The sequence below is a fragment of the Mucilaginibacter gossypiicola genome (assembly GCF_900110105.1).
GTDB classification, from domain to species: domain Bacteria; phylum Bacteroidota; class Bacteroidia; order Sphingobacteriales; family Sphingobacteriaceae; genus Mucilaginibacter; species Mucilaginibacter gossypiicola.
This window is the reverse complement of sequence record NZ_FOCL01000004.1, coordinates 115344-230686: the sequence shown is the minus strand read 5'-3', so window position 1 is coordinate 230686 and position 115343 is coordinate 115344. Positions and strand designations below refer to the sequence as shown.

106 protein-coding genes and 3 tRNA genes (2 of these 109 cut by a window edge) are annotated in these 115343 nt (G+C 42.5%); 38 read left to right on the top strand and 71 right to left on the bottom strand.

The window, feature by feature from the left end:
• The 4 genes from BMX50_RS14725 to BMX50_RS14710 all read right to left on the bottom strand — a co-directional run.
• A protein-coding gene (locus tag BMX50_RS14725) for a KdsC family phosphatase (protein WP_091211302.1) crosses the window boundary here: on the bottom strand, window positions 1-497 show its 5' portion. The gene continues 25 nt to the left of window position 1, outside the view; 497 of the gene's 522 nt are visible here — the first part of the coding sequence; it begins with the start codon at window positions 495-497; its stop codon lies off the left edge, out of view.
• A gap of 150 nt (window positions 498-647) precedes the next feature.
• Window positions 648-890: a Fe-S cluster assembly protein IscX gene (gene iscX, locus BMX50_RS14720; RefSeq protein ID WP_091171429.1), complete on the bottom strand. Its 243-nt coding sequence runs from the start codon at window positions 888-890 to the stop codon at window positions 648-650.
• Window positions 891-978: 88 nt separating this feature from the next.
• A complete protein-coding gene (locus tag BMX50_RS14715; RefSeq protein WP_091211301.1) occupies window positions 979-1311 on the bottom strand; it encodes a 2Fe-2S iron-sulfur cluster-binding protein in 333 nt (110 codons plus the stop codon).
• A 19-nt stretch (window positions 1312-1330) separates the two neighbouring features.
• Window positions 1331-2113 (bottom strand): Rossmann-like and DUF2520 domain-containing protein, encoded by a 783-nt coding sequence (locus tag BMX50_RS14710; protein WP_091211300.1) that lies wholly within the window; start codon window positions 2111-2113, stop codon window positions 1331-1333.
• Between the two features lie 82 nt (window positions 2114-2195).
• Here BMX50_RS14710 and BMX50_RS14705 point away from each other — a divergent pair, with 82 nt between their 5' ends.
• The gene (locus BMX50_RS14705) at window positions 2196-3116 is read left to right on the top strand and encodes an alpha/beta fold hydrolase (protein WP_091211299.1); all 921 of its coding nucleotides are present in this window, start codon (window positions 2196-2198) and stop codon (window positions 3114-3116) included.
• 155 nt (window positions 3117-3271) lie between these two features.
• Here BMX50_RS14705 and BMX50_RS14700 read toward each other — a convergent pair whose 3' ends face one another.
• The 12 genes from BMX50_RS14700 to BMX50_RS14640 all read right to left on the bottom strand — a co-directional run bounded on the left by BMX50_RS14700 (window position 3272) and on the right by BMX50_RS14640 (window position 16298).
• Window positions 3272-3982 (bottom strand): phytanoyl-CoA dioxygenase family protein, encoded by a 711-nt coding sequence (locus BMX50_RS14700; protein ID WP_091211298.1) that lies wholly within the window; start codon window positions 3980-3982, stop codon window positions 3272-3274.
• A 9-nt stretch (window positions 3983-3991) separates the two neighbouring features.
• Window positions 3992-6454, bottom strand: coding sequence for a cytochrome c biogenesis protein CcsA (gene ccsA / locus BMX50_RS14695; RefSeq protein WP_091211297.1), 2463 nt, complete (start codon window positions 6452-6454; stop codon window positions 3992-3994).
• Between the two features lie 9 nt (window positions 6455-6463).
• Window positions 6464-6874: a cytochrome c maturation protein CcmE domain-containing protein gene (locus BMX50_RS14690; protein ID WP_091211296.1), complete on the bottom strand. Its 411-nt coding sequence runs from the start codon at window positions 6872-6874 to the stop codon at window positions 6464-6466.
• 374 nt (window positions 6875-7248) lie between these two features.
• Window positions 7249-8685: a Glu/Leu/Phe/Val family dehydrogenase gene (locus BMX50_RS14680; protein WP_091211294.1), complete on the bottom strand. Its 1437-nt coding sequence runs from the start codon at window positions 8683-8685 to the stop codon at window positions 7249-7251.
• A gap of 152 nt (window positions 8686-8837) precedes the next feature.
• Window positions 8838-9047, bottom strand: coding sequence for a CcmD family protein (locus BMX50_RS14675; RefSeq protein ID WP_091211293.1), 210 nt, complete (start codon window positions 9045-9047; stop codon window positions 8838-8840).
• A 1-nt stretch (window position 9048) separates the two neighbouring features.
• Window positions 9049-9723, bottom strand: a complete 675-nt coding sequence (gene ccsA, locus BMX50_RS14670) for a cytochrome c biogenesis protein CcsA (protein ID WP_243480982.1) — start codon at window positions 9721-9723, stop codon at window positions 9049-9051.
• Between the two features lie 116 nt (window positions 9724-9839).
• Window positions 9840-11024, bottom strand: coding sequence for a carboxypeptidase-like regulatory domain-containing protein (locus tag BMX50_RS14665; protein ID WP_091211292.1), 1185 nt, complete (start codon window positions 11022-11024; stop codon window positions 9840-9842).
• A gap of 247 nt (window positions 11025-11271) precedes the next feature.
• Window positions 11272-12645, bottom strand: a complete 1374-nt coding sequence (locus tag BMX50_RS14660; RefSeq protein WP_167667931.1) for a di-heme oxidoreductase family protein — start codon at window positions 12643-12645, stop codon at window positions 11272-11274.
• Between the two features lie 8 nt (window positions 12646-12653).
• The gene (locus BMX50_RS14655) at window positions 12654-13724 is read right to left on the bottom strand and encodes an imelysin family protein (RefSeq protein ID WP_091211290.1); all 1071 of its coding nucleotides are present in this window, start codon (window positions 13722-13724) and stop codon (window positions 12654-12656) included.
• Between the two features lie 9 nt (window positions 13725-13733).
• Window positions 13734-14159 carry a QcrA and Rieske domain-containing protein gene (locus BMX50_RS14650; RefSeq protein WP_091211289.1) on the bottom strand — a complete coding sequence of 142 codons (426 nt, stop codon included), beginning with the start codon at window positions 14157-14159 and terminating at the stop codon, window positions 13734-13736.
• 11 nt (window positions 14160-14170) lie between these two features.
• A complete protein-coding gene (locus BMX50_RS14645) occupies window positions 14171-15412 on the bottom strand; it encodes a hypothetical protein (RefSeq protein WP_091211288.1) in 1242 nt (413 codons plus the stop codon).
• A 202-nt stretch (window positions 15413-15614) separates the two neighbouring features.
• Window positions 15615-16298, bottom strand: coding sequence for a heme exporter protein CcmB (locus tag BMX50_RS14640; protein ID WP_091211287.1), 684 nt, complete (start codon window positions 16296-16298; stop codon window positions 15615-15617).
• Between the two features lie 93 nt (window positions 16299-16391).
• Here BMX50_RS14640 and BMX50_RS14635 point away from each other — a divergent pair, with 93 nt between their 5' ends.
• Window positions 16392-16877: a methylated-DNA--[protein]-cysteine S-methyltransferase gene (locus BMX50_RS14635; protein WP_091211286.1), complete on the top strand. Its 486-nt coding sequence runs from the start codon at window positions 16392-16394 to the stop codon at window positions 16875-16877.
• Here the strand turns inward: BMX50_RS14635 and BMX50_RS14630 are convergent.
• From BMX50_RS14630 to BMX50_RS14590, 9 genes are all read right to left on the bottom strand, one after another.
• Window positions 16874-18802, bottom strand: coding sequence for a hybrid sensor histidine kinase/response regulator (locus BMX50_RS14630; protein ID WP_091211285.1), 1929 nt, complete (start codon window positions 18800-18802; stop codon window positions 16874-16876). The two genes, BMX50_RS14635 and BMX50_RS14630, sit on opposite strands and share 4 nt — an antisense overlap.
• A gap of 27 nt (window positions 18803-18829) precedes the next feature.
• Window positions 18830-19417 (bottom strand): chemotaxis protein CheB, encoded by a 588-nt coding sequence (locus tag BMX50_RS14625; protein ID WP_167667927.1) that lies wholly within the window; start codon window positions 19415-19417, stop codon window positions 18830-18832.
• The gene (locus tag BMX50_RS14620) at window positions 19407-20237 is read right to left on the bottom strand and encodes a CheR family methyltransferase (protein ID WP_208864714.1); all 831 of its coding nucleotides are present in this window, start codon (window positions 20235-20237) and stop codon (window positions 19407-19409) included. The genes BMX50_RS14625 and BMX50_RS14620 overlap by 11 nt, the downstream gene beginning before the upstream one ends.
• Window positions 20238-20239: 2 nt before the next feature.
• Entirely contained in the window at window positions 20240-23695 is a 3456-nt protein-coding gene (locus BMX50_RS14615) for a response regulator (RefSeq protein WP_091211283.1), read from the bottom strand.
• 87 nt (window positions 23696-23782) lie between these two features.
• Window positions 23783-24220: a hypothetical protein gene (locus BMX50_RS14610; RefSeq protein WP_091211282.1), complete on the bottom strand. Its 438-nt coding sequence runs from the start codon at window positions 24218-24220 to the stop codon at window positions 23783-23785.
• Between the two features lie 10 nt (window positions 24221-24230).
• On the bottom strand, window positions 24231-24563 hold the full coding sequence (gene gldC, locus BMX50_RS14605; protein WP_091211281.1) for a gliding motility protein GldC: 333 nt from the start codon (window positions 24561-24563) through the stop codon (window positions 24231-24233).
• 8 nt (window positions 24564-24571) lie between these two features.
• Window positions 24572-24838, bottom strand: coding sequence for a hypothetical protein (locus tag BMX50_RS14600; protein WP_091211280.1), 267 nt, complete (start codon window positions 24836-24838; stop codon window positions 24572-24574).
• Between the two features lie 9 nt (window positions 24839-24847).
• Window positions 24848-26200 carry a DEAD/DEAH box helicase gene (locus BMX50_RS14595; protein WP_091211279.1) on the bottom strand — a complete coding sequence of 451 codons (1353 nt, stop codon included), beginning with the start codon at window positions 26198-26200 and terminating at the stop codon, window positions 24848-24850.
• 296 nt (window positions 26201-26496) lie between these two features.
• A complete protein-coding gene (locus BMX50_RS14590; RefSeq protein WP_091211278.1) occupies window positions 26497-27381 on the bottom strand; it encodes an NmrA family NAD(P)-binding protein in 885 nt (294 codons plus the stop codon).
• A gap of 81 nt (window positions 27382-27462) precedes the next feature.
• On the opposite strand from BMX50_RS14590, the gene BMX50_RS14585 reads away from it, so the two are divergent.
• Window positions 27463-27879, top strand: a complete 417-nt coding sequence (locus BMX50_RS14585; RefSeq protein ID WP_091211277.1) for a winged helix-turn-helix transcriptional regulator — start codon at window positions 27463-27465, stop codon at window positions 27877-27879.
• 112 nt (window positions 27880-27991) lie between these two features.
• A complete protein-coding gene (locus tag BMX50_RS14580; protein WP_091211276.1) occupies window positions 27992-29326 on the top strand; it encodes a dihydroorotase in 1335 nt (444 codons plus the stop codon).
• 332 nt (window positions 29327-29658) lie between these two features.
• Here BMX50_RS14580 and BMX50_RS14575 read toward each other — a convergent pair whose 3' ends face one another.
• The 4 genes from BMX50_RS14575 to BMX50_RS14560 form a co-directional block, all read right to left on the bottom strand.
• A complete protein-coding gene (locus BMX50_RS14575; RefSeq protein ID WP_091211275.1) occupies window positions 29659-30114 on the bottom strand; it encodes a GyrI-like domain-containing protein in 456 nt (151 codons plus the stop codon).
• Between the two features lie 94 nt (window positions 30115-30208).
• Window positions 30209-30631, bottom strand: a complete 423-nt coding sequence (locus BMX50_RS14570) for an SRPBCC family protein (RefSeq protein WP_091211274.1) — start codon at window positions 30629-30631, stop codon at window positions 30209-30211.
• A complete protein-coding gene (locus BMX50_RS14565) occupies window positions 30619-31074 on the bottom strand; it encodes an EVE domain-containing protein (RefSeq protein ID WP_091211273.1) in 456 nt (151 codons plus the stop codon). The genes BMX50_RS14570 and BMX50_RS14565 overlap by 13 nt, the downstream gene beginning before the upstream one ends.
• A gap of 122 nt (window positions 31075-31196) precedes the next feature.
• On the bottom strand, window positions 31197-32144 hold the full coding sequence (locus BMX50_RS14560; protein ID WP_091211272.1) for a helix-turn-helix transcriptional regulator: 948 nt from the start codon (window positions 32142-32144) through the stop codon (window positions 31197-31199).
• Between the two features lie 53 nt (window positions 32145-32197).
• On the opposite strand from BMX50_RS14560, the gene BMX50_RS14555 reads away from it, so the two are divergent.
• The 4 genes from BMX50_RS14555 (at window position 32198) to BMX50_RS34285 (ending at window position 35002) form a co-directional block, all read left to right on the top strand.
• Window positions 32198-32638, top strand: coding sequence for a putative signal transducing protein (locus BMX50_RS14555; RefSeq protein WP_091211271.1), 441 nt, complete (start codon window positions 32198-32200; stop codon window positions 32636-32638).
• Between the two features lie 150 nt (window positions 32639-32788).
• Window positions 32789-33799: a glycosylasparaginase gene (locus tag BMX50_RS14550; protein WP_091211270.1), complete on the top strand. Its 1011-nt coding sequence runs from the start codon at window positions 32789-32791 to the stop codon at window positions 33797-33799.
• A gap of 107 nt (window positions 33800-33906) precedes the next feature.
• Complete coding sequence (locus BMX50_RS14545) at window positions 33907-34653, top strand: copper homeostasis protein CutC (protein ID WP_091211269.1); 747 nt, start codon at window positions 33907-33909, stop codon at window positions 34651-34653.
• A gap of 145 nt (window positions 34654-34798) precedes the next feature.
• Window positions 34799-35002: a hypothetical protein gene (locus BMX50_RS34285; RefSeq protein ID WP_143065181.1), complete on the top strand. Its 204-nt coding sequence runs from the start codon at window positions 34799-34801 to the stop codon at window positions 35000-35002.
• On the opposite strand, the gene BMX50_RS14540 is transcribed toward BMX50_RS34285, so the two are convergent.
• The 3 genes from BMX50_RS14540 to BMX50_RS14530 form a co-directional block, all read right to left on the bottom strand.
• Window positions 34999-37839, bottom strand: a complete 2841-nt coding sequence (locus BMX50_RS14540; protein ID WP_091211268.1) for a TolB-like translocation protein — start codon at window positions 37837-37839, stop codon at window positions 34999-35001. The two genes, BMX50_RS34285 and BMX50_RS14540, sit on opposite strands and share 4 nt — an antisense overlap.
• Before the next feature lie 348 nt (window positions 37840-38187).
• The gene (locus BMX50_RS14535) at window positions 38188-38397 is read right to left on the bottom strand and encodes a hypothetical protein (RefSeq protein ID WP_143065180.1); all 210 of its coding nucleotides are present in this window, start codon (window positions 38395-38397) and stop codon (window positions 38188-38190) included.
• 85 nt (window positions 38398-38482) lie between these two features.
• Window positions 38483-39748 carry a metallophosphoesterase gene (locus BMX50_RS14530; protein ID WP_091211266.1) on the bottom strand — a complete coding sequence of 422 codons (1266 nt, stop codon included), beginning with the start codon at window positions 39746-39748 and terminating at the stop codon, window positions 38483-38485.
• 154 nt (window positions 39749-39902) lie between these two features.
• On the opposite strand from BMX50_RS14530, the gene BMX50_RS34280 reads away from it, so the two are divergent.
• From BMX50_RS34280 to BMX50_RS14515, 3 genes are all read left to right on the top strand, one after another.
• Window positions 39903-40142, top strand: a complete 240-nt coding sequence (locus tag BMX50_RS34280; protein ID WP_143065179.1) for a hypothetical protein — start codon at window positions 39903-39905, stop codon at window positions 40140-40142.
• A gap of 165 nt (window positions 40143-40307) precedes the next feature.
• A complete protein-coding gene (locus tag BMX50_RS14520; protein WP_091211264.1) occupies window positions 40308-41168 on the top strand; it encodes a glycoside hydrolase family 16 protein in 861 nt (286 codons plus the stop codon).
• A 110-nt stretch (window positions 41169-41278) separates the two neighbouring features.
• On the top strand, window positions 41279-41479 hold the full coding sequence (locus BMX50_RS14515) for a hypothetical protein (RefSeq protein WP_091211263.1): 201 nt from the start codon (window positions 41279-41281) through the stop codon (window positions 41477-41479).
• A 90-nt stretch (window positions 41480-41569) separates the two neighbouring features.
• On the opposite strand, the gene BMX50_RS34520 is transcribed toward BMX50_RS14515, so the two are convergent.
• Together BMX50_RS34520 and BMX50_RS14505 are read right to left on the bottom strand one after the other, a co-directional pair.
• A complete protein-coding gene (locus BMX50_RS34520) occupies window positions 41570-41716 on the bottom strand; it encodes a hypothetical protein (RefSeq protein WP_167667925.1) in 147 nt (48 codons plus the stop codon).
• A 135-nt stretch (window positions 41717-41851) separates the two neighbouring features.
• A complete protein-coding gene (locus BMX50_RS14505) occupies window positions 41852-42517 on the bottom strand; it encodes a Pr6Pr family membrane protein (protein WP_091211261.1) in 666 nt (221 codons plus the stop codon).
• 256 nt (window positions 42518-42773) lie between these two features.
• Here BMX50_RS14505 and BMX50_RS14500 point away from each other — a divergent pair, with 256 nt between their 5' ends.
• Together BMX50_RS14500 and BMX50_RS14495 are read left to right on the top strand one after the other, a co-directional pair.
• Entirely contained in the window at window positions 42774-43004 is a 231-nt protein-coding gene (locus BMX50_RS14500) for a hypothetical protein (protein WP_091211260.1), read from the top strand.
• 85 nt (window positions 43005-43089) lie between these two features.
• On the top strand, window positions 43090-43578 hold the full coding sequence (locus tag BMX50_RS14495) for a VOC family protein (RefSeq protein WP_091211259.1): 489 nt from the start codon (window positions 43090-43092) through the stop codon (window positions 43576-43578).
• 44 nt (window positions 43579-43622) lie between these two features.
• Here BMX50_RS14495 and BMX50_RS14490 read toward each other — a convergent pair whose 3' ends face one another.
• The 3 genes from BMX50_RS14490 to BMX50_RS14480 all read right to left on the bottom strand — a co-directional run bounded on the left by BMX50_RS14490 (window position 43623) and on the right by BMX50_RS14480 (window position 44929).
• A complete protein-coding gene (locus BMX50_RS14490; RefSeq protein WP_091211258.1) occupies window positions 43623-43838 on the bottom strand; it encodes a hypothetical protein in 216 nt (71 codons plus the stop codon).
• Between the two features lie 93 nt (window positions 43839-43931).
• Window positions 43932-44333: a hypothetical protein gene (locus tag BMX50_RS14485; protein WP_208864713.1), complete on the bottom strand. Its 402-nt coding sequence runs from the start codon at window positions 44331-44333 to the stop codon at window positions 43932-43934.
• 20 nt (window positions 44334-44353) lie between these two features.
• On the bottom strand, window positions 44354-44929 hold the full coding sequence (locus tag BMX50_RS14480; RefSeq protein WP_223818252.1) for an RNA polymerase sigma factor: 576 nt from the start codon (window positions 44927-44929) through the stop codon (window positions 44354-44356).
• Window positions 44930-45164: 235 nt separating this feature from the next.
• Here BMX50_RS14480 and BMX50_RS14475 point away from each other — a divergent pair, with 235 nt between their 5' ends.
• Window positions 45165-45644 carry an Lrp/AsnC family transcriptional regulator gene (locus BMX50_RS14475; protein ID WP_091211256.1) on the top strand — a complete coding sequence of 160 codons (480 nt, stop codon included), beginning with the start codon at window positions 45165-45167 and terminating at the stop codon, window positions 45642-45644.
• Between the two features lie 7 nt (window positions 45645-45651).
• Window positions 45652-46608, top strand: a complete 957-nt coding sequence (locus tag BMX50_RS14470) for an EamA family transporter (RefSeq protein ID WP_091211255.1) — start codon at window positions 45652-45654, stop codon at window positions 46606-46608.
• A 159-nt stretch (window positions 46609-46767) separates the two neighbouring features.
• On the opposite strand, the gene BMX50_RS14465 is transcribed toward BMX50_RS14470, so the two are convergent.
• The gene (locus BMX50_RS14465; protein ID WP_091211254.1) at window positions 46768-47775 is read right to left on the bottom strand and encodes an ABC transporter ATP-binding protein; all 1008 of its coding nucleotides are present in this window, start codon (window positions 47773-47775) and stop codon (window positions 46768-46770) included.
• 180 nt (window positions 47776-47955) lie between these two features.
• On the opposite strand from BMX50_RS14465, the gene BMX50_RS14460 reads away from it, so the two are divergent.
• Window positions 47956-48165: a hypothetical protein gene (locus BMX50_RS14460; protein ID WP_091211253.1), complete on the top strand. Its 210-nt coding sequence runs from the start codon at window positions 47956-47958 to the stop codon at window positions 48163-48165.
• A 134-nt stretch (window positions 48166-48299) separates the two neighbouring features.
• Here the strand turns inward: BMX50_RS14460 and BMX50_RS14455 are convergent, their stop codons facing one another.
• Window positions 48300-49091, bottom strand: a complete 792-nt coding sequence (locus tag BMX50_RS14455; protein WP_091211252.1) for a ChbG/HpnK family deacetylase — start codon at window positions 49089-49091, stop codon at window positions 48300-48302.
• Window positions 49092-49396: 305 nt separating this feature from the next.
• Between BMX50_RS14455 and BMX50_RS14450 the strand changes: the two genes are divergently transcribed.
• Entirely contained in the window at window positions 49397-50959 is a 1563-nt protein-coding gene (locus tag BMX50_RS14450) for a PAS domain-containing protein (RefSeq protein ID WP_091211251.1), read from the top strand.
• Window positions 50960-51016: 57 nt separating this feature from the next.
• Here the strand turns inward: BMX50_RS14450 and BMX50_RS14445 are convergent, their stop codons facing one another.
• Together BMX50_RS14445 and BMX50_RS14440 are read right to left on the bottom strand one after the other, a co-directional pair.
• Window positions 51017-51478: a hypothetical protein gene (locus BMX50_RS14445; protein ID WP_091211250.1), complete on the bottom strand. Its 462-nt coding sequence runs from the start codon at window positions 51476-51478 to the stop codon at window positions 51017-51019.
• A gap of 285 nt (window positions 51479-51763) precedes the next feature.
• Entirely contained in the window at window positions 51764-52519 is a 756-nt protein-coding gene (locus BMX50_RS14440; protein WP_091211249.1) for a hypothetical protein, read from the bottom strand.
• A 128-nt stretch (window positions 52520-52647) separates the two neighbouring features.
• Between BMX50_RS14440 and BMX50_RS14435 the strand changes: the two genes are divergently transcribed.
• Entirely contained in the window at window positions 52648-52896 is a 249-nt protein-coding gene (locus BMX50_RS14435) for a helix-turn-helix domain-containing protein (protein WP_091211248.1), read from the top strand.
• 350 nt (window positions 52897-53246) lie between these two features.
• On the opposite strand, the gene BMX50_RS14430 is transcribed toward BMX50_RS14435, so the two are convergent.
• Entirely contained in the window at window positions 53247-53801 is a 555-nt protein-coding gene (locus BMX50_RS14430) for an RNA 2'-phosphotransferase (RefSeq protein WP_091211247.1), read from the bottom strand.
• Window positions 53802-53825: 24 nt separating this feature from the next.
• Window positions 53826-54887: a helix-turn-helix transcriptional regulator gene (locus BMX50_RS14425; protein ID WP_091211834.1), complete on the bottom strand. Its 1062-nt coding sequence runs from the start codon at window positions 54885-54887 to the stop codon at window positions 53826-53828.
• Window positions 54888-55158: 271 nt separating this feature from the next.
• Here BMX50_RS14425 and BMX50_RS14420 point away from each other — a divergent pair, with 271 nt between their 5' ends.
• Entirely contained in the window at window positions 55159-56613 is a 1455-nt protein-coding gene (locus BMX50_RS14420; protein WP_091211246.1) for an RtcB family protein, read from the top strand.
• A gap of 167 nt (window positions 56614-56780) precedes the next feature.
• Here BMX50_RS14420 and BMX50_RS14415 read toward each other — a convergent pair whose 3' ends face one another.
• Window positions 56781-57503, bottom strand: a complete 723-nt coding sequence (locus BMX50_RS14415; RefSeq protein ID WP_091211245.1) for a hypothetical protein — start codon at window positions 57501-57503, stop codon at window positions 56781-56783.
• 172 nt (window positions 57504-57675) lie between these two features.
• Between BMX50_RS14415 and BMX50_RS14410 the strand changes: the two genes are divergently transcribed.
• Complete coding sequence (locus BMX50_RS14410; protein WP_091211244.1) at window positions 57676-58425, top strand: AAA family ATPase; 750 nt, start codon at window positions 57676-57678, stop codon at window positions 58423-58425.
• Window positions 58426-58476: 51 nt separating this feature from the next.
• The gene (locus tag BMX50_RS14405; RefSeq protein WP_091211243.1) at window positions 58477-59160 is read left to right on the top strand and encodes a hypothetical protein; all 684 of its coding nucleotides are present in this window, start codon (window positions 58477-58479) and stop codon (window positions 59158-59160) included.
• Between the two features lie 128 nt (window positions 59161-59288).
• Here the strand turns inward: BMX50_RS14405 and BMX50_RS14400 are convergent, their stop codons facing one another.
• Complete coding sequence (locus tag BMX50_RS14400) at window positions 59289-59882, bottom strand: dihydrofolate reductase family protein (protein WP_091211242.1); 594 nt, start codon at window positions 59880-59882, stop codon at window positions 59289-59291.
• Between the two features lie 180 nt (window positions 59883-60062).
• Between BMX50_RS14400 and BMX50_RS14395 the strand changes: the two genes are divergently transcribed.
• The 5 genes from BMX50_RS14395 to BMX50_RS14375 all read left to right on the top strand — a co-directional run bounded on the left by BMX50_RS14395 (window position 60063) and on the right by BMX50_RS14375 (window position 66001).
• On the top strand, window positions 60063-61034 hold the full coding sequence (locus BMX50_RS14395; protein WP_091211241.1) for a hypothetical protein: 972 nt from the start codon (window positions 60063-60065) through the stop codon (window positions 61032-61034).
• A 272-nt stretch (window positions 61035-61306) separates the two neighbouring features.
• Window positions 61307-61891: an NUDIX hydrolase N-terminal domain-containing protein gene (locus BMX50_RS14390; protein WP_091211240.1), complete on the top strand. Its 585-nt coding sequence runs from the start codon at window positions 61307-61309 to the stop codon at window positions 61889-61891.
• A 250-nt stretch (window positions 61892-62141) separates the two neighbouring features.
• A complete protein-coding gene (locus BMX50_RS14385; RefSeq protein WP_091211239.1) occupies window positions 62142-62324 on the top strand; it encodes a hypothetical protein in 183 nt (60 codons plus the stop codon).
• 84 nt (window positions 62325-62408) lie between these two features.
• On the top strand, window positions 62409-63842 hold the full coding sequence (locus BMX50_RS14380) for a tetratricopeptide repeat protein (protein WP_091211238.1): 1434 nt from the start codon (window positions 62409-62411) through the stop codon (window positions 63840-63842).
• Between the two features lie 1025 nt (window positions 63843-64867).
• A complete protein-coding gene (locus tag BMX50_RS14375) occupies window positions 64868-66001 on the top strand; it encodes a glycoside hydrolase family 76 protein (RefSeq protein ID WP_091211237.1) in 1134 nt (377 codons plus the stop codon).
• 79 nt (window positions 66002-66080) lie between these two features.
• On the opposite strand, the gene BMX50_RS14370 is transcribed toward BMX50_RS14375, so the two are convergent.
• Window positions 66081-66416, bottom strand: coding sequence for a hypothetical protein (locus BMX50_RS14370; RefSeq protein ID WP_091211236.1), 336 nt, complete (start codon window positions 66414-66416; stop codon window positions 66081-66083).
• Window positions 66417-66574: 158 nt separating this feature from the next.
• On the opposite strand from BMX50_RS14370, the gene BMX50_RS34275 reads away from it, so the two are divergent.
• Together BMX50_RS34275 and BMX50_RS14365 are read left to right on the top strand one after the other, a co-directional pair.
• The gene (locus tag BMX50_RS34275) at window positions 66575-66730 is read left to right on the top strand and encodes a lmo0937 family membrane protein (protein WP_112573716.1); all 156 of its coding nucleotides are present in this window, start codon (window positions 66575-66577) and stop codon (window positions 66728-66730) included.
• Between the two features lie 122 nt (window positions 66731-66852).
• On the top strand, window positions 66853-67173 hold the full coding sequence (locus BMX50_RS14365) for a hypothetical protein (RefSeq protein ID WP_091211235.1): 321 nt from the start codon (window positions 66853-66855) through the stop codon (window positions 67171-67173).
• Window positions 67174-67194: 21 nt separating this feature from the next.
• On the opposite strand, the gene BMX50_RS14360 is transcribed toward BMX50_RS14365, so the two are convergent.
• Entirely contained in the window at window positions 67195-67881 is a 687-nt protein-coding gene (locus BMX50_RS14360; RefSeq protein ID WP_091211234.1) for a DUF2461 domain-containing protein, read from the bottom strand.
• Window positions 67882-68053: 172 nt separating this feature from the next.
• On the opposite strand from BMX50_RS14360, the gene BMX50_RS14355 reads away from it, so the two are divergent.
• From BMX50_RS14355 to BMX50_RS14345, 4 genes are all read left to right on the top strand, one after another.
• Window positions 68054-68845: an NIPSNAP family protein gene (locus BMX50_RS14355; RefSeq protein ID WP_091211233.1), complete on the top strand. Its 792-nt coding sequence runs from the start codon at window positions 68054-68056 to the stop codon at window positions 68843-68845.
• Between the two features lie 103 nt (window positions 68846-68948).
• A complete protein-coding gene (locus tag BMX50_RS34515; RefSeq protein WP_167667922.1) occupies window positions 68949-69113 on the top strand; it encodes a hypothetical protein in 165 nt (54 codons plus the stop codon).
• A gap of 230 nt (window positions 69114-69343) precedes the next feature.
• Entirely contained in the window at window positions 69344-70561 is a 1218-nt protein-coding gene (locus BMX50_RS14350) for a multiheme c-type cytochrome (protein WP_091211232.1), read from the top strand.
• A gap of 39 nt (window positions 70562-70600) precedes the next feature.
• A complete protein-coding gene (locus tag BMX50_RS14345) occupies window positions 70601-70825 on the top strand; it encodes a DUF4287 domain-containing protein (RefSeq protein WP_091211231.1) in 225 nt (74 codons plus the stop codon).
• A 130-nt stretch (window positions 70826-70955) separates the two neighbouring features.
• Here the strand turns inward: BMX50_RS14345 and BMX50_RS14340 are convergent, their stop codons facing one another.
• The 5 genes from BMX50_RS14340 to BMX50_RS14320 form a co-directional block, all read right to left on the bottom strand.
• Window positions 70956-71201, bottom strand: a complete 246-nt coding sequence (locus tag BMX50_RS14340; RefSeq protein ID WP_091211230.1) for a helix-turn-helix domain-containing protein — start codon at window positions 71199-71201, stop codon at window positions 70956-70958.
• Between the two features lie 81 nt (window positions 71202-71282).
• Window positions 71283-73664 (bottom strand): TonB-dependent receptor, encoded by a 2382-nt coding sequence (locus tag BMX50_RS14335; protein ID WP_091211229.1) that lies wholly within the window; start codon window positions 73662-73664, stop codon window positions 71283-71285.
• Window positions 73665-74377: 713 nt separating this feature from the next.
• Window positions 74378-74451: transfer RNA gene (locus BMX50_RS14330), tRNA-Cys, on the bottom strand.
• 6 nt (window positions 74452-74457) lie between these two features.
• Window positions 74458-74530, bottom strand: a tRNA-Ile gene (locus BMX50_RS14325).
• A gap of 13 nt (window positions 74531-74543) precedes the next feature.
• A tRNA-Pro gene (locus tag BMX50_RS14320) sits at window positions 74544-74617 on the bottom strand.
• 419 nt (window positions 74618-75036) lie between these two features.
• Here BMX50_RS14320 and BMX50_RS14315 point away from each other — a divergent pair.
• The 4 genes from BMX50_RS14315 to BMX50_RS14300 all read left to right on the top strand — a co-directional run bounded on the left by BMX50_RS14315 (window position 75037) and on the right by BMX50_RS14300 (window position 80063).
• Window positions 75037-76608, top strand: coding sequence for a TROVE domain-containing protein (locus BMX50_RS14315; RefSeq protein WP_091211228.1), 1572 nt, complete (start codon window positions 75037-75039; stop codon window positions 76606-76608).
• An 850-nt stretch (window positions 76609-77458) separates the two neighbouring features.
• Window positions 77459-78211, top strand: a complete 753-nt coding sequence (locus BMX50_RS14310) for a nucleotidyltransferase domain-containing protein (protein ID WP_091211227.1) — start codon at window positions 77459-77461, stop codon at window positions 78209-78211.
• The gene (locus tag BMX50_RS14305; protein ID WP_091211226.1) at window positions 78211-79281 is read left to right on the top strand and encodes a DNA polymerase beta superfamily protein; all 1071 of its coding nucleotides are present in this window, start codon (window positions 78211-78213) and stop codon (window positions 79279-79281) included. Before BMX50_RS14310 ends, BMX50_RS14305 begins: the two co-directional genes overlap by 1 nt.
• 98 nt (window positions 79282-79379) lie before the next feature.
• Window positions 79380-80063 carry a TIGR02117 family protein gene (locus BMX50_RS14300; RefSeq protein WP_208864712.1) on the top strand — a complete coding sequence of 228 codons (684 nt, stop codon included), beginning with the start codon at window positions 79380-79382 and terminating at the stop codon, window positions 80061-80063.
• A gap of 109 nt (window positions 80064-80172) precedes the next feature.
• Here the strand turns inward: BMX50_RS14300 and BMX50_RS14295 are convergent, their stop codons facing one another.
• From BMX50_RS14295 to BMX50_RS14285, 3 genes are all read right to left on the bottom strand, one after another.
• On the bottom strand, window positions 80173-82461 hold the full coding sequence (locus BMX50_RS14295; RefSeq protein WP_091211832.1) for a GH92 family glycosyl hydrolase: 2289 nt from the start codon (window positions 82459-82461) through the stop codon (window positions 80173-80175).
• A 160-nt stretch (window positions 82462-82621) separates the two neighbouring features.
• Entirely contained in the window at window positions 82622-83293 is a 672-nt protein-coding gene (locus BMX50_RS14290; RefSeq protein ID WP_091211225.1) for a basic secretory protein-like protein, read from the bottom strand.
• Window positions 83294-83619: 326 nt separating this feature from the next.
• On the bottom strand, window positions 83620-84651 hold the full coding sequence (locus BMX50_RS14285; protein WP_244280997.1) for a LacI family DNA-binding transcriptional regulator: 1032 nt from the start codon (window positions 84649-84651) through the stop codon (window positions 83620-83622).
• A 399-nt stretch (window positions 84652-85050) separates the two neighbouring features.
• Between BMX50_RS14285 and BMX50_RS14275 the strand changes: the two genes are divergently transcribed.
• The gene (locus tag BMX50_RS14275; protein WP_091211222.1) at window positions 85051-86379 is read left to right on the top strand and encodes an APC family permease; all 1329 of its coding nucleotides are present in this window, start codon (window positions 85051-85053) and stop codon (window positions 86377-86379) included.
• A gap of 2 nt (window positions 86380-86381) precedes the next feature.
• Complete coding sequence (locus BMX50_RS14270; RefSeq protein ID WP_091211221.1) at window positions 86382-87539, top strand: trans-sulfuration enzyme family protein; 1158 nt, start codon at window positions 86382-86384, stop codon at window positions 87537-87539.
• Window positions 87540-87597: 58 nt separating this feature from the next.
• Here the strand turns inward: BMX50_RS14270 and BMX50_RS14265 are convergent, their stop codons facing one another.
• From BMX50_RS14265 to BMX50_RS14190, 16 genes are all read right to left on the bottom strand, one after another.
• On the bottom strand, window positions 87598-88197 hold the full coding sequence (locus BMX50_RS14265) for a hypothetical protein (protein ID WP_091211220.1): 600 nt from the start codon (window positions 88195-88197) through the stop codon (window positions 87598-87600).
• Window positions 88198-88347: 150 nt separating this feature from the next.
• Window positions 88348-89739 carry an outer membrane beta-barrel protein gene (locus tag BMX50_RS14260; protein WP_091211219.1) on the bottom strand — a complete coding sequence of 464 codons (1392 nt, stop codon included), beginning with the start codon at window positions 89737-89739 and terminating at the stop codon, window positions 88348-88350.
• Window positions 89740-90199: 460 nt separating this feature from the next.
• Window positions 90200-91540, bottom strand: a complete 1341-nt coding sequence (locus tag BMX50_RS14255) for a sigma-54-dependent transcriptional regulator (RefSeq protein ID WP_091211218.1) — start codon at window positions 91538-91540, stop codon at window positions 90200-90202.
• Entirely contained in the window at window positions 91515-92687 is a 1173-nt protein-coding gene (locus BMX50_RS14250) for a M20/M25/M40 family metallo-hydrolase (protein WP_317040880.1), read from the bottom strand. Before BMX50_RS14250 ends, BMX50_RS14255 begins: the two co-directional genes overlap by 26 nt.
• A gap of 6 nt (window positions 92688-92693) precedes the next feature.
• Complete coding sequence (locus BMX50_RS14245) at window positions 92694-93239, bottom strand: GNAT family N-acetyltransferase (protein WP_091211217.1); 546 nt, start codon at window positions 93237-93239, stop codon at window positions 92694-92696.
• Window positions 93240-93450: 211 nt separating this feature from the next.
• Window positions 93451-93630, bottom strand: coding sequence for a hypothetical protein (locus BMX50_RS14240; RefSeq protein ID WP_091211216.1), 180 nt, complete (start codon window positions 93628-93630; stop codon window positions 93451-93453).
• Window positions 93631-94418: 788 nt separating this feature from the next.
• Window positions 94419-96368 (bottom strand): sigma 54-interacting transcriptional regulator, encoded by a 1950-nt coding sequence (locus BMX50_RS14235; protein ID WP_091211215.1) that lies wholly within the window; start codon window positions 96366-96368, stop codon window positions 94419-94421.
• A 4-nt stretch (window positions 96369-96372) separates the two neighbouring features.
• Window positions 96373-98685, bottom strand: a complete 2313-nt coding sequence (locus BMX50_RS14230) for a tetratricopeptide repeat-containing sensor histidine kinase (RefSeq protein ID WP_091211214.1) — start codon at window positions 98683-98685, stop codon at window positions 96373-96375.
• 297 nt (window positions 98686-98982) lie between these two features.
• Entirely contained in the window at window positions 98983-100311 is a 1329-nt protein-coding gene (locus BMX50_RS14225; RefSeq protein WP_091211830.1) for an ATP-binding protein, read from the bottom strand.
• Window position 100312: 1 nt separating this feature from the next.
• Window positions 100313-101263 carry an eCIS core domain-containing protein gene (locus tag BMX50_RS14220; protein WP_091211213.1) on the bottom strand — a complete coding sequence of 317 codons (951 nt, stop codon included), beginning with the start codon at window positions 101261-101263 and terminating at the stop codon, window positions 100313-100315.
• Window positions 101264-101270: 7 nt separating this feature from the next.
• Entirely contained in the window at window positions 101271-102254 is a 984-nt protein-coding gene (locus BMX50_RS14215) for a tetratricopeptide repeat protein (protein ID WP_091211212.1), read from the bottom strand.
• Complete coding sequence (locus BMX50_RS14210) at window positions 102251-105802, bottom strand: eCIS core domain-containing protein (RefSeq protein WP_167667919.1); 3552 nt, start codon at window positions 105800-105802, stop codon at window positions 102251-102253. The genes BMX50_RS14215 and BMX50_RS14210 overlap by 4 nt, the downstream gene beginning before the upstream one ends.
• Window positions 105799-107268, bottom strand: coding sequence for a contractile injection system tape measure protein (locus BMX50_RS14205; protein WP_091211210.1), 1470 nt, complete (start codon window positions 107266-107268; stop codon window positions 105799-105801). The genes BMX50_RS14210 and BMX50_RS14205 overlap by 4 nt, the downstream gene beginning before the upstream one ends.
• Window positions 107269-107275: 7 nt before the next feature.
• Window positions 107276-111586 (bottom strand): hypothetical protein, encoded by a 4311-nt coding sequence (locus BMX50_RS14200; RefSeq protein ID WP_091211209.1) that lies wholly within the window; start codon window positions 111584-111586, stop codon window positions 107276-107278.
• An 18-nt stretch (window positions 111587-111604) separates the two neighbouring features.
• Complete coding sequence (locus BMX50_RS14195; protein WP_091211208.1) at window positions 111605-114316, bottom strand: hypothetical protein; 2712 nt, start codon at window positions 114314-114316, stop codon at window positions 111605-111607.
• A protein-coding gene (locus BMX50_RS14190) for a baseplate J/gp47 family protein (protein ID WP_091211207.1) crosses the window boundary here: on the bottom strand, window positions 114313-115343 show its 3' portion. The gene runs 2260 nt beyond the window's last position; 1031 of the gene's 3291 nt are visible here — the last part of the coding sequence; the start codon falls outside the window, past its right edge — the gene reads right to left on this strand; the stop codon is at window positions 114313-114315. Before BMX50_RS14190 ends, BMX50_RS14195 begins: the two co-directional genes overlap by 4 nt.

The window sequence follows — 115343 nt, the reverse complement described above, 5'->3', positions numbered from 1 at the left end:
ATCCATTTATCCTGAACTTTGAGCACTTTTTCTATAATATCGCGGGCACAGCCTTTGCCACCACCATAGGGAGATACGTAGGCGCTAACTGCCTTGATCTCTTCAACCGCATCGGCAGGACAAACAGGTAAACCTGCAAGTTTCATCACTTCCAGGTCGGGAATATCGTCGCCCATGTATAATACATTGGTGGCAATAATACTTTTTTCTTCGAGGTAGATCTTAAACCTTTGCGATTTAGTATGTGTACCCATATAAACATCCTGAATGCCCAGGCTGTTTAACCGGTACATAGCACTTTTTGAGCGGCTGCCCGATATTGCACAAACATTATAGCCACATTTAACGGCCAATTGCAGCGCATAACCATCTTTGATGTTAAAAGCGCGGCTCTGTTCGCCAGATTCTGTTACAAAAACAGATCCATCGGTTAAAACGCCGTCCACATCAAAAATGAGGGTGGTAATATCTTTTAATTTATTCAGGAACGATTCCATTTTTTTTTGATTTCACCGATAATTGATTGATTTCATCGATTATTATGGTGATTTAACTTATTCCTTCTGCTCGCAGAATCGCTTTAAACCATGCTAACTGTTAAAGCTGCAGCTTAACTGCAAACTGCCAGCTTAAAACTGCAAACTGAACTATTGATTATCGCGCCACTCGTATACCCAGGCCGATTGGATCTGCTCCAGGTGGCCTTCATTTGATTCGGCACGGGTACCTGCAAAATTAGGCAGGCTTAATACCCACTCCAACAATTCGGTAAAACGGATGCGGTATATTCTTGATTCGTCAAAATCATCACCAAACTTTTCGTAAAGTTCAATGGCAATATCTTCATAATCATTCCAGTGAATTGGCAAGGCAAATTTATTATCGCTCATTTTTATTAATTTTACGTACTACCCGAAGGTTACGCTAATACGTTAGTTATACGTTTTATTTATTGTTTTAAACGGATTAATGCAAATATTAGTGGCCTAAAAACTGCGACTGATCAGGCAGGGTAACTTCAATATCGCCATCAACAATAACACACTGGCAGCCCAGGCGTGAGTTAATACGAGGGTTAACAGCCCTATCAATGAAATCCTCTTCCTTATCGGATATTTCCTGGATGTTGTCCATCCCTTTATTAACGTAAACATGGCAGGTGCTGCATCCGCAAACACCACCGCAATTATGCTGTAGTTCGATGCCATTCTCCAGGCATACGTCTAATACAGATTCTCCTTCGGCAATTGGCAACTCAACACTTTCGTGCCCTTTCTCCTCGAAATTGACCTTTATTTTATAAATGTTCATTTAAGCAAAAGTAACAAAATTACTCGGGTGCGGTAAGCCCTTTATTGTTTTTGATAATACCCTGACTTAATAAAGTATAAACATCCTGTAACATAGGCATATCGCTCAGCATCTGCATATGCGCAGCCATGGTGCCTTCATCATTACGCACTGCCGGGCCTGTTTGTACATTGCGGGGTTCCTGCTCCAATACCTTTTGGGCCGTTTCCAGGATCAGTGGGCGCAGCAGGCTAAACTCCATCTGGTTTTGCGCCAGCAATTCCTGCGCAACCCCATATAAATAGTTAGGGAAATTACAGGCAAATACCGCTGCCAGGTGCAATATTTTACGCTGGGCCGAGTTTACGGCGTATACATTGTTGCTGATGGTGAATGCGAGCTGCTTTAAATCAGCAAGGATACGATCATCGGCACCTTCAAGACAGAGCGGGACAGACCTGAAATCAACCTCTCTTATCTTGCTGAAAGTTTGAAGCGGGTAAAAAACCCCGGCATTTGGAGTAAAAGCCAGTAAACTGTTCAAATCGGTTGAACCCGATGTATGCACGATTAACTTTTTATGGGCAGATAGTGCTTTAACAACAGCCGTTATAGCATCGTCCTTAACCGAAACAACAAACAACCCTGTATCGGGATTGATATTGTCAAGGCTATCGATGGCTTCAGCACCTACATGGTAGGCCAGCAAAGCAGCATGCTGCATGTTGCGGCTGTACACCTGTATAATGCGATGCCCGGCATTTTTAAAGGCTGCGGCCATATGCGTTGCTACGTTGCCGGAGCCTATTATGGTTATGTTCATATAATCTTTACAATGGATATAATTATTTAACTAACTGTAGTATAAATATTTCTGTATTTTAGAAACCAACATCTAATACCGCATGAAAATACTTAAAGTAAGCATTATAATTGTGATATTTCTTGTCGGGGCCGCGTCATTAATACTATACGGCTTCTATAGATATAACAATAAAGAAACCAAAACCTTAACCGATGCCAGCCGCAAAAACGTTCCCGGCAGCTTTATCAAATTAAGCCAGGGTGTAACCCACTATCAGCTTGAAGGCCCGGACAGCGCCCAGGTTATTATTCTTGTTCACGGCTTTAGCGTACCTTATTATATCTGGGATAATACCTATGATTACCTTGTAAAAAAGGGATACAAAGTATTGCGATATGATATGTATGGCAGGGGGTACTCAGACAGGCCCGATGTTCCTTACACCCAAAACCTTTACAATACGCAAATTCTTGATCTCATCAATCAGCTTAAATTAGGAAACAAAGTAAATTTAGCTGGCGTATCATTTGGCGGCGCGGTAATAACGAACTTTACCTGCAGCCACCCTAACCTGATTAATAAAGTAATTCTTGTTGATCCTGTATACGAACAAAAAAAACCGGCGTCGCCACAATATTTTACCCTATACAATGAGGCTGTAAATTCCGACGAACGGGCCAATGGACAAACAACGGACTTTCTTTACCCCAAAAAACACCCTGATTGGATAAAACGCTATCTGCCTCAAATGAGATATAAAGGTTTCAGGAATGCGCTTGTTTCAACCATGTACAATTACAACCAAAACGGCCGACAAAGTAACACTTGTTTAAATAGCGCAGGCAAAAATGTATTGCTGATATGGGGCAAAGCTGATAAAACTTTACCGCCACGTTTTGCAGACTCTATTCGCAGTGTATTGAAGGTTGATTATTTCCCGGTTGATGATGCTGCACATTTACCGATGATTGAAAAAGCTGATACGGTGAATGCTAAGATCCTGTCGTTTTTGAAGGGATAAACTCAATTTATCCAAAGCGTCATCGCGAGGCACGAAGCAATCCCCAATTAGTAGAGCCGCTCTGTATAGTTCGCGATTGCTTCGTGCCTCGCAATGACATGGCGGAGATATGATCTTGCTTTTATAGCCGCCGGTGAATCATCTACAAGCAGTTTTTAACGCTTTTCAGCCCAATCAATCCCTTCCACCAATTCAGCCCTGCTAAATTCGATATGCACTACCCTCCTCTTTTTATTATTGGTAGTACGGTTTGACGCATGCATAAGCAATGGCCTCATGATCATGATACCACCGGCTGGTACGTTACAACTTACCTCGGTTTCCTGTTGCCAATCGATATTTTCGGGGCGATAGATTCCTTTGAGATGAGAACCGGGTAATACTTTCAAAGCACCATTGCCTTCATCAGTATCATCAAGGTGGATGCGGATGGTGAAGTTATCCTGCAGGATATCTATTGGTGGCTGCACGCCAAACTGGTTATGCTTAACTGTCCAGGGGCCATAACCTGCTATATCTATTTTCTTATCCACCGAGATAGTCAAGTCCTGGTGCCAGGCTACAAACCAGTTGGATGATCCGGGCTTATCGAAATAGATAGATTTAACAGCAAAGTAATAATCGCCAAAAACATTGGAGATAACGTTTTTTAGCCTGTTATTAAATATAAGAGGAAACGCATCCGGAACAGCTTTCAGAAACTGCCTTATAGCAAATACATCATCCGTTTGACGAAAAAGTGGACCTGCCCTGTCGACAGATTCAATAGCGTTGATAATGGCGCTAACTTCGGCACCGGTATAAATATCCTCAATAACAGTAAACCCGTTATGAGCTATATTATACCGGTGCCCGGTCAAATCCATCTAATAGAATTAAACGGTTTTAAGTTCTTTATTACGCCTTTGAATAGAAAGCAGGAAGCCAATAACCATAATGATGGTACCACTCCAGAAGAAGTTGATATACGGAAAGCTAATGGCACGCATCACGATCCACGGGCGTTTATTTTGCGGCTGCTGATAAACAGTGATCTCTACCTTTTTATTTTCAGGATTGATCCTTGAGAAACGTAGTTTTAAACCGGCATCCTCAACCTTACGGGCAAAGTCAAACACATTCCCTCCCCTGATCATAAATACAGGCTCGGCATTGTACACTTTGCCATCATGAGCATGAACCTCGATGTTGGCACCAATAGCCACATCATTGGCAGTAAGCGGAATATTTTGTACAGTAGCTTGTTTGTTTAATGATTTAACCAGCATAAAGCCGTCGCGGTACCTGATGGTATCGCCAATGGCTACTTCGTGAACTACAGGCTCATCATAGTTTTTGTCGTCGTTACCTTCATCGTGCCCGGCCTCGCCCTGCATGGCAAAACCTTCACTTGGGATGGCGGTAACGTGTGTATACAAGTCGTTTAACAGGTAATGTTTTGTATCAGGAGATGAAGACATCCCCGCATCGCGGCTGGCCTGTACTTTAGGTTTAAGCACAAAGTTCTCCAAGACTTTGCCATTGGCATCAAACTTTTTATAATCAACCCTGTAAAAATGGTATGGTGATGATATCGAATCGCCAAGATAGGTAACTGTATAATCACCCATTTTTACCGGGGTATTTTTGTAGATCATAATGTTTTCGCGGGCATTACCTGCTTTGGCATCAAAGCCTTGCACGTTAACCACACCACTTGCATTTTCAGAAACTATTTTACTGGTACCCGCAGCTATCACTGCGCCAACCATCAGCAAGCCAAAACCCAAATGCGCCACCGCCGAACCGGCCAGCTTAAACTTGCCCTTAAAGGCATCAACCAAAACTTTGGCATTGGCAATAACCGAGTAAACCGAACCACACATTACCAAATTGAACACGAAATTAAGGCGATAAACACCTGTTAAGTAAACAATAAGCGCCGTTACCAATATGGCAAATACCAGGTAAACACCGGTGGTAATGAAAAACCGGGTAATATCAGTCTTTTTATATTTTAGGAATTGCGTAAACCCGGTAAGTAAGGTAACCACAAACGCAAACGACGACTGGATCACGTTATAATGTTTAACAGCATCGGCCGGCGGCGCTATCTTGGTGCCAAACATGGCGTTCCATACCGGAACCGACGTTACCACAATCAGGTGGAAACATGACAGCCCTAAAAATACCGAACCAACAAACATCCAAAACTCGCGGGAGTAGGTTTCTTCGTCTTTTTTGGTGATGGGCAGTTCTTTCCATCGCCACACCAAAACAAAAACAGATAATACCAGGAATATCAGGATGCCGATAACCAGCTGCCAAAACATACCCAAATCGGTAAAGGCGTGTACAGAGCTTTCACCCAAAATACCGCTCCTTGAAAGGAATGACGTGTACCATACAAGTACAAAGCTCAGCAACACCAGCATTGTAGCCGTAAAATAGGAGTGACCTGTATTTTTAAATACGATAAGTACGTGCAATGCCGCAACCATAGTTAACCATGGAAATATCGAGCCGTTCTCTACCGGGTCCCAGGCCCAAAAGCCGCCGAAATTTAGTGACTCGTATGCCCAAAACGAACCCATGATAACACCTGTACCCAATATCATGGAGCCAAATAAAGCGTACGATAACGCCGGTTGTACCCATTCTTTATAGCGTTTTTGCCAAAGCCCGGCAACAGCATAAGCAAACGGAACAACGATTGAAGCAAAACCCAGGAATAAAGTAGGCGGGTGAATCACCATCCAGTAATTTTGCAGCGAAGGGTTCATGCCCTGCCCATCTTTTATGAAGTCCAGGTAGTTAGGCTGTGAAAATATTGGCGCTTCTATACCCGAGTTACGTAACAACAAAAATGGCGAACTGCCTATCCGCTGACCGAAAATATCGATCCCCAACACCATGGTACCCAATATCACCTGCGACAGGGCCACAACAGTCATTACCGGGCGTTCCCATGATTTGGCCCTTGCAATAAGTACATTACCTAAAACAGCCTGCCAAAAGGCCCACAGCAAAAAGCCTCCCTCCTGCCCGTTCCAGAAACCCGAAACCAGATAATAAACAGGCAATGAACGCGAGGTATAAGCCCAGGCATAATGATACTCGAAATAATGATTGTAAAGCACATAGAACAGGCAGGTGCCCATTCCTAAAATAGATATGGAATTTACGTAAAAACCTAAACGGCCTAAACGCTGCCAGCTGCTGTCGGCCTTACCGGCATCATCTGTAGTAGCAAAATAGTAACTTATAAATGACAGCAGGGCTGCACCAAACGAAAGAACAATAAAAAACTGGCCGATTTGTCCCGGTAAAAGGTGTTCGCCCTTAAAAACTGTATTCATCAAAAATGATTAAATGCTGGCTTGTTTAGCCTTCGCTTCTGTAACTTCTAACTTATCCTGGGTGTATTTGGATGGACATTTCATCAGGATCTTTGAGGCGTGAAACTCGCTGCCAACCATCTGGCCGGTAAGTACCAGTTGCTCTGAACGCTCAAAGTCTTCCGGTTTGGTACCGGTAAAAACAACTTTACGCTCCTCGCCTTTGTTATCTTTCATATAAAATGAAAAATAATTGGCATCCTTAGTGGCGTCATAAACCATTTCTTTTCCCTTGCTAAAATGGCCTATTACATGCAGTTCGCTGCTGGTTTGCTGTGCTTCGGCAAAAGAAGCATAGGTGCTGGAGCTTGAATAAACACTAATAATAACCGCTATAGCTATAGCGATAACAACAAGACCAAAAATTGCACTTTTTTTCATCCGCGGTTTATATAATTAAAATAACGATTTGCAAAAATACAAAACGTGCAGCTAATAATGTTTATTACAAGACATATGTATTATTTAGAATCATTCTTGATAGAATAACAAAATGTCAGAACTCGAATTTATTGAATTTAAAGAATTCTCAGAATCCGTAACGAATTCAATAAATTCCTATAATTCGTTTAATTTCGGTTCAGACAATATTTTGGGCGATGCCTGCGGCCCGGGCTTTACGCTCATACGCCTGCAGGCTTTGCGCTCATTGGCCGGTATCCGCTACAACCCCTATCGCGGGGTAGATGAAAAACAAAAACGAGGCGGGCTTTTTCAAACCCACCTCGTTATATATAAAACTATTAAATCCTTAATTATGGCCAGATACCCAGGTTCTGGTAAGATACCGCTATTTTATTAATAGCACCAACCATGGCTGCATTACGCAGCGTACCGATCTCCGGATTGCTTTTGTAGATCTCCCTGATCTCGTGGTATGAGCGGATCATGGTATCTTCCAAACCTGAGTTTACCAGTTCAAGCTCTGATGCACCTTTAATAATGGTTGAACGTTGAATCGGGGTTAAAGCAACCCCGGTAATGCCTTCAACCATGTTCACGAGGTTAAGGTTGGAGTTTTCTTCAAACCTGCGGTTCATCCTGCCGAAAGCTACGTGGCTCAGGTTCTTTAACCATTCAAAGTATGATACGGTTACACCGCCTGCGTTGGCAAACATATCTGGGACGATCATGCCGCCGTTGGCATAAAATATAGCTTCGGCTTCAGGTGATGTTGGGCCGTTAGCACCTTCAACAATGATCTTAGCCTGTATGTTGCGGATGTTTGCTTCTGTAATTTGATTTTCAAGGGCGGCTGGCACAAGGATATCACATGGTTGCTCAAGGCCTTCCATGGTATTGGTAAACTCTTGTATTGCAGCAGCGTAGCCTAAAATAGAACCGGTAGCCTTCCGATGCTGAAATACCGCCTCGATATCTAAACCGTTCTCATTATAAATGGCGCCTTCAAACTCACAAAGCCCGACAATGATCGCGCCCATTTCGGATAAAAACTTAGCCGAATAGTAACCTACGTTACCAAGGCCCTGAACAATTACCCTTTTGCCTGACAAGCCTGGCAACAAACCGATCTTTTGCATATCCTCACCAACGCTCACACACTCACGGGTAGCAATAGCCACACCACGACCGGTAGCTTCCCTCCTGCCTGCAATACCGTGCAGGGCAATAGGTTTACCGGTTACAGCCCCCATAGCATCCAGCTGACCAGGGTTCATGGTAGCATAAGTATCAGCAATCCAGCTCATTTCACGTTCGCCAGATCCATAGTCAGGCGCTGGTACGTCAATGCTTGGGCCGATAAAGTTCTTTTTGATCAATTCAACTGTGTAACGACGGGTAATATTTTCCAGCTCGCTTACCGTGTAATTTTTAGGATTAATTTTGATACCGCCTTTAGCACCGCCAAACGGGACATTTACAATAGCACATTTGTAGGTCATGAGCGCGGCAAGGGCCATTACCTCATCCTCATTCACCATTTCGCTGTAGCGGATACCGCCTTTAGTTGGCGACTGGTGGTGCGAGTGCTCTACACGCCACGCATCAATTACCTCAAAGCTATTGCCCTTGCGGATCGGGAAACGGAAGCGGTAAACACTGTTACATGATTTAATTTGATCAAGCAGGCCCGCATCGTGTTTAGTAAATTGGGCGGCATGATCGAAGTTTTTACACACGTCGCTAAAGAAGTGTGTTTCTTGGTCGGCAATCAAAATATTCGTAGCCATAACTATTGTATAAATATTAATCTCTTAAAAAAGTGAGCAAATTTGGTACAATTTTTATCAATATTGCAAATATTTCTTAGTTAGTGTGCCCTATACACCACCCAACACCGCCTTGAATAATATGTTTAAATTGTTTAAACATATTATTTGAACTACTTTTCGTTTTCGACTTTTTTTAACCGGCGGTCTATAGAAAACAGGTAAATGGCCAGGCCAACAAAAATTATGGAAATAGTTACCACAACTACGTAAATTTTTCCCGATTGGCGCAGGGCGTCGGCCATTTCAACTTGCTGCCCCTGCTGCGCGAAAACGGCGGTACAAAAAGTAAGCAGTAACAATAAAAGCGTTAATTTCTTCATCTTAATTTATAGCGTTCTTCTTATTCTCAATTAAACGGATGCGGTAGCGGATGGTTGCTATCCAAAGGGCAATAAAGCTCCAGCCCAGCATGGCCGGGTAAAAGGCTATCTTCATGCCGTTATCCAGGTCGTATTTACCAAATGCAGGGTTACCACCGCTGCCGGGGTGTAATGAATCTGTTAAACGGGGCAAAACAAATATCAGCACGATCATAATCGGGAATGCGAATATGTTGTAGATAGCCGAGATTTTTGCCCGCTTCTGCTCCTCATCAATAGAGTTACGAAGCACCAGGTAAGCACAATACAACAAAAATGCTATGGCAGCACTGTTTTGCTTAGGATCACCGCTCCAGAACTCGCCCCAGGTATATTTTGCCCATAGCATACCGGTTAAAAGCCCTAAACTGTAAAACAGCAAACCTGTATTAACACACTCAACCGAGGCAAGGTCATGCTCCTCTTTACCCGTTTGCAGGTATTTAATACTGAAATAAACCGATACAACAAATACCGTGAGCATCCCCATCCACATAGGTACGTGGAAATACAAATTACGGATGGTTTCGTGGATAATTGGCAGCCTCGGCGCTTTAAAAACAAGGCCAGTGTAAAAGGTAGATAGCACCAGCAAAACAGCCGCCACCTTCCACCATGTTTGATAAATAAACTTCATATGATTTATGCAGGCAAATGTAGTGAAATTTCATTGTCATTAGGTCATCAGGTCATTGAGTCATTATCTCTGTAAATAAAAAAATGACTTAATGACGCAATGACCTAATGACCAAACTAATCCCCCGGCTCATAATCCACCGGCAGCAGATCGCCGAGCTTGGCTTTTGACCATGAGCCTTCATAAAGCGGGCTTGGGCTTGATACCACAATACCGTTCATATCAAAAGCAATATAGCCCGAATATTTGGTCATAATGCTGGTTTCATAGTTGGGCATATCCAACGGATGATAAACATCCTTAAACTCTGTAGTTTCTTCGCGTTTGGTATATACAACGTATAAAAAGTGCGGAAAAGTAAGTGCATAGATGCCGTCCTGTGGTGTTTTACGCAGGATCTCAAACTCCTGGTAAGGCAGCTTCGCGAGGTTTTCCCGGTACCATTTAGTCATCTTCGACAGGTTATAATAACGCATCGCCGAATCGCGCGGGCCTTCACGGTATTTTTTCATCTTCTGCATCAGCACTGCTTCTTCAGGCCGTTCAGGGTTAATTTGTCTCGTAAAATCATGCGCCTCAAATCCCTCTTCTTTTAGTTTGCCTTTATAAAGCGAACGGTAAAAATGCTGGGCCGATCCATAATAAGCCTGCTCGCGTTTCTGCTTCCAGAGCTTCTTCTGAGCAGCGCTGCCGGGCAGGTTCTCGAACAGGGCACTTCCCGAATAAGAGATGGTATGCTCAATAGCATCATATAAAAAGTTTTTGAGCAAAAATTTGGTACGATAGCCCAGGGCTAGGTTCTCTACCACCAAAAACTCATCGCCAGAGGCTTCCAGTTGCTGCTTGCCCCTGTGGTAAATAATATTAAGGATATGCGGATTGGTAACCTTACACTCCTTGCCGTTTTCTGTATCGCCGACAAATTCCTTCCTGAACAGTTCGTAGTTCTTTTTCCAGTCGGCACTGCTGCTGATCACAACTTCGCGCAGCATCAGTACTTTTTGATTAACCTCGATACTCAGTTTTGCAGGTTCGCGGCCAACCAATACGGTTGTAGAATACTCTTCAATACTAACACCGGTAACCACCAACTGGTATTGCCCCGGCTTTACACCTGCCAAAGTAAAAGTTCCATCCTCTGCTGTAGAAGTGCCGTAAGTGGCATTATTTAAAAATACGCTGGCATTGGCTACCGGGCTTTTAGTATCAGCCCGCACCACCTTGCCTGTAATAGTACCGGTTTGCGCCGAAACCATGAGCGGGCATATAAACGCGATAAGCAAAAACCAATAAAAACGCATTAAATAAAATTAGGATATTTTTTCAATCTACTAAAAAACACATTTTTTATGAACGGTTGATGAATTGTTGATGTATAATTTTTGTTGCGGTGGTGTCTGAACTCGAATTTATTGAATTAAAGAATTTATAGAATTTCTCGCCTTTTTAATTCTGTCAATTTCTTAATTCTAAAAATTCAGGTTCAGATAATAAAAAGCGGCATGAAATACTTCATGCCGCTTCAAAATATCATCAGGAAAAAACTAATTACAGGCTCTTCAAAAAGCTAAGCATCGCATCCCTGTCAACTTTTGATAAGGTACTAAAGAATACTTTTGACGATTCTGCTTCACCACCATGCCACATAATGGCTTCGGTAATGCTTCGGGCACGGCCATCATGAAGATAATAGCCCGGATAATTAACCTTTTCAAACAAGCCCAAACCCCAAAGCGGAGCAGTACGCCACTCCTGTCCACCGGCTAAAAAGTCGGGACGGTTATCGGCAAGGCCTGGCCCCATGTCATGTACCAGCATATCTGTATAAGGATGGATCACCTGGTTTGAAACCGATTTAAAAGCTACGTTTATACCTGTTGTAAGGGTTTGGCGGTGACAGCTTTCACATTTTCCTTGTTTAAATAATAATTCGCCCCTTTTATTGGTAGCATCGGTAACATCACGGCGGGCCGGGACAGCAAGTGTAGCCGCGTAAAATCTTACAGCATTTAATGTACTATCGGCCAGTTCCGGATCATCTTTTAACCCATCGTATTGCGACTGACCAAAAGAGTTTTCAACAGGGAATATCTTATTGGTAATACCGATGTCCTGGTTGTAAGCCGCAGCAACCTGGGTAAGCAACGATGCGGTGTTGGCTTTCCACCCAAAACGGCCCAGTTTGCGCGACTGTGTCGCTACATCCCAAACATAGTTGGCATGGCCCTTTATGCCGTCGCCGTTTGAATCATTAGGGTCGGCCATGGCAACGATGGTACTTTCAGGTATGGCTTCCAGCAATCCCAAACCATACATTGGCGGTGCCAGGCGCGGTGACAACATGTATCCTGCCGATAGAGCCGTATACAGATTGCTTAATGTATATGCAGGTGTACGCAAGGCATAGCTTTCACCGTCCGGAAAGTTGTATACCACCTCGGTGTAAGTAATATTAACCTTGCATTCGGGCGTTTTTCCAAAAACGGCTTTGTCCTGCAATTGCAAACCATAACCGGGTGCAGCAAGTGGGCCGCCATGCTCATCGGTACCGGGAATGCTGATCCTCACTAAGAGCGACGAATTTGATTCGCCGGCTGTTGGCAAGCCTATCCCATCGTTATGATGACACGAAATGCAGGAGTTGTTATTGAAGATAGTTCCTAACCCAGGATTAATAGGTGCAGGCGCAGTAACAAATATCTTGCTGAATGCTGCATCGCCTAAGCCATGAACCTCTGCATCATAGCCCGAAAGTGCGGGAAACATGTTGCCAAACGAGTGCGAGGTAATATCAAACACAGTAGCATCACCTCCTGATAAACGCTCGTCATATTTATCTGCAGGGAATTGGGCTGCTTTCTGGCATTTTGCCAGCAGCAGCACCAAAAGCACCAACGCGCCTATTACGCTTAATTTCTTCACTTTAAAAATTAGTCCTTAATATTAGTTTGTATAAATGTGATCAAATCGCCTTCAAGGGTGGCTTGCAGGGTTGCCAGGGCAGTTTGGCTATTTGAAATTTTGTCGCGGTTATCGTAAATAGCTTTTTCAAAAGTTGGGGTTATCAAAGCCATTGCCGATAGTGCAGTTTGTATTTGTGTTTTGATCTTAGTATCTAAAGCTGCATTTTTTGAAGCAACCAAAGCACTTAAGCTTGTAGTGCCTTTAGCACCATTATAAGTAGCGGTGTAAACATTAAGCACACCTTGTATATTGTTAATGAAATCGGTAGTGGTATTGTGCGAATATGATGATTCGTCTTTAGTCGAATCCCTTTCTGTAAAAGGCTCGGCCATTTTACCTGTACCTACTTCCTCGCAAATAGCAGCCATTTGAGTTGCAATAGTAACAAACAGGTCCTTGCGAGTTTTAAAAGCAGTGCTTCCTTTTCCGGCGTTGATGATCTCATTAGCGTAATCGGCCGGTTTTACCAACCAGCTATCACGAAGGGTTGTAGTTGTATTGAGCAGGCTTTCGCTTGTATATTTCAGGTAATCTTTTTGGCGTGCGGTAATATCGGCCGCTTTTCTTGTGCCACCAGGGCCAAAAATAATGTATTCGATGCCGTGAAAGCCTTTTGAGAAACCGTCAAGAGCGTCAACAGAAGTCAATGTTATTGCATCTGAGCTTCCGATCAAGGCATCAACATCTGTTCTGTTTAAAGGCCAGCTATCCATAGTTGGATCGTAATAATTATCTTCAACCGGGCCAAATAAATAACCTTCGGCCTGTTCCCATGGCTGGCGGGCATTTTTCCACGCTACACGTGCGGTAGTAAGATTAGCATCTGTCGGAGCAGCTAAAAAGGCAACTATCGCGGTGTTTAATGCTGTGGCCTTAACCTGTATATCGGCGTAGTTAGGGTTACCTACAACGTTAACAAACTGGGTTATTACTTCCTGCTCATCAACGGTAGTATTTTGAACTGATGTTTTGTCTTTTCCGCAGCTGCTAAGGGCAACAACAGCTATGCATGACAGGCCGAGTAAGGTATTTTTCATGGTAAAAAATTAAGTTAGATGAATTATGATTTGATTTGATATTACTTCCGTTGCGTATTTTTTTAATGGGCGTTCTGCCGGGCCTGCAGTTACCTGGCCTTCATTGTTGAAAGTGCTTCCGTGCAAATCGCATTTGTAGCCATTATTACCAACCGGTGTAAGCTGGTTATCGGCATGGGTACATTTTAACAGCAAAGCGGTGTAAGTACCGTTAGCCTCTTTTTTTAAACCAATATTGTAATACTGATTTTTTGGCTGGATCAATTGAAAATTAGTTGTACCAAAAATGGTTTCCGGAACGGCAACAGTGTTATTGGCTACAGCCGCTTTATAAACAGGTAAGGTAGCACAGCCCGATAACGAGCCCACCAGCATGCCGGCACCTGCCGCGAGGCATAGCGAACATGACTGTTTAACAAATTCTCTTCTATCCATAGTGCTTAAGTTTAAAATGAATATCCAATACCGAGGTTAATCAAAGTATTGCTTGTTTGATAAGGCAATGCAACCGGGCTTGGGTTAATGATCAGCGCCGGATTTTGTACACCGCTATGAGCCAGCCTAACATCGCCCTTAACAACCACATTGCGAAGCGGCAGGTAAGTTAATCCCGCTACTACGTAATTTTTATTAAGCGTTTGATCGGTTATACCATTTGATGGGATACTGGCATTCAGGTCGAGTTTTTCGTCGCGCACAAAAACAATCAGCTGCGGGGCGTTTGCTTTGCCATAATTGCTACGGTAAAGCAAATCGTAACCAATTTCGGCGTAAGCACCGTAGGCTGTTTTAGGGGTGTTGCTGGCATAAGCCCTGTTGATCTTATCGGCATCTTTAATAGAAAGAATGGAGCCTAATATTTTCACCGAAAAACCTTGTCCGTTATACTGGATATCACCCTCGCCCATAGCAACCGGGGTGCCAAATACACCCGAGTTTAAACCAAGGCTATCAGCCTCCGTTTTGCGGATGCCAACTGTACCGCCGTAATAACCGGATAGCTGAGCTTTAAAACCACTTTGGTAGTATTGAAGCGCACCGGTAACTGCAAGGTTAGTACCTGTTGCGTTACGGCCTTCAAACCTGCCATCAATAATGCCTGTACCGTGGGTAAAACCGCCGGCACTTAAGCCGTTCATCAATCCAATTGAATAATTTATCGGAAAGTTATTTAAGCGACCATAAAAGCCAACGCCCAACTCGCGCCATGTCGCCGGAATAATCAACGTTTCTACATAGTTACGTTCATTACCGTTAAAGGTGGTTGGCAGGTGGTTTTCGTTAAGGATGCCTATCCTCGGCAAAAACAAACCGGCAACTATGTATTGGTTAGGATTGAGGTTAAACTTCAGATAAGCCTGTTCAATGGTGATCTCGCCGCCGGGCTCGCCGCCATTTACTTTGGCGTCTTCCAGTTCGGTTTCAGAAAAGAAAGAGATCTTATCACTGAACTTGTGGCCAACAAATAACACAAAGCGCTCCAGATCAACCCTGGCAGTTTTACTATTGTTATTGTACTGGTAAAAAGCGTTACCGTAACCACCAATAGTGGTGTTTGTTAACAGAGAGCTTTTACCGCTATTGTTATTAAGAGAATCTTCGGCAGTTGAGGTATTTGGCTGCTGCGCCAGCACCGTGCCCGAAACAAAAAAAGAAAAAATGACTAAAGTAAGGGTTTTAGCATGCATTGTTGTTTGGTTAAGTCGGCGACAAAACTAATCACTAATTTAGACTTAATCCAAATTAAAATCAAATTAGAAAAAAACATGATAAAAACGGCCAGATTTTGCCGTTTTGCAGCAATTATGAAATCCGAACGGGTCGAAAATCAATATTCAATGGCCCGGTGTCGAAAACAAGTAAGATATTATTCGGAAAAACGCGAACAGATCAATCGCGCCACAAATAAGGGAAAAGCAGCAGTGCCGTAGCTATAACAATGGCGTTGATAGCACATAGAACACCTATATTGCCATAAAAGAAGCTTCTGTCTACCCCATCCATAGCGCTTTTGCTTAATTTAATAAGCACTAATATAACCGGGATAATAACCGGAAAGCTTAATATAGCCATCAATGTACCATTATTGCCGGCCTTTGATGCAATGGCCGAGATCATGGTAAAAACAGTAGAAAAACTAATGCTCCCCAATAAAACAGCAAGGAAATAGTATAATGGGTCGCCGAGGGTATTGGGGAAAAACACTTTAAATATCACCAATGCCAATGTGCTCAATAAAGCCATCAGCAAAATGTTATAGATTGTTTTAGAGAGGATAATGGCCTGAGGACTGGCAATAGAATAGTAGTAGAGTAACCGGCTTTTACTTTCCTGCATGAAGCTTTTGGCAATGGCATTTACTGATGCAAAAAGCATAATAATCCAAAACAATACGTTCCAGACTATTGCGTAACCACTGCTGTTTGAAAAACCGGGGTTTAAATTAAGCGAAATATAACACACAAAAACTGTTGAAACCACATATAGCAAAACGCCATTAAAAGCATATTTAGACCGCCACTCCAGCAAAATTTCCTTTTTTAGCAGGTACCAGGTTTCGTTAACAAGTTTCATGACCGCAAATGTAATAATTACCCGCGAGTGGAGGCGGGGATTTGACAAGCTAAAAAAATTAGCTTATTTTTGATTATCATATACCAATTACTCATGCCCATAGCTTATTTCCGCACGCCAGTTGGCATTGCCCGTATTACCGAAGAAGATGGCTTTATAGCATCAGTATCAATACGGGACGAGGAATATGAAATTGAACCTGCTCCCACTCCGTTATTGCAAACAGCTATTGACCAGTTAAACGAATATTTTGCAGGCACAAGGAAAGATTTTACTTTTCCGATAAAGCAACAAGGCAGCGAATTTCAACAACAGGTTTGGGACGAGTTATTGCGCATTCCGTATGGAACAACCATTACCTACGCCCAGCAGTCTAACCAAATGAGTAATCCCTTAGCTATACGCGCAATAGCTTCCGCTAATGGTCGAAACCACTTATGGGTTGTAGTACCATGCCACCGGGTAATAGGCTCAGACGGTAGCCTTACAGGTTATGCAGGCGGCGTTTGGCGTAAAAAATGGCTGCTTGAACACGAGGCAAAGGTGCTGGGCGTTGGGCAAACCAAGCTTGAGTTTTAAACATCAACCCTCAACAACCTCGATATTTTCTCATGCAACTGATACGGCTGAAACGGCTTCGAAAGCACATCATTCATCCCCGCCGTTAAAGCCTCCTGCTGCTCATGATCATAACTTGCGGCCGATAACGATATAATTGGCGTGCTCCGTTTAGGCTCCTCAAAATCAACCCTGATAGTTTTGGCTGCCTGATAGCCGTTCATTTCGGGCATGTGGGTATCCATTAAAATAATGTCGTAATCTTTATTGGTGAGTTTCTCAATAACCTTGCGGCCATTATCAACCATCTCAACCTCTACGTTCCAATCCTTTAATATTTTCGAGAGCATGAACTGGTTCACCATATTATCCTCGGCCACCAGTACCTTTATGTTGTTAAATGGCGGCAGTACCCTATCTTTCTTAGGCGTTAACTTATCTTTAGGTTTAAGACTGATGGTATACCAGTTTACAAAATTAAAAGTACTGCCCCTGCCTACCTGGCTGCTAACTGTAAGCTCCCCACCTTTTAATTCGGCAAGCTTTTTCACTATAGTTAAGCCAAGACCGGTACCGCCATATTTACTTACGGTATCTTCTTCGGCCTGTTCAAATGATTCAAAAATCCGGTTAAGCCTGTCGGCCGGAATCCCTATACCGGTGTCCTCAACGCTGAACTTTAATTTTACTTTATCATTATGCTTTTGAAGTACAGTGATCTTAAGCTTTACATATCCCCTTTCGGTAAACTTAAGGGCATTGCTCAATAGGTTCATCAATATCTGATTGAGGCGCAATGAATCAAGCATAAGATACTGAGGCACTTCCTCTTCAATGTCCAGCAGAAACTCAATATTATTTTCATCGGCCTTAAACTTAAGCAAGTTGAAAACTGAGTTTACAATATCATAAACATTATTTGCAGTACGTACAATGCTGAATTTACCCGCCTCTATCTTCGAGATATCAAGCACATCGTTTATCACACCAAGTAACGATTTTGACGAAGTATCGAGCAGATCGAGCATACCTTTTTGCTGATCGGTTAAGCTTGTTTTACGTAAAAGCGATGTAATGCCGATAATGCCATTAACCGGTGTACGCAGTTCATGGCTCATGTTAGCCAAAAAAGTTTCCTTTACCTTTTTGCTGTACTCTGCGTTTTCTTTTGATTTGATGAGCTGCTCCTGGTAACTTTTTTGCGGAGAAATATCGCTGATATTGATAAAGATGGTTTTATTGCGGTAAGCTGCCCGGCATTCTACCCAAATTACCCTTTTATCAAAAGTTTCAAATTTGAACTCAAAAATGGCAAAGCTCAAATTATCTTTAATGATCTCGCCCAGTTTTTTGCGAAACGCTGTCCTATGATCATCAATAGCCAGGTCGACGATGCTTTTATCAATCAATTCCTCAGGCTTAAAACCCATTATTTTTTCGACCGTTGGGTTTATATTCGCAATTCGGAGGCTTTGGGCATCAACCGAAGCTATAATGTCGGCCGAGTTTTTTACCACAATGGCGTAATCCTGCAGCACGTCATTTTTTTGCTTTATCTCGGCCTGGTTACGGGCCAGCTGCACAAACGAGTCAACCTTGGCCGATGTAATGTAAGGATCAAGCGGCTTATAAAGGTAATCCACAGCCCCGGTACCTAGGCCTTTAACGGCATATTTGGCTTCTTTTGAAATTGCAGTTACAAAAATAACCAGGATATCTTTGGTACGAGGATTTGATTTAAGCATTTCAACCAGCTCAAAACCGTCCATTTCGGGCATCTGAACATCAACTAACGCTATAGCGATATTAGTTTCCCAGGCAATTTTAAGGGCCTCGTTTGGCGACGTTGTAGAAAACATTTTGATATCATCGCGTTTAAGCAATGCCTCCAGAGCAATGATGTTCTCTTCTCTGTCATCAACTATAAGAATATTAACAGGGGTCATTTAATATTTATTGGGGGTTGGTGATTGTTACGATAGTAAAAGCTTAAAAATTTCATCCTGTGTTAAAATATAATCGGCCGCTCCCAAATTGATAGCCGATCGCGGCATTTCGGGCATTTCGGCATCTGCAGGTTCCTGTGCTATAGTAAGTGCGCCGGTTTCATGTAATTTAAGTAAACCGCCTGCACCATCCTGATTGGCACCTGAAAGTAAAATGGCTGCGCATTTATTGCCATAAACTTCGGCAGCACTTTCAAAAGTAACATCTATCGATGGTTTTGAATACCAAACCGGTTCCGAAACATCCAAACTAAAATAGCCGCCTTCCTCAATTAGCGTATGGTAATTTGCAGGAGCAATATACATGGTATTCGTTTTAAGAATATCCTTGTCCTCAATTTCGCGCATGTACATACGGCTATTTTCGGCGAACAGTTTTTCTATTTCGCTGAAAAAATTTTTTTTCCTGTGTATGATAAGGATTACAGTTTTTCCCAGTTTTTCGGGAAGATCTTTTATGATCCGGAACAAAATTTTAAACGAGCCTGCCGATCCGCCAAATAAAACTATCTGGGCGTCATGCCATCTCTCCAGTAACTTTTTATCAGGTCCCAACTTTTTGATAAATATTTTCCTTTTGGTTGATCACCTTAAACTTACTTTTAAACGAATCGGACCGGATAGTTTCTTTGCTGCCAAGGCATAAATACCCCAGCGGGCAAAGGCTTTCATAAAACAGGTCAAGGATCCGCTCCTGCAGAAACGTTTCAAAGTAAATAAAAACATTTCTGCAGCTTATCATCTGAAACTCATTAAATACGGTATCAGATATTAAGTTATGTACCGAAAATAACGTATTCTGCTTTAATTCATTATGTATCGATGCCGCATCATACAAAATGGTAAAATGATCGGTAATTGAACCCTTTAAACCAGTGTACTGATAGTTTTCGGCATAGCTTTTTATGTTGCGCAAACTGTAAATACCTTTACGGGCCTCTTTCAAAACCTCGGTATTGATATCCGTACCATATATGAACGATTTTTTACCCAGGCCGGCTTCGTTCAGCAAGATGGCCATAGAGTAAACCTCTTCGCCGGTTGAACAACCCGCGCTCCATATTTTAGTATGCTGATAGGTTGAAAGGTATGGAATAACCTGTGTGTTAACCGCACGATAAAATGAAGGATCGCGGAACATCTCGGTTACGTTAACCGTAATTTCTTCCAGGAAATTCTGAAAAAAATCCGAATTATTGATAAGCACATGTTTGAGGTCATAAAACTCAAACTTATTGAGCAACATGATACGGGTTAACCTCCGTTTTAATGACGCTTTGGTGTAACCCGAAAAATCAAACCCATGAACCTTTCTTACAATGTCAATAAGCTCATGAACCTGTGCATTTGATATAATTCCCTGCGCTGTATCCATAATTAACTTTCAAGCCACAACTGCATTAACGAAATGAGCCTGTCCATATCAACCGGTTTGGTGATATAATCATTAGCTCCGGCCGCAATACATTTTTCGCGGTCATCCTTCATTGCTTTTGCAGTTAATGCTATTACGGGCAACTTAGCCCATTTGTTTTGCTTGCGGACATGCCTGGTAGCCTCGTAGCCATCCATTTTGGGCATCATGATATCCATAAGCACAATATCAATATTTTTTATCTCTTCCAGTTTTGCTATAGCTTCCTCCCCGTCGTTAGCTATCTCTACATCGAGGTCATAGCTTTGAAGGGCGCTGCTCAAGGCAAAAATGTTTCGCATATCGTCATCAACAATAAGCACTTTTTTGCCTTTAATGGCATCCTTGCCTTTAGTTAACGTTTTAGGTTTGGCAGATGCCGCGGGTGCAGCCTGCGGCGTTGGAGTATTGGCAGTTTCGCTGATCTTGTTCAGGAATAGGTTAACCTCGTCAATCAGCCTGTCGGATGATTTATTAGTTTTAACTACCATGGCATTGGCATAATGCATCAACCTGTTTACTGAGGTTTTATCAAGTTCCATTGCGGTATTTATAATAACCGGCAATGAAGCAAAACGATCAACCTCCTTGATCTTATCTAACAGGTCGAGGCCTGAAATATCTGGCAGGTTGAGGTCAAGGATCACGCACTGATATTCATTTTCATGCAACATCCTAAACGCCGACTCTCCATCAAAAGCCTGATCTACAGTGATACCCTGGCTTTGCATCAGATCTTTCAGGGCCTGGCTTTGGGCCTTGTGATCTTCAACCAGCAGTATCTGTTTAAACCTGGTGCCGCTTTGTACCATGATATCAGCAAAAAGCTTATCCAGCGTTTCGGTATTGATAGGCTTTTTCATGAAGTTGATTGCCCCTTCCTTACGCACACGGTTTGCAGCAGCATCTCCGGCAGACATCAGGTGAACCGGGATATGCATCGTATCTTCGTGGTTCTTCAACTCCTTTAATATCTGCCAGCCATCTTTACCCGGCAGCATAATATCCAATATCACAGCATCAGGCCTGGCTTCTTTAACAATTTCAACAGCACGAGTGCCCTCGTATACCATAATTGATTTATAGCCATGATCACGGGCGTAATCCTGCAGTATGTTGGCGAAGTTTTTATCATCCTCAACAATCACCACCAATGGCTCTCTGCCCGGCTCGCGTTGTGCGGCCTTAGCCGGCGCCAAAAATTCGGCAGTTGCTTTAAAGGTTTCTGCGGTTGGCAGTACCACATCCTCAGCTGTAGCCACCAGCTTAGCCTCGTGAGGCACAGTAAGTACAAACTCGCTGCCTATACCCGGCTCACTGCTCAAGCTTATACTGCCACCCAAAAGGAAGGCAAGCTCACGGCTTATAGATAAACCCAAACCGGTGCCGCCATATTTACGGCTTGTTGAACCATCGGCCTGCTGAAATGCCTCAAATATTACTTTTTGTTTATCAGCCGGAATTCCGATACCCGAATCCTTGATGGCAAAGCTGATAGTTTTTTCCTTAACACCCGGCCTTACGTTTATCGAAATCGAACCGTTTTCGGAAGTAAATTTAAAAGCATTGCTCAACAGGTTTTTGATTACCTGTTCAATACGTACCTTATCGGTAAATATAGTTTGCGGTAAGTCTTTACTGATGCTTGTAGTATAATTGATCTTTTTGTTGCTGGCTACCTCTGCAAACAGCATCTCCATATCGCCAACGATATCTTTTACCTTAATATCCTCATTTTGCATATCCAGCTTACCCGATTCGATTTTTGAAAGATCGAGGATATCATTAATCAGGGTAAGCAAATCATTACCGGCGTTAAATATCACGCTGGCATATTTAATCTGGTCTTCAGAAAGGTTAGCTGGTTTGTTATCCTTCAGGATACGGGCCAGCACCAGGATACTGTTAAGCGGGGTGCGCAATTCGTGGCTCATGTTGGCCAAAAACTCCGATTTGTATTTACCTGTGGTTTCCAGTTCATCAACTTTAAGGTTGATGGCCTGGCGGGCCTCTTCAATAGCCTGGTTCTTTTCTTCAAGCAAACTGGCTTTTTCTTCCAACTCAGCGTTGGTAGTTCGCAGTTCTTCCTGCTGTACCCGAAGTTCTTCTTCCGAGGCTTGTAGCTCTTCTGTTTTTTGAACAAGCTCTTCGTTTGTAACACGAAGCTCTTCCTGTTGTGCCTCCAACTCTTCGGCCTGTTGCTGTGTTTCCTCGTACAGGTCGTGCATAATGGTACGCGCCTGCGAAGTATTGACAGCTATGCCGATATCATTGGCGATAGCTAAAAGATATTCAGATTTATTTTTTGAAATTCCTTCATTAAATGCAATCTCCGTTACACCTTTTAGCTTTTTATCAAAAAAGAAAGGTATAATAAATGATTCGGCAAGTTCAGTTTTTAATACCGATGAGGAAAGCTCAAGCTTATCATTCAATTTGCCTTTTACCACGGCTGCCTTACCGTCTTTAGCTACCTGGCCAAGCCAGCCTTCGCCCATTTGAACAGATTTTTTAACAAAATCAGGATTGTGGAAAGCATATGAAGCATAAAGCTCCAGTTTTTCGTTGGCTTCATTAAACAGGTAAAACGTACCCGCGGCAGCATTGGTGTAAGTACAAACTTCAGACAAAATGTTATTTGACAGTTCCTTTTCAACCTGCTGGCCCTGCATTTTTTCGTTGAGCTGACCGGTACCTGTAAGCAGCCAGTTTTTGGCTTCATTATCGGCAAGTACTTTACCAAGCTCAATATTGGCAACCCTGATCTCCTCTTCAATTTTCTTTTGCTGATCAAACGTTTTTTGGATGTAGAAGAACAATATTAGTATAATGATCAGAAAAGTAATTGTACCGCAAATAATAATGAGAATAGCCCTATCGGAAGCCGTCTCCGAACTTTTTTTACGATCCTGTAAAAACTGGCTTTCCGATTTGATAATGTTGGCTATAGTCGATCTGATCACGTCCATATTGTGCTTGCCATTCAAAAACATATCGTTTTGCACCATAAAGTCCAAACCTTTGGCCTCGCGGGTATCAATATCTGTTTTTAATATAGCGCGTTGTGACGATACTAATGATGTTAACGAATCTATGCGCGCTTGTTGAACCAAGTTGTCTTTAGTAAGGTCACGCAACTCCTGCAAGTCAACACCAATACGGGGAAGTGCCTCGTTATAAGGATCAAGAAATGTTTTTTTGTTGGTTGCCCCATAACCACGCATTCCTGTTTCGGCATCAATTAAATGCTGCAACAGATTATTTGACGAGCGAATAACGTTTTGTGTATGATCAACCCAAACATTGTCATCCTCAAACTGGCGGATACTGGTGTAAGACAAAACGCCAACTATGAAGACAAGTATAATTGATACCACAAAGCCCGCTAAAACCTGCTGGCGAAAAGAAAATTTTAACATTAGGTATTCGTATTAATCTGAATTACAAATATGTTTAAAAAAAAGCTGTAATGTTAACATTACAGCCAATAAAACATACCAGGAATATTAATTTACTTCTGAAGTATCGGTAGCAACAGGTATAAAAACCTTTGGTTTACTACTCAAAGCCCCAATCAAAGCCAAAACCGGACCGGCAAACATTACATACCAACCCCACTGAAATTTAAGCTGACTGGTTAAAAATTTATTGATACCCTTGAACGGTATAAAACTGAATGCCGAATTTACTTTCATAATGGCGGCAACCAGCAAGAGCACAACAAGCGCCACCGAAAGCCAGGCAGTAACACGCATAATTTTAGCCTGGTTAAGGAACGATACAATGATGCCAACAACCGCTACCAACAAAAGCACCAGGCCATACGGCTGGTTAAGCTTATAAATATTCCAGCTGGTTACGTGAAACACCCGCAGCAGAGGGCAATAAGTTGCTGCAAATAGCAGGGCAAAGCCTACAAATGATAAAATTGAGCTAAGGCGCATATTTAGGTTATTATTTTTGAGTGATCTCCATTTTATCGGCAAAGTGGGCACAGTAGTCGCGCAGGTCCTCTACTATGTTTTTTTCGCCGGTTGCACGCAAAAAACTGTCGCCCATGGTTTGCAGGGTTTCGTAAAAAAAGCGTTTCATCTCATCAACAGGCATATCCTTTGTCCACAGATCGATACGCAGGGTATTCTGGTAGCTCTGGTCCCAAAGGGCAAGCATCATTGATTTTACAGGCAGGGCCTCTTTGTTAGTTGAATCGGTTGATTCCCAAAGGATATGTTCAGGAACGTTATTATCATCAAGCGTAACGGTAAGCTTTATTTCAGCGGTTTTCATTTCAAATTTTATTTAACAAGTAAGAATATAATAATAACCAGAACAATGAAGAATGTCTCCACCATCCATATTTTTTTGGTTTCGATAAAAAAGTTGCGGAACATGATATCAATCACAAAAACCACAAAGGCAAACAGTAAAAAGATCCAGCCTATTGTGCCTCCCCAATGTTCAAGCGGTCGTCCGGCTATACCGGCTCCATAAATAAAAACATAGGCTGCTACCGCCACCAAAAACGCGGTAAAAAAGTTTAAAGGGGTAAATCTGAATTTCATTGATTGGGCTTAGTGTCTTTTTTTGCTTTTGGATGATCGGCCGCTACCCTGCCTTGCCGCCTTTGAGCCGTATTTAGCTTTATCCTTATTGGCATCAAACTTTTTACGCTGGTTAAGGGATTTCTTTTCGTGGAAAGCCCCTTTAAAATCGGGATCTTCTTTACGTTTTTGAGTATCTATTTCCCGAGCCTGATCCTGGCGTTCCTCATATGGGGTTTCCTCAATAAACACATCATCGGGAATATTTTCAACCGGGATGGTTTGCTTGATGAGTTTTTCAATTTTGCGGATATAATACTCTTCAGATGGTGTAGCAAAAGTAATGGCCTCACCAGATTGCAGCGCACGACCTGTACGGCCAATCCTGTGTACATAATCTTCATAAACCACCGGCACATCAAAGTTAATTACGTGGCTTACATCACTTACATCAATTCCCCGTGATGCTACATCGGTAGCTACCAATATCTTCACATCATCGTTTTTGAATGAATTGATGGAATTGATACGTGTATTTTGTCCCTTATTGGCGTGGAGTACTTTCACTTCCTCTTCGCCAAATTTTCGGGTAAGGAATTTAAATACATCTTCGGCCACTGCCCGGGTTTTACAAAAAACAATCAGTTTGGTGATCTCCCCTTCGTTATCGAGCAGTTTTTTGAGCAGGTTTATTTTGGTTTTAATATTGGGCACATGATATAAATGCTGGTTAACCGTTTGTGCCGGCGTAGCCTGTGGTGTAACCTCAATAACCGTAGGAAACTCCAAAAAGTTGGCCGAAAGCTGGTGTACCTTCTCACTCATGGTAGCCGAAAAAAGCAGGTTTTGCCTTTTCACGGGCACCACTTCCAATATTCGGTTTATCTGGGGCATAAAGCCCATATCCATCATTTTATCGGCTTCGTCAAGCACCAACACCTGCAATGGTTTGGTCATGATATGCCCGGCAAGGTAAATATCCATAAACCTGCCCGGCGTAGCCACAATGATATCTACGCCTTTTTTTACCTGCTCTATTTGTGTTTTGGGGCCGAGGCCTCCGTAAAGCAAAACAACCCGTAAATCAGTATAAGCGGCAAAAGCCCTGATGTTTTCCTCAATCTGCATGGCCAGTTCGCGCGTAGGCGAAATGATCAACGCACGGGCATGTTCGCCCTGGGCATATTTCAGCTTCATGATAATAGGTAACACATAGGCTGCCGTTTTACCGGTACCTGTTTGCGCTATACCCATCACATCCTGCCCGTTCAATATAGGCGGAATAGCCTTTTGCTGAATAGGCGTAGCTTCGGTATAACCGGCATCGGCTATCGCGTTCAAAATTTGCCGGTTAAATTTAAAATCTTCAAAGGTTACTGCCATGCCGCAAAGATAGGCTTTTTGTTGAAGTAGGAACAATTGCCCAAAACATGGCGGTGTCAGGAAATTAGTTTGGAGAGTCAAGAAAACAAGAGTCAGGAGACTAATGAAGGAACAAAGGAGGCAAGAAATCAGGAGTCAAGAAACAAGAACAAATAAAAACCATGTCATTGCGAGCGTAGCGCGGCAATCTCGTAGCCAATGTATGAACGCTCTGCACGGCTAAGGGATTGCCACGTCGCGCCTTAGGCTCATTTCCATTTCGCGCCTCGCAATGACGTGATTTTTTATTTACTTACTTAAGCATTATACACTTCTGCAAACTCCTTAGCGAAATCCTGCAAACTTACCTTGCCTGATACTGCAGGTTTATGCTTATCATAATCTTCCCAAATTTTTCCGCTTTTCACCGCGGTACCCATTTCAACAAAGTTGCGGGTCATTTCGGGCGGAACACCTGCCTGTTGTAAACCTTCGGCAAGCTGTTCATCCGTAAATTCAATCCATGGCAAGCCGGGCTTACCAATAGCCTCACCCAAAACAGCGGCTACATCACCAGGCGTTGACTCATCGCTTACAATGTACCTAACACTTTTACCGGCAAAATCCTGTTGCAACTCCTCAGCAATAGCTGCGGCAATATCTTTAGGATGTACCATGATTAACCTTGCGTCTGCCGGGTAATTTGAGCCGATGATGCCCTGATGTTTGATAAGCGGGATGTTGCTGAAAAAATTAATATAGAAGAATGGCGCACGGATAAATTTAACAGCTGCACCGTCCAATCCACTCAAAATGCCCTCAACATCGTGAATGCCTTTTATCGGCCCGACACCACTATCCAAATGCGCACCGATGCTGCTTAACGCAACTACTTTTTTTATACCCGACCGTTTGATAGCTTCGGCGTAACTTTTACCTGTTTCATTTTGATAAGCTCTTAAGCTTTCGGCGCTAAAACTTGGCGGTACCATGGCGTAAAGTGCATCGGGACCGGTAAATGTTTGTGTTAAGAAATCGGCATCGGCCAATGAGCCAATTGCAGCTTTAGCGCCTAATGATTCTATCTCTGCTGCCTTATCGGCATTGCTGCTAATTACTGTTACGTTATGCCCTGCGGCAATTAAAGTTTGTGTTAAAGGTTTGCTTATATTGCCTGTTGAACCTGTTACTATAATTTTCATAATGTTTTTGTTTTTATTTGAAAGCAAAGGTATTTTTGTACTTACTTTTTTACAAGTACTTACCCCAAAGTGTGTATCACCATGACAGCTATAAAAGAAAGCTCAACCATACAGGAAAACAAACAAGCTGCGTTTAAAGAATGCCCCGTAACTTATGTAATGGAGCGTATAGGCGGATATTGGAAACCTATCATTTTATTCCACCTGTTAGCCGGCGGCAAACGCTACGGCGAACTAAAAAAATCTATCCCAACTATTACCGAAAAAATGCTGATCCAACACCTGAAACAACTGGAAGCTGACGGCATCATCATAAGAGAATCTAAACCTGTTGTGCCGCCGCATGTAACCTACCGGCTCAGTGAAACAGGCATGGGCTTACGACCGGTAATGTATGCGATGTCTAAATGGGCGGTTGAAGACAGCGAAGCAAATGGGATGCCTATTTACAGGAGTTTGGGAGAGTTCCCTACTGAGCAAGCTTTTGCCGAAATGTAATTGCATTTCCGAGGTCAAACTTACGAAGTTTCAAAAACTTCGTAAGTTTGACCTGTTACAAGCATCATATTAATAAATCCGAAATCGAAATTTCCAAATCCGAAATCAGCCCATGTCTACAATCCTGATAAAAGCAGCCACCATAGTTAACGAACATAAACAATACGTTGCCGATGTATTGATCAAAGATGGTTTGATAGACCGTATCGATTCTATAATTGACGCGCAAGCCGATGAAATCATCAACGCAGAAGGCCTGCATTTGCTTCCTGGCTGCATCGACGATCAGGTACATTTTCGCGAACCGGGCTTGACTTACAAAGCCGATATTTATACCGAATCACGCGCTGCTGTTGCCGGTGGTATCACTTCATTTATGGAGATGCCGAACACCGTGCCGAACACCTTAACGCAGGAACTTTTGGAAGATAAATACCAGATCGCTTCGAGAAATTCGCTGGCCAATTATTCGTTTTTTATGGGCGCATCCAACAACAACCTGGACGAGGTTTTGCGCACTGACACCAGCAAAGTTTGCGGTATAAAAGTATTCATGGGATCCTCTACCGGGAACATGCTGGTTGATGACCCGCACACGCTTGAAAAACTGTTTGCACAATCACCAATGTTGATTGCTACGCACTGCGAAGATGAGGCAACAATCAAGAGCAATCTTGCCCATTACAAACAACTGCTTGGCGAAAATATACCGGTGCAGATGCATCCAAAAATCAGGAGTGCGGAGGCTTGTTACTTGTCGTCATCAATGGCGATTGAGCTGGCAAAAAAACACAACACCCGCCTGCATATTTTACATATTTCTACCGAGCGCGAAACACATCTTTTTGACAACACAATCCCGCTAAAAGATAAGCGAATTACTGCTGAAGCCTGCATCCATCACTTGTGGTTTACTGATGCAGATTATGAAACCAAAGGCAACTATATTAAGTGGAACCCGGCAGTAAAAACGGAGGCAGACCGTGATGGTATTTTACGTGCTGTACTTGACGGAAGGATTGACGTTATTGCTACAGATCATGCCCCACATACCATTGAAGAAAAAGAGCAGCCTTATCTGCAGGCCCCGTCCGGCGGCCCATTGGTTCAACACGCTTTACCAGCCATGCTTGAGCTGTACCATCACGGCAAAATAAGCCTTGAGCAAATAGCAGAAAAAATGGCGCACAACGTAGCCACCCTTTTCCAGATAGAAAAACGCGGCTTCATCCGCGAAGGTTATTGGGCCGACTTAGTACTGGTTAACCTTAACAAACCATGGAACGTAAATAAAAACAATATCCTGTATAAATGTAACTGGAGCCCGTTTGAAGGCAACACATTCCGCTCACAGGTAGCTTATACTTTAATATCGGGTAACCTGGCTTACGCCAACGGAAGTCTTATTGAAGGTAAAGCTGGCAAACGATTGACTTTTAGCAGGTAATCCAAATCAATATTTACAGAATTCAAAGATTTACAGAATTTTCTGGAGGGGAAAACACAATAGCTAATTCGCCCTTTCTGCTGCAGAATCCAGACTTACGAAGTTTTAAAAACTTCGTAAGTCTTCCTTTAATGGGGCAAAAACCTCGTCATTCTGAGCGACAGCGAAGAATCTTCTATAATATGCAAGACCTCTTGACTTGTGACTCTGTATCGTCCTAAAATAGGTTTACCAGAAGGCACAAGTCATCCACCCTACATTACCCACCACACAAGACTTGCGCCAGAAAAAGGGATTGCTTTGTGCCTCGCAATAACGCGGTTGTAATATCATCAATTCACCCCAACAAAAACCTCAACCTCTGCACTATCAGCATTTTGCGATCTTTCTCCGTAAACGTCGAAGTCGGCCATATATCGTCTGTCGATATCACTCGTCCAAATCTGGTGCCAGGTTTCGCCCACAGCCTGTGGTAGTGCACCTTTAGCTATATACCGGTTATAACTTCCGGGCGGCACAGTAATGCAAATCAAGCCTTCAGGGATATTATCTTTAGTAGCAACCCTACACCCAAGTACCGCGGTGTAATAGCCGTCCTTATCACTTTCATAATCGGTGTAAACACAGTAAATATCATCGCTTAAGCGGTTTACCACCTGCTGTAAAACATGCTCGCTCATAAACCAATTCCAAAGCCCCGCTATATCTTTCATCGCTTGTCCATTTTGATTTGTGGTGCGTACCGAAATTCCCACTAAAAAGAAGCCTTTTATTATTATTTTATCCATGACGGCAGCTATTACTATTTGTTATATTGATATATAATTAACTTTTAAACAAATAATTATAATGATTATATAAATTATTAGTTTACTATAGTAGCTACTCTATCAGTTTTCTTAACTCTTCAAAAATGCCCTTCCAGTTTTGTTCGGAATGCGCCTTAGCTTCTTCGTTTTTTACATTATCCTGGGTAATGGTAAGTTCAGTTTCCCCATTATTTTCGGTTAAGTTATAGGTGATGTTGGCATAGTTTTCGGGCTTATCTTCGGTACCGCTCATGCTACTCCAGTAGCTGTATTTTACAAATGTCCCGGGATCAATATCCAGGATAGTCCCGTGGTCCTCGTATTTATGTCCGTTCCATTCCCCGCTGAATTTAATTGGCTCCCCTACCCTCCAGCTCGACTCCAGATTAGTGCCAAAAAAGTATTCTTTTACCATGGCCGGATCGGTTAATCCCTGCCAAACTTTAGCCATCGGCGCTTTAAATTTCACCTGTACGTTTACTGTTAGTTTTTCCATAATGTAGCTTTATTTAGTAGTGGTTTATCTTCAGTTATCATCTGCTCTTTTATCTTCTCAAAATCGGTGCCGGGAACTTCAAAAAAACCAAACCTGAAGTTGTATCCCCATGCCTTTTTATTGCTGATAAAATCGAGCTCGTTAATCATCGGGGCTATAGGAGCCTCCATGCATTCATAGTAATTTACATTACGCCTGTAAGGAGTAAAATCAATAGCCATTTGCTTTTGATAAATATCTTCATCCCGCACCTGGCCAATGGCTGTAAAAGCTTGTAAAGGCGTATCACCATTCATTTTTTGCTTAGGTGAATACACCGCTACCCAGTCACCAACTGCCATACGTTTAAGCGGTGCAAGCTTGCCATGATTAGCCTGAATAAAGCCCCCGGAAATACCCCGGCTAATGTGATCTTTTGATACTACTATTATCCAATGTTTCATAAGTGTATGGTTTAAATTACCCGCAAAAACACGACCAATAAAAGCCCCGTCCTTGCTATGATGAAACAAAGTAACAATGCGCTGGTGACAGCCTTATGTCAGCAGGAAAAAAAGAAAAGAAATTAATTTATTTTTTGGGAGATGGTTGCTGTGATCTCCCGTACACGATGCAAAAGAGTGTCTGGTTTGATGATCTCAGCACGGTCGCCAAAGGTCATGTACCAGCGGGCAAAGCCTTCGATGGACATGGTAAGGAAAGTCATCTCAATTTTATTGCCGATAGTTTTTTCCGACACAAAACCACCGTAATATTTTTGATGATCCAAATAGCTGTGAATCTCCTTATCAACTTTGATCACCACCTGCTCAAGCTGCTTTTCGCAGGCCATTTTATCAATGTAATCTTTTAGCGTAGGGTGTTTGCTATTAACATAACTTTTATCCGTTACCGCAAGCTTTTTGATACGATCTAACCTAAAATCGCGGTAATCATTACGGAGGCGGCAGTAAGCTATCAGGTGCCAGAAACTATCCAGGAAAAAAACGCCTACCGGCTCAACTTCCCGTTTGGTATTTTCCTGCGAATGGGCAGCAAAATAATCGATGCTCATGATCTTTTTACACACGATACAATCCAGTATGGTTTGGATATGATCGGTACTTCCGGCCCTTTTTTGACTGTGGCTTTTCAATACTTCAATGCTCCCGTCCAGGTTTTCCAAAGCATCCTTTTCCGACGATTTAAGGATAGCCCTTACCTTGTACATAGCCGACTGATACTGCGCCATGGTTGAGGTATCGGTAAGCTTTTCAACAAACTTTTCGGCAGTTAAAAAAGCGGTGGCTTCTTCGCGGGTAAACATAACCGGAGGGAGGCGGTAGCCATCCATTATAGAGTAACCAACACCTGCTTCGCCTATAAGGGGAATGCCTGCTTCTTCAAGGGTTTTGATATCGCGGTAAACAGTACGCAGACTAATGTTGAACCTATCGGCTATATCACCGGCCTTTACCACCCTGCGTGATTGTAGTTGGATCAAAATTGCTGATATTCGGTCGATGCGGTTCATGGCGTCCAAATTAAATAAAAAACAATTTACCTTTGATTAATATTTATCTACATATGGCCGTTCAACCCGAAGAGAAGATCATAACATTTGAAACTTATTATGATGTGATGCTTGCACATATCATCCGAACCAAACTGGAAGGTTATGGCATTCCCTGCTTCATTGCCGACGAAAATACCATAGGTTCAAACCCGCTTTACAACCAGGCAGTAGGTGGTATTAAACTTAAAATTTTTGAACGCGACCTTGAACGATGCCGCGAGATTTTAGCCGCCGAAGGCGATCTTCATGACCAGGACCATATTGAAATAGATGATGAAACACTTAATGCCGTTATATGTCCGTACTGCGGCTCAACCAATGTACGATATGGCTCTGCAACCGAAAAAAGGGTTCACTGGTTTACCGCCATCGTATCATTTTTGCTGATGATCTTCCCTTTTTACAGCCGCAAAGCATGGCATTGTTTTAATTGCCAGCGCGATTTTGAATGATTTTTTTTCGAGACCGGAAGTCTTAAGCTGCGAGTTAAAAGTCTTCATTTTTATAACCAAATAGGATCTTGACTCAGCACTCAAGACTTACGACTTCAGACTCCAGACTTAGAACTTATGACTTAATACTGTTTTTTATATATTAGCGGTATGTACAACCGCCGTAAGTTCATCAAATTATCTGCTGCAGGTGCTTCATTTGCAGCCATTTCTAAATCTGCTATAGCAAAAACTGTCATTTCTAAACCAGAAGGCGGTTATCCTATCGTTATCTCAACCTGGGATTTTGGCATTATTGCCAACAAAGGTGCCTGGAAAGTATTATCGGCCGGCGGCCGTGCCCTCGATGCCATTGAAGCCGGAGCACGCATTCCCGAAGCCGAAGATATCAGCAATCATACTGTAGGCCGCAGCGGCCTGCCTGATCGTGATGGCCACGTAACGCTCGATTCATGCATTATGGATGAGTTTGGCAACTGCGGGTCGGTAGCTGCTATGGAAAATATAGCCCACCCTATTTCAGTAGCCCGTTTGGTGATGGAAAAAACCCCTCACGTAATGCTGGTTGGCGAAGGTGCAACCCAGTTTGCGGTTGAACAGGGAATGAAAAAAGAAAAGCTGCTAACTCCGGAAACTGAAAAAATCTGGAAAGAATGGCTTAAAAAAGCTCAGTACAGCCCCGTTATGAATATAGAAAACGGCGGCAAACCAGGTAATAAATACAATCATGACACCATTGGTATGCTGGCTATTGACGCTAAAGGCAATATCTCCGGTGGCTGCACCACCAGTGGCATGGCTTTTAAATTACATGGCCGCGTGGGCGATAGCCCTATTATAGGTGCAGGCCTTTATGTAGATAATGAAGTTGGCGGGGCAACGTCAACAGGTGTTGGCGAAGAGGTGATCCGCAACGTGGGCAGCTTTTTGGTGGTTGAATTGATGCGCCAGGGATTATCGCCCGAGGATGCCTGCAAAGAAGCTGTAAACCGCATTATCAAAAAGAAACCGGAAATAGCCAAAAAGATCCAGGTTGGCTTTTTAGCTATTAATAAAAAGGGCGAATATGGTGCTTACGCTATACAAAGCGGCTTTTCATATGCTGTTTGTAATGCGCAGCAACAGGATCTGTTAATTCCGGGAAAAAGTTATTACAAGTAAGTAATTAGTCCGTGGAGCATAGTCGATAGTTCATGGTTTAATATTATATTTAATTAAAATACAGCAGGCTATGGACTATCGACCATAGCCTATGGACTCAAAAGAACATGCAGGTATCGCTCGAAGTTTGTGCTAATTCGGTAACATCGGCCCTGGCGGCCCAGGAAGGGGGCGCTGTGCGTGTTGAACTTTGCGAAAATTTAAAAGAAGGTGGCACCACCCCATCGCACGGTACCATATTAATGGCCCGCAGCCTGCTCCATATCAAGCTTTATGTACTGATCCGTCCGCGCGGCGGCGACTTTTTGTACAATGATATGGAGTACAAGCTTATGATGGCCGATATCAGGTATTGTATTGATGCCGGCTGCGATGGCGTTGTGATAGGTATTCTCAACGAAGATGGTAACATTGATATAGAACGCTGTACTGAAATGGTGCGCCTTGCCCGGCAATGGGGCCTTGGCGTTACATTCCACCGGGCTTTCGATATGTGTGCCGATCAGCATAAAGCCCTTGAAGAAATTATTGAAATGGGCTGCGAACGCGTGCTTACCTCGGGAGGTAAAAGCACTGCTATTGAAGGTGCCAGTAATTTAAACCGCCTTGTTGAACAAGCGGCCGGCCGTATAAGCATTATGCCAGGCAGCGGCGTAAGTGAAGCCAATGTTGCCGACCTGATCCATTTTACCGGGGTAAAAGAAGTTCACTCATCGGCAAGGATCAAGGTTGCCAGTAAAATGAAGTTTCATAACGAAAGTATCATGATGAGCGCCGAAGCTGGCGATGAATATAGCATTGATGTTACCGGGGTTGACCGGGTTAAGGAACTGATCAGACTGGCGAATAGTTGAAGCGTTTTTAAAACGTTGCAATATAAAAGTCGTCATTGCGAGGAACGAAGCAATCGCAAACTATACAAAGTGGCTCTGTATGTAGGGTATTGCTTCGTTCCTTATAATAACTTAACTGTAAGTTATTGATTATTAACATTGTTTTTTGATCGATTTTATAACATGGGCGTTGCCTTCGGCCCGGGCTGTACGCTCATACTACACGGGCCTTAGCCACAGGCCGGTATCCGCTCCCATCCCTAACGCAACCCAGCGTACTATCTCTAAAACATATTTACACGCCATCACGATTTTTTCCAGGGCTTCCCTGGTGGTTATTCGCAATGACGTTTTTTTAGGCTACTTCTAAAAAAACGTAACCGGCAAAACCAGTTCTATTCTGTTGCGGCCAGTTCCGCCAAAAAAGTCATCATCCAGCAGCCTGCTGTACCTGATACCGAATGTGATGCTATTCTGGTTAAAGAATTTAGTATCAAAATACAGCGTACCTCCGGCCGACCTGAAATTTTGCTTAAAGCTGCTCCCGTCGGTAAAAAAGTTAGAGGCCTTGGCATGGGTATAATCAAAAAACAATGCCCCGCGCAGCCGTAACAGGTAAAATAAATTACCAAAACCGGCATCAGGATAAGCTATTGGTAAATGATAGGTTAAACCTACCTTGTTCATGTTATCCAGGTTTTCGGCTGTGTAACCTTTGGAAAATGGAAAATCATTGGAAAAACTGATCACATTATCTTTGCCTTTTTGCTGATGCGCCAGGCTGATCACAAAGTTGTGGTTCACAAACAAACCGGGAAAATAAAAGCTTCCTGTAGCTAAAAACTGTGTTGCTCCCGAGCCGGAAACTGCCGATTTATAATTGAGGCCTATACTTTGCGCAAACCGTGGATAGATGTTTTTCTGTGCCTGCTGGGTTTGATTGCTGAAGCTAAGATAGTTATTCAGGTAACTGTATGATCTATCTGCAAAACTGCTTTTGTAAGCTTGCTGAAAGTTAATACTGTTAAAGTACAAATCACTTCCGAAGGTAAGGCTGGTAAAACGCTTGCCTTCGCTAAAATTTAATGGCACACGTAAACCACCGTGAACGGCGGTTTCGTTCCAGTAAACATATTGTCCTTTATAAAAGCTCCGCCTGTCGAGCGTATAATCGGCCCCGGCCGAAATATAGGGGAACAAAGCGCCATAAATGGCATCGAAACCGAATTGCTTATACCCCTCGTTGGTATTGTAATCAAAAGACAGTTCGGATTGGAAGGTATTCAACACATTCTCCCCCGTGATAGCGAACGAATAATTAGGATCGCTGATATTAGGAATGATACTATGGAAGTTAAACAGTCCATGCGCTTTTGAATAATTGGTGACCGGCAAAGGTTTATTGGTTATTTCGGCAACTATATTGGCAGCCGAGTCTTTTTTTAGTGCCGTGATACCCAAATCGGGCAGGTAACGTGCGTAATCGCCTCCGGCAGCTATCCATTTCAAATCTTTTTTATTTGCCTGGTTAACCTGATAGCCATCAGCAGTAAAACCAACCCAGGCCAGTTTATTATCACTTATTGCCGGTTGATAATAACCTAAACCTGTATAATTACCGGTAGGCAGCATTTCATAAACACTTTTATTGCCAGGCATCATCACAAACAGGCGGTCGTTTTTGCCATCGGTTTGAGTAAAATATAGGGTATCTTTTTTCAGGGCGATAAAACCTATCGGGCGAAAACTCAGGGGTGTCAAATAATCTGCTTTACCAGTGGCGATATCCGTGAGGGTTATCCCCATTTTGCCTTCTTTATCACGGGCAGCCGAAATTAATTTACCATCACCATAAAACTTAGGATAGGTATAAAACAACCCCTGGGGGTTTGGAATTTCCTTTTGTACCTTCCCTGTTGTATCTAAGATGTGCAGCTTACTCATTCCGGAGGGATCAACCTGTACCGCAACAATGCTTTGGCCGTCTGGACTAAAAGCAGGTGAAAAGTATTTTGCTTTTGAGGTGATACGGTGCTCTTGTCCTGTTTTTGTATCAAGCAACATCAATTCGCCGTAGTTACGGTAGCCCCAGCGTAAGTCGGGCCGATAGGATGCATAAACTATTTTACCGTTGTTATAGTCAAAATAACTATCCAACGAATAGGAACGGGTACTCAATTTTATTTCCTTATTACCGGTTTTAACAACAAAAGCAGGTAAATGATCATAGGTACTTTCCGCATAAATAATTGTGCTATCGTTCACAAACGCCGGGTATTCCCGGTTGGCGTCAAAGTGTCTCTTTCGTTCGGTAACCGGTTGGGTATTATCTTCGGCAAATTGCTGTTTAAAATAGCTAAACCCATTATTTGAAAATGTTTTGAAACTTTCGCCGGTATATTTTTTAACGGCCCACTGAAAAGGGTAAAACCCGCCACGATAGGCCGCAGCATCATGCGTTACATTTTTCCACAGTTCACTACCGTATTTTTCGCGCCCATAAGCCACCATCATATAGCCAAGCGGATAATGATCAGGCACATAATCACGGTATGAGCCGTTGCGAAGTTTCATATAGCTGTAGTTTTTATCAGCCGCCCATAACGCACGATAACCGGTAAAAAAATATGGTAGCCTGCCCCTGCCCTGTTCACTTACCAGGGTTTCGTTAAATACAGCATCGCCTTCAAAAAAAAAGTTAGGTACAGCCAGATCATTACCCAGTGCCTGCCCGCCCTCGCCAAAAATTATGCGGAGAAAACGCGAAAGCCCCACATTAAAATTATTGTACTGCTGTACATGCCTAAACTCGTGGATAGCCAATTGCTGCGGCCATGGAAGGCTGCCTATTTCAAAACTATTTTGATCGGGGGTTAAATAAAACTCGCTTCTGAAGGGCGCTAATCCCACATAACCGTTAGCAACGATGGTTTGGTTTTGCAGTACAATACTGATCTGTTTTTGTTTAAAGCCGATGGTAGGCTTTACAACACCGTTCATTTGCTGCACAATATTGGCCACCCTTAATCCCGCCGAATCCAAACCGGCCGGGAATATCACCCTTGCAGATGCCGTGTTTACCTGTTTCCACTTTATTGATGGCGGGTTGCCGCCAAAAACCTGTGCTTTTGATATCGTAGCAGAAAGCAACAGCGCCGGAAGTATTAATTTTTGAAGCGTTTTGTAACCGGTAAACAGATGATTCATTGAGGGTGAAAGTAAATACAAATTGCTATTTAAACAACAATGCCGCCTACACAACGCTTTTTAATTTAAACTGGTATAAAACAAGAAACACCCGCCGGACAGACGGGTGTAACGATAAGGTTAAAGTAAGTAAGGTTTAGGTTTTAAATATGTTTCAATATAGAAAGGCAACGTTAGCAGCCTGTTTTCAAATAATGGCATTTTGTATAAATGCATTCTAACCAACACCTAAATGTCGACATTAAAAAACACCGCCACAATCCGTGAAAACACTGTATTTTTTCAGTTAAATAACGGTAAAACCGTTTACCACAAAAAAACCCGGCGATTGCTACCGGGTTTGCTATTTTATATTTTAATGATCTTATCCCTTTTCCTTTCGGGCGGGTTAAGCGAACCGGGCTTAGGTACATGTTTTACAATGTAGATAAGCGTATGCGCAATAGCACTTGCCGCTTTAATGCCGAAATGAACAAAAGGCCTCATCACTTCCCAGGCGTTACTATGCTCAACCTGCGCTCCGCGCTTTCCTATCCTTTTCATATTGTTAGTTGCCATAATTTTAGTTTTAGATGCTTTGTAATAAAAGCATAAAAACCTTGCCACAATCAAATAGATGTATAGAAACTGGCTTTTTATTAGCTTATGCCACCTTTTTCTTCAATTCAATCACCGTGACTTCCGGCCAAATACCCAGTCTGCCCGAAAATGCAAGGAAGCCGAAACCACGGTTCACGTACAGGTAACGGTTCTTTTCATTAGCCAGGCCAGCCCAGTCAACATAGCGGTATTTTACAGGGCTCCATCTAAAACCTGGGATCTCTACCCCAAACTGTGCACCATGGGTATGCCCGGATAAGGTGAGATGAATGGTAGTAGGGTTATAACGCACCTGCTCTTCCCAATGAGTTGGATCATGCGAAAGCAGTACTTTGAAAGCATCTTTAGGTACACCCTGAAGCGCTTTATTTAAATCTCCCACCTGTATAAATCCCTTACCCCAGTTTTGGATACCGATAAGGGAGATGCTTTGTCCTCCTTTTTCGATTGTTACATTTTCATCAAGCAACAAACGATAGCCCAATTCTTTATGATGTTGTTTGAGTTTATCCAGGTTGGCTGCCTTTTCCTGTAAGCTATCCCAGTGGATATAATCGCCATAATCATGGTTGCCTAAGATGGAAAACTGCCCATAAGGGGCTTTGATCTGCCCAAACCTGTCTATATAAGGTTCAATTTCTGATGCTGCATTATTCACCAGGTCGCCAGTAAAAACAAACAGGTCGCTTTTTTGAGCTTTAGCCAGATCGATACCGCGTTGCATAGCTTCGGTATTATCAAAACTTCCCGAATGGATATCAGATAACTGGGTAATGGTAAAGCCATCAAATGCATCCGGCAAATCCTCAAAATACAGCGTGGTTTTATGTAACTTATAATCGTACTTACCCTTAAACATGGCATAAAAAAACGATGTAAAAGGTACCGCGGCTACCAGTACAGCTATCTCGCTGATAAATTTACGCCTGCCAGGAAAAGCTGATTGCCCGCCTACGTTGCCCGAACGGCTGATCATATTAAAAACTCCGACAAAGAACCGCCCCAGATCACCAAGGGACAGCACAATTATAAAAACCAACTTGGTAACAAAAAATGTCAGGAACAGGCTCAGCATCCACTCATGAAACGGACGCATGCCGTTTGCGGTACTGAACGCGCCGAATCCCAATAAAAATAAGGCTGTTACACCAATAGAAACAATTAAATATCCCCATAAAGCAACGCTACGCCATAGGTTTGATTGCCAGTCGGCAGTTAAGGTTTTAAGGCCCGAGTGGATGTACCAATCAAATAATAAACTAATGAAAGCGATAATCGCGAATACTTTTAAGAAACCACTACCGTGCATATAAATACGTATAAGACTGCAATTTAAAAAAGTAAAGGTAATTGGAGCGTAAAATTGCAGATGCGGACCAGGTTCAAAATTTTGGGGAAAGGTGGAAAATTACTTCAGCCCAAAATAAAGAGCAACAATCAATAGTATTTGAATACAAACTGCCGTGAAAAGTCTCTTAAATCCATTTATTTTCAACGGGCCGAATGTATATGCTGTCCACGATAACAAATATACAACCAGCGCTGCGACGGCAACTATTAAAGGATTTGGCCCTTCAGGATCATTGAAAAAAAGGAAAAGCAGTCTGGAGCAAACAATTGCCGCTACTGCCAAAATCATCAATGAAATCGTTTTTGACTTAAAATATAGGTTTGCAATGTTGTTACCCATGTGCTTAAGATGAGGCTTATACAAATATAATAAACTTCAATGGCGATTACTTATCTGTTAGTCTATCTTTAATTTCTGAACGAAGCAAGTACTGTAAAATTATGATCTCAATTGGTAAATGCTAAATTCGTATCATCCAATTTATATACTTTTAAACCATCATCCCATATCATCAAAAATGAAATTAAAACATCTGCTGTTATCAGCAACTCTTTTAACAGCATCGCAGGCATTTGCACAAAAGCAAGCTAAAACGGATACCGTTTTCTTTGAAGATTTCAATCAAAAAACGCTTAACCGGAGCAAATGGAATGTTGAAGTTACCGGGAATACAGTTAATGACGAGCAGCAGGCCTACGTTGACTCTGCAGCTACTATTTACATGACAGATGGCAAAGCAGAGGGGGCAACGAACGGAGCACTGGTATTAAAAGCTTTGTATCAGCCCGGTTTTATCAGTAAAGAGCAGCGTAAATATGATTTTATTTCGGGGCGAATTAATACACGCGCAAAAATGGAATTTACCTATGGCACAGCCTCCTGCCGGATGAAAATGGCTTCAGGTGCAGGCTTGTGGCCGGCATTTTGGGCCTTAGGCAACGGTAAATGGCCCGATTGTGGCGAGATTGACGTGATGGAAACCGTAGGCGACTCGAGCTGGGTGAGCCATGCATTACATGGCCCTGGTTATTTTGGCGATACGCCATTTGCAAAACGCGTGTTTTTCCCCGCCGGTATTGATGTTACCCAATGGCACGTATACTCGGTTGACTGGTCGCCGGAAAGCCTTGTTTTTAAGGTTGATGGCAAAACCACCTATACGGTAACAAAAGCAATGGTTGAAAAATATGGCCGCTGGGCTTTTGACAATAAAAAATTCATCATTCTTAACTTTGCTTTAGGCGGCGGCTATCCCGGCGGCGTTAATAAGGTTACCAAACCTTATCATGGCTTGTCAGAAAGTACTGTGAACAAAATAAAGTCGGGCGAAGCCAAAACCATTGTCGACTGGGTACTGGTAACTAAAACCAGGAATTAATATTGTTGACACATTTGTAAAATAAAGGTTATTTAAATTTTACTTTCATAAAACACAAGGTAAATTTTATTGCCATATTTTTGAATTATTAAAAATAACATCATCTACCCATGGCAATATTAACCGTTCAAATACCCGACACAGAGATCCTCACACTATCAAGTATAGTTGAACAAATATCAGGCAGTATCATTAAAGTTACTTCCGAAGACGACATTAATCAAGGCGACTGCATTTTGCATAAAGACGATCTTTTTATTAAAAACAAACTGGAAAACAATCTGCACCATAAACATCTTTGGAACGATTGATTTTTCGATAAAACGACCCCGGTTTTTAATCGCCATAAAAAAGAAACAGGCCCTGCTGATGAAGCACGGCCTGTTTCTTTTTTACCTGTATTAGTTGTGAATAACTACACGTTCATGTACACGAACCCTTTCATCGTGGCGGTGCCGGCGGCGTTCGCGATATTCGGCAGAGCAGCTTGTAAAGCCCATTGCAGCTAATACTAACAGTGCAATTGAGCGTGAAACAGTGGTTTTCATAGTAAATGATTTATAAGTTTTTAATAGATATATCATAGTTAGTCACTTATCATGCCATAAGGGCAAAATAACACCACTGGTAAAGGGAATGTTACAGATGGCTATTTATAGGCCGGTAATAGTTGAGATGGTACTTCAGGCCCCCCGCTTTTCCATGACCCGGTTAATCCACACAAACAAAAAGCCGAAGAATAGGAAAGCAATAAGCATCAGTAATGAATTAATAGCGACCCGGGATAATCCCAACGCATCAATATCAAGAAAAGGGTAAGGATATAAATGGCTGATAATGCCCCGGATAAATATATATACCGAATAGATAAAAGGGAACCAAAGCCACTTTAAGGCTTGTGTCCATTTTAAATTAGCTTTGGGTACGTACACCAGCCAATAAAACACAAATAAAACCGGGTTTACAGAATGCAAAAGTTCATCGGCAAGCCTGGATAACCCTTCAGGATTCCACAAATGGCGGAGCACCAGGTTATAAACCAATCCAACAATGGTGATGTATAAAGCAATAGCAGTAAAAATACGGCTTTGTAAAAAATACTTCCGTATGCGCATATTAGTATTAAATAATACAGCAGTAAGACATATTACGGCAAGTAAATTACTGAGGATTGTAAAATAACTAAATAGCTGTACCAGCGTACCGGCAAGGCTTCGCCCCGTTTTTAAATAATTGGGGATTGCTATAGCTATTTGCAAAATTAAGCTGAACCATATAATAACAGTAGATACGTATAACCATTTACGCCCTTTAACCGTATTATTGACATGTAGTTTATATTGTTCCATAGCTGTTTGCAGGGTTTAAATTTGTTATAAACACTCCTGTAAAATACGAACAAACTATTATTACCCCTTGAATAAATAAGAAACTGCTAAACGTAGTAACATAAATTCAGTTTCATACGTATTATATTTATGGAGGATTTTATTCTAAATTAGTACTTTCATGTAATTTTGGGATAAAATACGATAAGTGCCTTCATAAAGTTGAATGACCTGATAACTAATCGCAATTAAAAATTTATTAAACGCCAGATGAAGTATGAGGGGTTATGTAAATATACCAGGATCGGTTGATTGTAACTGCTGCAAGGTTTGCGGTGCACGACCAATAATTGTATTGATTAAAGATATTGGATATGTGGTAAAATGCCCCGTTGATGACAGTCATTACAGGACCCATCCGGGCCTTATTGATATTAACGACTGGAACATACATAACACCAACTGCATTAACCACGCCGAGGAAAAATCGATATTCAGTTTTCATTAAATGTATTTGTGTAATTTATTTGTGCATTGCTTTAACCACAATGCGAAACCTATATCTTTAGGCATTTAAATTACCAAACCTAAATATGAAATCTTTATCAATGTTCATTAAAACAGCTAAAACGATTATCCCAATCCTTGTAATAACTGTGCTTTTACCTGTGGTTTGCAAAGCGCAAAAAGGCACCGATATTTCGCCGGTGATTGACCATATTGCCATTACCACCAGCAACCTTAAAAAAAGCACCGAATTTTATACCAAAGTATTACACCTCAAAAAGGTAGACAATCCGTTTGCCGATACCGTACACCAGTGGTACAGCCTTGGCAACAATGTAAAACTCCACGTTATCCAGGCCGAGCGCAACGAAAAACAGGTTAAAGGTGTACATCTTTGCTTTACGGTATCGTCGGTAAAAGAATTTGCAAAAACACTCGAACAAATGAATATCCCCTACTCAAACTGGAAAGGAGATAGCAAAGAGCCAACCTACCGTGCCGATGGTGTATTGCAATTATATTTCCAGGATCCGGATGGTTACTGGATTGAAATAAACAGCCCGGCTAAAAAATAAGCCGGGCCGCCAAACAATCAAAAACTAAAATTCTTGTACTTTATTTAATATTCAAGTTCCTGGCAATGGATGCCGGCTTTTTGAAGCAACGATTCAATATCACGGGGTGAAATGTCCCTGACCTCTACACGTAAAATATTATCGCAATCTTCAAGGTCAAAGTTCCACTGGGCTATGGCAGGTATTTTGGTAAATAAATTTTGCACCCGGCTCACCTGCCGTCTCTGCCGTACACTTGTTGCAAATACCAATACATCCATTGTAATGTTATTTTGAGGTAGATAAATATTAATTAAATGCTGAAAGCAGAATGCACAAAGCTTAAAGCTGATATCCTGATTGTTAATGCCTTTCTATTCAGCTTTCTTCTCTTCGTTTACAGTAGAGTTAAAATCGTCCCAGTCACGGGCAAACCTGCCATGTCCGCGGCCTTTCCACCCACACATGCGGTCTTCCCACTGGGCGCGGAATTTGTCCCGGTCTTCTGGGCTCATGTTCCTGAAACGTTCGGCCATGCGCCCACGCATCCAGGGGGCTCCCCCGCCGCCTTTGGGACCACCTTTGCCAAAGCCAAATAATATCTTGCATAAAATAAATATGCCCATGGCCTGCCAGTAAGTAATAGTTGTTACATGTAAAATATCGGGTAATAAGTTGTTCCATAGCTGCATCACTATAAAGCTAATGACAGCCAGGCAGGCAATCACCCCAAGAGGGATGAAGAAAAATCGCCTTTTATAAAAAAATGGTTTCATGTTATATAATGTCTTAATTTTTAATATTCAGTAATTTCCTGGTAAAGCTGTGCAAGCCGTTTACGTAAATGCAATACGGCATAACGCTTTCTTGACACCAGTGTATTGGTATTTAGCCCGGTACGTTTGGCAATTTCTTCAAAGGGGATATCTTCAAGCTCATGCCAAACAAATACCTGTTTTTGTTCTTCGGGCAATTCATCCAGCGCAAAAAATAACTGCTCCCAAAAAAGGTTGCGCAAATACTCAGTTTCGGGAGTGGTAGCTTCGGTAAGGAGTATGGCTTTAAAGTCCGGTGCCTCATCGTCATAATCCTCATCGTCGGCCAGCATATCATCAAGCAGGGTTTCCGTCTTTTTTTTATGCTTGTCAGTTATTTTGTTCCGGGCCACCCGGTATAGCCAGGCGCTGGTTTGTTCAATCGGTTCAGAATTAATAACAGCGCTAAACTGGTACCAAACATCCTGGAGTATATCCTCGGCATCGGCGTCGTTTTTTACCCTCCGGCGAATAAATCCCAACAGGCTTTTACCATACGACGCAATTGTTTGTATGATGTGGCTGTTTTTGTCCTGGGGCATTATCGCTGTTGTCAATTTCTTTTCCTTTTAAAGATAAAGACGATTGTGATTTAAAAACATTTTAATTTTTTTTCAAAAATTTTCACCCGATACTAAAAACCCGTTTCAAACAGCTATAGCGCTATTTATTTGACGGAACAACCAAACTTACAAAATGATGTTTAAACACTATAAATATAGATTTGTCGAATTAAATTCATTTTAATTTAAAATACTTGAATTTTATTCAATTTATACCGAATATTACTGTATGATCAACGAACCGGAAATTATTTTAGATAAAACCGACCTGCAGATTCTGAGATTGATGCAGGAAAATGCCCGTATCTCCAATGCCGACCTTGCCCGTGAACTTGGCATGGCGCCTTCAGGCATACTGGAGCGTGTAAAAAAGCTGGAACAAAAAAATGTGATCCAACAATATACCACCCGTATCAATCCAGCGGCCCTGCAGCAAAAGATGCTCGCCTTTATTTTTATGAAGGCTGCCGATGGCCCCGGAAGCGATGCCACATCAAGCGAGCTGGCCAAAATACCCGAAGTGCAGGAAGTGCACCATATAGCCGGCGACGATTGTTATTTAATAAAAGTACGCACCTATGATTCGGCGTCACTCATGAATTTAATGCGTACTCATTTCAGTAAGATACCCCATATTTTGAGCACCCGTACCACCATAGTGCTCGAAACCAAAAAAGAACAGCAACAATTGGTTATACCCGAAAAATAAATACACCATGACACCCACAACCACAAAACCAGCTTCGCCTTTATTAGTTGTTATTGCATTTGCTACCGTTTACATTGTATGGGGCTCTACCTACTTTTTCATAAAAATGGCGGTAGCAGGCTTTCCGCCGCTGCTATTAGGAGCACTGCGTTTTTTTACGGCCGGTTTGCTGCTGATGGTGTGGTGCGCGATTAAGGGTGAAAAGATTTTTGTGAAACAAAACATAGTACATGCGGCAGTAAGTGGTTTCCTGTTGCTGGTAATAGGTAACGGTGCCGTAATATGGGCCGAACAAACCTTGCCAAGTGCCATGGTGGCTATCATGGTAACCTCGCCGCCAATATGGTTTGTGCTGCTTGATAAACCAAACTGGGGCACCAACTTTAAAAGTAAAAGCACTATTGCAGGGCTCGTTATTGGCTTTATAGGCGTGATACTATTATTCCGAGATCAGATTGCAGATGTATTGGGGTCATCGGCAGGGGCATCAAAGTTACCCGGAATGTTATTGCTTTTATTTGGCACGCTGGGCTGGGCTTCGGGTTCATTATATTCAAAACACTATAATACTAAAGGTTCGGTATCGGTTAATACAGCATGGCAAATGCTTGCCGCCGGAATGTTTTTCCTGCCTTCAAGCTTCTTAAACAACGAGATGGGCAAAGTTCAATGGAACGCTATTCCATTACACAGCTGGTATGCCTTAGGATATCTAATCGTGTTTGGTTCGATAGCTGCATTTAGCGCCTATGTTTGGCTTTTGCAGGTGAGGCCTGCAACCCAGGTTGGCACCTATGCCTATGTTAACCCGGTAATAGCTGTTTTGCTTGGAGTGATTTTTGCGGGAGAGCGTGTAACGTTAATACAAGTTGTGGGCCTGGTTGTGATATTGAGCAGCGTGTTGCTCATTAATCTATCAAAATACAGGAAAGCGAAAACAGGAGAATTAGCGGTAGCGAAGTGACGACAATTACTGGAACGAAAAAAAGTAAAAACCATGTCATTGCGAGCGATAGAGTGGCAATCGCATACTATACAGAGCGGCTTAGCTTCCGTGCGATTACTTTGTCGTTCCTCCTCAATGACATTTTTATTAAAAATCCCAAAGAGATAAAAATACTAATCAACTCTCCCACTTCCCAAACTCAAAATATTTACCGATGCTAATGCCTACCTTACTGCCAACCGGATATTTACGCCTGTCGTAATTGAGCGCACGTAGGGTTAAACCGTCTTTTTCCACAATAAGTTCCTCAAAAAAACCTTTGAACAATACCATTTTCACCAGCCACTTATTGCCAATACTGCTTATTTTAATGTGCTCTGCATAAACTATTATAACGCTGCGCTTACTTTTTATGCCGCAATTTTTTGCCTGGGCGGATGTTAGCCGCGTACAACTGGCCAGTATTTGCGCCGTGTACATCAATTTAGGTGAATGATATAATTGTTCGGGACTGCCATTTTCTACTATTTCGCCTTCTTTAAGTACAATCAATTCATCGGCCATAGAAAGGATTTCGGCAGGATCATGGGATACCAATACAACGGTTACTTTCCACTCCTTTACAATATACCTGATGTCGTGCTGTAAACCTTCGCGATAAGTGGCGTCTACCTGGTTAAAGGGTTCATCAAGCAATAAAACTTCGGGACGGCTTATCAGCGCTTTAGCAATTGTTACCCGCTGTTTTTCACCTCCGCTAAGTTTGCCAAAAGGCATTTCCCTTAGCGGGTAGATATTTAAAAGGTTTAATGCTTCGGTAACCCGGTGTATAGCCTGACTTTGATCTTCGGCCGGCAAACCTTCGAAAATGGTGTCCCATACGGAGATACGCGGGTCAAGATCTGTATCGTGCTGGGGCACCATTCGCATTACCTTGTGCGCATGTTGTAAACCCTTTTGCCTGCTTAATACCTGCTCTCCCTTAAAAAACACTTCGCCATGGTCGGGCTCCAGCGTACCGTATAATAGATTTAGCAATGTTGTTTTCCCGCTGCCGCTTTCACCAACAATGGCCGTAACCTTTCCTTTCGGAATAAAGATAGTAACGTTATTAACCCCCGAAGATTTATCTCCAAAAAAGTTTTTGGTAACCGATATGGTTTCCAGTATCAGATCATCTTGCATCTACGGTAATTAATTTTCAGAATGTTAGTAAAAACCCAGGACAATAGTACACCGCCCCGGATTCAGGCATCTAATCTAAAGAAAAGTTGAACGCAAAAAAACTTTATGTCCCGCCCTAATGACAATTGAAAACAAATAGCCTGCAAAAGTTATTCCTCTAAATAACCAAATCATTAGGCCATGAATAAAACTATAGGAATTTTATTGATTGTGATAGGTGCAGCCATGCTCATCTGGACAGGTTTTACTTATACAAAAAAAGAAAAGATCATTGATGCCGGCCCCATACAGGTATCGGCCGAAAGGGAAAAAACCATTAACTGGCCCCCCTACCTTGGCGGCCTATTTGTTATTGGCGGTATAGTTATAATTGCTACATCAAAAAAATAGCCATTTTATTTATTATCTAAAGGTTTAAGTACGCTAATGTCGGTACCTGCAAGTAATTGCTGATAATTAATGAGTTGAAACTTTTTGCCAATCATCGCTGCAAATTCCGGCGACAACAGGGCGTTAAGTTCTGTTTAGCGGTGCACGCTGGTAAGCGGTTTACCATCTTTTGAATTCATCATGTTACTGTTCATATCAACCAGTACATCCATTTCGGGATTTGGGGTAGCGGTATGCAGTACCATCAAGTTAGGTTTATCGGGATTCAGATTGTTGACATACGCCAAAAACGCTTTCTTTTTTGTAGCGATGGGTTCGCCCCACATTTCTTTATAGGTCTCGCCAAAATAAGTTACGCTGCTTAGGGTTGATATGGCCAGTTTGTATTTACGGGCCAGTTTTTCGGTTAGCGCCCGTAACTCTGGTGTAGATAACATAATGCCCATATGCGGATCAATGTAAGTTATTTTTAACCCCGATTCCTGCGCCCTTTCAATCTGCGCCGATAATTCGGTTTCAATTTCACTCAGCTTATACCCGCTTTTGGCAAATGCCCGGGTTGATTGCGGAAAATATCCGTTTGAATCAACCAGGCTCGGAACAGCGGTACGACCGGCTACCGGCCCCCAGCGATAATTTTTCCATTCGGATGTTAAAGTGAGATGAACGCCTACTGTAACATTAGGATACTGCTTCAATATTTCAACGGCTTCCTGATACCACGGGCATGCAAACTGTACCGAAGCAGAAAGCGGCATACCCGTTTGTGCAGCTTTAAGCATAGCCATATTTACCGAGTGGTTCATCCCTATATCGTCCAGTCTGATGAGTAAACGGGGAAGCTTGTTACCGGCTTGCTGAGCCGATGCGTCCGTGATAAAAACACCACCTATAAGAATAAAAGCTAATATGAGTATCCTTTTCATAATTTTACACGATTAAAAAGAGCATTAAATGTCGGGTAAGCAGGAAAAAAAAGAAACAATTCAATACTTAAATATCTCATTATGAACATTCATAGCAAAAACTTAATTAAACATTACATCACATTGTTACATAATGCCCCGGCAGTCCGTACAACCTATATGTTTATTTAGTATTTTAGACAACCGACGGTACTACATCCTATGCCTTGTTTTTTGCAATACATTATTCCTGAATTGTACTTTGCGCGCCCAAATCAGCAACCAGATGCCAGCATGGTAAATATGGAGGGAGTAACAAAAAACTGATGAAGATCTGGCAAGCCTACAAAACTACCATTATTAAAAATTGCTCTGGAACTTCAGCTCAATTACATGGTCTTCCTTATTGGAGCAACAGGCTGTTTGCTACCATGATGCTGTATTTGTTCCCGTTGTTCCTTTTTGCATTGGTGCCTGGCGTTTACATGAGTATTGTAAGTAATCTGTACCAGCTTGCATTTTTCGACATATTTATAGTTATCAGCATAGCTGCATCTGCCCTATTACCCGGGTTAAGCATAAATGTTCGTAAAGGGTGGTTTATCGGGCTACTGTATACACTGGCAATTGGCTTGCTCTATTACCTTGGCTGGTTTGGCCCCGGCCTGGTTTACCTGTTAGCCATTACCTTGTTCTGCCTGCTGATTTTTCATGGCGAACACGCCTTTTTTACCGTTTATGTTAATACTGCTGTTTGTATTTCGGTAGGAATTTGCGTTCATTTTCATTTATTAAGAAGCGGCATCGGCTTGCAATATACATTGGGGTCATGGATAGCCGTATCCGTAAATCTGGTGATTTTGTGTGCTGTAATGGCTATACTGCTCCCCATGTTGTTTAATGGCCTGCAACAAAGCAATAACCGGTATGAAACAGTCGCCCGCGCTACAACCGATACTATTTGGGATTGGGACATAGCCCATGATTCCATTTCATACAACTACGGTATGCGCGAAATATTTGGGCATCCGTTAAATGAGGTTAAAAACGTAAATAAATGGCTTAAAACCAAACTCCATGCTGCGGATCTCGGGTTAATTAACGAACAAATAAACCAGGCCTTAAAAAAAGGCGATACCCTCCTTCAGTTAAGCTATCGCTTTTTATGTGCCGATGGCAAATACAAACATGTACTTGACCGGGCCTTTATTGTAAGGGATCCCACTACGGGCGTACCTGTAAAAGTTATTGGAGCCATGCAGGACATTACCCGTCAAAAAGAGGAAGAACAATGGCTCAGACTTACCGAATCGGCATTGCGATACGCTACGGATGCTGTAGTAATAGTTGAGGCTGAGCCCGACAACATGCACCAGCGAAAAATTGTATATGTAAATGAGGCTTTTACATATATAACAGGGTACAGCCAATGGGAAGTTACAGATACATTTACCAATATTTTGTGGGGTGCTAACAACCAACTGCCTGATACAGGTGAAATGATTGATACCTTTGAGCAAAACGGCCCTTTTGAAGTTGAAGTTATTAATTATAAAAAGAACGGCGAACGCTACTGGAGCAGTAAATCAGTATCGCCGGTTAAAGATAATACCGGTAAAACAACGCATTGGATTTCGATTGAGCGGGATGTTACCCAATTAAAAGATCATGTAAGTGCAGTTGAAAAGCAAAATATACAGCTAAAGGAAATTGCCTGGACCCAGGCACATATTGTACGCGCTCCCGTTGCCCGCGTCATGGGCCTTACCAACCTGCTGGGCGACCACCTTAACCACAACCCTGATGCTGCCGAGCTGGTAAGCTTCATCAACATCTCGGCCCTTGAGCTTGATAACATCGTAAGAGAGATTATCAAAAAATCAGAGTAGGTGAAAGGTGAAAACTTACGAAGTTTGAAAAACTTCGTAAGTTTTACAACATCCTTATTACGCCGAAACCAGGTCGGGATTGTGGTTTACCTGGCTTATAGTAAGGGCCTGCTGAATATTAAGCCCGGCACCCTGCTGATCCGACATCCATTTCTGAATGAGGGCATTCAGGGTGTTTAGCTGGCTGGCGTATGCATCAGGATTGGCACCTTTAAGCTTTGCTAAATAGCCCACAGCATCGGCTATTTTTTGCTCGTCGGTTTTGCCATCTTCCTGTACAGCCCAATTCAAATCGGTAACCACTTTAGGCAGCCATAATTTAATACCATTCACAATTACTGCCGATGCGGGCACCAGGGTTTCGAGCGTAGTTTCCAGAAATTGCCCGGCCTGACTTGCTTCGAGATTTTTAATTGTGTTGGCAACTTTGTCGGCCACGGTGATAATTTCATGAACAGCGCCCGAAGCGTTGTGGAACAGGGATTTTACATGGTCCCAAAGGTTTGATAAAAAAGACATAGGTTGTAATTTAAGGTTTATATAATTTGATGTTGATTAGTTCGCACAGTTATTCCGCAACAAGCCTTCGCATCGGTTAAGAAAACCACAAATTGATGTTACGGTAAGTTTACTTTAATTGGAGAAGATAAAATTGAGGATAAAAATCCCCGGTTAACATAGTGTTTATACGCTTTCGAAATACGGGTTTTACGTTATTTACTGATATCAGCGCCATTATCAATACTTTATGGGCTGGCTATGCGATTTTCTACGCCTCGTTTATAACGTCAATATACACTTTACCTACCTATAGGTAAATCCTGATAAGTTACCATAAATGTCCCTCTCATACCATTCACCTTTTATGTAGTAATATACATTTTGGCTAAAGTGCATAGAAGGATATGTCCCGCTTATGTATTTCTTGCTTTCGTTATTGGTTTTAGCATTATAAACCGTAAAGTTTTGCGATATGCTTTTTAGCGAATCATAAAAGATGTGCCGGTTAACATCAAAATTTAAAACAAGAGCTGTATCTCTTTTAAAATCGTCTCCTGTATTATGTTTTGATGACCGTTCGTCATGGATCTTAATTTTCACTTTACCGCCCTGATGCCGGCTATCAAAAAAAGCTAAACTCACATTGTAAATGCTATGCACATCAACCATATTGGCAGTATCAACCGGTTTGCTGAAATCAATAAAATTCTCTTCAAAAAACGATGTGATATGCATTGATTGGTACAACTTTTTGGTATCGATACTTAAAATCAAAGTATGTAATAGCTCCATGCCAACACCTGCGCGTACAGCATAAACAACCTTTATAAAATGCTTGTTTAACCGCTTTGCGGATTTTATGTAGTTAACATCGCTCACATTTATCACATTCTTCAGGTACAGTATTTTCAAAATCCCGTGGGAGTCGATTGGCTTTACTTTGATCTCGCCGCGTGTACCATCAAACGACTCGACTTTAAATACCTGCGCCCGCACTTTTGTCGCATTATTTATCAGCGCTGCACATAGCAGCACAGGTATTAAAATTCGTTTGATCATTGTGAAAGGTTTTTCGAACTAAACTACTAAAAAACAGCCTATCCATCATTTTCATTTTCAGAATTTAACAAAATCCAATTTGATAAAAATTTCGTAATTTGATATAATTTATATTATTATGAAATATAATGAAAAAAGCAAACATACCCTATGCAGAGCTTAAGGATAAGCTTAAACTAATAACAAATAATATCAGAAAGCTACGGGAAAACAGAAATTACTCGCAGGAGTATATGGCAGCAAGGCTTCATATTTCTCAAAATACGTACAGTAAACTTGAGCTTGGTTATACAGCCTTAACGCTTGAACGGCTGATATTAATTGCAGATATTTTCGGGGTTAGGGTGATAAGTCTTGTAAACATCACTGAAGGATAGCCAAAACCGGGTAGTGTTTTGCAGCAGGCCCCGCTTTGATTACAAGACCTGCTATGTTAACGATAAAACTTTAGGAACGGTTAACGGATTTCAGCATCCGCCTTTGCTCGGCTCTTTTACTTAACCAACATTTTACAAATGCGTTAATCATAATGCCCATGATACAGCAGGCAACCAATACGTAAATAATCAGGATGTGTTTTGGCATTTCAGTTTATAATTTCCTAAATGTAACGGGTTTGGTACATAAGCTGCAAGCGTTTTCAAAAATAAAGTTTCGACTTATCGGGTACAAAAGTCAATTTCTTGATTTCGGAATTCGGATGTTCGATTTCGGATTTATCTTGAGATTAAGAGGAATGTCTTCCGATAAAACCTGCCGGTACAAAATCAGTAAGCCACACGTTGTTCGCAGACAGATAGAATCTGTGACCTTGCAGATGCATCGCCCCTGCCGCAACGGTTAATATAACAGGTTTGCCATGACGTTGGCCAACTTTAACTGCTGTATCAAGATCGCTGCTCAGATGCACATGCTGCCGGCTCCGCTTTTCAAGTCCGGATTGTAAAATTGCATCAACCGACTGGCTCCCGGTTCCATGATACAATACATCCGGTGGCATTTGTGGTTCATATCCTAACTCAACATCAACAGAATGCCCCTGGCTGGCGCGGATTTTCTTCCCGGTATCATCAAACGCGAAACGTTTTTTTGTATTAGTTTCAACTATATGGTTCAGTACGTCCGGGGTTATATTTTTACCATGTGCCTGTGCTTTTCGTAGCAGCTCATCAACTGTTACCCAGCCTTGTTCATCAAGTTTGATATCAATTGTTTCGGGCTGATGACGCAATACAAGGCTTAAAAATTTACTTAAGGCAGTCGTTTCCTTTTCGCTTATCATAATAGCACTAAAATAAATTTTATATCATGAATTCAACAAACTGCTCAAATTCTTTCCATGCGGAATCGGGCTATCACCAGTATAGTGCTCCAATGATTTCCGGTACAGGTCTTTCATTTGCTTAACCAATATCCGCGGCCCAAGCACTTTTAACTTTGGCCCGAAGCCAAGCAGCTCGCGTTCCAGCTCAAAATTCATGACCACTTTTATGCTGAATATTGTCCCGTCTACGGTAACCTTCAGTATCTTTTGCGTGTGATGCAAGGGCTTAGTGATAACGTAAGGTGCATTTTTATCATCTATCCAAAAAGTCACCTCAACATCACGCTGCCCTGCCGACTTAGTTACGCCCAACACATCATTGTAATACGTAGCGAGGTTAACCTGCGTATTTTCAATATACTTATCAGCGTGTACTTCAACAGTCTGGATCCTGTCGAGCGCCAGTGTAAGCAATTGTTTAGTCCCTAAATTCTTTACTCCCAGCACAAACCAGCGGTTACGATATTCTTTTAATAAATAAGCGCTGAAACAAAATGTACTGGCCTCTCTTGCCTTAAATGATTGATAGGTAATACTCAGCGTATTTTTAGCCACAATAGCCTTGCGGATGATCTCTATCCACTCCAAACCCTTTAGGTTATCATTTTTTTCAAAATCTACTACTGGTACGCTATGTGTTTTCTGGCTGTAGATCTTGTCTTCGAGTTTGGTTACCATTTCGTTGAGATCGGCAAAATGACCGAGGCCTTTAAACTGACCAAGCAGCCCGGCCACTTCGCTGAGCACCTGCATATCCTGATTGTTGAGGGGAATATTATTGATACTGTAATTCTTATCCGAATAGGTATAATACTTTTTATCGATCACTACAATGGGCGCTTCGTAACCCAGCTTATTACTGCGCATCATTTCAATATCGGCCTGTACGGTACGGCGGCTAACTCCACTGTCTATTCCCTGGTACTCGTACAAAGCTTCGGAGCAGGCTTCAATCAGGTGGTCAAGTGTCCATTGTTTGCGGCGGTTTTGCAAGCAGCTGTCAATGGTTCGGTAACGGATAAGGGCGTTGCGGTTTACAGGCATATTTTGATTTCGGATGTTTATCACCCGTCATTGCGAGGTACGAAGCAATCGCGAACTGTACAGACACGCCTGCATAGCGGCTCTGCCTATTGGGGATTGCTTCGTACTTCGCAATGACGGAGCAATTAATATCCATTTTTTTATAATATTATAAAATTATTTTTCACTACGCAAATACATTGCGCAGTTGCAATTTTACTTTGTATCATTAAATAATAAAAGCAGCTAATCAAGAAACCCCTCCGCCAATTGGCGGAGGTTAAGAAGCGCTATGGAAAAGATAAAAATAAGCAACAACGAACTTACCGCATTAGGTATTAACGACGTAAAAATATTAGAGAACTTTAGCCGTGTGGCCAATGGCCTGTTAAAACATGGCGTAATGGATAAGGAACAGATCCTGGCTAATTTGGAAGCCCTTATTGACGACCCAATGCCCTACGCCCTTAAAAAAGGCGGTAAGTTTAAAAACCTGGCCGAAGCGGTGATCGATTTGCGTAAAGAAGGGAAATTCCTGAAACAACCGCGAACTACCTTTGCCCTGAAACAGGAGATTGCCGATTTCCCGGTTTATGGTCTTGAGCATATTGAGGTAGGTGCGCTTGCACAGATGAAGACGGCGATTAAATTACCTATAGCCGTTGCAGGTGCTTTAATGCCCGACGCGCATCAGGGTTACGGCCTGCCTATCGGCGGCGTACTGGCTACAACTGCCAATACCATCATCCCTTTTGCGGTTGGGGTGGATATTGCCTGCCGAATGTGTTTGAGTATTTTTGATTTACCTGCCGGTGTGGTTGATACCGAAACCGACATGCTTAAAGGGCTTTTGCTTGATCATACCAACTTTGGCATTGGCGGGGTCACCAAAACGCATTTTGATACCTCGCTGTTCGACCGCCCTACCTGGAGCGAAACCAAAGCGATCCGGAACCTGAAAGATAAAGCCTATGCTCAATTGGGAACATCAGGTACCGGTAACCATTTTGTTGAATGGGGAGAGCTTACCGTTACCGAAGGTGCGCTTGAAGGCATCCCGGCGGGTAGTTACCTGGCTTTGTTGTCACATTCGGGTTCACGCGGATTTGGGGGTAGCATTGCCGATCATTACTCAAAAATAGCCATGAGCAAAACCAAACTTCCGCAGGAAGCCAAACATTTGGCATGGTTAAATTTAGATAACGACGAAGGCCAGGAATACTGGATTGCCATGAACCTGGCCGGCGATTACGCCAGCGCCAATCACCACGAAATCCACAACAAGATTGCCCGTGCCCTCAACCTTAAACCGGTAATGATGATCGAGAACCATCACAACTTTGCCTGGAAAGAGCAATTGGCCGATGGTACCGAAGTAATGGTGCACCGAAAAGGTGCCACTCCTGCAGGTGAAGGCGTATTGGGTATTATTCCTGGGAGCATGAGTACACCGGGCTTTGTAGTCCGCGGTAAAGGCGATGCAGCATCTATCAACTCAGCCTCGCATGGTGCAGGCCGTTTAATGAGCCGAAGCGCAGCTTTTAAAACCGTGGATCCAAAAGCAGTTGCCGCTAATCTGGTAGATAAACGCATTACCCTGATGGGAAGTGACCTTGACGAAGCGCCGATGGTGTATAAAGACATCCATGCCGTAATGGCCGCCCAGCATGATTTGGTTGATGTATTGGCAAGTTTTCAGCCGAGAATTGTAAGGATGGCGGATGCAAAGGAAAAGCCGGAGGATTAAGTCCCCGGCCCCCTAAAGGGAGAGTTTGTTTTAATTTAGACGCTGCCGCAAGCGTCCTCGCTTGTGGCCCGCGTTTAGGCTATTCGCTTGAAAAGCACATCTTGCTCACTTGGCATATAGGCCACAAGCGACGCTTGCGGGAGCAGGAAAGGGATGTTACAGGCTGCTTAGTTTTGCGCTACATAATGGCCAACTGTTATCTCAAAAACAGGAGCTTTATATTCAATAAAAATACCGTTACCGTAACGTCCTATATCACTGGATCTTTCAATAGATTTAAAACCGTTTGCTTCTAAATATTCAATTATTTGTATAGCATTATTGGCTGCATCGCTATTGTTTAAAGTATGAATATTAAACTTTTTTTGGGCAGACTCTTGATCTACTTTATTTCGCATAAAATTGAGCATATTTTTTAAATCTTCTTCTTTTATTTTTATCTCGTTATAAGTGTCGCCAACGTGAACAGGCGCATTAAATTGCGAACCGGGGGCTGCATTAAGATTATTCTTACCTCCAATACTTCCTGAATTTATACCTGAGTTTTGATTTATTTGTCCGCTGGACTGGGATGAATTAGCCGGATTAATACTTGTTAAATGCTTTGTTTTTTTATTAGTCTGTTGTGATGAACTATTCTTAATGGCCATTTTTAGCGTATCATATTTTTGTGGAGTTTTCATTTTAATCACCGTATCGCGCTTCTCCAACGTTTCTTCACTATACAATTCGCGTCCAAAAATCTTGACTTTTTTCCCAGTGAAAGATTTAATAACCGCTATTGAAAAAAAAATCACGACAAGTATTAAAAGAAAAATTAAAGCCCATTTTACAACTTTAATTTTTGATATCGTTTGCCAAAAGTCGTGTGCTTCTTTAATATTCCCCATTGAGTGTAAAGGTTTAATTACCAAATTTACATATTATCTTCACAAAAAGGTCTGGGGCTAACAGGCTGCAATCTTAAAACTCCATTAAACCAGCTATCCGTAGTCTCCAACTGCGGATTAATATAGATGTAAACTGTATCTACATACAACAAACCCCTATCTTTACCCTACCATGCAAGCCAAACCTTTCCTCAAAGAGATCCAGATAAAACGAGAGATGGTACCATCCTTTGATGCCTATCCGTTTCACATTCCTTCCATCAGGGGCTTGTCGTCATTAAAGTTCCACCCCGATGTTACCTTTATCATTGGTGAGAACGGTTCGGGCAAATCGACGCTGATTGAGGCTATTGCTTTGCATATGGGTTTTAGTACCGAGGGTGGCTCAAAAAATGCGCAATTTCAAACGCATAATAATTCGTCGCGGCTTTTCAATTATTTAACAAGCATTAAAAGCTTTAAAAAGCCAAACGATTATTTCTTTCTGCGCGCCGAAAGTTATTATAACCTGGCTACCTATATGGAAAATGCCTACGAAAGTGAAAAAGACCGCGACACCTTTGAAAGGCAATATGGAGTTAGGTCGCTTCATGAATGCTCGCATGGCGAATCGTTCATGGCTACGCTAACCAACAGGCTTACAGGCAACGGACTTTATATATTTGATGAGCCCGAGGCCGCACTGTCGCCCAACAGGCAAATGGCGGCATTGTCGTTAATCAATACGCTTGTGAATGAAAATTCGCAATTTATTATTGCCACGCACTCCCCTATTTTATTAGCCTATCCTGGAGCCACCATTTACCAGTTGGACGATTCGGGCATCAAACAAGTACGCTACGAAGAAACGGAACACTACATGGTTACCAAACACTTCCTGAACAACTATACCGAAATGACCCGGATCCTTTTTGGAGATTAGTATTGCCTGAAAGAATTTAAAGAAGATTAGATTAAAAAACATCAAACATCAGTGAAATTAGTAGAAACAGATTATACCAAGGATCAACAAGAGTTCCTTAATTATCTTGAGAGCTTAGTAGCGGTATTAGAGACTGTTATATTTGATCTTGAAGAGTTGCCAACGGATGTTTATGCAGTTTCAAAAGAGGCCGTAAAAATGGGAATTGGGGTTTTAGCAGAAAGATTTGAACTCCAATTTAAATTGCGTACCCCTGATTTGAACATCGACGATTATTTTAAGTTTAAAATTTTTCCAGAAATAGAACCCGTTGGAGAAAAGATAAATTTCAAGAGCTTTCTCGGTGATGGATTCGATTTTAAAACAAGTAAAATAGCGCTATTTTCTTATGATAGTAAAAATAAGGCCATCTATCACATTGTTAAGGACGGTTTTACTAAAGCATTGATAAATACACCACACGGGCTAAGAATCGAAAAACGAGCCGAATTTGCAAGTAAAGATTATCAGGAAAGTGAAAATGACGCATACTCTGCAATCATAAAATCTTACCTAAGTAAAATTTTACATATTGATTCAATTTCTGATGCCCAATTTCTACAAATAACATCATGGTCAGATAATTGGACAAATTATTTTGATGATGGAAAAGAATGGTGGGGCACTTTTTGCTGGACAATATATGATTCGAGGACCAATAAAATAACATTCCTCGCTGCTTCTTCGACGGATTAGCCATCTCAATAAAGATCGTTTACCACCAAAAGAAATAATTACCATATATCAGTTTCGAATACTTCGCTTGAACATTGAAGAAAACTATTTTACTCAGAATTAAACCACAAGAAAAACCGATCATACTTTTAAGCTCCAATAGTACCTGTCTTGACCTCTCCGCCCCGTTTGTAATTAACAAAAATCACTCCGCTTGGTGTAACGGTGCTTTCTGTTAACTCTAATGCCATGGGTATAGTATCCTGACTGAATATGGTTTTCCCTTTACCAAGTAGCACCGGATAAATTTTAAGCCAGAGTTCGTCTACCAGGTCGTGCTTCAGCAGCAGTTGAACAAGTTCACCACTACCCCAAACTTTGATATCGCCACCTTCGGAATTTCTAAGCTTTTCAATATCGGCTACACTTGTTAGAAACCGGGTGTTATTCCAATCTGATTTATCTTTTGTGTTGGACAGCACGTATTTGGTTACATCATTAATACCTGGCCAATAATCTGCATGCTTAGGCCAATAATCCTCAAAAATATCGAATGTTTTCCGGCCTAACAGGATATCTGTAGCTTCCATTTGTTTTTGCATGATCTTACCCGAAACTTCATCGGTAAAAGGCGCCGACCAGCCACCATATTTAAAAGCGCCTGATTGATCCTCTTCCGGGCCACCGGGTGCCTGCATTACACCGTCTAATGTCATGAATGTTAAAACGATTATCTTTCTCATAGGATTTTAATTTACTATTGAATTAGTGCTTTTGTGATGATACAAATCTCCATAACAGAACGATAATATCTGCGGTGTGCATGCGACAAATCGTAGGACAAATGCGACTGAAAAATGATGTAATCTTTTATAAAGGATTACAAGAAAATTGTAGCTTTATATAAACTGCACTAATCATAAATGGGTCAAAGAGCAAATTATATACTTATTGAAAACTCCCTGCAAACTATTTATTATAACCATTGGAGAGCTAATTGTATAACCTCTGATCTTTATCTTGGAGAGAAACGGTTTATAAATTTTGTAAGATCATGTAAGGTGGTGACTGTATTACTGAACGAAGTTTGGATAGAAGGATGTGTAATTATCAATATCGATAAAAAGACACTCTATTTTTGGAGTTTAGAATTCGGCACAACATCAGCAAGTAACTTTTACTTAAAGAAGGTCCAGGGTAAATGGAAAAATTGGTCGGTAAATTTAGTTTACAACAAAATGTATGATTTCGAAGAGATTTTAAATATCGATTATATTTCACAACAAGAACAATTTCCATTATCAATAAATACTGCAGATGAGATTATTAATGATAAGGTCAGTGAATTTGGTAACACCATAATAATTATAAAAACACCAATTGCAACACATATAACTCAATTAGGAAATGTCTCTTTAGCTGGTATATTAAACTTTGGAGAGGCTGTTGTAGATATTTTATTAAATAAAAAAGAGTATCCACTGCCAAAAGAAGAAGAAGAAGACAAAGTGTTTGCAACCTTAATAATAGATACAGTTCATAAAACGATAATAATTGACAACAGCGAATTTGGCCTGAGGGAACAGTGTCAAGGAAAGTGGGATGGATATAATTTTAAGATGGGCGACTTTGGTTACATTGGAGCCTTAGCACTTGCTAATATTAATACTGGCCAATTGAGTATGACTATCGAACAGATCAAAATTGCTTTCAATGATCTTGTCAAGCCTTCAAAAAGCTTTGATCCTATTGGATTTGCAAGAAAGTTATTAAACGAAAACAAGGATATAAAATTTAGTCCAAGCTTTTTCGACTCCGTGAAACCTCAACCTAACTTCATTGGAAAGATCAATAGAACTATCGGTAAATTGTTTAGTACAAAAAAAGATCAGTAATTTTAAATACAATGGGATTTTACGAGCCCGAAGAGAGACTCGAACTCTCAAGAGGCAGGAATTAACATTTAAGGAGCCCCGGAATATCATTAAAGTGTGTCCAGAACGAGATTCGAACTCGTACATACCTGAAGGATAGACAAAGAGTATCGGCCAGAAAGCCGCCATGTTTAAAATTACAAAATCCCCTTTCACCTGCAAAATATAAAACAACGATTTTATAATTTCTTTACCCCGGTTATATAAGCTGTTAGCTATATTGCGGTCACCGTATGAAAAAGAACTATATCGACCTGCTTGAAAACATCTATGCTCTGGCGCAAACCGGCATCAGGTATACCCAAAACCCCTTCGATATGGAGCGTTATCAAAAATTGCTTGATATAGCCACGCAGGAGTACAGCGAATTTACCGGCCTGGAAACCGAAGTTTTAAAAGAACGGTTTAATAAAGACCTTGGATACGCAACACCCAAAGTGGGTGTTAACGGCATTTTGTTTGATGAGCAGGGCCGCTTGCTTGTAGAGCACCGCAGCGATGATTTTTTATGGGGATTGCCCGGCGGTTGGGTTGATGTTGGCGAAGATCCCGAAACAGCCATGAAGCGTGAATTTTGGGAAGAAGCCCGGCTGGTTGTTGAACCTGTGGAGATCATTAAATTTTTCGCCGTGCCAGCCGGGCAATTCGGACAGCCGCATAGCTCGGTAGTTGTACTCTATCTTTGCAAATACATCAGCGGCAATATCGAAACATCTATAGAAAGCCTTGAAATTAAGTTTGTTGCCCCTGCTGAGATAACCAATTGGCATAAAAATCATGGCCAATATGTACAAACCGCATTACTCCATAAAAAATAGGGCCGCAGATATAACCTAACTTTCTGCCGATTACATTCTGCTTATTTCTTCAATCCGCCCGCTGATTTTTCCGTTTTTCAGCCCGATATCAGTGTATATTCTGCTAAAAAAGCAAATACAGGCCCAAAAGCATCACATCCGCTTCACATAATTCGTAAAAATTTGACTATCAACAAAATATAACTGTATATTTATGTACCTGCTCGCTTAGCAATTAACTGAACTCAAACTGATTTTAAACATTAAAGCCATGAGCACATCAACCAAAGCATTCGACAAAAACACCTCTATGGGTTTTAGGGACAAAAATACCTCAATGGGATTTGCTGATAGTGAAACCACAGGCCTTGAGCCGGAAATTGAAGCCGCCGACGGATTTGTGGCTTCGCCCGAGCCTGATGATGCAACTGAAGAGCCGTCGATGGATAGTTAGTAACTGTTTTACCCGGCCGGTACCATTACCCTGTATATCTGTCCCCCCGCCGTAAAAGGGGGCTTTGTTTTATTTTATAATTTTATGCTTAACCACATACTAAAGGGAATGGTTTGCGTATGCCTTTTAACCGGCATCGCCTCGAATACCTACGCTCAAAAAAAACTACCAGCCGAATTAAGAGCACAAGCAGCACTGCATAAAAATGATACCGCGGGTGTTGAACCTTTACGGCAGCTCAGCTTACAACTGCAGGCTACCCGGCCCGACAGCGCACTCATGTACGCCCAGCAGGGACTTGAGCTGGCCCGTAAATTCTCGTTCAAAAAAGGAGAGGCCGATTGTATGAACCGGCTGGGCGTAGTTTTATGGAAAAATGGTAAGTATGACCAGGCCCTTTCTTTTTTACTCAACTCGTTAAAAATACGCGAGGAAATTAACGACCGCCTTGGCATTTTAAAAAGCCTGAGCGATATAGGCATTGTTTACTCCGACCAACTGGATAACGTAAAAGCCTTATCCTATCATTTTAAGGCCAAGGCGGTAGCCGTAGAATTGCATGAAACCGCACGCCTGGGTATTATCCTGGCCAATATCGGTAACTGTTATATTAAACTTAATAAGGTTGATTCGGCTTTAAACTATGAGATGCAGGCTTATGCCATAAAGCAAACCCTGAAAGATACTGCTACTATGCCCAATACGCTCTCCATTTTAGGCGACATTAACTATAAAATGGGGCATACTGCACTGGCGCTTGATTACTACCGTGTTAGTGTAAATTATGCCACCAAAACAAACGACAAAAACAGTCTTGCTGATAGCTATAACAGCATAGCCGAACTCTATAAACAAACCGGCGTACCTGATTCATGTATTTATTATGCAACGCTGGCCCTTAACGCTGCAAAAACCGCCATGTACCCCGAAGGGATCTTTCATGCCAGCAACCTGCTTACCAGTGTTTACCGGGGTAAAAACGATCATCTCGAACTGCAATATTTAAAAGCCTCTATCGCTGCAAAAGACAGTATGTTTAATGCCGAAAAAATAAAACAGATCCAAACCCTAAGCTTTAACGAAGCCGCCCGGCAGGAAGAAATTGCCGAAGAAAAACACCGCGAAGAAGAAGCGCGCATTGTTAATCTCCAACTTGTAGGAATCGCTGTATTTATACCCACATTTTTCCTGATCGTACTGCTGCTAAGTAAAAGTCGAACCCATCGAAAGGTAATCGAATTCATGAGTGTATTGGCCCTTTTATTGGCTTTTGAGTTTCTTACCCTGTTTATCCATCCTTTTGTGCAACGCATCAGTAACCATTTACCTGTACTTGAACTGGTGATCCTGGTATGCCTGGCCTCGGTACTGGTACCTTTTCATCACAAGCTCACCCATTTTATGCATGAGCGACTGGTGCATGGGCACAAGCCCAATCACCCGGCAGCCCCGGCACCGCAACCAGAGAAAAAGGCAGTTAAAACGCATGCCGCCAGGCGTAAACCTGCGCAAGGATAAGGTAATTGAATTTATCGTAAAAAATGGCGAAATAAAAAATTGGTTATTAGTGTTTAAATCTTCTGGATGCTGAAGTTGAAATAACATCATTTCTTGTTGTCATCCTGAGTAGGAAAAAATTGAAATCTGTGAAGGAGGGATGACATCTCCACCACGTCATTGCGAGGAACGAAGCAATCCCCTAAAGGCAGGTAACGTGCTTAGGGGTTATTGAACTCGCATCGTCGCGCTCTTGGCCGCGCGGGGCCAGGTACTTTTGTCTTGATACAAAAGTACCCAAAAAATCAAGTCAGCAGGGAGGCTTCTTTGCGCTGCCCTTCGCAATGGCCATCGCTCCGGCCATTACCCTGCAAAACGGACAGAACCACGGGCTGCAATTATTTTGCCCCGCTTCGCACGCGCTTTTTCAACGCTGCTGCAAAAACTTGCTATGCCCCATCCTTCGCTACTGGCCACCATTGTTCTGTTCGTTTTCACCCGAAGCTTTCCTGCTGACGGGAAACACGCCTTTTTTAACATGTCATGGGTAGTGGGGAAAATCCAAGGCCTTTGAAGGTGAGATGACATTAGGTGTGGAGGGCTTGTCATCCTGAGCCTGTCGAAGGACGTGCGCAGAGGCCCACTCCACTATGCTTCGACACGCTCAGCATGACCCCATTTTTTATTATGTCAAGGGTAGGGACGAAGGATCTTCTTCGCCTTCTATAGCGATTCTGTCTATGGCAGAACAATGTTCGCTATTGTTACCTACCCTCTGATAAAACTCCGTCATGTTGAACTTGTTTCAACATCTCATTCACTAAGTAACCACGCTGAGTAAATAGGCCTCACGTGCTGGGAAGCTCCTCCCCCGGTTAAAATCGCGGTTAAAAATTGGGTTAATGATTTTTTGTTGGTTAAAACCTTAGTTAGCGCACACTTTTTAGCCTATAATTGCCCCGCCGACGTTGATTAACCAATAATTAAACAAGCCTTATTACACTACCAATCAAAACCAAGCCAATTTCCAACCCACATTTATAATTATGAAAAAACCAATCTGCTTTTTAGCCCTGAGTTTGTTTATTAGTATAGTAAGCTGCAGCAAGGGCAAAGAGGTTACACCCGCTACACCAAAGGCCGACACGACTACTACTACTCCAACCGATAATAGTACAGGCTTTAGCAGCGCCGATGCCGACCTTGCTTATACCGCCTTCAACAATGCCTTTTACGATCCAAACAACAAACTATATTTCAGCACTACAAAAAAAGACGGCGTAGCCGCTATCTGGACACAGGCCATTTACTGGGATATGGCGATGAATGTGTATGAACGTACCAAAGCCCCGGCCCAGCTTACCAAAATAGCCGACATATACCAGGGAAATTACAATCATTACGATGGCTACAACTGGAACAACACTACCGTTTGGTTTATTTACGACGATATGATGTGGTGGGTTATTGCCCTGGCACGCGCTAACCAGCTTACAGGCAATGCCACTTATCTTGAAAAAGCTAAAGCTGGGTTCGACAGGGTTTGGAATGGATCATATGACGCGGTAGATGGCGGCATGTTCTGGGATTTTCAGCACAGCGGCAAAAATTCATGTATCAACTTCCCTACCATTATAGCAGCCATGAAATTGTACAGCATCACCAAAGATGCCTCATACCTTGATAAGGCTAAATCTATCTATACCTGGTCGAAAACTAATTTGGTTGATGCCTCGGGCAAAGTGAACGATAACAAAATCGGCAATAACCCTCCGGGTGGCCAGGATTATACTTATAATTCAGGCACAGCTATAGGTGCAGCGATGGCGCTTTATAAGCAAACAAACGATGTAGCTTATCTCAATGATGCCAAACTATATGCAGACTACGTAAAAAACAACCTTTGCACCAACGGCATCCTCCCAGCCGAGGGCGATTTTAATGAGCAGGGTGTGTTAAAAGCCATTTTTGCCCAGTATATAGTACAACTGATCAACGATGGGGGCCAAAGCCAATACCTTAGCTGGATCCAAACCAACGTTAACACAGGCTGGAAAAACCGCGACAGCCGTAATCTTACCTATCGTAATTATGCAGTAAGTACCCCAACCGGTGATATTCAATCATACGAGGCCAGCAGCATTGTAACCTTTATGCAGCTGATACCGCCAACAAAGTAATCAGTATTACATTATGTTTTTAACGTCAAGGGGCGAAGCCGCAAAGATTTTCCTTAGCTGTCTCGCCCCTTTTCTTGCGCTAAATCGCCCACAACTGCGGCGAATCTCTGAAATGATTAATCTCTTCAATAACGTCCACTACCTCATCATAGGATAATTCATTGTCGCCATCGGCAATGTAGTTAAACACTTTACCCGGTTGTTCAAAAGTAACATAGCCAAGGTAACCTGGATTATTCTTTTTATCTGGCAGCAAAAGCTTCTCCGAATTGTTAAGCTTATTCAATGCCGAAGTATCGCCCCGGTAAATACTATACGTATAAGTTAAAACCGGGTGTCCGTTAATATGGGCTTCACTCTCGAGCATAATCATAAGTGATAAGCTATTGGCAACGGTTATAAAAAAAGGCTTCATAATGCAGGTGTATTCAGCATACAAAGCAAGAGCAATGCCACAATCAGTATTTCTATAAAATTAACTCACTGTCATTATAGATAATATTTTTCAATAAAGATTGATTTTATGGCATGATTTTTAAAGTGATATACATAACAAACTAAATACATCAAACTATGAGATCGTTATTGTATATCATCGCAGTTATCCTGATAATAGGATGGGCGATCAGTGTGTTTGCCTATTCGGCAACAGGTTTAATACATGCTTTATTGGTAATTGCCGTAATTTCATTTTTACTGGGCGTTATCAGAAACCCATCAACAGTTTAAAAACCATTTTTATAAAGAACGGAACGCGGGCCATAAGCCCGCGTTTATTGTTTCAGGATTTAGCTAAAATTATCACACAAACTTTAATAACATTTGTTTAACATGCAATAAGCTGCATTACAATGACATTAAGCGACGAAGAATTTAGGGAAGAATACAAACCATTGCACATTCCCTCACATTTTGATCCTCAGGATACTCAGCAAAACAAAGCAATTTATGCCCTGGCACAAATTGGGCAGGGTTCTGTAGATAATATATTAAAAGAAATGGAAATATTGCAACCAGGCATTGTTGATGAGCAGGTTACTGCACTGGTTAAAGCTACGCTGGCTAATTTATACAACAAAGGGTTACTTAAAGGCGAGGAGCATAACGGACAGATGCATTACAACCTCAGCAAAATTACCGAGGCTAATGATGGCTCAACAGGGCATGAATAAATCGTATCAAAAAATATTCAATTAATCTTCCTCTCCGTTTACGTTTGCAGTGAGCACATCACTCATATAATCAAAAAACGGACGCATAGCTTTAAATGTATCAGAAGCCCGGTTCACGAAATCCGGCTTTAAAGCTTCAGCATCTGTAAAATGTTTCCTCACCAAAAACTGCTTATAGCGTAGCAGTTCTATCGCTTCATGATCTGCAGCGTAACCTTTCGGCGCAGTTTTTAGCTGTTCGCCTTCCAACACACCAAAAGTTGTTTTAAACTCCGTGCTGCTTATGATTTTTTGTAAGGGCGATGCGTCAAAAGCGATATCGTCACGAATGCGCTTCAGGTCCGGGTTGTTGGGTGCCCAAAAGCCGCCTCCTATAAAGGTATTACCTGGTTCCAGATGAAAATAATAGCCGCCTCGGCGATGCTTCCCCGCCCGCGTAAAATTGCCGCTCCAGTTAGTTTTAAAAGGCGTTTTATCCTTCGAAAAACGGATGTCGCGATAAATGCGGTGCAAGGCCTTTTTTGCATTCGGTGTTTCAATAACGTCATGCGTATTCATCAAATTCAATAACCCGCCAGCGAACACCTCCACCAGTTCAAGCTGTTGCTGATATGTTTCTTTATTTTGTGCAAACCACTCGCGGTTATTGTTTTGTTTAAGTTGCCTCATAAAGTCAAAGCAGGAGGCTGGTAATAATAGCTGGCTCATAGTAAAAGATGATCTGCAAAAAGCATGATGGCCAAATTAGAGAAATTTGCAACCCGGCCAAAATCAGTTGCAGTTGTATTACATTCAGATGATGCGCCTGTATCCGAAAACCATAAACAGGTTATCGCATTCTTAACTAAAAACTTATCTTAGCCAAACAATCAAACCTACTATGAAAAGGCGTTCCTTTGTTAAATCAACTCTGTTAACCGGCGTAACCGCAACTGTTTTACCTGCTATGAGCAAAGCTACCGAACCCGCCCCCAAAACCGCTGAATATTATGAACTAAGGGTATATAGCCTTAAAAACGTTGAACAGCAAAAGATAGTTGAGGGTTATTGGAAAGATATAGCTATACCGGCACTTAATAACTTAGGTGTAAAACATGTGGGCGTATTTAACGAATTTAAACCCGATGCCCAAACCAGGCTTTTTGTATTAATACCGTTTAACAGCCTTAACCATTTCAGCACGGTGACCGAAAGTTTTGACAGCGATACTAAATTGCAGGCAAAAGGAGCTGCCTACCTCAACGCTCCAGCCGCTGCACCGGCTTACGAACGCATTGAAAGCTCATTGTTAAAAGCATTTGTACATATGCCACACCTCGAAGCACCCGAAAACAAAACACGAATTTTTGAGCTGAGGCAATATCAAAGTGCCACCGAAGCGGCGGGCAAAAAGAAAATAGAAATGTTTAATGATGAAGGCGAAATAGATGTATTTAAACGCCTTGGCTTCAAACCTGTTTTTTGGGGCGAAACGGTGATCGGCCCGCAAAGGCCTAATCTAACTTACATGATCACCTTTGATGACCTTGAGGCCAAAAGCGCCCATTGGAAAGCTTTCGGCAGCGACCCGGAATGGAAAAAAATAAGCGCCATGCCCGAGTATGCCGACGCTTTATTGGTTAGTAAAATAACATCGACCATGCTGGTGCCAACAGTTTATTCGCAGATTTAAGTTTGCATTTTCGGCCTCACTAAGTTTTAAGGCTCTGGCCTATTAACAGGTTTTTCAGATTTCACCCTACAGCTTATTTTTCATAAATTTGATTAGTCGCGATATGGATAAAAGCAAACAAACACTCAGCGAAACTGAGATTGAACTTTTGAAAGAAGCATTAAAACGAAGCTATAAAGAGCGTTTTGAGATGGCTACCCGCTTGTACAAAATCCAGCAAACCATGAATAAGGCCACAATCGTGCATAAACCGTTTATCAGTAAATAATTGAGGATATGCAGACTTACGAAGTTTTAAAAGCTTCGTAAGTCTTATTCTAAGCCATCCATCAAATCCGAAATCAAAACTCTCAATTCCGCAATCCCCCTCCCCTACATCACCTCTACTGCCCGTTTTAGCATTTGTTTTATATAAATATTGAACTAAATTGGAATTGGATTTTCCGGGGTTAACCCAAATTCAAAACCAGTTTATAACCAGCAATATAACCGTAAACAATGCTCAAAAAAAGATATCTTTTTTTAGTTCTTACCGCTCTTGTACCTTTTAGTTTTATTTTAACCCAATGCTATACATCAACTTCAGCTGATCCTCGTGGCGAAATTTATGTCGGATCCGAAAGTTGTAAAAAATGCCACAGCGATGTTTACAACTCGTTTCTGCATACCGCGCATTTTCAAACATCACAATTAGCCAACATCCATAATATCAGGGGCAGCTTTGCTAAAGACTCAAACACGTTTGAGTTTGGTATGGGGCAGCGAATAGTAATGGAGAAACGCAAAGATAGCCTGTACCAGGTAGGATACATCAACGGAAAGGAAACGGAAGCTGAACCATTTGATGTTGCCATAGGCAACGGAAAAGCGCAGACTTATATGTACTGGAAAGGCAAAATGTTGTACGAACTGCCGGTATCCTACTTTGCAGCTATTCATAACTGGGCAAATAGCCCCGGCTATTTGCCCGATCATATGAATTTCGGTCGTCCTATTTTACGCAGGTGTTTGGAATGTCACAGTTCGTACGTAAAAGAAGCCCCTCTCCAGGCCGGAGATTTCGGTTTTGAAAAATCGACTCTTATTTATGGAATCGACTGTGAGCGCTGCCATGGGCCTGCTGCCAATCACGTTAATTACCACACCGATAACCCGGACGATAAAAAGGCCAAATACATTGCTACGTATGCCTCCCTGTCGCGCACGCAAAAAATGGATGCCTGTGCCGTTTGCCATTCGGGCAATAAAAACATCCCTCAGCGCTCGTCATTTGAGTTTGAAATGGGCGATACCCTGCTAAAAGACCGCACACAGCCACGCGTTACGCCCGGCAGCAATATGCCCGATGTTCATGGCAACCAATACGACCTGCTCATTGCCAGTAAATGCTACACCATGAGTAAAATGGATTGCGGCAACTGCCATAATCCGCATGTAAGCCTATCGCAAAGCATGGCAACCTATGCACAAAAATGCATGAGCTGTCATAGCGAAGCCAATCACAACTTCTGCAAACTGGCACCGCAAATGGGTAACGCTATTAAAACGTACTGCATTGACTGCCATATGCCCAACAAGGCATCAAATGTGATCAGGCTTGAATCGGCACAGAGCAAGATGAAAGTGCCTTACATGGTAAGGAGCCACTATATTGGTATTTATCCCGAAGAAACTAAAAAAATCCTCGATTTTGTGAAGGGCAAAAAAGGGGCGTAATTTTTGAATACATTTGATTTTACCTAAAACACCTCAACCATGTCGTTCCAGGGATATTTAAAAACAATAAAAGAAAAAACAGGCAAAGGCCCGGCCGAGTTTAGGCAATTAGCCGAGGAGAAAGGTTTTACAAAAAATGGCGAATTGCTCGCCAAAGCCGGGGACATAACTAATTGGCTTAAGATCGATTTTGAATTGGGGCATGGGCATGCCATGGCTATTTATGCGCTGCTAAAAGGAATCAAGAATGAAGACAGCGAGTAAAATTCAACAACAATTATACTTTCAAGATCGCTCATTTTAGGGCAACCAAACGCATAACAATTACTGTATTGAATAATTGCATATAATAGTTTCGAACAAAGAGATATCGTACTTTCCATATCCTTTGTTCTTATTGTTCCGATGATATGTATTGGTACAAGGCTTTCCTGTTCACTTTTGGCACTTTGGCAATAATACCCGCATCTTCCATCCGCTTTAAGTGCCCATAAATGGATCCTATACTAAATGGAGCCCCATTAGCCTTCACATCCAGCCAAATGGTTTCGGCATCCACCGGTTCCCGATGATCCATCAGATATTTTAAAATAACCTGGGATATAGGGCGTAACTTTATTTCGTTGATAAGATCATGCATAGCAGGTGCAATCAAATATTAATATTCTTTATATAAAAAATGCCGGTCAGCGTTTTACCTCCAACCGGCATGTGATAAGGATTAAAATTTAAACGAAGCCGAAGCGATCAACTGACGCAAAGGCTGCGGATTGGCCGTAAACGACGGTGACCAGTATTTTTTATTGCCGATATTATTGGCAGCAATCCCTAACCTCCATTTAGGCTGTTCATAAAATACAGTGGCGTTAACCAATACAAATGATGGTATTACGATGGTGTTATCCAGGTCATAATAGCTTTTTTGAGCATAGTTGCCGCCTACACCAAAGCCAAAATCCTGCAGTATAGTTCCGGGCTGAAATTTATAGCTTCCCCAAAAGTTAGCCACATTTCTTGGCGTACCGGTTACATCCTTACCATCGCCTGATGTAGCGCGGATGTATTGGTTTTTATTGTAAACATAGCCAGCCAATAAATTAAGCCCTTCCACAGGATTGGCAACAATGCTAACCTCAACCCCGTTACTTTTTTGTTTGCCATCCTGGTAGGTAAAGTTGGCGTTATCGTAACGTAAAGCATCACGTACATCAATATTGTAATAGCTCACCGTTGCCGAAAGCCTATTATTAGCTGTGCTTACTTTAACGCCGCCTTCCCATTGGTAGGCATGTTCCGGTTTTAAAACCACGCGCGTACCATCGGGCTGTACGATAGGGCCATTGTTGGTAAAACCGCTCATATAATTACCAAAGATGGATACCTGGTCTTTTACCGGTTGGTATATTAAACCTAATTTAGGTGTTAGTGAGGTTTGGCTGTAGCCGTCACTGCCTTTTAGCTGGTACCTGTCAACACGTAAACTTACCAGGGTCATTAACCGGTCGGTGATATTGATCAAATCTGACGCATATGTGGCGTACTGGTTAAATTCCGATGGATACAATCCGGTAAACCCGTTGTGAATAGCTTTATCAGCCAGCGGCTGTGTAACCGGCCCGTACGCTTTAGTAATATCAATAGTATCGATAGTTGCACTGGCATAGGTAAAGTCGCTTTTAGTGTGAATATAATCAAGTCCCCATACCAGGCGGTTGCGAATTTTACCGATCTTGAAATCGCCTTTCAAATTGTGCTGTACATCAGTATTAATAGTGGTTATAGGGCCAAACAATGAGATGCCACGTTCAATTAGTGTGGGGCTGATGAAGGTAGGATATGCCTGGTAGCTTTTGGCAACTTTTTCATTATTTACCGAAATATTGGTTTGCGAGGTCCAGTTATGGTTGATCTTGTACTTAGCCTCAAAGTATGAACGGAAGGTATTAGTAACCGCGTTAATCCCGTCGCTGTAAAGCGAGGTTCGATAATCTAAGGGGTTTTGATTGATGTTGGTAATATTTAATCCTGTATACCGCATATAAGGTACACGGGTAAGGTCCTCGTGGTAAATTTCCAGGTCGGCAGATAATGTCAAACGGTCGTTAACTTTATATAGCATGCTCGGATCCACAGTAAAAGTGTTGTTATGACCACTCACTAAATAGCTTTGCTGTTTGTTAACGGCGGCATTAACACGGAACAGAGCCGTTTTCTCTTTATTAAGCGGGGTATTGATATCGGCTGTTACCCTGTTCAGTCCCCAGCTACCGGCCGAATAAGTTATCTCGCCTTTGGTTTCCTCCGTAGGTTTTTTGGTAACCATGTTAATAGCACCGCCGTATGATGATACAGTGTTACCAAACAGCGTAGCTGAGGGGCCTTTCAACACTTCAAAGTGATCAACATTTACCGGATCAACAGATGAGCGACCGGCTGCAATAAACTGAATACCATTGCGGGCGGCTATTTCGGCAGTAAAACCCCTTAACGTGATACTGGTACCACCTGCCGGATCAATGGACGGTACCGCACCCGGCACATTTGATAACGCCTGAGATATGTTTACGTTAAGTTGATCTTTAAGCAATTCGCTGGTTACAACGTTGTAAACCTGCGGGTTTTCGAGGTTTTTAAGCGGGAGCTTAGCCACATCATCACTTTGCTGGCGGTTAAACTTATTTATCTTTTTGCCCGATGTTACCACCACTTCCTGCAGCTGCTGGTTGTTTTCGGTAAGGGTAAAGTTTACTTCCGTAGTTTCGCCGGCTTTAACCTCAACTGTTTGGGTTTGTGTATTGAGGCCAATGTAGCTGGCTACCAGTGTATAAGTACCGGGATTGATATTATTGATGGCGTAGGTACCGTTAGCGTTTACATGCGTGCCTTTGTTTGCGCCTTTAAGGGCGATGTTTACAAATTCGCCAGGCTGACCGTCTGATGTTATAACCTTGCCTTTAATAGTACCATGCGGAGTTTGTGCACCGGCAATGCCATTAACCAGCAGGAGCACAAGGCATCCCAGCCATTTTAAAGTAGTGTAGAAATTATTTTCTTGATGTTGTTTAGCGTTAAAAGTTTGACTGCATAGTCGGGAAGAATTCATAGTTTTGTTTAGAATGATTAATTAGATTAAAGGATCGGTTAACATTTACCCGGTGTGAAGTTTGGCGACCAAGCACCGGGGCTTTTTTAATTTTCAGGCGATACCTCACCTGATTTTCCTCTCATTACCCACTAACACATTTTATCAATCGTTATAAATAAACTGAAATAGGTAAAACTGTAGCGTTGGGGCTTATCCATTTTAATAAGTAAAAAGATTAAAGGATCGGTTAATTGCTGCCCGGTATAAAGTTTGGCGACGAGCACCGGGTTGATTTAGGTTGACAGGGGTTTCATTTGTTGAACCAGAAAAAAGCAGGGAGCAGAATAAACAGCTTACGCCGGTAAAAAAATGCAATACTTTTATTTCAAACAAGGGATTCATAGAAGTAATCGATGAAAATTCATGTACAAAGAAATACCTTATTTAGAATAAATCCAAATAAAAACAGTAAATCATTAATTTATAATTATTTACATAAAATACTTCCTATCGTTACACTATAATCGAAGAAAAGCAGTGAAAACTGTTAGCCAACCGCGGGTTTACTTTATTACAGATACATCGAGGCACTTAATTACACAGCAAACCACAAAAATACCAAAACAATACTTATTAAATAATAAATAAAATATTTTACCAGCCATGATTCGGGGATGGAATCATAGAAAATAGATACAGACGCAAATACAATTACGTCACCCAAAAAAGAGAGGCCGGTACAAGATTCGAACTTGCGAACATTCCTTTTGCAGAGGACTCCCTTGAACCACTCGGGCAACCGGCCATATTGTGGAAATAAAAGGACTTGAACCTTTAACCGACACCGTATAAGGGTGCTGCTCTTACCATTGAGCTATATTTCCAGCTGTAAATCAGTAGGGTAACCCGGACTCGAACCGGGAGCCTCCACATCCCAAATGTGGTAATCTGACCAATTGATATACTACCCTGTAAAGCAAAAAATCCCCTTAGTTTTTATCTAAGAGGATTTTTTAATGTTGTTATATACTTACTATATATACATAGCTATCTCCTCTGATAAATCAGTATGGGTGATGGGCACTGTATACATATTGTTGTTTTCATGATGCAATTATACAAACAATATTTAAATTAAAAAATAATTATGAAAATATTTTTCAGCAATTATTTGAACCTTGATTCGTAGGATTAAAGGATTACTTGAGTAGAACTCTATAGTAACATTTAAGCTTCCGAATTTCTCCAAATCATTAAAGCATCAAGTCCATCCTTTAATCCTATGAATCAAGGTTCAGAAAAAAAATAAAAAATAATTTCCACTGCGCAAATACACTGCGCAGTGGCCTCTAACCTTTGTATCAACAAAACGAAATAAAGGAGGTTCAAAATGAAATTCAACCTGTTAAGCAAAGTAAAAACCAAAACGACAAATCATGAAGGTGCAAAAGCCTTTACCATGAGTGCCGAAATGGAATTGTACACCACGGTAGTTACCTGGAGCTTAAACGACACCTTTTATGAAAAAGACCAGGCACGTATGGAGCGCCTGCGCAACTTAATAGTTAACTGCAACCCGGTATTTGTAGGTAAACTGGCGGTTTATGCACGTACCAAAATGTATATGCGTTCGGTACCACTGGTTTTGGTTACCGAATTGGCTAAGCTGCACTCGGGCAACGATCTGGTTGCCCGGGTTACCGACGGGGTTATCGGTCGTGCCGATGAGATCACCGAGTTACTGGCTTGCTACGAAACACTGAACCAGCGCCAGGGCACTAAAAGGCTCAACCGCTTATCAAAACAAATGCAAAAAGGTTTATCACAGGCGTTTAACCGCTTTGACGAATACCAGTTTGCCAAATATAACCGCGACGGTGCTATTAAAATGCGCGATGCTTTGTTTCTGGTACATCCACGGGCTAAAGATGATTTGCAGCAGCTGATCTTTAACAAGATAGCCGCGAACGAATTGCAAACGCCCTACACCTGGGAAACAGAACTCTCGGCCCTTGGTCAGCTGAATTTTGACAGCGCCGAAGCTAAAGCAATAGCTTTCCGCGCCAAATGGGAAGAACTGATCGACAGTGGTAAAATAGGTTACATGGCCCTACTGCGTAACCTGCGCAATATACAGGAAGCAGGCGTAAGCTATGCACGTTTTAAAAAAGTGTGCGCAACATTAGCCGATGGCGAACAGGTAGCAAAAGCCAGACAGTTCCCATTTCGTTACCTGGCGGCTTACCGCGAGTTGATAACACCTGCATCGGCGGTGCAGAATATTGCACGGGCAGCCAAAGCAGTCATAACAGGTAACAAAGGTTACACCGGCGAACTGCTGGATGCATTGGAAAAAGCGGTACAGGCAAGTGCAGCTAACATCAGGGGATTTGATGAAAATACCCGGGTGTTGCTGGCCTGCGACGTATCCGGTTCCATGCAGAAATCCATATCGGCAAAATCAAAGGTGTTGCTGTACGATATCGGCCTGATGCTGGCTATGTTGCTGCAATCGCGCTGTAATAATGTGCAGGTGGGTATGTTTGGTAACTTTTGGAAAACCATAACGGTACCACGCGGTAACATTTTAGGCAACGTGCAGGAGTTTTACCGCCGCGAAGGTGAAGTAGGTTACTCAACTAATGGTTACCTGGTGATCAAAGACCTGCTTGACCGCCGCGTACAAATGGATAAGGTAATGCTGTTTACCGATTGCCAGTTATGGAACAGTAACAAGAGCACGGACGAGATCCAGACCCTGTGGGTACAATATAAGAACACTATTGCACCAAAGGCAAAACTGTACCTGTTTGATTTGGCGGGCTATGGCCAGACACCATTGCAGCTATTACAAAACGATGTGTACTTAATAGCAGGCTGGAGTGATAAAGTTTTCGATGTGTTAGCGGCAATTGAAAACGGAAGCTCGGCGCTGAACATTATTAACAATATAGATTTATAACAACGTGCGGGGAGACTAACATCCCCGCACTTAAAGAAATAAAGATGCCGTTTGCCTGGCGTTACTTCGCTCAAAATGAAAATTCACGCAGGCAGCTTGTTGCTCTTTATAAGGAAGGTGTCGTTTATAAGTGTTACTTCGATTTCCAAAACTGAGGCGTCGGTTCGAGTCCGGCCCCGTAAGGGTAGTTAAGATGGTTAAAACGCAGAGTAAGCAAGCACTTATTGCCTATTACCCTTCTTTTTAAATATTGAAAATAAATAAGGTGCCGTAGATATGCGCTACTTCGGGTCGCCGGTTCGAGCCCGGCTTCCAGAGTAATCTGGAATAGCTCAGTTTGGGTAGAGCAGAAACAGCTTTGCTGTGCGCATATTGACAGTAGCCCTTATTTTTTAAATGAACAACAGGTTAAAGTGCCGTAAACAAGTATTACTTCGCTTTTTAACCCCAGGGTCGCCGGTAAAAATCCGGCCTTTAGCCACAAGCTAAGGTAGCTCAGAAATTAAGTTTAGAGCATGGGACGACTGAACCACTTGTTAGCTTTTGCCTTTAACTTGTTGTTTGTTAAAGTTTCTTATACCTAAACCTGTTGCAATCAGAAATAAAGATGCCGTTAGCAAGCGTTACTTCGCCTGTCACGCAAAATCACAACGCTTACTGTTTATTGCTCTTTATTCGCTGATTTTTTAAACAAAACATTTTTTCCTTCGGGAAAAGATAATGAAAGATGCCGTAAGCGGGTGTTACTTCGTTGGTTGAAACATGTAGCAATACATGAAGACAGGTTCGAATCCTGAAATCCACCTGCTGCCAGTTGCTCTTACATTTTTAATTTTTAACATTAAAAACAATGACTGAAACTATACAACAAAAACTGCTTGAACTGGAGCAGTCCGAAAACATAAAAATACTTTATGCCTGCGAATCGGGAAGCCGGGCCTGGGGCTTTGCCTCGCCCGATAGCGACTTCGATGTGCGTTTTATATACGCCCGCCCGGTAAACTATTACCTCGGCATAACAGATAGTCCCGATTTTATCGATCTGCCTATAAATGATGTACTTGATATACGCGGCTGGGACATACGCAAAGCGCTGAAGCTGTTCCTTAAATCAAACATATCATTGTTCGAATGGATACAATCGCCCATAGTTTACCGGGAAGAAAATGACTTTGCGACTGAGATAAGAAACATCATGCCGGAATATTTTTCACCAAGGGCTTCAGCTAACCACTATTCGTCATTGGTTTTTAATACCTTACAGGACGATCTGCAGGGAGGCGAAGTTAAACTGAAACGCTACTTTTATGCACTAAGATCAGCACTGGCCTGCCTTTGGATAGTTGACCTTAAAGCAGTGCCGCCAATGGAGTTTAGTAAATTAAGGAATTTAGTAACCGACCTAAGTTTCCAGGATGCTGTAGATGGTTTACTTGTCCAAAAGCAAACAGCCGATGAAAAGACACTGATAAAACCAGTACCGCTGCTACAGGCATGGCTGCAGGATACGCTCACTTATTGCAAAGAGCGGATACCATTCCTTCCATCCGAAAAAAAGCAACCAGACGAATTGAACCAATTGTTCAGAAAACACATACTATAATGACCTTTGATCATCTGCAACAAAACCCGCAACTGCTCCTGCTTGATTGTATCAGCGGGAGCACTGCTTATAATCTCAACGTTAAAGGCTCTGATACGGATAAAAAAGGCATCTTTATCATGCCTCAAAAGCAGCTTTATGGCTTTACACAAACAGATCAGGTTGCCAATAACACAAATGATGAGGTGTATTTTGAGATCAGGCGTTTTCTTGAACTGCTTATCAAAAACAATCCAAATATACTGGAGCTTTTAAGTACGCCCGGGCAGTTTGTTAAGTATCGCCACCCGCTGATGGAGTTGATAAAACCGGAAGATTTTTTATCAAAACTTTGCCTGGACACTTTTGCAGGCTACGCACATTCGCAGATAAAAAAGGCCCGCGGTTTAAACAAAAAGATCAATAAGCCGATGGATGAAGAGCGGAAATCGGTGCTGGATTTTTGCTATGTGATCCATAATAATGGCAGTATTCCATTAAAAGACTGGCTTCGGGAGAATAATTTTGAACAGCAGCAATGCGGCCTTGTAAGCCTTGATCATTTCAGGGACGGATATCTGCTATATCACCAAAAACAATTAAACACCGGAACATTCTTCAGAGGAATAGTATCAGGTGCCGACGCAGATGATGTGCAGCTCAGCTCTATACCTAAAAACATGGAGCACCTGGCGGTGATGAATTTTAACAAGGATGGCTATTCGGTTTATTGTAAAGAATACAAAGAGTACCGCGAATGGGAAACTAAGCGAAATGAGGCCCGGTATCAAAGCACGCTATCGCATGGAAAAAGCTACGACGCTAAAAACATGATGCACACTTTTCGCCTGCTTAATATGGCCGGAGAGATAGCGCAATACGGACAGGTAATTGTGAACCGGCCCGACAGAGATTTTCTATTAAAGATCCGCAATGGAGAGTTTGAGTTTGATGAGTTAATGAAAATGGTTGACGAAAAAATGGAGCACTTCAATGAACTATATAGAACCTCTGCCCTGCCCAACAAACCGGACCTGCAAAAGGCAGAAGCTATTTTATTGCAAATAAGAGCTGAATTTTATGGTGATTAGGATTCTTAGCTTTCGATAAAAGGGCTAATCTGTACGTAGGGTCACCTTCTGCTAATTCCGGTATTAATTAAGGTAAACCAAACCTAAAAACCTTAATTATGAAAACCATTAAAAAAATTGCTAAAGTAATTTTAAGAACCGTGCTGGGCTTAGTGGCATTTGTGCTGCTCTATCTACTCTCGGCTTTCCTGTTTTCCATCTGGAGTGTTAAAAAAGAGGCAGAAACCTCAAATGATGTAGCCATCTATATATTAACCAATGGCGATCATACAGATATCGTGGTTCCGGTAAAAAATACCGTTACTGATTGGAGCAGGGAGATCAGCTATGAAAACACTGTAAGCCGGGATACCACGGGTAAATATTTGGCTATAGGCTGGGGCGATAAAGGTTTCTACCTCAGTACGCCCACCTGGGCCGACTTAAAATTCAGCACTGCCGTTAAAGCAGCCTTTGCATTAAGCACGTCTGCCATTCATGCTACTTATTATCAAAGCATGCCTGAAAGCAACGACTGCAAAAAAATAATTATCAGTAATGAACAGTATAAGCGATTGATAACTTTTGTGGATGACAGTTTTAAAAGAGATGCCGCGGGCAACATCATCAACATAAAAACGAATGCCAACTATGATAAAAATGATGCCTTTTACGAGGCCAAACGCAAGTACAATATGTTTTATACCTGTAACACCTGGGCTAATAACGCGCTAAAATCATGCGGCCAAACTGCCTGCGTATGGACACCGTTTGACAGGGGCATTTTTTATCATTACAGGTAGATAAATGTGCACCGCTTCGATTTTTTCATTTTCAAACAAAAAGGACCTTCCAATACGGAAAGCCCTTTTTTAACTCCGAAATCGAAAATTCGAAATCCGTAATCAATCTCTATTTATGCTTCGAGCTCATATAAAAAGTAATCTCTCCTCCATTCATGATCTCGTCATGGCTGATGAACAACTTATCAAGCGGTTTGCCATTTAATACCATCTTTTGCACATAAACGTTTTTTGCGCTTTGATTTTTCACATTGATGGTAAACTTTTTACCGTTATCCAGATTAATAACCGCATGGTCAACAGCCGGACTACCGGTTGAATATTGATCTGAACCCGGAGCTACCGGGTAAAAACCAAGCGAGGTAAAAATGTACCAGGCGCTCATCTGGCCGGTATCATCGTTACCGCCCAAACCATCAGGGGTTGGCTTATACATCATCGGCAAAATCATACGCACGCGCTCCTGCGTTTTCCACGGTTTATCCGTCCAGTTGTACAGGTACGCTACGTGGTGTGATGGCTCATTACCATGTACATAGTTGCCGATAATACCATCACGTGTAATATCTTCTGTTTCGGCAAAATATTTATCGGGCAGGTTCATGGTAAATAATGAATCAAGATAACGCACAAAACGCTTATTGCCACCCATCAGTTTGATCAGGCTTTCCGGATCCTGAGGCGCAAATAGCGTATAGTTCCAGCTGTTGCCTTCAATAAAACCTTCATTAATAGTGCTCAATGGGTCAAACTTGGTCCTGAAGCTACCGTTAGCCAGTTTGGGGCGCATGAAACCAACAGCAGGGTCATAAACATTTTTATAGTTTTCTGAGCGTTTGATAAACTCTTCATAGATGTCGTTCCTGTTTAGTTTTTTGGCAAGCTGAGCTATGGCCCAGTCGTCAAAAGCATACTCCAGGGTTGAAGACACTGATACGCCGCTTTTTCCATCAGGGATGTAGCCTTTATCCATATACTCGCCAATACCTTCGTAATCGCGGTGGCGGGCTGTAGCAACGCAGGCATCAAGCGCTTTATTGGCATCAAAATTTACATTGCCTTTTATTACGGCATCGGCAATTACAGCAACGCTGTGGTAACCACTCATGCACCAGTTTTCGTTACCCGAGTTTGACCATACCGGCAGCATATGCTCCGGGCTCTGATCAAAATGAGCCAGCATCGACTGGATCATATCCGCGTTACGTTTCGGTTCGATGATATTGAACAGCGGGTGTAAAGCCCGGTAAGTATCCCAAAGCGAAAATGTAGTGTAATTGGTAAACCCATCGGCCTTGTGCACATTTTGGTCGAGGCCTTTATATTGGCCATCAGCATCCATGTACAACGTAGGGTTGATCATGGTATGATAGATGGAAGTGTAGAAATTCAGCTTGGTTTCTTTGCTTCCGGCAATCTCAATTTTATGCAGTTCTTTTTCCCAAAGCTGCTGACCGTCATTTTTTACTTTATCAAAATCCCAGCCCGGTGCTTCGGTACGCATATTATTCATAGCACCATCCATGCTTACAGGAGATATCGCAAATTTGATCTTGATCTTCTCTCCTTCTTCAGTTTTAAAGTCGAAGTAGCTGCGGATCTGCCTGCCTGCAATTTCGGGGAAGTTTTTGGTTTGATTGAATTTACCCCAAAAACCACCATATACCTCGCGTTTATCATACTTTTTATAGCCATGCTGATAAAAAGGTTTTGAAAAACTCATAGCGAAATATAGCGTACGGGTACGGGCCCAGCCATTGGTTTGACGGAAGCCAACAACGGTTGAATCATTAACTACCTTGAGGTAAGTCCATATATTTTTATCAGGGTAGTTATAAATACCTGCCATCAGGTCGAGGATAATGTGCGACTGATCTGACTTAGGGAAGGTATACTGATGAAAACCAACCCTTGCAGTGGTGGTAAGCTCGGCAGTTATGTTATTATCATCAAGCTTTACTTTGTAATAATTAGCACCGCTTACCTCATTCTGGTGCGAAAATGCCGAACGGTAACCGCTTCCTGGCTTATCTGCAGTACCTGGATTAAGTTTCAATTGGCCAACTGTAGGCATAATTAAAAAATCCCCCAAATCTGAGTGCCCCGTACCGCTGAAGTGTGTATGGCTAAAGCCAACTATCGTTTTGTCGTCATACTGATATCCCGCGCAGTATTTGTACACATCAGGATTATAGTGGCCATCTTTTTCATAACTGGCGGTATCCGTTTCAGGACTTAATTGTACCATACCAAATGGCACCGTAGCCCCCGGATAGGTATGCCCCATTCGTTGAGTACCTATAATAGGGTTAACATAATCAACCAGCTTTTCTGTTTTGGTTTGAGCCTGGCTGTAAACAGCCGAACCTATTAATAATGCTGTAAGAAATCTTTTCATTTGTACTTTTAGTATATCATTGCTTCTGGCTGCGCGGGAAAACATCCATCGTCACCGGCCTTACTATTATTTCAGCCATTAGCTTTTTTGTGATAAGTTGGCTAATTTATATAAAACACAGCGCCCAATATGATTGAACTGTATTTGTTACATATATAAATTAAACAGCAGGGTTAGCCGCATATGCAGCCCACAATTCATCTACTGTTTTGCCGGTAAGATTTTTCCAGCTATCGTTGGTAAAAGTATGTTCGCGCAGTTGCTTATCAAGTATTTTTACTAAGTCGGGCTTCACATTTTTCTCTGCCCAAAGCAAAAAGCGGGCAGTTACGCGATAAGCATTATCATAGTTTTGGGTTGATTTGAATGCCGGCAAAGCCCATTTAGCTCCGGCGTTATCAACGCCAAATTTAAAGCGTGCATAATCGGCAATCCCTTCGGTAAGCCATCCCGGGCCATCGCTGTTGCCATAGGCCTGTACAATGTGCATTACTTCGTGCGTAACCACATCAATATCACCGGGATGTTTGGTCATATATTTTGAGCTGAACACTACTGTATCATTACCGGTAGCAGCTACGCCGTCATAGGCAGTATCAATAACAAACGTTACTTTTTTTGATGTTTTTTTGTTGTACTCCTTTGCCAGTTTAGGGTATACTTCAAAAAAGGTTTTAATCAGCCTGTCTTTCAAAGCGGTGCTGAATGCGGCATCTTTATTGATAAAAGTTACCTGGTAGCCTTTTTGTTTAAAAACTTCCTGTGCGTTAGCATTGACGCCGGCCAGTGAACCGGAAATTAAGAGGAGTGAGAAAATAAATATTTGTTTCATGAATAGTTTTGGTTTTTGCGATTGTGATAGTGGTAAAACCGTTCAAATATAGATAAAACGTTTTATCATTAAAACACAATGTTATGTAATATTATTAATAGTTTCTGCTTTGCTTATTCAAAATAAACGCCTGCTGCTCTTCAAACAACAGGCGCTTTTATTAATTAAACAATATTAGTAAAAAAGAACTATGAAGCATTTGAATCACAAGAGAGCCCCCCTGTTGCGTTATTACCCAATCTGGATAATACATTATTCAAATGTAGTAAATAAAACGTTTTACCAAGCTGTTTTGTAATATTTGCTTACGAGTACTAAACTCGTTTTTATGCTGAAACCCTTGATACCGTTGATCCCCGTTCAATCAGTTTTGAGGGAATCTGGAGATCGATTTTGGAAGCATCAAGCCTATGGGTATTGATCTGCGCCATCAAAATATCAATTGCCGATTTTGCTATATCGTAAGTTGGTTGCTGTATAGTGGTAATACCCGGCGGATACAGACTAAACACCTCATTATCATCAAAGCTGATTACGGCAAGATCTTCGGGAATGCGGAGTTTAAGATCCTTGATGGCCTGTAACCCCATAGTGCCCAGATAATTGGTAGTAAAGAAAACGGCATCCATCTGCTTCTGTTTTTGAATAAATGCTTTAACGGCCTCTACCCCTTCATTTTTATCCATATCAAACGGGATCTTTAAAACCTGCTTAGTGGTGTCTTTCAGCTTATGATCCTTTAACGCCGCCTTATAGCCGAGACTGCGATCATTAAGCTGAATCAGGCCCAAATCGGCCGTTACCATCCCAATATTTTTATAGCCCGACCGTACAAAGCAATCAACTGCACTGTAGGCGCTTGCAAAATTATCAACCAGTACATGTGGAATGCTTGTTCCGGGGAAGTATCCGTCAATCAACACTACCGGCTTTTCATTATCAACCAGGTTTTGAATATCTTTTTCCAGGCCTTTCATTGGCGTGATGATATAACCATCAACCAATTGCTGGCTTAGCATCCTGATCATGTCTTTACCCTTTTGCAGGTTATTGTTGGTGCTGCAATATATAATGCGGTAGCCGCTTTTTTCGGCCTCCTCTTCTATCACCTTGGCCATCTCTCCAAAAAAAGGGCCGCCAATACTTTCTACAACAAGCCCGATAACTTTTGAAACACCGGTACGCAAACCAACAGCCATACGATTGGGTTCATAACCGTTTTTCTGGGCTACATCTAATATTTTTTTGCTTATCTCCTTGCTAATACGGCCTTTACCATTTAAAACAAATGAAACAGTGGTTATCGAGGTATCGGTAAGTTTGGCTATATCCTTAATGGATATCTTTTTTTTCATCATCGTTTCTCAAATTCAGGTTAAGGTTTAGTACGTATGCCGTCTTAAAAATTCTATCAATTTTATGCTTAATCAGTAATCAGTTAAAATAGGGATATTTCTATCAAAAATTCAGGTTTCTATCTCTTTTGGATTAAAAAAAGCGAGTTTATTTTACTAACTGCGAATATTTTAAATTTACAATCAAAACATTTAAAACCAGAATGGTAAATATAGCGTATGGCTTCCATTTTCGGCCTTTTCTATAACAATTTGTTACAAAACATTCAAAACAGAGATAATTTACAGCAGGATCATTATCGAGGACGCATTTAATAAAAGCCGTTATATCGTCAAATACTACCGAATTAATGCTAAATTTAGATTTTGTGTTTCCCTGGTTAATTGACATTTTAAAACTACATGAGCATAACGCCAAAACTTAACCGTTTTGATCTTTCAATGATTGTTGTGAGCCTTGTGATAGGCATGGGCATTTTTGCGGCACCTGCCGAAGTGGCCAAAAATTCAAGTACACCTCTTTTATATTTCGGGGCATGGCTGCTTGGAGGGGCAGTAAGCCTGTGCGGAGCGCTTACCTTTGCCGAAATTGGCGCCCGCTATCCTACTACCGGTGGTTTCTACAAAGTTTTTTCATATTGCTTCCATCCTGCTTTTGCTTTCATGATCAATTGGGTATTGGTGATAAGCAACGCTGCTTCGGTTGCTGCCGTAGCCCTTATAGGGGCAGAATATATAAATCCGGTTATTATGCCCCAAAGCCTGCAAAACGATACAGGCATCAAGATCATGACTATAACCTCTGTGCTTATTTTATATATTATCAATTACCTGGGCATTAAAATGAGCGCCCGCACCCAAAATGTGCTTACGCTTTTTAAAATAGGCATGATCCTCATTTTGTGCACCGCGGTGTTCAAAGGCAACATACATGCCGCCAAAGAAGTTATCGCTTATCATAATAATAACAACATAAGCGCGTTCGGAATAAGTTTGGTAGCCGTATTTTTTACATATGGTGGTTATCAGCAAACCATAAATTTTGGAGGCGATATTATAAACCCGAAAATCAATATCCCCAAGGCTATATTTTTTGGCATAGCTACCGTGATATCATTATACATGCTTATCAACTTTGCCTATTACTCGGTTTTAGGTATCAGCGGGCTTCAGCACAAAACCACGCTTGCAGCTACTCTGGCGGGAGTTTTATTTGGAGCTGCGGGTTATAAAATTGTATCGCTGCTCATGTTTGTCTCCGTATTGGCCTTTGTGAACGTTAATATCATGGCCAACCCCCGTGTTTATTATGCCATGGCCGAAGATGGCATATTACCCGCCCGCTTTAAGCGCGTAAACAATCAAACCCAGGTACAGGAGTTTGGGCTTAGCTTTTTTGTGGGCGCTGTGCTTATCATCCTGTTTTTTGCCAGTTCGTTCCAAACAATACTAAGTTATGTGATGTTTTTTGATACTGTTGGCCTTTCAACTGCTGCTATCACAATCTTCATTTTACGGCGCAAAACTAAACAGCTTAACAATACCGGCATATACATTATGAAGTGGTACCCGCTTATCCCTGTCATATTTATTACCACGTATTGGTTTGTCACTATCAGCATTTTTATCGAAAATCCGCAGGCCGCTTTAATATGCATCAGTGCATTTATTGCGGGTCTTATTATATACTATATCACAAAACGAAGCCAAAAACCTATTACTACACTTTAATTATGGATTTGTCATTTATTTTAAATGAGCTTGGGGAGGAGAGAGAACACTACTTTAACTCAGTTTCGCCGCCAATTATGCAATCAAGCAATTTCTGTTTTAAAGATGTTGCCGGGTTAAGGGAGGCCATGAGTGACGAATTTGAAAGCAACTTGTACTCAAGGGGGCAAAACCCCACACTCAATATACTCAGAAAAAAACTCGCCGCTTTGGATGGGGCCGAAGATGCCCTTTTATTCAGTAGCGGTATCAGTGCTATAAGTGTCCCCATTTTATCGCTCTTAAAAACCGGCGATCATATTATCGCTGTTGATAACCTGTACAGCTGGACAATTAAATTATTTAAAGATTTTCTACCCAAATTTGGCATCACCACAACGTTTATTGACGGAGCAGTTTTTGAAAATTTTGAACAGGCGGCAACACCCCAAACCCGCTTAATTTACCTCGAAAGCCCTAATACATTTTGCTATGCATTGCAGGACATCAGAAAAGTGACCGGCTTTGCCAAATCAAAGGGAATCACAACCATGATCGATAACAGCTACTGTAGTCCCCTTTATCAGCAACCCATATCAATGGGGGTTGATCTTGTGGCACAATCAGCAACCAAATACATCGGCGGTCACTCGGATGTTGTGGCAGGTGTGCTTACCGGCAGTAAAGCCCTTTTAAAAAAGATCTTTGAGCATGAATTTATGAATACCGGACCGGCACTGTCACCAAACTCGGCATGGCTGTTGCTACGCGGATTAAGAACGCTGCCGCTCCGTCTACAACGCAGTTTTGAAAGTACCAGGATCATTACAGAATGGCTTGCCAGTCACCCGGCTGTGCAGGATGTGATCTGGCCTTTTAGCCCGCAATTTAACCAGGCTGATTTAGTTAGCCAGCAAATGCAGGGCTGCGGAGGTTTATTTAGCCTTACATTAAAAAACAGCTCATTCAGTAAAATTGAAAAGTTTTGCAACAGTCTGCAACATATTTTACTTGCCGTGTCATGGGGAGGGCATGAAAGCCTTGTTGTGCCGGCCATTGCTTCTTTTAGTGAGGCTGAGTATTCGGCCGGTGACGACCACCATCAATTAATCCGGATGTACATTGGTTTAGAAGATCCTCATTATTTGATAGCAGACATTAAGCAAGCTTTAGAAATGTAAACAGTCCCGGCCTCGCGCCGGGATTACTGTTTGGTTTGGAAAATCAATAGTTAATTATTTATAAGGACGCATGCTGAATACCTTTTGCATGCTGATGTTCAAAATACAGGTATTTAAGCTGGTACTCCCTGTTAATACTGTCATAAGCCATCAGATCGGCATCGCCATGAAAATAATTGCGGATGCTGTACCTAAAGTCATTTTGCTCCGGGAAACTCCTGTACACATTTGCTACAGTCAAGTTTAAAACAGGCGTTGCAGTACCAGTGCTGTAGAAGTAGGTTTCGGCGCGGGCATAACCTTTTCCCTGCGGTATCAGTTGTACATGTGCATAAAGCGGAAAACCGGCTGTATCGAGTATCTCATATGCATCATTTTGATAAAACCTGTAATCTTTACTTCCATCGCGGTAACCAAAAACATCCCTTTTTGACAGCGAGATCTTTTTACTTCCGGAAGTAACGCTAATTTGGTTTCCTCCTAAAAATTCATGGAGCTTTAGCTTTTTACCTATTTCGGGTACGTAGCTCAGTTTCCCGGTTTTGTAATCCTGAGCTGTAAGATAGATCCCGGTTTTATAATTTTCACTTTGTGCCATAAGGCGGTTTGCCTGTATACCGATCACCATGATGATGATCATTTTAATTGAATTTTTCATTTTGTTTACTATTTTATCTTGAAATTAAGGGCATAAAAAAGCCGGGCGGCAAAACCCGGCCTCCAACCTTTACTAAACCTACCCTTACAATCCAAACGGGATAAGTTATCGCGGTTTTAAAATACGTTTATATTGTATGCCTCTCTGCGCTTAAAAGCGCACCAGTAAGGCAGCTATAAATCTTGTTTCAGAATTCACCAGATCGGGCGTAAAATTAGTCCCGGAAAGCGGTGTGGTATTATAACCATCGGGCGAAGTAACGCCACCGTGACCGGCAAAATAAGGCACATCGGCATGACGGTGAACTACCTCCATTCTGAATGTTAGGTAATCGTTAGGCATCAGGTCGACAGTGGTTGAATAGTCATAAGCATGAAACTTATCGCCAGGGTTAGCTGAGAATGGATGTGTGCCGATTGCTCCGGTACCCACTGCCGGAATTGGGTTTGCATCGCCGGTTGGGTAAAGCACCAGGTAACGGCCCGGGTTATTCATCACGCCTCCACCTATAGTCCAGCCTAAGTGGCCGTTAGCCATTACCATACGGTTGTAAAACATAGCGCTGGCAAAATATTGGGCAGGGCCTTTAACAGGATCGGATTTAAAGCCATTTACACCATCGCCTTTTTCATCGCCAAGGTCGCCGGTTAGGGAGAAGGCCATACTATTTACAAAAGTGTTTTTGCTTTTATAGTAACGTACCTCCACGCTATTATCGGTATGAAAACGTTTACGGCCTGGCTTGTCCTGGGTGTCGGCACCGTAGTAATTGTTGGTTAGCAATTGCAACCACTCTTTTGGGCGCCAAAGGATCTGCCCACCAATACCCGGCCTGCTGTTAAACATACCGTATGATTGCCAGCCGTTAATGATCCATGGCTCAATTTTCAGTTTATCTGATACGAAGATCTGAACACGGATACCATTAAAAAACCATGGCGTATTATCACTGGTGAAGGATGGCTGGTAAGCCCAGTTCTCGGCATTATAGTACGAAAACAAGCCTACGTACGACATGAATATACCCGCATCAACGTTAATACCGTTCAATACATTGAAGTGATAACCGGCGTTAGCCTCACTCAGATAGCGATAAGCGGTAGAAAGATCAAATTGCCCGCGGGTAACACTAAAATCGTTACGGGGCACAACTGTCGACCGGGTGCCGAATTGGGTAAGTACGCTGGCACGAACGTTATCGTAATGAAAATCGCCCCCGAAGGCTACTGTAGATATTTCAAACTCATGATCACGGGCTAAAGCGGTTGAACCAACTACTGTATGGTCTATCGGGTTATTGTTTGATGCAGTATAATTAAAATCAAGCAGGAAACGACCGGTGAAATATTTGGTATCAAGCAAAGCTTTATGACGGCGGTCGTTGCCGTTAAGCCAGGTAAAGTCGCCAAAAGCAAACGGTTCGGGTTTGGTTTTTACGGTATCTTTAACAATGGTGCTGTCTTGTAAAGATGCAGCGTTCGCCTGGGCGTAGGCTAAAAGAAGTGTAAGGCCTAAAGCAATAAATAAGAGAAGTTTTTTCATTTTTTGTATGAGATTATTTGTTCGCGGCCGGAGCGTGTTGCAGTGTTTAGTTTTAAATGCTCCTGCCTGCGTTAATTATGGCACGCCTGCCAATTGCTATACCAAAGCGTCTGCAATATTTTTCGCCGATTTGATTATCAGCAGTTTATTAGTTTTTACTTTATTTTTCAATGACTGATATCTGGATGATCTCTTTCATTTTGAGAAGGTGGTTTTCTCATGGTGAGCGGATAAGAGTCTGTAGGCTCTGAAGTGGAATATCAACGCAACAGGGCTGTCACCCTGAGCTTGTCGAAGGGTCGCGCGTAGAGGCCCTACCCGCTATGCTTCGACAGGCTACCCATGACCCATTTTAAATCATGTCATGGGTAGCTTGTCGAAGGGTCGCGCGCAGAGGCCCTCCCCACCCATGCTTCGACTGGCTCAGCATGACATATTCTTTTTAATTATCCTCCTTTTATCAGTTCATGATAATATGATACTCTTCGATTTTGCGGTACAGGGTAGCCAGGCCAATTCCAAGTACCCGGGCAGCCTCCGATTTATTCCCTTTAACATACTTTAGTATCCTGCGGATGTGGTGGCGTTCAACACTGTCGAGATCAAGTGCTACCAGGTCATAATATCCGCCGTTATGAAATTCATTGGGCAACAGTTTTGGGGTCAGCATCGGTTCATCCATGAGGATAATCACCCGCTCAATTACATTTTTAAGCTCGCGGATGTTACCGTTCCATTTATGCTGATTGAGCAGCTTAAAAAAATTCTCATCCACGTCGGGCTGCTTTTTCTTCACCTTGGCCGAATACAGCTTGATAAAGTGCCTCGCCAATACTTCGATATCTCCCATCCTGTCCCTTAGCGGAGGCAGCACAATCGAAAATCCTGAAAGGCGATAAAACAAATCGAGCCTGAAATGGCCATCTTCCGATTCCTTTTGCAAATCGCGGTTGGTAGCTGCAATGAGACGTACGTTTACCTTTACGGTTCGCGTCTCTCCTATTTTAATAAAAGTTCCGTTTTCCAATACCCGCAATAGTTTAGCTTGCAGGTCATGGCTCATTTCGCCAAGCTCATCTAAAAATATGGTCCCGCCGTTGGCTTCTTCAAATAAGCCTTTCTTGTCCTTCAGCGCACCGGTAAATGCGCCGGCTTTATAACCGAACAATTCGCTCTCTAAAAGCTCCTTGCTAAAAGCGCTGCAGTTAACCGCGACAAAAGGCTTGTCTTTGCGTAAACTTTCATAGTGGATAGCTTCGGCAAATACCTCTTTGCCTGTACCAGTTTCGCCCAAAAGCAAAACAGTGGCATCGGTTCGGGCTACTTTTTTCGCAAGTTCAACCGCTTCAAGTATCGCCGGTGATTGGCCCAACACTATCGGGAAACCGTGCAGGGTTTCAACCTCATTTTGCAATTCATTGATATGGTATTGCAGGTTGGCCTTATCAAGCGCTTTGCTGACCAGCGGAATGATCTTGTCGTTATCATCGCCCTTGGTTAAATAATCAAAAGCGCCATTTTTGATAGCCAGCACCCCATCGCTGATAGTACCAAAAGCCGTTAGGTTAATGATTTCGATGTAGGGTTTCATTTGTTTGATCCGTTGTACCAGCTCAACACCATTGGCGTCGGGCAGCTTTACGTCACTTAATACAACCCTTACATCCTCGCGCTCAATGAGGCGCAAACCTGCTTTTGCATTGGGAGCCTGAATCACATGATAACCTTCCAATACCAGTATGCGGGCCATTAATTCGCTGAGCTTTACCTCGTCATCAATTATTAATATGCTTGATTTCATTTCTGTATTTGTTTGGATTATTGATGAGCATCAGCGGCAGCGTTTCAAGCAACCGTACATAAAGATTGATACCCTTCTTGATCTCTTCGAGGTAGATAAATTCATCAGCCGAATGTGAACGGGCCGAATCTCCGGGGCCAATCTTTACCGAGGGAATGGATAACCAAGCCTGATCAGACGTGGTGGGCGAGATATAAGTTTTACAGCCAACGGCAATCCCGGTTTTAACAATAGGATGCTCGAGAGATACCGATGAAGCACCCAGCGAACCGGGGCGAGGGGTTACCTGGCAGGATACATTGCGTTTAATAATATCAACAATCTCATGTTGTAAAAAGGTATCATCATGCCTGATATCAACAGTAAACTCGCATCTGCCCGGCACAATGTTATGTTGCGAACCTGCTTTAATAGTGGTTACCGTCATTTTTACCGGCGAAATCCCTTTTAATTGTTGCGGAAACTGGTATAAGCTAAACCATTCCAGATCGCGCAGGCATTTATGAATGGCGTTATCGCCCTCCTCCCGTGCAGCGTGTCCGGGGCGGCCGTTACTTACACAATCAATAACCAGGTTGCCTTTTTCGGCAATGGCCATTTGTAATAGGGTTGGCTCGCCAACTATGGCCAATTCACAATTGCCCAGCAAGGGCAGGATTGATTTGATACCATTTTCGCCCGAATTTTCTTCTTCGGCCGTAATGGCGAGGCATAAATTAAAACCAAGACCCTGGTAGCAGTAAAAATGCAGGAAAGCGGCTATTAACGATACTACACAACCGCCCGCATCATTGCTCCCCAAACCGTAAAGCTTTCCTTCACTTATTTCCGGGCAAAACGGGTCTTTCGTGTAAGCCTCGTTTGGCACAACCGTATCCATATGAGAGTTAAGCAATATTGTCGGTTTAGTTTCATCGTAGTATTTATTAAAGCACCAGATATTGTTCCCCTGCCGTTTTACCTTTACCGAATAACCAACTAAATGCTGATGTATGGTATCGGCCACCGCGCCTTCATCACCGCTGAACGACGATATTTTGATCATATGCTGCAGCAGCACAACAGACTCGCTGAAGAAATGCGGATTTAAAGGCATCGTATGCCCAACTAAGGAAGTAACAGGCTGCTCATTCAATGTTTTCATCATGATTGATTAGTTTAGTTGAGGATCAAATAACATAGCGGTACACAAGCAATTGCAACGATTTTTACTTTGCAGTACATCGTAGTTTACACAGCTTTTGCAGGCATCCCAGAAACGGGGTTCGCGTGCTACCTCGGCGTAGGTTACCGGCTCAAAGCCAAGACGGGTGTTCATTTTCATAATGGCCAAACCGGATGTAATGCTGAATATTTTTGCTGTTGGGTATTTGCTGCGCGAAAGGTTAAAAATGCAGTCCTTAATTTCGGAGGCAACACCCTGGTTACGATGCTGCGGTGATACGATAAGACCGCTGTTGGATACAAATTTTCCGTCGTCCCAGGTTTCGATGTAGGAGAAACCTACCCATTCGCCATTTTCCGTCACGGCAACTATGGCTTTGCCGGCGTCGATCTTTTCTATTACTGAGGTTGCCGATCTTTTGGAAATCCCCGAGCCCCTTGCTATGGCCGAGCTTTCCATTTCCCTGATAATTTCATCGGCGAACACCACATCGGCCGGGATAGCCGGCCTCACAATAATTCGTTCATCTTCCATTTTATATGTTTATTTCAGCTATCAGCACGGATTTGTTGAATAACTGTACATACCCCAATGCCAAAAGAATGCCCGTTGTGGCACGCATGTGCCATTTATTGGTTTAGACTGTGTAAATGAAGATTTTAGTTTTTTGAGCCGGGTCGGTGCATAAAAAAAGCCTATCAAAATGAAAGGCTTCTATTTTCAAAACAAGTTATTTTGATAATTATTAAACCGGCTGATGGTATTCAGGGTTATTTTTGAAGTGCTCCAGGTAACCGTCGGGGTTTACAGCAAACCCGCTCATTTCCTTTTTGGGTAATACTTTTTTCTTTTTTGGGCCTGAGATAGAAAGAACGATTACTGTTAATAAAGAGGTTATTTTAAGTATGATATAAAATGTTGCCATGGCTTTTAACTTTATAGTAAAAGCCGGTAGTAAACTAAACCTGTGCCAAAAGACTCAAGGTCGCCTCTAATACCCCTTGAACAACAGTTAGTGTTGTCGAGTTAAAGTCCACCTCTATCATTTTGGGAGATACAAATTATCAAAATGATAAAGTATTGAGACCAAGTCTATATTGTTAAGGAGTTGTGTAAATTAAATGATTAATCTGGCAAAAACTTTAAAATCCCCTCTCGAGAGGGGGCGCGAAGGAACGAGCGGTAGCAGGGGTGTGTTTCTGCGGTAAACTTATCAAAGCAAAAACACACCCCTCCACCCCTCTCAAGAGTAATAGCCCATGATTAGACAGTTAAATCAGATTGGTGTGGCGCATAGTTGACTCACCCGGTCTGCGCTACGCTGGACCACCCTCTCTTCGCCTTTGGCGGAAAGAGGGTAAAGAAAAAATGAGAAGGAGGCCCCTCTTTACGCTTGCGTAGAGAGGGGTGACAAGCGTAGCGATGTCGAGGTGAGTCGATACGGCGGTTGTTCCTTACTTATGTCTTTTCATGGGCAATTACTCTCTCAAGAGGGGAATCGCGCATTCCCTCACGCTTTAATCCCTTAAATGGGGGGGGTTAACAGGGTTAACAGAAATTCGTCTTATCTACACACATATCACTGATAATCAGTAAATTAAACAAAAAAACAGTATTAACCCCCAAAAGCCGTCACTAAAGGGCGCTTACCTCAAGCACATTCCAACAAAAAACATACTCTAAATCAGAAAGTTACCATAAAATACAGCAACCCTACTCCCACTTTTTAATACCGAGCTTTTGCATTTTTGAGTGTAAGGTTGATGGCGGTAAACCTAACTTGGATGCGGCTCCGTCCTTTCCACTGATTTTGCCATTACAGCGTTTTAGCACGTCCAAAATATGGTCGCGGGCGTGTTCATCAATGGTTTTCAATCTGTCGGTTGCAGTTTCGGCATAAACAGGGTTTTCTTTTTTCCCTTGTAATTTAGGCAGGTAAGCATCTTTTATTACCGGCCCATCGGTTAACAGGATGCTACGTTCAATAAAGTGCTCAAGCTCGCGCACATTACCCGGCCAATGATAATCAAGTAATTGATTCATCACATTGGGTGATATACCCGTTATTGCTTTACCGCTTTTTTGTGCATATCGCTCCAAAAAATAGTTGGCTAATACAGGGATGTCATCCTTACGCTCCCTTAAAGGGGGAATTGTAATTGGAAAAACAAACAGCCTGTAATATAAATCGAGCCTGAAACGACCTTCTTCAACTTCTTTTTCGAGGTTCCTGTTAGTAGCCGCCACTATGCGTACATTAATCTTAATGGGGCCTTTACCCCCTATCCGTTCAATTTCCTGCTCCTGTAATACACGTAACAATTTCACCTGCAGTTCGGCAGGCATTTCGCCTATCTCATCCAGGAAGATAGTACCGCCATCGGCCAGCTCAAATTTGCCGGTACGCTTTTCCACAGCTCCTGTAAAAGCCCCTTTTTCGTGACCAAATAACTCCGATTCGATCAAGGTAGCGGGCATCGATGCACAATTTACCACCACCAAAGGCTTATTTTTACGAAACGACAGGTAATGGATACTTTTGGCTATCCGCTCTTTTCCTGTTCCGCTTTCGCCCAGCACCAGTACCGATGTATCAAGCGGAGCTACAATGCCTATATGGTCAAGCACAGTAAGCATCTGATGACTTTTGCATATGATATCTTTAAAACCGGTGGCCTTGTTTTTCTCTCTTAATTCGCCTTGTGTTGATTTATCAGACCTCGTTACTAATGGCTCAGGAGCATCTAACGGAATGATCTCTTCTATTGCCATTAATAATGACCTGTGCAAACGGTCTAACAAAATCAAATGATCATTGGTATAACAATCTGTTTTTCGGCTGTAAAATGAAAACTGAATAACATCCCCGCTTGACGAAAGCAAAGGCAGTCCTAAAAACGATTGCATATTAAAAACCTGGGCTATAAGTTTTTTAACCGGAAACTCCGGCCATATCTTTGCAAAACCGGCTGCATTATAAAAATCAGCCTTAGTAGTCCGCGGGCTGCCATCCTGCATTTGCTTCAACTGGTCCCTATTTGTTTTTGTGATGTTCACAAATTCATCTGTACCTATAACCTGGTACTCATCAAATCCTGTACGAAAAAATGAGATGGCATTACCCGGGAAACCTACACCATTTTTCATAGTGGTAGTTAAATAATCAAACGGTACATGCGGCTGAATACTCATTGCTATTTTCAACAATTTCTGTTTCCAGGGTATGGGTTCGGCAACAATGTTTTTAAACACCAGCTCCAGTGCCTGTTCCTGCCGTAATTTTGATTCAATACTGTTTTGATGCCGGTAAAAAGCAACATCAAGGGTAATCAGTAACTCTTTTTCGCGGAATGGCTTTACCAAAAAACCGTAAGGCTGTGTAGCTTTTGCCCGCTCCAAAATACTTTCCTGAAAATTGGCCGATAAGTATACAAATGCAATATTTTTTGAAGTAAGAATTTTGGCCAGATCGATACCGGTTTGGTTTCCCTTTAAAAAAATATCAAGCAAAACCATTTCCGGTTTTTGTTCTTCAATGATCTCTAATGCTTCGGTTACAGAATCGGCAATGCCGCAAACTTTATAACCGGCACGGGTTAATATTAATTTCAGATCGTACGCCACCAGCGATTCGTCCTCAACTATTAATATCTTTTTGTTCATATTATCAATTAGCTACAAAAGTTTTTCGTTCAATATTATTTAGCTGCTTCTCGGCCCTGAATTCGACTGTAATTACAGCGCCACCGCAATTTTCCATTTTAAAATAACCGCCCAACTGCTTGCTCAAGGCTTTCATCATTTCCATTCCCAACGAACTTGCTTTTTGGATATCAAAATCACCAGGCAGGCCTATCCCATTATCTGTTATGGTGAGTATAATGGTTTCTTCGGCCAGTTGCAGGGTTATTTTAATTTCGCCCCGTTGCATCGGGAAAGCATATTTAATGGCATTAGTAATGGCTTCGTTCAATATAAGGCCAACGGGTACAGCTTGGGCAACATCAAGTTTTACAGGTTGTACGATCTGTTCAAAACGGATCCCCCTATCGCCAGGATTATAACAATCGGCCAAATAGCTGATCAGTTCATTAATATAAACCGACATATCAATATAAGATACATCCGAATTGCTATACAACTTCTGATGTATAAGTGCGATGGCCTGTACACGGTTCTGGCTTTCACGAATGGCCGCAAGTGCAGCATTATTTTTCAAAAATGCCGATTGCGTATTCAGCAGGCTCATTACTATTTGCAGGTTGTTTTTTACCCTGTGGTGCACCTCCTTTAACAGCCAGTCCTTTTCATCAAGCAGGTTATCCTTTTCGTTAAGCAGCTTTTGTAATGATAAATTCTGATCATTGATCTCCCTCTGTTTTAATTGCAATTGCTGGTTGCTCCGTTGCTTGTGCCGGTAACCATTAAATGCCAGCCCTGCTATCACAATGAGCATAGCTACTCCTCCAAAAGTAATATTGCGCTGCATGTTTGCCTTTTGAATTTCGTTTCTCTGGCTCTTGCTCTGTTCTTGTAAAAACCTTATCGACTGCTTATTTTGCTTGGTTTTGTAAGTGATCTCAAGCTCTTCAATCTGTTTATTTTTAATAGCGTTAAACAGTGAATCATCCAGGCGTTTATGGATCTCGAAATGTTTTATCGAAGCTACATAATTACCAGACGCCGAATCAACCCGAAACTGCATGCGATGAATCTTGGTAAGGGTAATAGGCCTTATCTTATTTGATGGTAACGATAAAATTTGTTGGGTATAGATCCCTGCTTTTTTAAACTGCCGTGTTAGCAGATAAAAACCGGCCATGGTTTCGTTGTAATGCACAAAGTCGGTAACCATTTGCTCATTGGTGGTATAAAAATCTTTACTAAAATTAGTGATCTTATACACGTCCATCATTTTCAGATAATACTCCTCAGCTTTAGGGTAATCCTTAAGGGCAACATAAATATTGCCGAACGCCTCGTACATATCCACTTGTTGTGCCAGGATCTTTGGTGGTACGTCAATTACGGCCTGCTTCAAATATGCCAGGGCTTCTTTAGGCCTTTTTGCTGTTATGAAATCATAGATGATGAGACTCAGGTACCCGTAAAAGTCTTCGTACTGTTTTCTATGTTTTAATATCTCGGCCGATTTGAGGATGTAAACAAGGCTTTGGTCATATTTATCAAGGTCGGCATATACCAATGCAAGTTTGGCGTAGTAAAAATCGGCGAGGGCAGTATCGGCCGAGGCAGTCATACTTTTTATCACCTCATGACGATAATAAAGTTCCTTATGAAGATCAACCTTTTGCTTGCTTAATTCAGCAAGAGAGTGATAAGTATAGTGAAGCTTTTTATATCCTATTGCTTTGTATTGTGCCAGCACCTGGAGCAGTTCTGTCTCGGCCAGATCAAGTTTTTTTTGATTAAGGTGGATGTCGGCTATATTCTTGTTCATATCAGCCTCATCCAGTTTATGGCCTGTTTGCTGAAATAAAGCCCGCGCCTGCTCATAACTATTTATTTTATCGGGAACCGCAGCGGTATTATCTATAGATATATTGTCGCCTAAACGGGCCAGAGTTTTACCCTCCTGGTATCTATCAGCCATTTTACGGTAATACCCAATCACCTCCATAAAAACAGCTTTGCCCTGCTTCAGGTTATCTTGCTTAAGATATGCTGTCCCTTTAAGCATCATGCTCTCATTAAGCCATTTTGCCGAATGGACAATAACGCTCATTTCTATAGCTTTATTAAAAGCAGTTATGGCGCTGTCCAGCACGTCTTTGTGGTCGCCTTGTTTGTTGAGATAGTAGCTGCCTAATTGTATTTGCAGCTTTATGGTATTTGTATCGGCTTTGTTTTTCTGATTATCGAGGTTCAGTTTAATGGTAGCAATGTCCATCTTTTTTTGCCCGGATGCGTTTGAGGCAAAAATTAAAACAATAAAACATGTCGCTATATATTTAAACATACACTTAGTATTTTATTGCCCCAGAGATAATTACAGACAAAACCATAGTAAAATCATCTCCTGTGAAAGTCACGGAATTGTGATAGGCGATGAGTTGCTAAATTTATTCAATTTTACGCAAACCGCACTAATAAGCACGAAGCTAAATTTTCTTTATCACTGAAGTTTAAATAGGATCCAGGCCAGCCTAAAAGTGCTCAACCCGGCTTACCAAATCAATGTACAAACCATCGATTTACTTGTACAGATTATAGATAGCGAATATGTTACAATTGGGTTTTTAGTTGTGAAATACCCCTACCAAACACGGTTCTCCTTAGTATATTCTCTTTCTATGCCCTCCAATATCAGTTCGGATGAGATCCGGCTTTCTTTGCGGGCCAGCATTTGCAAACATGCAAACTGTACTACATTGAGGATACCAGAGCCGCTAAGTTCATATTTACGCGAGATCTGTTCGAGGTTAATATGCCCGTTGAGGTTGGCTTTTGGTGGGAATGATTTTTGCCAGATGGTATACCGTTCATCGGCATTGGGGAGCGGGAAGTTGATAACCGACTGAAAACGGCGCATAAAGGCCTCATCAATGTTATTTTTAAAATTTGTAGCGAGTATTACCAGGCCGTTGTGCTGCTCCACACGCTGCAGCAGGTAAGATGCTTCCTGGTTGGCATATTTATCATGCGCATCTTTAACATTGGTACGCTTACCAAAAAGTGCATCTGCCTCATCAAAAAACAGGATCCAGTTTTTATTATCAGCCTTTTCAAACAGTTTAGAAAGATTTTTTTCTGTTTCGCCGATGAACTTGGATACGATCATCGACAGATCGATCCTGAAAACCGGTTTGCCCGTGTACTTACCGAGCAGAGATGCCGTAAGCGTTTTACCAGTTCCCGGTGGCCCATGGAATAAGGCGCGATAACCGGGCTTCAGTTTCCGCTCCATGCCCCAGTCGGTCATGAGTACCTGCTGATAGTTTACCCAGTTTTCCAGCTCGGCAATTTGTTTTCGGGTGGTATCATTAAGCACCAGATCGTCCCAGTTATACGTAGTTTCGAGATGCTGGGCAGGAAAGTTCATGCTTAGTTTAGGGATAGATTCGGTACCGCTGATCAACAGTTCAACGTACTCTGGCTGCAACACCAGCCTGCCTGATAAAGCCGGCTCCCCTTCTGGCACATCCTCCAGATGCAAAATATGCTGTTTGGCCAAATTGCTATGATGATGGAAGAGGTCTGCTATCTCCAGCCGTTTTTCAAGATCATCTCCCGCCAAAACAAAAACTGCTGTTTGGCCGGTTGGCAAAAAGCTGCGTCCATTGCGGCTCCTGACACCACCAATCGGCTGAAAGTCGCCCGATTCGCGCATGTATGGTTGAATGATCCCGTCAAAAAACTCAACCTGTAGATGCGGTGCCAGGGCCATCATCAATATAATGATCTCATTACTGCTCAGCCCATGATCGTCGATCAATTTTTCGAGCACACTGCCATTTCGCTCTAACTGAGGCAACAATGGCGGCAAATAAGTTGCGTCATTACCAAATACGGTTTGCAGCCTGGCCTCAACACAGTCGGCTGTATACTGCATCAGCGCTTTTAATTGCTTAATATTAGTATCCATTTTATTTACGCGGACCGTTTTGCTGTATAACATGGGTTAATTCGTGCGCCAGCAGGTTCATACCGGCAGTGCTTTCAGGATCAAACTTGGCTGCGTTAAAATAAATATCGTTACCATGTGTAAACGCCTGCGCCTTTGAAAGGTTGCAAAGCTCAACAGCCTGTTGCCCTGTGTGGATTTTTACCTGCTCAAAATTGGCGTTCATCTGGTGCTCCAATTGTGCACGCACTTTTGCCGGCAGAGGGCTGCCGCCGCCTTTACTCTCGTTCAGTAACCTGTCAAACTTTGCTTCGGGGACTTCGGGTTTGCCTTCTGTTTTTTCTACGCTGCCACCCTTTTCTTCTTTTTTTTGCGCAGCGGCTTTATCGTCTTTTTCTTCGCCTTTTTCTTTTTTCTGTGGCTTGCCTTCGTCCTTTTTATCCTCGCCTTTTTTTTGCGGCTCCTTGTCTTTTTTATCTTCTTCCTTCTTTTGAGGTTCTTTATCCTTCTTCTCTTCCTCTTTTTTCTGAACCCCTTCCTTATCCTTTTTATCCTCTTCCTTTTTCTGCGGCTCTTTATCTTTTTTATCCTCCTCCTTTTTTTGAGTTGGCTTTTCTTCTTCTTTCTTTTCGTCTTTTTTCTGCGGCTTACCTTCCTCTTTCTCATCCTTTTGTTCTTTCTTTTGGCCGGCTTTCGCATCTTTCTCCTCATCGGCACCTTTTTTCTGAACACTCATTTGCCCCATCCGTTGAGATGAATTGGCAGTTGCCTGCTGTGACATAGTTACTTTATGTGCTACCGCATCGGCCTCCTGTTCAAGGGCGCTGTCCTGGTTACCGTCAATCTTCCTCGCCTGAAAAAAGGCATCACTATCCTGTTTGCTTTTTTCCCGGCTGCCATTAAAAAAGGGCTTTTCGGCTTTGTCCGCCTGTTTCTGACTAAGCGGCCGGCGTGTGTTCTGGATGTATTTCATAGGTGGTTCAGTTTAAATTATTTAACAGGTCCAATTGTTTTTTGGCATGGGCAGCCCATTCTCCGGGCTCCTGCAACAGGTCCTCAAACACTTGTTTGGCTTTATCTTTTTGATTTAAGTTAGCCAGGGCTATGCCCAGATATAGTTTTCCTTTTTTATTTTCGGGATATTGCTTAAGCAATAATTCCAGATGTGAAAACGCATCTTCAGAACGGTTGAGCCCGAGGCAAAGCACTCCGGTATTTAACCTTATCTCCTCGTTTTCGGGATCATATTCCAGGATTCGCTCATATTCGGCTGCCCCTTCTGTTAATTGACCGCTTTGCAAATAAGCAACTGCCAGGTGGTTGCGTACAGCAATATCGCCAGGAAACAACATTAAATACCTGATCAGGTACCCGGTAGCCAATGCATAGTTTTTCATCATCAGTTGCGACAGACCTGCAGTTTGCAAAGCCCTGCTGTTTTGCGGGTTTTCGGATAAAACATAGTCGGCCATTTCAAACGCCTCATCATACCTACCGGTTGAAAGATAAACCTGTGCCAGCCCCATCAATAAATTTAAATTGGTGGGATTAAGCTCAACCGCTTTAAGCCAGCATGTTTCGGCGCTTTCCATATCTGCCGATAACATATACAACTTAGCTAATCCTTCCCATGCCTCAAACTGATCGGCCTTAAGCGTAATAGTTTGCCTGAAAGCATTTAAAGCCCTGTCATACTGCCCCAGCAAAACCTCGGTATTAGCCAGATTGAGCCATGCCGAAGCATTTTGACCATCAATTTCTAAAGCCCGCTCAAAGAGTGGCTTCGCTTCGGCAAATTTGTTTTGCTGGTAAAACAACATTCCCCGGTTATTGAGCAGGGTAACATTAGGTTCATTTAAATCGGCAGCTTTTGCATAATAAGCCTCGGCAGCTTCAAAATTGCCATTAAGCTGCTGTATGGCACCAAGGTTTATCAGTTCGGTTAGTTGGCTTCGGTTGCTCATAACATTTCTTCTTTTACTTTATCTGCTATTCCACCTGCTATATCAGAAATGCTGATTTCAGGGTAAGTAACTTTAATATCATCAGTTTTTACATCAAATGGCTCACCATCTTTATAGTGGATTGGCAGCGAAACTTTAACCTGCAAATCTGGCCCATAGCTAAATGACGCCAGGTTTTTAGTCCACTCTTTTGAGATATCGGTAACCCACAAATCAAGCTCGGCCTTGATGAAAGCGTTTACATCAAACGTAAATTTAGGATGTACCTCTATTTCACCGAGGGCGTTAAACTCAAACCCGGTGGTGGGCGACCATGCCAGGTCGGCCGCGGCGCTGGCTTCCCCCTCCAATCCCAATCCTCCAACTATTTGGATACCTCCGGTAACACTGGCCGGACCAATACTAAGCCCGATACCAAGCGCAGCTTTTAATTTTAAGCCAGCATGAGCAGGGATCACAAATTTTGCCCCGCCGCTAATGCGTGTATTTTCGGGATGTGAAGGATTAAATTCTATTTGTCCAAAAACGTCTTTCAACTGGCCCGGACCTACAGCAGCATCAAAATCAAGACCGCCATCAATAGTTGCCACGATACCAATACTCTTAGGCCCAAGCGGGATGGCAAAAATGGGTATCTGGATGGTTGGTACTTTAAACAGCTCTTTATTGATGCTCTTCTTAGGGAAAACATCAACAGCCGAAGGAAGGTCCAAACGGCCAACAACTTCAATCTCACCGGCTGGGGTTACCCTTACACTTGCCGAAGCCTGCAGCCAATCGGTAACTTTAAGCGTTAATTTACCAGATCCATAAGCGGTAAACTTATCACCTGCGGGGCCCGATGGTGTACCATCAGCGGCAATAGCGCGATTGGTTGCCCCAACCATTACCTCGCCCGATACCCTGTCGGCGGCATAAGAAGCCTTGCCTTCGATAGTAAGTGCGCCATCGTCATAAGAAATTGACAGCTCGGTATTGATCTTCGGGATTTTAGGAATCGCCTTACCGTTGGCTTTTACATGGTAAATTTCATCCGGGCCGCGGGTAACTTCAACATTACCACTACCGCTTTGGATACCGGGCATATTTTCATCAAGCACGAAACTACCGCCGATGACCAATGTATCGTTACCATAGCTAACGTGAATCTCTGCACTTTTTACACCTTTAATATCTGGCTCTGCAGTACCCGTAGCTGTGAACTCCTTATTTGCATATGCTATATTGATATGGGCCGATTTGATTCCCTTTATTGTACCGGCAGGGATACCTATCTCGCCTGTAGCGGATAAGCCCCCGTCACCGCCATCGCCAGGCTTTGTATAATCAACCGTAATGCGGGCAGGTTTAAAAGTTTTTGAATCAAAGTCAAATGATCCTCCCAGGGCGAAAGCTCCAGAAGTGCCTGCTTTTGCATGAACCTCGCCCTTTCCCAGCTTCTGGATCTCGAAGTTCATGTTACCGTCAACCGTCAGACCCGAATCGCTCAGGGTAATGCCGAGCGATGTATCTGTAATTTTAAATGGCGGCGGCAGATTAATTTCTCCTCCATCAAAAACCTTTCTGATGCCTAAGCCGTTGCTGTCAACCACGATATCGATATCCGCTTTATCAATAAGCGGAATGGTGGTATGCACTTTGCCTTTCGCTTCAAGTTCACCATCATCATTAAAATCAGCTGTTAGTAACTGAACAGGACTTAACGCTTTAACCTGAGGGCGCAACTTGTCCAAAATGTCCTTCCTCGAAATAAAGCCTCCGTAAACACCAGGAATGGCATTTATCGGAAAACTTTCGGTAATGCTATGAGCGGTTTTACTGGTTTTAAACATCGTTACCGTTATAGTACCTGAACCACCCTGCTGCATAATATCTGTTTGAGGGTCGTAGGTAACGGAGTCGATGTTAGCGCTATATTTCTTTGTATTTTGAAGTTTGAACGGACCTTTTTTGGGCATTTTAACAGCCCGGCCCCGTCGTTCATTAAAAAAGAGGTGTACATGATTCGTGTCAACAAGATCTTTGAGATACTTATCATCCTTACCCGGTACCAGAAAACGCATTCCCTCCAAATGTTCGCCTTTTTGTATATCAGAAAGTGAATATTTGTCGTTATCACCGGCGCTGTCTGGCGATCCTTTTTTTGAGAAACTTACTACTGTAATACTGTAGTTATCTTTAACCGAGCCCACAGACATGCCTTTTACTCTATCTGGATCATTCTTCTCCTCGGCTTTTAAAGTTTCTTTTATAGCATTTTCTATACTGGTTTTAATAGTAGATCCCGATGAGCCATTGATTTTTTGCGACAAAAGCCATAAGTTACCAATATCATTATCGGCACCACCAAGTTGCAACTCAACTTTATGATCAACTTCAAATTCGTGCATTTGACCGGCCTTCCTCCAGTTTGGTCTCACTGAACGGGTTCGTATTTCATCGGGGTTACCGAAAAGCATACCGCCGCTGGGGTTGGTTTTTGATACCATGAAATAAGTATTATTGCCTGCCGGTGCTGTTCCACCGTTTGGCAACTCCTTCTTTTTCATTTCATCAAACTTATTATTAAATCCCTTATCGGTTGCTGCTTCTTTTTCCCATGTATCTAAATGCTTACCGCTTCTGGTTGTACTTTTAAATGAGTAGTCAGTTTTGGACGGCATCATATCATACTTAAACCCGGGGATTTCAATTTTCTGAACTTTTATAGTCTTTTTCCTTTTGTCGATATCACCTTCCGCGGTATGGGGCTTAGCCTTACCACTATCTGCGACACCCATTTCAGCCCGTTGAATGATACCTTTCTTTTTAACCCCATTTCCACCCTGTTGTACGGTATGCGTTACCTCATGCGCCAGTAAATGCTGTCCCGATTGACTTTGCGGATCATATTTACCAGCACCGAAATAAATATCATTACCATGGGTGAAGGCCTGTGCCTGCAAATCGTTACTTAACCCGGCTGCCTCGCTATTGTTATGGATGCGAACGCCGCTCAGATCGGCGCCCATGGCGCCTTCCATTTCCTCGCGGGTATTAGCAGGTAATGGTTCACCGCCGCCTTTGCTGTCTTCAATCTTTTGTTGCGTTTGTGGAGATACATCCGGTGCAGAAGACTGGCTGCTGCGTTTCAGGGTATTGCCTTCATTAGGATCGGCATCACTTTCAAAAACCGGGCGTCGCTGTAATTCCTTATCGGCACCATTCTGTTCTTTTTCCTGTTTATCTTCCTTTTTATCTTCTTTCTTTTGAACAGCGGAGGTGGCTGCAGGAGCAGTTGCAGTAGTTGTAGAGTTAGATACGGTTTTGGGCTGATTGATGTGCTGTACAACTTTATCAGCAACCTGGTCGGCCTGCCTTTCAAAATGATCGCCGGGTTCATTCACGGTCATTTTACGCTGAACCTTATTACCCTTAAAAAAAGGAGATTCCGGTGCACGTTCTATATCATGAGCAGCTGCGAAAAAAGGATCTTTTCCTGCCTGTTGCCCGTTAGCGGGCTGATGCTGTTTGGTATTTGCGGGCGCTGCCTTTTGAGGTGTTTTCATTGCCATTCCACGTAAAAAGGTTCATCCATCCAGGGTAGTTTAATTACGCCAATGCCCCATGGCAATGACGAAAGCAGGATATCCAGGTCCATCCGCTCCACAATAAGGCGCACAGGCTGCTCTGCTTCAATCAGCTTTCCCTTGCGCATTAAAAAGCCTTCGCGCAAGCCGCCCGGCGACGTGTTTTTTAATGCTTTCCAGTACTTGATTACAGTGCGAAGCATGTTGTCACCTTCGTTAAGCATGCGTTGGGGAATCTCAATATCACGTTCCAATGATTCTCCGGCAGGCCAACTGCATAGAAACTTTTCAAAACCAAGGTCGTACTCAAAACCGTTTACATTACCGGAGCCTAAATAATGCAGCAGGTGAATGGCCAGTTGCCTTGCCGGCAGATCAGCAAAATCGTTATCCTGCAGCAAGCCAAAATCTTTAAAAAAATATTCCAGAAACGGATGCAGGAGCACCAAACCGGCCTGGTTTACATACCGGCCGTCAGCCTGTTCTATTTCTTTTATTTCTGTTTCAGATGTATTATCAGGCGTTGCTACAGGCTTATTGGCTGGCGGTGCAGCTTTATTTTCTGTTGATTGAATAACTATTTCTGCAATTTGAACAAGCTTCGCCACAGGCATCGATATTACAGTGGCTGCTTCTACCGGTATTAATTCAACCAATTTTTTTACGATCACGCGATCATCAGGAAATTCACTATTGCCGGTGCGCAGAGAGATCATGAGCAAAAGTTTTTCGATAACATTCCCCATATCGCCGGCAAGTTCTGTCAATGACAAATCTTTAAAATCATTTACCGGTTGTCGGCCCATCAGGTCCCGGATTTTCCCTGTAGCAGCATCGAGTTTCCTTTGAAGTTCACCGGCATCCATATGCAGTAAAACCGCTACCAGCCCTTTAATAAATACAATACCAAACTGGCTAAACAACCTTATTGTAAGTTGTGAACCTTTAAAAAGATTGATAAGCTTTAATTGGTATGTTCTGTCATTTATTAATAGTTCCGATAATTTACTTAACCAAGTATCTTCCTGCTGCAACCAATCTGTTTCAGCAACTGTATACCACGGTAGCTTTCCTGTATTAAGAAAATACACAAATACACTAAAAGCCTGCTGCTCTTCAGTGAGTAATGAATAGCTGATTTCATTATCACGCTCATCACTGCCAGGTAATATATCAGGGCTTAAAACGGGCTCAAGTACCTTAGCTAAACCGGCTTGCAGTTGTTCAAAAACATCTTCCAGCTTACCATTTCCCAAATCAAGGTCAATCCTGTCTATGCAAACATGGGCAGGTACATCCATGCTATCCAGCAACTGCTCCAGTTTTTTGAGCAGCACCTGTTCAAAGTACTGCACCGCGTCATCCTGCACCTTTCGGGCAGCATTGCGGCGTGATACTTCTATATCAAGCACCAGCTTATGGATGATATGTGTACTCCCTGCCATAGCGCATCTATTTAACAGTGCCCGGATCAGTAGTACCCGGATCTTTTTTGATGATCTTCGGATCTATCTTAGGTGTTACTGTTGGTGTTGCCGCAGGATCCTGTTTAGTTGTGGCCGGATCCACTTTCGGTGTCGCCGCAGGTGTTATCGTAGTCTCTTTTTTAACTACCGATGGATCCACCTTAGGTGTTGCGGCCGGTGTTACTGCAGGTGTCTCTTTAATGACAGCCGGATCCACTTTAGGTGTTACCGTAGGCGTTACTGCAGGAGTTTCTTTAATCACAGCCGGATCTATTTTAGGTGTAACCGTAGTAGCTGCAGGAGGCGTATCTTTAACTACGAGTATCTGTGGAGGTGTCGTAGCTGTAGTTGCGGTTGTACCTGCTGGTGGTAAATTGGTAAGTATTGGTATAGTAACTGTTGCAGGCAAAGCTACAGGCGGCGTAGGTGTAAATACCGCACGGCATTTATCAAACTTACCATTCACGGCTGTAAGCGTAATAACTGTATTGCGCCCACGTGGAAACTGCCCCATGTTAAATACTTTTACAGTATTTACATCATTGCTGGTAGTGCCATCATCAAACGTCCAGGTAAATTTGAAACTGCCCGGATTAGGTGTTTTATTGGTTAGTGTAACAGTGGCAGTGCCTTTAGCTGGATCTGCATCTACTTTATAATCAAACGAGGCTTGCGGATGTTCGTGAATCATTAGAGTACAAGCAGGAACCGGTTTGCCATTCACCATAAAATCATTAATGCTTACATCATAAGGGCCTTTTGAAGGATCAACAACCCATTGGCTGCCGAGGAGTTTCACAGCGTCTCCCGCTAATTTTGAAGTAATGATGCCTGTTGCAGGTTGTACGGTGGTGAAGTTTATATTACCTCCGTCCGAACAAACTTCACTGGCGGCCAGGGTAAGGTTTACCGGCTCATCGGGAATTTGCACTGTAAGAACAACCTGTTCTGTATCGGTGCAATCATGATTATTGGCCGATAGGGTAAACGTTAGCTTACCATCAGGGAATTTCTGACGAAGATCTGCATAGAGATATGTAATGCTGTCGTCTGGTACAGTAAGATTTGGATGTACCTGTCCGTCGGGCATTGTCCAGGTATAAGCAAATGTATCACCTGTTGCCTGGTTAGTAGTAGCCGATAGCTTAATAGTAACCCCAACAGATGCAGGATCAGTACCAGTTACCTGGGCCGCCGGCGTTACAGCAGGATGTTTAAATACGGTGATGGTGCAATCGGCAGGCTGATCATTTACAGTAAATTTGATCTGCTGGCCAAACGTACCGTCTTTAACTTTGGTTGTGTCAAAATAGTTTATGGCGTCTTTTGTTACAACAGTGGTTTCAAAACCAGCGGCGGCTTTAATAACCCCATCAACCGGACTAACTTTAAATTGCAGCAAGCCTTCGTCTGAGCATGCTACAGCTTTAGGCAAGCTTAACCCTACCGGTGGCTTAGGCATAATGAATGACACCGGCGGGCAATCAGAGCAGCACATATACGGCAGGCAAAAATCCGCAAACACAATATCTTCCGGTACATCCGGGTTTGTGGCCACTGCCCTTACTTTACCGAGATCAACAGCTAAAGCCTGAGTTTTACTGATAACATCGGCCTCAATAGTTGGCGTAAATTTACGTGGCGACTGCACCTGGTAAAATTTCACAGCAGCAGAAATATCGTCAAAGTTGGTATTCTGCGCTATAAAAGTCATCGCATCAGCATCACTTGCAAAACCTTTTACAAACTGCGGGTTGGCCTGAAGTACCTTTAACCTGTCATCGAGCGAAAGTGTATTTGTAGGTACTGTTGGACTGGGCGTGGTCATGGTAGTTGCGTATACCATCACAAATGTTCCGCCCGCAGGTACACCAGCAAGATGCTCTAAACCGGTATGGTTGGCCGCATAGGCCGAAAAGGTAAGCTGTTGCAGCAGCTTGGTTTTACGGTCCTGAATTTCATTCATGATAACGGCAAGCGCCTGGCCAGCACAGCAGTTTTCAGACAAGCGCCATAACTGCAACTCGTAATCATCCTCATACCCTTTGCGTATATAATCGGCCTGGGCAAAAATCTGCCTGCTTTTTTGAGTTGCAGATTTTACTTCGTTACAAAGGTCATCTATCCGGGCCGAAAAATTATCTATCGTATCCTGGTCTATATCAACCAGCCTATCGGGCAGCCATTGGCTTATGTTTCGGGTACCGGCAATTACACGTACCGGAATATCAACCGCTACAGCCTGTTCATATGATCCTGTTGCCGAGGTATCAACGGACTTACCGGCCGCATCCGCATAATCCGAAATACTTACAGCTCCACCCTGGCGGCGGATCTGATCTACATAATAGCCAATGCTACCTTGTGCAACATTGATATTATTATCTACCGCGCTAAAACCGCTATCAATCGCAACTCTGCTAATACTTTTATTGATTGCCAGGCCACTGGTTGCTTCCATACTGACCCCGGTTGATATGCCTGCGGCTTTTTCCACTGTAACTGCAGCCATCTTCATTTTGGGTGTTGCAGCTGCAGGTGCCGCTGCCTGCGGTGCTTCTGCCTCTGCATTAGCGAATGACAGTTGTTGCCCGGCAGCCTGGGCCAGGACACTATTGTATGCTACTGAATAACCGGTCTTGGTATCAAAGCTTGAAAAAAACTTGCTTACATCACTATAAAGGCAATTTTGTTCGGCCTGAAAAGCTTTTAGTGTGGCCTCCAGATCATTAAACTGGCAGGCATAATCATCAATGTTGATATCGGCAAGGGTAACATCCCCGAGCCTGATAGTCACTACATCAAAAGGGAGGTTTGAATCCTGCCTGATCTTATCAACCGCGGCAAGCGCTTCAGTATATTTCTTGCCGATATGCCCTTCTATCCTGAAAAAATTATTGGAGTCGATTGAATAATTTAGCGGATTTACAACTACATCATTTGCTGGCGAATAAGCGGAAGCATTATAACTAAGGATCAATTTATCCGTACCTTGCAGCCAGCGGCCATAACTCCACTTTTTAGCCAGATCAACCGGCTTGCCATAATAAAAAGGAATGGCCCTTGCCTCCAAAGGTTTACTATTATCTGTAGATGGCGTCACCTTCACCACCGGGTTTGCAGGCAGCGTGAACCCACTGCTCATAATGTTCAGCCTATCTAACAAATTCAAAGCAATATTCAGCTTGTCCTTATTAGCACTTACAGCAGGTGATGCATAAAATTTATGGCGATATGGAGTAGGTTTGGCGGTAGGGGTAACATTTAAGGCCCCAAGCATGATATGCTTCGGAAAGGCATAAATATTGGGGCAGCACTGATAAATAATATCCGAAAGTACCGCACGCAATTCATTATACCCGGTTAGCAGGTCCTTGTAAAAATCATACAGGTATTGTGCCTGCATTGGGGCTGTAGCTTTGCTTAGCGTTGTATTTATATTGGCGACGATGCTGGTAATAGGGTAAACGGATTGTGGATCGAGTGCGAATTTGAAAGTATTGTATAATGACTGAATGGCTGCTGATAAACCAGCGGCCCCTGTGTTTGCGATGCTTGAAAAGGCGGCAGTAAGTGCAGATGACGTCGCGGTTGTTTGCGTGTTAAAGAACACGCGTTTGGCAGCTAATACAGGAGCATCAAAGTAGGCATTGTAAGCGTTGAAATATTTTTTGTAGATATCATCATAAATAACCTCCGAGCCGGTTTGTTCAATGATCTGGTTCATATCGGCCTGGGCAATGAGCAGTACTTTGGGTTTGGCTACCTGCTTACGCCCCTGGTTATCACAATCAATGGCTGTACAGGCATCCGGATCTTTAGAGTAATACTCCAGGTAAAGCAGACCATACATTTCTGTCAGGTCCTTACCGGCTTTTGCTTTAAAATTGGTAAGGTCAAAGCTATCGGTCGGGAAAACGCCCTTGTCATCCGGGGTTACCAGCTCCCACAAAGCCATTTGCGCCGCATCTGTCCCTAAAGGGTAAAACGGCGGGTACTTGATCAGCGAATTATCATAGGCCCTGAAATTTTTATAGGTTGTTTCGGGCATGTAAAGCAAATCGCCGTCGGTAGTTACGCCGCAGCCTTTGCCAATGGTTATACCGTTGGCATCGCCTTTAAAGCTAAGACCGCATACCAGGCCAACACCAATTAAACAGGTACGGGTAAGGCGCTGCTGATCTTCAAAAAACTCTACAATATCGTTCAGTTGCTTGGCTGTAAGCACCTGGCTGTCAACAAAGGAGTTATACTCTAAAGTTATATCGGTGAGCTTTATGTTGGTTACTGGTGGCATGGCTTTGTTATTTAGGTTTTAACTGTTATTATTTGTGCCGCCCTGCAAGGTGCCAAGGCTTGATTTATTCAATATAATCGGGTTGGTTTCCTGGGTATCATCGTTGCAATCGCTTAACTGGCCCTGCTGATAAACGGTGTACAGTTTTTCAAGCACATCAATAAATTTGCTGTTCAATACCGGGTCGATAGGCGAATCCGTACTCACCGCTATGTGTTTGGCGGCAAGCCAATCTTTATAAACCGCTTCAAAACCAACCATCTGGTCGTGGCCGATGAAACAGATCCGCGGCAGTATATGGGCAGGCGTTTCAGTGCGAATGAGCCGCTCGGCATAAGTGCGGAAAGCCGTGTTACGTAACCTTACGCTGTAGCCCGGTAATATCACACAAATACGGAACGAGTATGGGTCAAGCGGCTCGCAATACACGCCGTTTGGATCAAGGCAAACCGGCATAAACTGGTGATGGGTACTGTCATCGCCGGTATAATCAAATGGCGGGCGCAGCAGGATGTTTTCTATCACATACATACCTTCCATCTTGAAATCGTTTTGCATAAATTTGATGATAAATGCAATTTCGGTTTCGATAGCGGCCGCGCTAAACTCCATATCATTAAGGGTAAGCAGCGTACCCGCCGAGTTGGCTATGTTATACACATATTTGCCGGCAGTAGGTCCCGGACTTAAGCGGTAGTTTTCCCTGTCGCAGGCCAATACGGATACCAGGCCCAGATCTTCATAGGCATCAATTTCCTTTAGATAATTGGCATTGCCCTTAAATTTCACTACGCCAAGCTGCGATATTGTCCAGTTATAATGCAGGGCATCGGCCTTGAACAACAGATAATCCTCCACACTTAGCTGCTGCATTTTATAGTTGGAAAAACCCAGTAGCATCGAGATGCGTTTTTCCATGCCCGATACATTCACCAATTGCTGATCGGGTGTTTTGGCGTTATACAAGTCCATCCCGCTGCCACGGCAAATGCTCATCTGGTCATAATCCTTTAAAAAATTTACCTTATGCCTGATGATATTGCGCTGGTAATCTTCACCGTAAATACGGTACATCAAAAACACGTATTCGTTAAACTGCTCAGCAAAACGGGCCAGCAAATGATCTAAAAATTTGTTTTTCCGTTCGGGATAGTTATCCTGCCCAATTTCTTTAATTACATCATCAACTGTTTGCTCCCATTGGGCATAGCCGTCCACAAGTTTTTCTACATCCCTGATACCGTTTACCGTATTGCTGAAATAGGTTTTGCGGATACTGTCATCGGCAGTGAGCAAAATCCGGGCATTTGAAAGCTGGGCGAAGTAATTAGCCAACACCTGATCATAAAACAACAAATATCCTTTAAGCTGTAAAGCCAGCGAACGTTGTTCGGTTGTAGCCGTATCAGGCAAACCCAGCGGCGAAATACCATAATTTTCGGGGAACTGGTTTTGCAGGGTTTCATAGTGACCAATATCGCGGTAATCACCTTCGGGTACGGGCAGGTCGACTATCTTTTTAGCCTCGACGCTGTCTTGCCAGTCTTTACGTAATTGGTTTAGATCGGTCTGAGCTTCTGCCTGCTTCAGTTCGATGGGCACCACATCTTTATAAAATGTGAATGACGAATTGGTTTCGCACAAAACAGGCTTATGGCCATCCTGAATACAAAGCAACCATTCGTTCGATTTATAGATTTTATCAGCAACTTCGCTTGAAGGTGCTGTACAACCGCAAAAACCAAAAGAGATTCTTTTCACCAACCGTACACCGTCAATTTCCATAATGATGCGGTACAAATCGGATAAGCGTACTTCGGTACGCAGCTGCGAAGCCGCAAGCTCAGCGGGAATAATAAACCCCTGTTTGGCAAACTTGGCGTCAATACCCTGCAGGTTTTCAAAATCAAGCACGGGACCTTCAAAAATCTCGTCGGGCTGCATCCCTTTATCAAGCAACTCCTGAAGCAGGTAAAATGTAATATCGGGTGTAAGATATTGCTCAATATTAAACATGATCTGCGCCCAGATCATTTCAGGATCAGCCTGCGGCTGCAGTTCAATTTCGGCACAGATAACTATTTCCTGATTTTCAACCGCCTTTACCTGGTCAAGGTCCTCGCATAACTCACGGAAATAATGGTATACCGATTTTATTTGTTTGATGATGTCATCCTGTTTGGCTTTGATCTTGGCGGCATCGCCGCCCAGTTCAGGAAAATCTTCAAAATCTATCAGGATATCGTTGATGCCCTTTAAATCGAATTTAACCTCTTTACCTGTCAGGGCATTTTCACCAGGCGTTGCATAACGCAAAAGCGGTTTACCATCAGGTTGTTTATAGTTGGCAATAATGCTATGGGGCGATTTTTTGATCCAGGCGTTCCGCACACCATCTATCCGTACAAATAACTGACGGTAATCATCGGGGGTAACGGGGTATCCGGGTAGTATTTTTATGGCAGATAAAAACTGCTCATGCATGCTGGCTGTATTATCATGATCAACCGCCAGGATATTTTCCACCGGCAGGGTAATGCGATAGTTAAGATCAGTTAGTGCATAGCAAAGCATCTCAAGCGTGGTAATACCCGGATCATGCACATTATAGTCCGACCAGATAGCGCTCGCCAGATCGCGGATATGCTGCATGCCTTCGGTGCGCAGGGTATTATACTCGGGCCCAAGGCTGGTATCAATTTGTTTCGGTATGGTTAACTGATCAATCATGGGCATGTAGGTATGGTTTGGGTATCAATTAAATGCTGCTTTGCCGATACAAGGATGGCCTTTGAATTGCCTGCCTCCAAAACATCGGGGTTTGCAGGCCCCGATGCAGTGAAGTACATCTTAAAATCGGTTATATAATCAACATAGGGTAGCTCTTCAATAAAGCGGATCACGACGCTTTTATAAAGCGTTCCGCCGAAATCAATATCTGCATTGCGGTTATAAGCCCAGGGCGACAGGTAATTGATCAAATCTGTATTCAGTTTAATGGCGTACAGATTTTCATCCAGCCCGAAGTAAAACTTCACCTTAAAATCAAGGATCACTTCCTCATAATCGGGATTAATGGCCAGCAAATCAACATGCATGGAGTTTAATCCCGACAGGTATTTGGTGATCTCGCTCAGGGTATTTTTGCTTACCCTGGGCTTAAATGGATCAAAACTGATTTGGTTACGGATATCGGGAATAGCCACCACCCTAACACTGCCCGGCGCTACTTCTATATCATCGTTAGTATGATTAAGACACTTAACCCTAAACACCTGCGGAAACTGCGCCATTACCAGGTGTTCGTAATCCCAGATGGTAATGGCCCGGTGTTTATGCCTTAAACGCTCGCTTACCCGCAACCTGAAAGCATTATCATCCTCGGGCAACAGACCACCGAACGAGGCATAAGGCTGAGTAACAGACTTAATTTGCGGAAGCCTGTCAATCAGCTTGCTTATAGTACCTGCAGGCAGGCCCGCTTCGAGGTGTGAAAGTTCATTATCATTATCTGCAAATTGAGCTTCAGCCGCCTGAATATGTACATTAACAAACTTGCAAACCGAATCAATAGTAACTGAAGTGGGCAGCTCAACCCCAAGCCAGGTGAGGCTTTGGTTAAGAAATGTATTATTGGTTGTAGCTCCTTCGGGAATTAAAAATTTGATGATCCCCGAACGCAGAAAATCGTTGGTATCATCACTGATGATATTGCTTTTATCCAAAGCAAGCCATTCGTTACCCGACAGGTAATACC

Bases quoted from the DNA above. Each gene is read 5' to 3' on its own strand.
- iscX (WP_091171429.1), bottom strand. From the start codon at position 890: ATGAGCGATAATAAATTTGCCTTGCCAATTCACTGGAATGATTATGAA.
- BMX50_RS14715 (WP_091211301.1), bottom strand. From the start codon at position 1,311: ATGAACATTTATAAAATAAAGGTCAATTTCGAGGAGAAAGGGCACGAA.
- BMX50_RS14710 (WP_091211300.1), bottom strand. From the start codon at position 2,113: ATGAACATAACCATAATAGGCTCCGGCAACGTAGCAACGCATATGGCC.
- BMX50_RS14705 (WP_091211299.1), top strand. From the start codon at position 2,196: ATGAAAATACTTAAAGTAAGCATTATAATTGTGATATTTCTTGTCGGG.
- BMX50_RS14700 (WP_091211298.1), bottom strand. From the start codon at position 3,982: ATGGATTTGACCGGGCACCGGTATAATATAGCTCATAACGGGTTTACT.
- ccsA (WP_091211297.1), bottom strand. From the start codon at position 6,454: ATGAATACAGTTTTTAAGGGCGAACACCTTTTACCGGGACAAATCGGC.
- BMX50_RS14690 (WP_091211296.1), bottom strand. From the start codon at position 6,874: ATGAAAAAAAGTGCAATTTTTGGTCTTGTTGTTATCGCTATAGCTATA.
- BMX50_RS14680 (WP_091211294.1), bottom strand. From the start codon at position 8,685: ATGGCTACGAATATTTTGATTGCCGACCAAGAAACACACTTCTTTAGC.
- BMX50_RS14675 (WP_091211293.1), bottom strand. From the start codon at position 9,047: ATGAAGAAATTAACGCTTTTATTGTTACTGCTTACTTTTTGTACCGCC.
- ccsA (WP_243480982.1), bottom strand. From the start codon at position 9,723: ATGAAGTTTATTTATCAAACATGGTGGAAGGTGGCGGCTGTTTTGCTG.
- BMX50_RS14665 (WP_091211292.1), bottom strand. From the start codon at position 11,024: ATGCGTTTTTATTGGTTTTTGCTTATCGCGTTTATATGCCCGCTCATG.
- BMX50_RS14655 (WP_091211290.1), bottom strand. From the start codon at position 13,724: ATGAAAAATACCTTACTCGGCCTGTCATGCATAGCTGTTGTTGCCCTT.
- BMX50_RS14650 (WP_091211289.1), bottom strand. From the start codon at position 14,159: ATGGATAGAAGAGAATTTGTTAAACAGTCATGTTCGCTATGCCTCGCG.
- BMX50_RS14645 (WP_091211288.1), bottom strand. From the start codon at position 15,412: ATGCATGCTAAAACCCTTACTTTAGTCATTTTTTCTTTTTTTGTTTCG.
- BMX50_RS14640 (WP_091211287.1), bottom strand. From the start codon at position 16,298: ATGAAACTTGTTAACGAAACCTGGTACCTGCTAAAAAAGGAAATTTTG.
- BMX50_RS14635 (WP_091211286.1), top strand. From the start codon at position 16,392: ATGCCCATAGCTTATTTCCGCACGCCAGTTGGCATTGCCCGTATTACC.
- BMX50_RS14630 (WP_091211285.1), bottom strand. From the start codon at position 18,802: ATGACCCCTGTTAATATTCTTATAGTTGATGACAGAGAAGAGAACATC.
- BMX50_RS14620 (WP_208864714.1), bottom strand. From the start codon at position 20,237: ATGGATACAGCGCAGGGAATTATATCAAATGCACAGGTTCATGAGCTT.
- BMX50_RS14615 (WP_091211283.1), bottom strand. From the start codon at position 23,695: ATGTTAAAATTTTCTTTTCGCCAGCAGGTTTTAGCGGGCTTTGTGGTA.
- BMX50_RS14610 (WP_091211282.1), bottom strand. From the start codon at position 24,220: ATGCGCCTTAGCTCAATTTTATCATTTGTAGGCTTTGCCCTGCTATTT.
- gldC (WP_091211281.1), bottom strand. From the start codon at position 24,563: ATGAAAACCGCTGAAATAAAGCTTACCGTTACGCTTGATGATAATAAC.
- BMX50_RS14600 (WP_091211280.1), bottom strand. From the start codon at position 24,838: ATGAAATTCAGATTTACCCCTTTAAACTTTTTTACCGCGTTTTTGGTG.
- BMX50_RS14595 (WP_091211279.1), bottom strand. From the start codon at position 26,200: ATGGCAGTAACCTTTGAAGATTTTAAATTTAACCGGCAAATTTTGAAC.
- BMX50_RS14590 (WP_091211278.1), bottom strand. From the start codon at position 27,381: ATGAAAATTATAGTAACAGGTTCAACAGGCAATATAAGCAAACCTTTA.
- BMX50_RS14585 (WP_091211277.1), top strand. From the start codon at position 27,463: ATGACAGCTATAAAAGAAAGCTCAACCATACAGGAAAACAAACAAGCT.
- BMX50_RS14580 (WP_091211276.1), top strand. From the start codon at position 27,992: ATGTCTACAATCCTGATAAAAGCAGCCACCATAGTTAACGAACATAAA.
- BMX50_RS14575 (WP_091211275.1), bottom strand. From the start codon at position 30,114: ATGGATAAAATAATAATAAAAGGCTTCTTTTTAGTGGGAATTTCGGTA.
- BMX50_RS14570 (WP_091211274.1), bottom strand. From the start codon at position 30,631: ATGGAAAAACTAACAGTAAACGTACAGGTGAAATTTAAAGCGCCGATG.
- BMX50_RS14565 (WP_091211273.1), bottom strand. From the start codon at position 31,074: ATGAAACATTGGATAATAGTAGTATCAAAAGATCACATTAGCCGGGGT.
- BMX50_RS14560 (WP_091211272.1), bottom strand. From the start codon at position 32,144: ATGAACCGCATCGACCGAATATCAGCAATTTTGATCCAACTACAATCA.
- BMX50_RS14555 (WP_091211271.1), top strand. From the start codon at position 32,198: ATGGCCGTTCAACCCGAAGAGAAGATCATAACATTTGAAACTTATTAT.
- BMX50_RS14550 (WP_091211270.1), top strand. From the start codon at position 32,789: ATGTACAACCGCCGTAAGTTCATCAAATTATCTGCTGCAGGTGCTTCA.
- BMX50_RS14545 (WP_091211269.1), top strand. From the start codon at position 33,907: ATGCAGGTATCGCTCGAAGTTTGTGCTAATTCGGTAACATCGGCCCTG.
- BMX50_RS14540 (WP_091211268.1), bottom strand. From the start codon at position 37,839: ATGAATCATCTGTTTACCGGTTACAAAACGCTTCAAAAATTAATACTT.
- BMX50_RS14535 (WP_143065180.1), bottom strand. From the start codon at position 38,397: ATGGCAACTAACAATATGAAAAGGATAGGAAAGCGCGGAGCGCAGGTT.
- BMX50_RS14530 (WP_091211266.1), bottom strand. From the start codon at position 39,748: ATGCACGGTAGTGGTTTCTTAAAAGTATTCGCGATTATCGCTTTCATT.
- BMX50_RS14520 (WP_091211264.1), top strand. From the start codon at position 40,308: ATGAAATTAAAACATCTGCTGTTATCAGCAACTCTTTTAACAGCATCG.
- BMX50_RS14515 (WP_091211263.1), top strand. From the start codon at position 41,279: ATGGCAATATTAACCGTTCAAATACCCGACACAGAGATCCTCACACTA.
- BMX50_RS34520 (WP_167667925.1), bottom strand. From the start codon at position 41,716: ATGAAAACCACTGTTTCACGCTCAATTGCACTGTTAGTATTAGCTGCA.
- BMX50_RS14505 (WP_091211261.1), bottom strand. From the start codon at position 42,517: ATGGAACAATATAAACTACATGTCAATAATACGGTTAAAGGGCGTAAA.
- BMX50_RS14500 (WP_091211260.1), top strand. From the start codon at position 42,774: ATGAGGGGTTATGTAAATATACCAGGATCGGTTGATTGTAACTGCTGC.
- BMX50_RS14495 (WP_091211259.1), top strand. From the start codon at position 43,090: ATGAAATCTTTATCAATGTTCATTAAAACAGCTAAAACGATTATCCCA.
- BMX50_RS14490 (WP_091211258.1), bottom strand. From the start codon at position 43,838: ATGGATGTATTGGTATTTGCAACAAGTGTACGGCAGAGACGGCAGGTG.
- BMX50_RS14485 (WP_208864713.1), bottom strand. From the start codon at position 44,333: ATGAAACCATTTTTTTATAAAAGGCGATTTTTCTTCATCCCTCTTGGG.
- BMX50_RS14475 (WP_091211256.1), top strand. From the start codon at position 45,165: ATGATCAACGAACCGGAAATTATTTTAGATAAAACCGACCTGCAGATT.
- BMX50_RS14470 (WP_091211255.1), top strand. From the start codon at position 45,652: ATGACACCCACAACCACAAAACCAGCTTCGCCTTTATTAGTTGTTATT.
- BMX50_RS14465 (WP_091211254.1), bottom strand. From the start codon at position 47,775: ATGCAAGATGATCTGATACTGGAAACCATATCGGTTACCAAAAACTTT.
- BMX50_RS14460 (WP_091211253.1), top strand. From the start codon at position 47,956: ATGAATAAAACTATAGGAATTTTATTGATTGTGATAGGTGCAGCCATG.
- BMX50_RS14455 (WP_091211252.1), bottom strand. From the start codon at position 49,091: ATGAAAAGGATACTCATATTAGCTTTTATTCTTATAGGTGGTGTTTTT.
- BMX50_RS14450 (WP_091211251.1), top strand. From the start codon at position 49,397: ATGAAGATCTGGCAAGCCTACAAAACTACCATTATTAAAAATTGCTCT.
- BMX50_RS14445 (WP_091211250.1), bottom strand. From the start codon at position 51,478: ATGTCTTTTTTATCAAACCTTTGGGACCATGTAAAATCCCTGTTCCAC.
- BMX50_RS14440 (WP_091211249.1), bottom strand. From the start codon at position 52,519: ATGATCAAACGAATTTTAATACCTGTGCTGCTATGTGCAGCGCTGATA.
- BMX50_RS14435 (WP_091211248.1), top strand. From the start codon at position 52,648: ATGAAAAAAGCAAACATACCCTATGCAGAGCTTAAGGATAAGCTTAAA.
- BMX50_RS14430 (WP_091211247.1), bottom strand. From the start codon at position 53,801: ATGATAAGCGAAAAGGAAACGACTGCCTTAAGTAAATTTTTAAGCCTT.
- BMX50_RS14425 (WP_091211834.1), bottom strand. From the start codon at position 54,887: ATGCCTGTAAACCGCAACGCCCTTATCCGTTACCGAACCATTGACAGC.
- BMX50_RS14420 (WP_091211246.1), top strand. From the start codon at position 55,159: ATGGAAAAGATAAAAATAAGCAACAACGAACTTACCGCATTAGGTATT.
- BMX50_RS14415 (WP_091211245.1), bottom strand. From the start codon at position 57,503: ATGGGGAATATTAAAGAAGCACACGACTTTTGGCAAACGATATCAAAA.
- BMX50_RS14410 (WP_091211244.1), top strand. From the start codon at position 57,676: ATGCAAGCCAAACCTTTCCTCAAAGAGATCCAGATAAAACGAGAGATG.
- BMX50_RS14400 (WP_091211242.1), bottom strand. From the start codon at position 59,882: ATGAGAAAGATAATCGTTTTAACATTCATGACATTAGACGGTGTAATG.
- BMX50_RS14395 (WP_091211241.1), top strand. From the start codon at position 60,063: ATGGGTCAAAGAGCAAATTATATACTTATTGAAAACTCCCTGCAAACT.
- BMX50_RS14390 (WP_091211240.1), top strand. From the start codon at position 61,307: ATGAAAAAGAACTATATCGACCTGCTTGAAAACATCTATGCTCTGGCG.
- BMX50_RS14385 (WP_091211239.1), top strand. From the start codon at position 62,142: ATGAGCACATCAACCAAAGCATTCGACAAAAACACCTCTATGGGTTTT.
- BMX50_RS14380 (WP_091211238.1), top strand. From the start codon at position 62,409: ATGCTTAACCACATACTAAAGGGAATGGTTTGCGTATGCCTTTTAACC.
- BMX50_RS14375 (WP_091211237.1), top strand. From the start codon at position 64,868: ATGAAAAAACCAATCTGCTTTTTAGCCCTGAGTTTGTTTATTAGTATA.
- BMX50_RS14370 (WP_091211236.1), bottom strand. From the start codon at position 66,416: ATGAAGCCTTTTTTTATAACCGTTGCCAATAGCTTATCACTTATGATT.
- BMX50_RS34275 (WP_112573716.1), top strand. From the start codon at position 66,575: ATGAGATCGTTATTGTATATCATCGCAGTTATCCTGATAATAGGATGG.
- BMX50_RS14365 (WP_091211235.1), top strand. From the start codon at position 66,853: ATGACATTAAGCGACGAAGAATTTAGGGAAGAATACAAACCATTGCAC.
- BMX50_RS14360 (WP_091211234.1), bottom strand. From the start codon at position 67,881: ATGAGCCAGCTATTATTACCAGCCTCCTGCTTTGACTTTATGAGGCAA.
- BMX50_RS14355 (WP_091211233.1), top strand. From the start codon at position 68,054: ATGAAAAGGCGTTCCTTTGTTAAATCAACTCTGTTAACCGGCGTAACC.
- BMX50_RS34515 (WP_167667922.1), top strand. From the start codon at position 68,949: ATGGATAAAAGCAAACAAACACTCAGCGAAACTGAGATTGAACTTTTG.
- BMX50_RS14350 (WP_091211232.1), top strand. From the start codon at position 69,344: ATGCTCAAAAAAAGATATCTTTTTTTAGTTCTTACCGCTCTTGTACCT.
- BMX50_RS14345 (WP_091211231.1), top strand. From the start codon at position 70,601: ATGTCGTTCCAGGGATATTTAAAAACAATAAAAGAAAAAACAGGCAAA.
- BMX50_RS14340 (WP_091211230.1), bottom strand. From the start codon at position 71,201: ATGCATGATCTTATCAACGAAATAAAGTTACGCCCTATATCCCAGGTT.
- BMX50_RS14335 (WP_091211229.1), bottom strand. From the start codon at position 73,664: ATGAATTCTTCCCGACTATGCAGTCAAACTTTTAACGCTAAACAACAT.
- BMX50_RS14315 (WP_091211228.1), top strand. From the start codon at position 75,037: ATGAAATTCAACCTGTTAAGCAAAGTAAAAACCAAAACGACAAATCAT.
- BMX50_RS14310 (WP_091211227.1), top strand. From the start codon at position 77,459: ATGACTGAAACTATACAACAAAAACTGCTTGAACTGGAGCAGTCCGAA.
- BMX50_RS14305 (WP_091211226.1), top strand. From the start codon at position 78,211: ATGACCTTTGATCATCTGCAACAAAACCCGCAACTGCTCCTGCTTGAT.
- BMX50_RS14300 (WP_208864712.1), top strand. From the start codon at position 79,380: ATGAAAACCATTAAAAAAATTGCTAAAGTAATTTTAAGAACCGTGCTG.
- BMX50_RS14295 (WP_091211832.1), bottom strand. From the start codon at position 82,461: ATGAAAAGATTTCTTACAGCATTATTAATAGGTTCGGCTGTTTACAGC.
- BMX50_RS14290 (WP_091211225.1), bottom strand. From the start codon at position 83,293: ATGAAACAAATATTTATTTTCTCACTCCTCTTAATTTCCGGTTCACTG.
- BMX50_RS14285 (WP_244280997.1), bottom strand. From the start codon at position 84,651: ATGATGAAAAAAAAGATATCCATTAAGGATATAGCCAAACTTACCGAT.
- BMX50_RS14275 (WP_091211222.1), top strand. From the start codon at position 85,051: ATGAGCATAACGCCAAAACTTAACCGTTTTGATCTTTCAATGATTGTT.
- BMX50_RS14270 (WP_091211221.1), top strand. From the start codon at position 86,382: ATGGATTTGTCATTTATTTTAAATGAGCTTGGGGAGGAGAGAGAACAC.
- BMX50_RS14265 (WP_091211220.1), bottom strand. From the start codon at position 88,197: ATGAAAAATTCAATTAAAATGATCATCATCATGGTGATCGGTATACAG.
- BMX50_RS14260 (WP_091211219.1), bottom strand. From the start codon at position 89,739: ATGAAAAAACTTCTCTTATTTATTGCTTTAGGCCTTACACTTCTTTTA.
- BMX50_RS14255 (WP_091211218.1), bottom strand. From the start codon at position 91,540: ATGAAATCAAGCATATTAATAATTGATGACGAGGTAAAGCTCAGCGAA.
- BMX50_RS14250 (WP_317040880.1), bottom strand. From the start codon at position 92,687: ATGATGAAAACATTGAATGAGCAGCCTGTTACTTCCTTAGTTGGGCAT.
- BMX50_RS14245 (WP_091211217.1), bottom strand. From the start codon at position 93,239: ATGGAAGATGAACGAATTATTGTGAGGCCGGCTATCCCGGCCGATGTG.
- BMX50_RS14240 (WP_091211216.1), bottom strand. From the start codon at position 93,630: ATGGCAACATTTTATATCATACTTAAAATAACCTCTTTATTAACAGTA.
- BMX50_RS14235 (WP_091211215.1), bottom strand. From the start codon at position 96,368: ATGAACAAAAAGATATTAATAGTTGAGGACGAATCGCTGGTGGCGTAC.
- BMX50_RS14230 (WP_091211214.1), bottom strand. From the start codon at position 98,685: ATGTTTAAATATATAGCGACATGTTTTATTGTTTTAATTTTTGCCTCA.
- BMX50_RS14225 (WP_091211830.1), bottom strand. From the start codon at position 100,311: ATGGATACTAATATTAAGCAATTAAAAGCGCTGATGCAGTATACAGCC.
- BMX50_RS14220 (WP_091211213.1), bottom strand. From the start codon at position 101,263: ATGAAATACATCCAGAACACACGCCGGCCGCTTAGTCAGAAACAGGCG.
- BMX50_RS14215 (WP_091211212.1), bottom strand. From the start codon at position 102,254: ATGAGCAACCGAAGCCAACTAACCGAACTGATAAACCTTGGTGCCATA.
- BMX50_RS14210 (WP_167667919.1), bottom strand. From the start codon at position 105,802: ATGAAAACACCTCAAAAGGCAGCGCCCGCAAATACCAAACAGCATCAG.
- BMX50_RS14205 (WP_091211210.1), bottom strand. From the start codon at position 107,268: ATGGCAGGGAGTACACATATCATCCATAAGCTGGTGCTTGATATAGAA.
- BMX50_RS14200 (WP_091211209.1), bottom strand. From the start codon at position 111,586: ATGCCACCAGTAACCAACATAAAGCTCACCGATATAACTTTAGAGTAT.
- BMX50_RS14195 (WP_091211208.1), bottom strand. From the start codon at position 114,316: ATGATTGATCAGTTAACCATACCGAAACAAATTGATACCAGCCTTGGG.